This window comes from Micromonospora sp. C51 (assembly GCF_018070435.1).
Lineage (GTDB): Bacteria > Actinomycetota > Actinomycetes > Mycobacteriales > Micromonosporaceae > Micromonospora > Micromonospora sediminimaris.
In genome coordinates this window covers 1-112511 of the sequence record NZ_JAGPXQ010000020.1, presented here as the reverse complement: position 1 = coordinate 112511, position 112511 = coordinate 1, and the positions used below count along the sequence as shown (strand labels likewise).

At 71.7% G+C, this 112511-nt stretch carries 105 protein-coding genes, 3 tRNA genes and 1 pseudogene; 70 read left to right on the top strand and 39 right to left on the bottom strand.

The features are described from left to right. The coding region (locus KBX50_RS20155) for a metallophosphoesterase (protein WP_210938825.1) at positions 1-1549 on the bottom strand (1549 nt) is incomplete at its 3' end. Between the two features lie 66 nt (positions 1550-1615). Beyond that, positions 1616-2779 (bottom strand): PQQ-dependent sugar dehydrogenase, encoded by a 1164-nt coding sequence (locus KBX50_RS20150; RefSeq protein ID WP_210938823.1) that lies wholly within the window; start codon positions 2777-2779, stop codon positions 1616-1618. A 99-nt stretch (positions 2780-2878) separates the two neighbouring features. Between KBX50_RS20150 and KBX50_RS20145 the strand changes: the two genes are divergently transcribed. Next, complete coding sequence (locus KBX50_RS20145) at positions 2879-3805, top strand: 2-hydroxyacid dehydrogenase (protein ID WP_210938821.1); 927 nt, start codon at positions 2879-2881, stop codon at positions 3803-3805. On the opposite strand, the gene KBX50_RS20140 is transcribed toward KBX50_RS20145, so the two are convergent. After that, on the bottom strand, positions 3799-4176 hold the full coding sequence (locus KBX50_RS20140) for a PH domain-containing protein (RefSeq protein WP_210938819.1): 378 nt from the start codon (positions 4174-4176) through the stop codon (positions 3799-3801). The genes KBX50_RS20145 and KBX50_RS20140 overlap by 7 nt on opposite strands. A gap of 231 nt (positions 4177-4407) precedes the next feature. On the opposite strand from KBX50_RS20140, the gene KBX50_RS20135 reads away from it, so the two are divergent. Then, positions 4408-6663, top strand: a complete 2256-nt coding sequence (locus tag KBX50_RS20135) for a bifunctional diguanylate cyclase/phosphodiesterase (protein WP_307871020.1) — start codon at positions 4408-4410, stop codon at positions 6661-6663. 19 nt (positions 6664-6682) lie between these two features. On the opposite strand, the gene KBX50_RS20130 is transcribed toward KBX50_RS20135, so the two are convergent. Then, entirely contained in the window at positions 6683-7705 is a 1023-nt protein-coding gene (locus KBX50_RS20130; protein ID WP_210938815.1) for a LacI family DNA-binding transcriptional regulator, read from the bottom strand. Positions 7706-8089: 384 nt separating this feature from the next. On the opposite strand from KBX50_RS20130, the gene KBX50_RS20125 reads away from it, so the two are divergent. The 4 genes from KBX50_RS20125 to KBX50_RS20110 all read left to right on the top strand — a co-directional run bounded on the left by KBX50_RS20125 (position 8090) and on the right by KBX50_RS20110 (position 14018). Next, the gene (locus tag KBX50_RS20125) at positions 8090-9367 is read left to right on the top strand and encodes an ABC transporter substrate-binding protein (RefSeq protein ID WP_210938812.1); all 1278 of its coding nucleotides are present in this window, start codon (positions 8090-8092) and stop codon (positions 9365-9367) included. A gap of 84 nt (positions 9368-9451) precedes the next feature. Next, positions 9452-10444 (top strand): carbohydrate ABC transporter permease, encoded by a 993-nt coding sequence (locus KBX50_RS20120; protein WP_210938811.1) that lies wholly within the window; start codon positions 9452-9454, stop codon positions 10442-10444. Positions 10445-10665: 221 nt separating this feature from the next. Continuing rightward, complete coding sequence (locus KBX50_RS20115; protein ID WP_247674075.1) at positions 10666-11538, top strand: carbohydrate ABC transporter permease; 873 nt, start codon at positions 10666-10668, stop codon at positions 11536-11538. A 53-nt stretch (positions 11539-11591) separates the two neighbouring features. Beyond that, positions 11592-14018, top strand: a complete 2427-nt coding sequence (locus KBX50_RS20110; protein ID WP_210938837.1) for a glycoside hydrolase family 2 protein — start codon at positions 11592-11594, stop codon at positions 14016-14018. Positions 14019-14165: 147 nt separating this feature from the next. Here KBX50_RS20110 and KBX50_RS20105 read toward each other — a convergent pair whose 3' ends face one another. Further along, complete coding sequence (locus KBX50_RS20105; protein WP_210938809.1) at positions 14166-14624, bottom strand: DUF2690 domain-containing protein; 459 nt, start codon at positions 14622-14624, stop codon at positions 14166-14168. A gap of 140 nt (positions 14625-14764) precedes the next feature. Between KBX50_RS20105 and KBX50_RS20100 the strand changes: the two genes are divergently transcribed. The 7 genes from KBX50_RS20100 (at position 14765) to KBX50_RS20070 (ending at position 21834) form a co-directional block, all read left to right on the top strand. Continuing rightward, positions 14765-15826 carry an XRE family transcriptional regulator gene (locus KBX50_RS20100; protein WP_210938808.1) on the top strand — a complete coding sequence of 354 codons (1062 nt, stop codon included), beginning with the start codon at positions 14765-14767 and terminating at the stop codon, positions 15824-15826. 85 nt (positions 15827-15911) lie between these two features. After that, on the top strand, positions 15912-16706 hold the full coding sequence (locus KBX50_RS20095; RefSeq protein ID WP_210938807.1) for a hypothetical protein: 795 nt from the start codon (positions 15912-15914) through the stop codon (positions 16704-16706). A 133-nt stretch (positions 16707-16839) separates the two neighbouring features. Beyond that, positions 16840-17178, top strand: coding sequence for a helix-turn-helix transcriptional regulator (locus KBX50_RS20090; protein ID WP_210938806.1), 339 nt, complete (start codon positions 16840-16842; stop codon positions 17176-17178). A gap of 41 nt (positions 17179-17219) precedes the next feature. Next, positions 17220-18929 carry a SulP family inorganic anion transporter gene (locus KBX50_RS20085; RefSeq protein WP_210938835.1) on the top strand — a complete coding sequence of 570 codons (1710 nt, stop codon included), beginning with the start codon at positions 17220-17222 and terminating at the stop codon, positions 18927-18929. Positions 18930-18974: 45 nt separating this feature from the next. Continuing rightward, a complete protein-coding gene (locus KBX50_RS20080; RefSeq protein WP_210938805.1) occupies positions 18975-20102 on the top strand; it encodes an AbfB domain-containing protein in 1128 nt (375 codons plus the stop codon). A 125-nt stretch (positions 20103-20227) separates the two neighbouring features. Continuing rightward, positions 20228-20599: a YciI family protein gene (locus tag KBX50_RS20075; protein ID WP_210938803.1), complete on the top strand. Its 372-nt coding sequence runs from the start codon at positions 20228-20230 to the stop codon at positions 20597-20599. Then, complete coding sequence (locus KBX50_RS20070; protein WP_210938801.1) at positions 20587-21834, top strand: RNA polymerase sigma factor; 1248 nt, start codon at positions 20587-20589, stop codon at positions 21832-21834. Before KBX50_RS20075 ends, KBX50_RS20070 begins: the two co-directional genes overlap by 13 nt. A 22-nt stretch (positions 21835-21856) precedes the next feature. On the opposite strand, the gene KBX50_RS20065 is transcribed toward KBX50_RS20070, so the two are convergent. The 7 genes and pseudogenes from KBX50_RS20065 to KBX50_RS20035 form a co-directional block, all read right to left on the bottom strand. After that, on the bottom strand, positions 21857-22453 hold the full coding sequence (locus tag KBX50_RS20065; protein ID WP_210938799.1) for a maleylpyruvate isomerase family mycothiol-dependent enzyme: 597 nt from the start codon (positions 22451-22453) through the stop codon (positions 21857-21859). Then, a complete protein-coding gene (locus tag KBX50_RS20060) occupies positions 22450-22887 on the bottom strand; it encodes an SRPBCC domain-containing protein (RefSeq protein WP_210938797.1) in 438 nt (145 codons plus the stop codon). The genes KBX50_RS20065 and KBX50_RS20060 overlap by 4 nt, the downstream gene beginning before the upstream one ends. Positions 22888-23047: 160 nt before the next feature. After that, a pseudogene (locus KBX50_RS33650) lies at positions 23048-23245 on the bottom strand (ArsR/SmtB family transcription factor); the annotation flags it as partial. A 41-nt stretch (positions 23246-23286) separates the two neighbouring features. After that, entirely contained in the window at positions 23287-23715 is a 429-nt protein-coding gene (locus tag KBX50_RS20050) for a hypothetical protein (RefSeq protein ID WP_247674045.1), read from the bottom strand. After that, positions 23702-24358, bottom strand: a complete 657-nt coding sequence (locus KBX50_RS20045; protein ID WP_210938795.1) for a hypothetical protein — start codon at positions 24356-24358, stop codon at positions 23702-23704. The genes KBX50_RS20050 and KBX50_RS20045 overlap by 14 nt, the downstream gene beginning before the upstream one ends. Further along, positions 24355-24615 (bottom strand): hypothetical protein, encoded by a 261-nt coding sequence (locus KBX50_RS20040; RefSeq protein ID WP_210938793.1) that lies wholly within the window; start codon positions 24613-24615, stop codon positions 24355-24357. The genes KBX50_RS20045 and KBX50_RS20040 overlap by 4 nt, the downstream gene beginning before the upstream one ends. Positions 24616-24630: 15 nt before the next feature. Beyond that, positions 24631-24894: a hypothetical protein gene (locus tag KBX50_RS20035; RefSeq protein WP_210938791.1), complete on the bottom strand. Its 264-nt coding sequence runs from the start codon at positions 24892-24894 to the stop codon at positions 24631-24633. 66 nt (positions 24895-24960) lie between these two features. On the opposite strand from KBX50_RS20035, the gene KBX50_RS20030 reads away from it, so the two are divergent. After that, entirely contained in the window at positions 24961-25296 is a 336-nt protein-coding gene (locus tag KBX50_RS20030) for a hypothetical protein (RefSeq protein ID WP_210938789.1), read from the top strand. A 195-nt stretch (positions 25297-25491) separates the two neighbouring features. On the opposite strand, the gene KBX50_RS20025 is transcribed toward KBX50_RS20030, so the two are convergent. Continuing rightward, positions 25492-25686 (bottom strand): DUF397 domain-containing protein, encoded by a 195-nt coding sequence (locus tag KBX50_RS20025; protein WP_210938788.1) that lies wholly within the window; start codon positions 25684-25686, stop codon positions 25492-25494. 62 nt (positions 25687-25748) lie between these two features. Between KBX50_RS20025 and KBX50_RS20020 the strand changes: the two genes are divergently transcribed. Continuing rightward, positions 25749-26153 (top strand): helix-turn-helix domain-containing protein, encoded by a 405-nt coding sequence (locus tag KBX50_RS20020; protein ID WP_210938786.1) that lies wholly within the window; start codon positions 25749-25751, stop codon positions 26151-26153. 35 nt (positions 26154-26188) lie between these two features. Then, the gene (locus tag KBX50_RS20015; protein ID WP_093401766.1) at positions 26189-26620 is read left to right on the top strand and encodes a VOC family protein; all 432 of its coding nucleotides are present in this window, start codon (positions 26189-26191) and stop codon (positions 26618-26620) included. 58 nt (positions 26621-26678) lie between these two features. Here KBX50_RS20015 and KBX50_RS20010 read toward each other — a convergent pair whose 3' ends face one another. The 3 genes from KBX50_RS20010 to ilvD all read right to left on the bottom strand — a co-directional run bounded on the left by KBX50_RS20010 (position 26679) and on the right by ilvD (position 30522). Next, positions 26679-27923 carry an endonuclease/exonuclease/phosphatase family protein gene (locus KBX50_RS20010; RefSeq protein WP_210938784.1) on the bottom strand — a complete coding sequence of 415 codons (1245 nt, stop codon included), beginning with the start codon at positions 27921-27923 and terminating at the stop codon, positions 26679-26681. 113 nt (positions 27924-28036) lie between these two features. Further along, entirely contained in the window at positions 28037-28507 is a 471-nt protein-coding gene (locus KBX50_RS20005; protein ID WP_210938782.1) for a hemerythrin domain-containing protein, read from the bottom strand. A gap of 167 nt (positions 28508-28674) precedes the next feature. Beyond that, on the bottom strand, positions 28675-30522 hold the full coding sequence (gene ilvD / locus KBX50_RS20000; RefSeq protein ID WP_210938780.1) for a dihydroxy-acid dehydratase: 1848 nt from the start codon (positions 30520-30522) through the stop codon (positions 28675-28677). A 110-nt stretch (positions 30523-30632) separates the two neighbouring features. On the opposite strand from ilvD, the gene KBX50_RS19995 reads away from it, so the two are divergent. The 5 genes from KBX50_RS19995 (at position 30633) to serA (ending at position 38644) form a co-directional block, all read left to right on the top strand. Further along, positions 30633-33041 carry a bifunctional diguanylate cyclase/phosphodiesterase gene (locus KBX50_RS19995; protein WP_210938778.1) on the top strand — a complete coding sequence of 803 codons (2409 nt, stop codon included), beginning with the start codon at positions 30633-30635 and terminating at the stop codon, positions 33039-33041. A gap of 185 nt (positions 33042-33226) precedes the next feature. Then, complete coding sequence (locus tag KBX50_RS19990; protein WP_210938776.1) at positions 33227-35098, top strand: acetolactate synthase large subunit; 1872 nt, start codon at positions 33227-33229, stop codon at positions 35096-35098. Positions 35099-35160: 62 nt separating this feature from the next. After that, positions 35161-35676 (top strand): acetolactate synthase small subunit, encoded by a 516-nt coding sequence (gene ilvN, locus KBX50_RS19985; protein ID WP_169598313.1) that lies wholly within the window; start codon positions 35161-35163, stop codon positions 35674-35676. 81 nt (positions 35677-35757) lie between these two features. Then, positions 35758-36771 (top strand): ketol-acid reductoisomerase, encoded by a 1014-nt coding sequence (gene ilvC, locus KBX50_RS19980; RefSeq protein WP_210938774.1) that lies wholly within the window; start codon positions 35758-35760, stop codon positions 36769-36771. Positions 36772-37045: 274 nt separating this feature from the next. Beyond that, entirely contained in the window at positions 37046-38644 is a 1599-nt protein-coding gene (serA, locus tag KBX50_RS19975; RefSeq protein WP_210938772.1) for a phosphoglycerate dehydrogenase, read from the top strand. 193 nt (positions 38645-38837) lie between these two features. Here the strand turns inward: serA and KBX50_RS19970 are convergent, their stop codons facing one another. Next, positions 38838-39197, bottom strand: a complete 360-nt coding sequence (locus tag KBX50_RS19970; protein ID WP_210938771.1) for a hypothetical protein — start codon at positions 39195-39197, stop codon at positions 38838-38840. Between the two features lie 357 nt (positions 39198-39554). Further along, positions 39555-40400: an FAD:protein FMN transferase gene (locus tag KBX50_RS19965; protein WP_210938770.1), complete on the bottom strand. Its 846-nt coding sequence runs from the start codon at positions 40398-40400 to the stop codon at positions 39555-39557. 214 nt (positions 40401-40614) lie between these two features. Here KBX50_RS19965 and KBX50_RS19960 point away from each other — a divergent pair, with 214 nt between their 5' ends. Both KBX50_RS19960 and KBX50_RS19955 read left to right on the top strand, forming a co-directional pair. Beyond that, the gene (locus tag KBX50_RS19960; protein ID WP_210938769.1) at positions 40615-41646 is read left to right on the top strand and encodes a 3-isopropylmalate dehydrogenase; all 1032 of its coding nucleotides are present in this window, start codon (positions 40615-40617) and stop codon (positions 41644-41646) included. A gap of 195 nt (positions 41647-41841) precedes the next feature. Further along, positions 41842-42942: a branched-chain amino acid aminotransferase gene (locus KBX50_RS19955; RefSeq protein WP_210938768.1), complete on the top strand. Its 1101-nt coding sequence runs from the start codon at positions 41842-41844 to the stop codon at positions 42940-42942. Positions 42943-43049: 107 nt separating this feature from the next. Here the strand turns inward: KBX50_RS19955 and KBX50_RS19950 are convergent, their stop codons facing one another. Further along, complete coding sequence (locus KBX50_RS19950; RefSeq protein WP_210938767.1) at positions 43050-43790, bottom strand: tyrosine-protein phosphatase; 741 nt, start codon at positions 43788-43790, stop codon at positions 43050-43052. 59 nt (positions 43791-43849) lie between these two features. Next, positions 43850-44311: a PRC-barrel domain-containing protein gene (locus tag KBX50_RS19945; RefSeq protein WP_210938766.1), complete on the bottom strand. Its 462-nt coding sequence runs from the start codon at positions 44309-44311 to the stop codon at positions 43850-43852. A gap of 309 nt (positions 44312-44620) precedes the next feature. On the opposite strand from KBX50_RS19945, the gene cimA reads away from it, so the two are divergent. After that, complete coding sequence (gene cimA, locus KBX50_RS19940; RefSeq protein WP_210938765.1) at positions 44621-46204, top strand: citramalate synthase; 1584 nt, start codon at positions 44621-44623, stop codon at positions 46202-46204. A 42-nt stretch (positions 46205-46246) separates the two neighbouring features. Here the strand turns inward: cimA and KBX50_RS19935 are convergent, their stop codons facing one another. Continuing rightward, positions 46247-47236 (bottom strand): endonuclease/exonuclease/phosphatase family protein, encoded by a 990-nt coding sequence (locus KBX50_RS19935; protein ID WP_374224676.1) that lies wholly within the window; start codon positions 47234-47236, stop codon positions 46247-46249. 419 nt (positions 47237-47655) lie between these two features. On the opposite strand from KBX50_RS19935, the gene KBX50_RS19930 reads away from it, so the two are divergent. The 7 genes from KBX50_RS19930 to arfB all read left to right on the top strand — a co-directional run bounded on the left by KBX50_RS19930 (position 47656) and on the right by arfB (position 53154). Then, positions 47656-48153, top strand: coding sequence for a hypothetical protein (locus tag KBX50_RS19930; protein WP_210938763.1), 498 nt, complete (start codon positions 47656-47658; stop codon positions 48151-48153). A gap of 161 nt (positions 48154-48314) precedes the next feature. Further along, positions 48315-49364, top strand: coding sequence for a MoxR family ATPase (locus tag KBX50_RS19925; protein ID WP_210938761.1), 1050 nt, complete (start codon positions 48315-48317; stop codon positions 49362-49364). A 26-nt stretch (positions 49365-49390) separates the two neighbouring features. After that, positions 49391-50380, top strand: a complete 990-nt coding sequence (locus KBX50_RS19920) for a DUF58 domain-containing protein (RefSeq protein ID WP_374224675.1) — start codon at positions 49391-49393, stop codon at positions 50378-50380. Beyond that, positions 50377-51336: a VWA domain-containing protein gene (locus KBX50_RS19915; RefSeq protein WP_210938757.1), complete on the top strand. Its 960-nt coding sequence runs from the start codon at positions 50377-50379 to the stop codon at positions 51334-51336. Before KBX50_RS19920 ends, KBX50_RS19915 begins: the two co-directional genes overlap by 4 nt. 50 nt (positions 51337-51386) lie before the next feature. Beyond that, entirely contained in the window at positions 51387-52250 is an 864-nt protein-coding gene (locus KBX50_RS19910; protein WP_210938754.1) for a S1C family serine protease, read from the top strand. Positions 52251-52358: 108 nt separating this feature from the next. Next, positions 52359-52652, top strand: a complete 294-nt coding sequence (locus tag KBX50_RS19905) for a hypothetical protein (protein ID WP_210938753.1) — start codon at positions 52359-52361, stop codon at positions 52650-52652. A 76-nt stretch (positions 52653-52728) separates the two neighbouring features. Continuing rightward, positions 52729-53154, top strand: a complete 426-nt coding sequence (gene arfB / locus KBX50_RS19900; RefSeq protein ID WP_210938751.1) for an alternative ribosome rescue aminoacyl-tRNA hydrolase ArfB — start codon at positions 52729-52731, stop codon at positions 53152-53154. 5 nt (positions 53155-53159) lie between these two features. Here the strand turns inward: arfB and KBX50_RS19895 are convergent, their stop codons facing one another. After that, positions 53160-54035 (bottom strand): 3-methyladenine DNA glycosylase, encoded by an 876-nt coding sequence (locus tag KBX50_RS19895; protein ID WP_210938829.1) that lies wholly within the window; start codon positions 54033-54035, stop codon positions 53160-53162. 116 nt (positions 54036-54151) lie between these two features. Then, positions 54152-55462, bottom strand: a complete 1311-nt coding sequence (locus tag KBX50_RS19890) for a hypothetical protein (protein WP_210938749.1) — start codon at positions 55460-55462, stop codon at positions 54152-54154. A gap of 133 nt (positions 55463-55595) precedes the next feature. Here KBX50_RS19890 and KBX50_RS19885 point away from each other — a divergent pair, with 133 nt between their 5' ends. The 4 genes from KBX50_RS19885 (at position 55596) to KBX50_RS19870 (ending at position 57022) form a co-directional block, all read left to right on the top strand. Further along, positions 55596-56399, top strand: a complete 804-nt coding sequence (locus KBX50_RS19885) for a fumarylacetoacetate hydrolase family protein (RefSeq protein WP_099847201.1) — start codon at positions 55596-55598, stop codon at positions 56397-56399. A gap of 96 nt (positions 56400-56495) precedes the next feature. Next, positions 56496-56567 (top strand) — tRNA-Gln (locus KBX50_RS19880). 140 nt (positions 56568-56707) lie between these two features. Beyond that, positions 56708-56780 (top strand) — tRNA-Glu (locus KBX50_RS19875). Between the two features lie 166 nt (positions 56781-56946). Next, a tRNA-Glu gene (locus KBX50_RS19870) sits at positions 56947-57022 on the top strand. 98 nt (positions 57023-57120) lie between these two features. On the opposite strand, the gene KBX50_RS19865 is transcribed toward KBX50_RS19870, so the two are convergent. Beyond that, entirely contained in the window at positions 57121-57807 is a 687-nt protein-coding gene (locus tag KBX50_RS19865) for an IclR family transcriptional regulator (protein WP_092373513.1), read from the bottom strand. Positions 57808-57856: 49 nt separating this feature from the next. Here KBX50_RS19865 and leuC point away from each other — a divergent pair, with 49 nt between their 5' ends. The 4 genes from leuC (at position 57857) to KBX50_RS19845 (ending at position 62770) form a co-directional block, all read left to right on the top strand. Further along, on the top strand, positions 57857-59302 hold the full coding sequence (gene leuC / locus KBX50_RS19860; RefSeq protein WP_210938747.1) for a 3-isopropylmalate dehydratase large subunit: 1446 nt from the start codon (positions 57857-57859) through the stop codon (positions 59300-59302). A 12-nt stretch (positions 59303-59314) separates the two neighbouring features. Further along, a complete protein-coding gene (gene leuD, locus KBX50_RS19855; protein ID WP_210938745.1) occupies positions 59315-59902 on the top strand; it encodes a 3-isopropylmalate dehydratase small subunit in 588 nt (195 codons plus the stop codon). 173 nt (positions 59903-60075) lie between these two features. Further along, the gene (locus KBX50_RS19850; RefSeq protein WP_210938743.1) at positions 60076-60681 is read left to right on the top strand and encodes an HU family DNA-binding protein; all 606 of its coding nucleotides are present in this window, start codon (positions 60076-60078) and stop codon (positions 60679-60681) included. A 151-nt stretch (positions 60682-60832) separates the two neighbouring features. After that, complete coding sequence (locus tag KBX50_RS19845; RefSeq protein WP_210938741.1) at positions 60833-62770, top strand: endonuclease/exonuclease/phosphatase family protein; 1938 nt, start codon at positions 60833-60835, stop codon at positions 62768-62770. A 13-nt stretch (positions 62771-62783) separates the two neighbouring features. On the opposite strand, the gene KBX50_RS19840 is transcribed toward KBX50_RS19845, so the two are convergent. The 5 genes from KBX50_RS19840 to cofC are packed head-to-tail and all read right to left on the bottom strand — an operon-like array spanning position 62784 to position 68442. Continuing rightward, positions 62784-63662 carry an NUDIX hydrolase gene (locus KBX50_RS19840; protein ID WP_210938739.1) on the bottom strand — a complete coding sequence of 293 codons (879 nt, stop codon included), beginning with the start codon at positions 63660-63662 and terminating at the stop codon, positions 62784-62786. Further along, positions 63650-65182 (bottom strand): CYTH and CHAD domain-containing protein, encoded by a 1533-nt coding sequence (locus KBX50_RS19835; RefSeq protein ID WP_210938738.1) that lies wholly within the window; start codon positions 65180-65182, stop codon positions 63650-63652. The genes KBX50_RS19840 and KBX50_RS19835 overlap by 13 nt, the downstream gene beginning before the upstream one ends. A gap of 23 nt (positions 65183-65205) precedes the next feature. Beyond that, positions 65206-67500 carry an RNA degradosome polyphosphate kinase gene (locus KBX50_RS19830; protein WP_210938736.1) on the bottom strand — a complete coding sequence of 765 codons (2295 nt, stop codon included), beginning with the start codon at positions 67498-67500 and terminating at the stop codon, positions 65206-65208. 53 nt (positions 67501-67553) lie between these two features. Next, entirely contained in the window at positions 67554-67751 is a 198-nt protein-coding gene (locus KBX50_RS19825; protein WP_210938734.1) for a cold-shock protein, read from the bottom strand. A gap of 49 nt (positions 67752-67800) precedes the next feature. Then, positions 67801-68442 (bottom strand): 2-phospho-L-lactate guanylyltransferase, encoded by a 642-nt coding sequence (gene cofC, locus KBX50_RS19820; protein WP_210938732.1) that lies wholly within the window; start codon positions 68440-68442, stop codon positions 67801-67803. Between the two features lie 129 nt (positions 68443-68571). Between cofC and KBX50_RS19815 the strand changes: the two genes are divergently transcribed. The 5 genes from KBX50_RS19815 (at position 68572) to KBX50_RS19795 (ending at position 73524) form a co-directional block, all read left to right on the top strand. Further along, positions 68572-69309 (top strand): 1-acyl-sn-glycerol-3-phosphate acyltransferase, encoded by a 738-nt coding sequence (locus KBX50_RS19815; RefSeq protein ID WP_210938730.1) that lies wholly within the window; start codon positions 68572-68574, stop codon positions 69307-69309. Positions 69310-69466: 157 nt separating this feature from the next. Next, complete coding sequence (locus tag KBX50_RS19810) at positions 69467-70465, top strand: NAD(P)H-dependent glycerol-3-phosphate dehydrogenase (protein ID WP_093401731.1); 999 nt, start codon at positions 69467-69469, stop codon at positions 70463-70465. Positions 70466-70473: 8 nt separating this feature from the next. Then, complete coding sequence (locus KBX50_RS19805) at positions 70474-71619, top strand: cystathionine gamma-lyase (protein WP_210938728.1); 1146 nt, start codon at positions 70474-70476, stop codon at positions 71617-71619. Next, positions 71619-72440: a putative protein N(5)-glutamine methyltransferase gene (locus tag KBX50_RS19800; RefSeq protein WP_210938726.1), complete on the top strand. Its 822-nt coding sequence runs from the start codon at positions 71619-71621 to the stop codon at positions 72438-72440. Before KBX50_RS19805 ends, KBX50_RS19800 begins: the two co-directional genes overlap by 1 nt. A 37-nt stretch (positions 72441-72477) precedes the next feature. Then, positions 72478-73524 carry an ROK family protein gene (locus tag KBX50_RS19795; protein ID WP_307871018.1) on the top strand — a complete coding sequence of 349 codons (1047 nt, stop codon included), beginning with the start codon at positions 72478-72480 and terminating at the stop codon, positions 73522-73524. A gap of 74 nt (positions 73525-73598) precedes the next feature. Here the strand turns inward: KBX50_RS19795 and KBX50_RS19790 are convergent, their stop codons facing one another. Then, entirely contained in the window at positions 73599-73799 is a 201-nt protein-coding gene (locus KBX50_RS19790; protein WP_210938723.1) for a DUF397 domain-containing protein, read from the bottom strand. A gap of 4 nt (positions 73800-73803) precedes the next feature. Continuing rightward, positions 73804-74649, bottom strand: coding sequence for a helix-turn-helix transcriptional regulator (locus KBX50_RS19785; protein ID WP_093401728.1), 846 nt, complete (start codon positions 74647-74649; stop codon positions 73804-73806). 275 nt (positions 74650-74924) lie between these two features. Here KBX50_RS19785 and KBX50_RS19780 point away from each other — a divergent pair, with 275 nt between their 5' ends. Both KBX50_RS19780 and KBX50_RS19775 read left to right on the top strand, forming a co-directional pair. After that, the gene (locus KBX50_RS19780) at positions 74925-75161 is read left to right on the top strand and encodes a hypothetical protein (RefSeq protein ID WP_093401727.1); all 237 of its coding nucleotides are present in this window, start codon (positions 74925-74927) and stop codon (positions 75159-75161) included. Between the two features lie 149 nt (positions 75162-75310). Further along, entirely contained in the window at positions 75311-76417 is a 1107-nt protein-coding gene (locus KBX50_RS19775) for a D-alanine--D-alanine ligase family protein (RefSeq protein ID WP_210938721.1), read from the top strand. 28 nt (positions 76418-76445) lie between these two features. Here KBX50_RS19775 and KBX50_RS19770 read toward each other — a convergent pair whose 3' ends face one another. Beyond that, entirely contained in the window at positions 76446-77066 is a 621-nt protein-coding gene (locus KBX50_RS19770; RefSeq protein ID WP_210938719.1) for a DUF3515 family protein, read from the bottom strand. After that, positions 77067-77300, bottom strand: coding sequence for an Lrp/AsnC ligand binding domain-containing protein (locus KBX50_RS19765; protein ID WP_013284547.1), 234 nt, complete (start codon positions 77298-77300; stop codon positions 77067-77069). Positions 77301-77604: 304 nt separating this feature from the next. Here KBX50_RS19765 and KBX50_RS19760 point away from each other — a divergent pair, with 304 nt between their 5' ends. After that, positions 77605-78543 (top strand): thiamine-phosphate kinase, encoded by a 939-nt coding sequence (locus tag KBX50_RS19760; RefSeq protein ID WP_210938718.1) that lies wholly within the window; start codon positions 77605-77607, stop codon positions 78541-78543. Positions 78544-78592: 49 nt separating this feature from the next. Then, entirely contained in the window at positions 78593-79054 is a 462-nt protein-coding gene (locus KBX50_RS19755) for a GNAT family N-acetyltransferase (protein WP_210938716.1), read from the top strand. A gap of 107 nt (positions 79055-79161) precedes the next feature. Here the strand turns inward: KBX50_RS19755 and rpmB are convergent, their stop codons facing one another. Next, positions 79162-79353 carry a 50S ribosomal protein L28 gene (gene rpmB, locus KBX50_RS19750; protein WP_093401721.1) on the bottom strand — a complete coding sequence of 64 codons (192 nt, stop codon included), beginning with the start codon at positions 79351-79353 and terminating at the stop codon, positions 79162-79164. Between the two features lie 216 nt (positions 79354-79569). Here rpmB and KBX50_RS19745 point away from each other — a divergent pair, with 216 nt between their 5' ends. Together KBX50_RS19745 and recG are read left to right on the top strand one after the other, a co-directional pair. Further along, on the top strand, positions 79570-81171 hold the full coding sequence (locus KBX50_RS19745; protein ID WP_210938714.1) for a DAK2 domain-containing protein: 1602 nt from the start codon (positions 79570-79572) through the stop codon (positions 81169-81171). Beyond that, positions 81168-83372, top strand: coding sequence for an ATP-dependent DNA helicase RecG (gene recG / locus KBX50_RS19740; protein WP_210938712.1), 2205 nt, complete (start codon positions 81168-81170; stop codon positions 83370-83372). Before KBX50_RS19745 ends, recG begins: the two co-directional genes overlap by 4 nt. Before the next feature lie 117 nt (positions 83373-83489). Here recG and KBX50_RS19735 read toward each other — a convergent pair whose 3' ends face one another. Then, a complete protein-coding gene (locus KBX50_RS19735) occupies positions 83490-84995 on the bottom strand; it encodes a cell wall anchor protein (RefSeq protein ID WP_210938710.1) in 1506 nt (501 codons plus the stop codon). A gap of 339 nt (positions 84996-85334) precedes the next feature. Between KBX50_RS19735 and rsmD the strand changes: the two genes are divergently transcribed. The 8 genes from rsmD to mutM all read left to right on the top strand — a co-directional run bounded on the left by rsmD (position 85335) and on the right by mutM (position 90799). After that, complete coding sequence (rsmD, locus tag KBX50_RS19730) at positions 85335-85898, top strand: 16S rRNA (guanine(966)-N(2))-methyltransferase RsmD (RefSeq protein ID WP_210938708.1); 564 nt, start codon at positions 85335-85337, stop codon at positions 85896-85898. Continuing rightward, positions 85895-86380 carry a pantetheine-phosphate adenylyltransferase gene (coaD, locus tag KBX50_RS19725; RefSeq protein ID WP_210938705.1) on the top strand — a complete coding sequence of 162 codons (486 nt, stop codon included), beginning with the start codon at positions 85895-85897 and terminating at the stop codon, positions 86378-86380. Before rsmD ends, coaD begins: the two co-directional genes overlap by 4 nt. 226 nt (positions 86381-86606) lie before the next feature. After that, positions 86607-87104 carry a hypothetical protein gene (locus KBX50_RS19720; protein ID WP_210938703.1) on the top strand — a complete coding sequence of 166 codons (498 nt, stop codon included), beginning with the start codon at positions 86607-86609 and terminating at the stop codon, positions 87102-87104. A gap of 168 nt (positions 87105-87272) precedes the next feature. Then, positions 87273-87836, top strand: a complete 564-nt coding sequence (locus KBX50_RS19715) for a DUF177 domain-containing protein (RefSeq protein WP_210938701.1) — start codon at positions 87273-87275, stop codon at positions 87834-87836. A 5-nt stretch (positions 87837-87841) separates the two neighbouring features. Further along, positions 87842-88015, top strand: a complete 174-nt coding sequence (rpmF, locus tag KBX50_RS19710) for a 50S ribosomal protein L32 (RefSeq protein ID WP_091435485.1) — start codon at positions 87842-87844, stop codon at positions 88013-88015. A 120-nt stretch (positions 88016-88135) separates the two neighbouring features. Beyond that, positions 88136-89098 (top strand): phosphate acyltransferase PlsX, encoded by a 963-nt coding sequence (locus KBX50_RS19705; protein ID WP_307871021.1) that lies wholly within the window; start codon positions 88136-88138, stop codon positions 89096-89098. After that, entirely contained in the window at positions 89095-89949 is an 855-nt protein-coding gene (rnc, locus tag KBX50_RS19700; protein ID WP_210938697.1) for a ribonuclease III, read from the top strand. Before KBX50_RS19705 ends, rnc begins: the two co-directional genes overlap by 4 nt. Continuing rightward, on the top strand, positions 89942-90799 hold the full coding sequence (mutM, locus tag KBX50_RS19695) for a bifunctional DNA-formamidopyrimidine glycosylase/DNA-(apurinic or apyrimidinic site) lyase (RefSeq protein WP_210938695.1): 858 nt from the start codon (positions 89942-89944) through the stop codon (positions 90797-90799). Before rnc ends, mutM begins: the two co-directional genes overlap by 8 nt. A gap of 62 nt (positions 90800-90861) precedes the next feature. Here the strand turns inward: mutM and KBX50_RS19690 are convergent, their stop codons facing one another. Beyond that, positions 90862-91704: an endo alpha-1,4 polygalactosaminidase gene (locus KBX50_RS19690; RefSeq protein WP_210938693.1), complete on the bottom strand. Its 843-nt coding sequence runs from the start codon at positions 91702-91704 to the stop codon at positions 90862-90864. Between the two features lie 108 nt (positions 91705-91812). Beyond that, positions 91813-93177: a CAP domain-containing protein gene (locus tag KBX50_RS19685; RefSeq protein WP_307871017.1), complete on the bottom strand. Its 1365-nt coding sequence runs from the start codon at positions 93175-93177 to the stop codon at positions 91813-91815. Positions 93178-93548: 371 nt separating this feature from the next. Here KBX50_RS19685 and KBX50_RS19680 point away from each other — a divergent pair, with 371 nt between their 5' ends. The 3 genes from KBX50_RS19680 to KBX50_RS19670 all read left to right on the top strand — a co-directional run bounded on the left by KBX50_RS19680 (position 93549) and on the right by KBX50_RS19670 (position 98257). Next, positions 93549-93743, top strand: coding sequence for a hypothetical protein (locus KBX50_RS19680; protein WP_093401709.1), 195 nt, complete (start codon positions 93549-93551; stop codon positions 93741-93743). A 276-nt stretch (positions 93744-94019) separates the two neighbouring features. After that, positions 94020-97634 (top strand): chromosome segregation protein SMC, encoded by a 3615-nt coding sequence (gene smc, locus KBX50_RS19675; protein ID WP_210938688.1) that lies wholly within the window; start codon positions 94020-94022, stop codon positions 97632-97634. Then, positions 97634-98257, top strand: a complete 624-nt coding sequence (locus KBX50_RS19670) for an HAD family hydrolase (RefSeq protein WP_210938686.1) — start codon at positions 97634-97636, stop codon at positions 98255-98257. The genes smc and KBX50_RS19670 overlap by 1 nt, the downstream gene beginning before the upstream one ends. A 105-nt stretch (positions 98258-98362) precedes the next feature. Here the strand turns inward: KBX50_RS19670 and KBX50_RS19665 are convergent, their stop codons facing one another. Beyond that, positions 98363-98884 carry a DinB family protein gene (locus tag KBX50_RS19665; RefSeq protein ID WP_210938684.1) on the bottom strand — a complete coding sequence of 174 codons (522 nt, stop codon included), beginning with the start codon at positions 98882-98884 and terminating at the stop codon, positions 98363-98365. Positions 98885-98927: 43 nt separating this feature from the next. Further along, positions 98928-100637, bottom strand: coding sequence for an alkaline phosphatase D family protein (locus tag KBX50_RS19660; protein ID WP_210938682.1), 1710 nt, complete (start codon positions 100635-100637; stop codon positions 98928-98930). A gap of 186 nt (positions 100638-100823) precedes the next feature. On the opposite strand from KBX50_RS19660, the gene ftsY reads away from it, so the two are divergent. From ftsY to proS, 9 genes are all read left to right on the top strand, one after another. Then, entirely contained in the window at positions 100824-102008 is a 1185-nt protein-coding gene (ftsY, locus tag KBX50_RS19655; RefSeq protein WP_093401704.1) for a signal recognition particle-docking protein FtsY, read from the top strand. Positions 102009-102014: 6 nt separating this feature from the next. After that, positions 102015-102878 (top strand): aminoglycoside phosphotransferase family protein, encoded by an 864-nt coding sequence (locus tag KBX50_RS19650; protein ID WP_170863284.1) that lies wholly within the window; start codon positions 102015-102017, stop codon positions 102876-102878. A gap of 330 nt (positions 102879-103208) precedes the next feature. Further along, positions 103209-104474, top strand: a complete 1266-nt coding sequence (locus tag KBX50_RS19645; RefSeq protein WP_247674047.1) for an ammonium transporter — start codon at positions 103209-103211, stop codon at positions 104472-104474. 25 nt (positions 104475-104499) lie between these two features. Next, a complete protein-coding gene (locus KBX50_RS19640; RefSeq protein ID WP_166458079.1) occupies positions 104500-104838 on the top strand; it encodes a P-II family nitrogen regulator in 339 nt (112 codons plus the stop codon). An 11-nt stretch (positions 104839-104849) separates the two neighbouring features. Beyond that, the gene (locus KBX50_RS19635; protein ID WP_210938678.1) at positions 104850-107231 is read left to right on the top strand and encodes a [protein-PII] uridylyltransferase; all 2382 of its coding nucleotides are present in this window, start codon (positions 104850-104852) and stop codon (positions 107229-107231) included. Positions 107232-107449: 218 nt separating this feature from the next. After that, positions 107450-109009, top strand: a complete 1560-nt coding sequence (gene ffh, locus KBX50_RS19630) for a signal recognition particle protein (RefSeq protein ID WP_210938677.1) — start codon at positions 107450-107452, stop codon at positions 109007-109009. 67 nt (positions 109010-109076) lie between these two features. Then, positions 109077-109664: a Uma2 family endonuclease gene (locus KBX50_RS19625; protein WP_210938676.1), complete on the top strand. Its 588-nt coding sequence runs from the start codon at positions 109077-109079 to the stop codon at positions 109662-109664. Positions 109665-109682: 18 nt separating this feature from the next. Continuing rightward, positions 109683-110762 carry an amidohydrolase family protein gene (locus KBX50_RS19620; RefSeq protein WP_210938675.1) on the top strand — a complete coding sequence of 360 codons (1080 nt, stop codon included), beginning with the start codon at positions 109683-109685 and terminating at the stop codon, positions 110760-110762. A 147-nt stretch (positions 110763-110909) separates the two neighbouring features. Beyond that, the gene (proS, locus tag KBX50_RS19615; protein ID WP_210938674.1) at positions 110910-112316 is read left to right on the top strand and encodes a proline--tRNA ligase; all 1407 of its coding nucleotides are present in this window, start codon (positions 110910-110912) and stop codon (positions 112314-112316) included. Positions 112317-112511 lie beyond the last annotated feature (195 nt).

Below are 112511 nucleotides of genomic sequence, written 5' to 3'. Positions count from 1 at the left end.
GGGTGGTGGGGGGAGGGGCGATGACGGTGCGTTCGAGGTTCACCTGGGCCTGGCCGGTGCCGCCCACGGTGATGTCGTCGTACGCCTGGAGCCGCTTCTCCTCGTCGAAGTAGAGCACCGTCATCGCCAGCGGGGTCGGCTCCTCGCCTTCCAGCCCGCGCAACCCGGCACCGCCTGTGGAACCCTGCACCATCAGCGTGGTGGGTTGCTGGCCGGGCACCTCCGGCAGCGTGTTGATCTGCCGGTCGTGGGTGTGCCCGGCGAGCACCAGCGGGCAGGTGCCGGAGAGCGGGCCGGCGGCGGCCGGGTCGTGCACCAGCGCGATGTCGACCGGGCGGGGAGAGCTGCGGATCGTGGCGGCGAGCTTCTCGCCCGTCGTGATCAACTCGTCGGCGGTGGGTTGGCTCAGCCCACCGCTGGCCGGCGAGGTGCTCTTGTCCGGGGTGAAGCGGGGGTCGCCGATGCCGGCGATGGTCAGCCCGGCGACGGTGGTCGTGGTGTTGTCCAGCACGACCGCGTTGGGTTGGCGGGCCACCGCCGCCGCCGTGCGACCCGAGTCGTGGTTGCCCCGGATGTAAACGTACGGCTTTTCCAGCAGGCTGATCGAGCCGACGTACGACGCCTCCGGCTCGCTGCCCCAGTCGGTGATGTCGCCGGTGTCGATCACCACATCGATGCCGAACTGCTCGGTCACGGTCCGGATGATCTGCCAGGCGCTCGGGTTGAGATGCAGGTCGGAGATGTGCAGCACCCGGGTGGTGCCCGGGTCCGGCTCGTACACCGGCAGCGCCGACACCGTCGTGTACAGCTGGGTGACGTTGCCGATGAGCCGCTGGAGCTGCTCGGCGTACCGGGTGTAGTCGTCGGCGATCTTACGCACGTCGCCGACGATCGCCGGGGCGTTGACCAGCAGTCCCTCGTACCGGGGCTCCTCGATCGACTGGGGTCGGATGGTCGCCGCGGCGGTGCCCAGGCTGCCGGCCGTGATCAGCAGCGCCAGCCCGCCGGCCCAGGCCGCCCGTCGGGTGTCCCGGAACACCAGCAGCGCCAGCACCAGGGTGGCCAGTACGGAGGAACCGACAGTGCGCAGCCCGAGCCGCATCACCCCCTCCCGGACCTCGTCGACCGCCGACTGGGTGGCCCGGTTGAGGCTCGCCGGATCGTCGATCAGCGCCTCGACCCGGCTCTGCTCCAACGCGCCCAGCTCGACGGTCAGCTGGGTCGGCCCGCCGTGGCTGTCCAGCAGCAGCGAGCCCAGCGGCGGGATGTTGACGGTGGTACCGCCGTCGGTCGTCGGCGACACGGAGAGCCGGGCGTGAAACGGCCCGATGTCGGTGCCCACGTTCCCGCCCGCCACCACACCGGCGAGCACACCGACAAGCGTCACGACCAGGATGGCCACGGCCACGGCGAAACGGCGCAGGCCCAGCCGCCACCCGCCGTCGGGATGCGATGCCGAGCGTCGCGTCAGTGGGAAACGGCGCGGCCGACCAGGGGTCGTCCCCCCGTCCCGATCGCGGCGCGGCTCGTCGTTCTGCTGACCATCCATGCTGAGATTCTGACCTGCCCGCCGAAAGATCTTGGCAAACCTGGAATGTCGCGTCGGGCTACCGACTCAGCTGCGCCCGGCACCGCCACCGGCGAAGACGAGGCGCAGCAGCCGGTCGTCCTCGGGCGCCGGCCGACCCCGCCCGTCGTGGTTGGAGGTGCCGACCCAGAGTGAACCGTCCGGCGCGGCGGCGATCCCGCGCAGCCGACCGTACCGCTCGGTCAGCAGGGCCTGCGGCTGGCCGAGGACCGTGCCGGTCTCGGTCAGCTCGACCAGCCAGAGTCGTTGACCGCGCAGGCAGGCGGTGGCGAGCATCCGTTCCACCGCGGCCAGGCCGGAGCAGGACGCCTCGTCGGTCGACCACTGCACGATCGGGTCGACGTACCGCTCGTCGTCGCCGCGTCCCTCGACCTCGGGCCAGCCGTAGTTCTTGCCCTTGGTGATCTGGTTGATCTCGTCCCAGGTGTTCTGGCCGAACTCGACGGCGTACATCCGGTCGCCGGACCAGGCGATGCCCTGCACGTTGCGGTGCCCCAAGGACCAGACCGGGGAGTCCGGGAAGGGATTTCCGGGAGCCGGCTTCCCATCCGGCGTGATCCGCAGGATCTTGCCGCCGAGCTGCTTGACGTCCTGCGACTGGTCGGTGTCCCCCGCGTCGCCGGTGCTGGCGTAGAGCTGCCCGTCGGGACCGAACGCCAGGCCGCCCCCGTTGTGGATGCCCGCCTTGGGGATGCCGGTGAGGATCGGCGTCGGCTCCTCACCGAGTCGCAGCCGGGCCACGCGGTTGTCCCGTTCGGCGGTGTAGTAGACGAATACCGTGCGGTCCTGGGCGAACTCCGGGGAGACCGCGATGCCCAGCAGGCCGCCCTCACCCGAGGCGACCACGTCGTCGATGGTCTGCACCTCGGTGATCTTCAGACCGTCCGCGGTCGACTCCGGCCCGACCTGGACGATGCGGCCACTGTCGCGTTCGGTGACCAGGGCACCGCCGTCGGGTAGGAAGGCGATACCCCACGGCACCCGCAGCCCCTGGGCGAGCACGGTGGCGACAACCTCCTGATCGCCGTTGTCCGCGGTGATCGTCGGGCTGGGCAGGTTCGGTGGCGCGCCGGCCGGGTCGGGTTCCGGGTCACCGAGGCTGCAACCGCTGGCAACGAGCAGCAGCGTCGCGCAGGACGCCACGAGGGCGGCACGAATCTGACGGGCGCGGAGGTACGGGGGAGCGCTCACCCGCCCCAGAGTAGCCCGCCGGGGCCGGACCCGTGGAAGGCGACGCCCTGCTGCCCCCCATCGGCTGGTCGGGCTGCGTCGACGCCTATCGTCGGCCGGGTGAAGGTATGGATCCCGCACGAGGCCGGCCACGCCCTGCTCGGCGAGCTGCCGCCGGAGGTCACCGTCGAGACGATGGAGGATCCGGCGAAGCTGCCTTCGCCGATGGCGGGCGTCCGATTCTGGGTGCCGCCGTTCCTGGCCGGCGAGGACGCGGTGGCCCTGCTGCACGAGCTGCCGGACCTGGCGGTGGTGCAACTGCTCTCGGCCGGAGCGGACGCCTGGGCGGGTCGGGTACCGGCCGGCGTCACGCTCTGCGACGCCCGTGGGGTGCACGATCCGTCCACCGCCGAATGGGTGGTCGCCGCGATCCTCTCCCAGTTGCGTGCCTTCCCGACGATGGCCCGGGCGCAGGCTCGGCGACGGTGGGCGTACGACGAAGTGGCCCCGACCGACGAACTGGCCGGCAAACGGGTCCTGATCGTCGGTGCGGGGTCGATCGGTACCGCGTTGCGGCAGCGGCTGACGCCGTTCGAGGTGGAGTTCGTGATGGTGGCCCGGACCGCCCGGCCCGAGCAGGGGGTGCACGGTGTCGACGAGCTGCCGCGACTACTGCCGCAGGCCGACGTTGTGGTGCTGCTGGTGCCGCTGACCGAGCAGACCCGCGGGCTGGTCGACGAGACATTCCTCGGCGCTATGCGGGACGGTGCCCTGCTGGTGAACGCCGCCCGGGGCCCGGTGGCCCGGACCGACGCCCTGGTCGCCGAGCTGGCCACCGGACGGATCTCCGCCGCGCTGGACGTGACCGACCCCGAGCCGCTGCCCGCCGACCATCCGCTCTGGGAGCTGCCGAACGTGCTGATCACTCCGCACGTGGCCGGCTCGGTACGCGGGCTGCTGCCCAGGGCGTACCGCCTGGTGGGTCAGCAGATCCGACGGTTCGTGGCCGGTGAGCCGCCGCGCAACGTGGTGGTGGACGGCTACTGATCCGCTTCGGTGACGTCGCGTCCGGCCGCCGCCACCAGCCTCGGCAGGTCTGCACCACGCACGGCCGGGAGCACGAACCATCGGCCGTCGTCGAGCTGGGCCACCGCCCGCCCGCGCGGATCGGCCGCCAGCTCGACCACCTGCTCCCAGGAGAACCGGCGCTCTCCGGCGAGCGCCCGTACCCGTAGTCCACGAGCGTCGGCGTCGGTGCCGGCCCGCCAGGCCCAGACGGCCACCGCCAGCGGCACCAGCAGCACCGGCAGCAGATAGGGGCGGGAACTGGCCAGCGGCAGGGCGCCGATGGTAGCGACGATCGCCCCGACCAGGATGGCCTGGTTGTGCCGGAATCGTGCGGTGTCGGTGCGAGGCATGACCAGATGATCCCACCCCGGCCGGGACGGCCGACGGTGGGCCGAGGTCGCGGGCGGTGCGACCGCTGGGCGGGATCGGGCGCTGTCGATCTTGACGCTCGGTCGTCGTGACCTGACTCACTGTCGACTGGCCGTCACTTCCCGCCGAGCGACTCGTTCATCGATGGTGGGCGGTGGACCATGTCTGCCGTCCGCGCACCGCCCCCGTGCCCCCTCACGAAGGCGACCGTCGTGCCCGTCGCGTCTGTGTTCCGTGCCGCCCCGTTGCGGGCCAGCGCACACCGTCCGCTCCTGCCCGAGATCTGTGTGCTCGCGGTCGCCGCCGTGCTGATCGCCCTCGGTGCCGCCGGTCCGGTCCCCGCCCTTGCCGTGGTGGCACTCGCCGGTGCGGCCGCGTCCACACTGGCCGGGGTGCGGCTGTCCCGGCTGACCCTCGGCCCTGACTCGCCTGCCGGCGGCCCACTCGCCGGACGGGTGGCCCGCCGTCGGGCGGCGCGGCCGCGTCGGGCCGCCGCCCTGCTGCATGCCGCGGTGGTGACCGCTGGCCTGACCGCGGCGGTGCTACCGCTGGCCTCCGCCGGATACCGTCCGGCGGCCGCTGCGGCCGGGCTCGCCGGCACCACCGCGCTGCTCGGCGGCGGCCTGTTCAGCCTGCATCGGTCGCGGCCGTCGATCCGGGGACGCCTGCACCGCCTACTCGACCAGGCCGCGCCCGGTGTCTGCCTGATCCTCGCCGCCTGGCTGCTGCTGCCGTACGCCGGTGTGCCGGCCCCGCTGCGGCTGGCTGTCGCGGTGGTCCTGGGGCTGCTCGCCGTCGACGCGTTGGCCGTGCTGACCGGGCCGGGTCGCGACGGTGGCTCCGACCGTTGCCGCGCTGGCGGCGGGTTGACCCTGCTCGCGCTGGTGCTGCTGGCCGCGTTGCCGGCCGGTCCCGCCGCCGGGCGGGCGGCGCTGCTGGCGGTGCCGCCCCTGGTGGTCGGCGTGCTGCTGGTCGCCGCCGGGGTCCGGCAGGCGGCGCAGGACGCGCCCACCCGGCAGACCGCGCTGGTCTGGCCACGGGCGGTGCTGCCACCGGTCGCGGTGGTACTCGCCGTCGTCCACCAGTTGCAGGTCGGCCTCCTACCCGACCGTACGGCGGTGCTGCTCGCGCTCGCCGTGATCCCGCCGCTGGTGGCGCGTGAGTTGTTCGGTGCCGCCGGCCTGACCGGGTTGGAGGAGCCGACGGCCACCGCGCCGACACCGGCCCCCGCCGAGTCGGGCGGCTCGACCGGTCGCGTCGCCCTGCTCGGGGCGCTGGCGGCCCGTCCCGAGCCGGTCTCCGGCGCTCTGCTCGTGGTCGATCTGCACCTCACCGAACTGCCCGGCAGGCTGGTGCGCGACGACGTGGCCGCCGAGGCCGTCCGTCGGGCCCGAGCCGTGGCGGCCGACGAGGACGAGGTGTTCGACCTGCCCGGCAGTGGACTCGCGGTGGTCAGCGGGTCCGGGCCGGTGCTGGCGTACGCGCTGGGTACCCGGCTGCTCAGCGCACTGAGCCGACCCTACGAGGTCTCCGGGGCGGTGCTGCGGTCGCGACCCAGCGTCGGGCTGGCCGAGCTGGGCCGGGGCCGGCCGGAGGATCTGTTCCGCCAGGCGGACCTGGCCCGTCGACGCGCGGCCCAACTCGGCCGGGACCGGGTCGAGTGGTACGACGCCTACCTGGAGGAGCAACTCGTCCGGCGGCTGGACCTGGAGCGGGAGCTGCCTGGCGCGGTGGCCCGGGGCGAGTTGGACCTGGTCTACCAGCCCGTCCTCGGCCTGGCCGATCGGGCGCCGGTCGGCACGGAGGCGCTGCTGCGGTGGCGCAACCCGGTGCTGGGCACCGTGTTTCCGGCGGAGCTGCTCCCGGTGGCCGAGGATCTCGACATCATGGGCGAGCTGGGGGTCTGGGTGCTGGACCGGGCCTGTCGACAGCTGGCCGACTGGACGGTGGGTGGCCGACGGCTGTGGATGGCGGTCAACGTGACCACCCGGGAACTCACCTCACCGGACTTCGTGCCCCGGACGGCAGCGGTGCTGGAGGCGTACGGGGTGGGGCCGGACCAGTTGGTGATCGAGGTCGCTGAGCCGAAGGTCGCCGCCGAACTGCCGACTGTGGTCGCCCGGCTGGCCGGACTGCGCTCGATGGGCATCCGCACCGCGCTTGACGACTTCCGGGCCGAGCAAGCCTCCCTCGCTCAGCTCCGGCGACTACCGATCGACCTGCTCAAGGTCGGGCCGGAGGTGGCCACGGCGGGCGGCGACCCGCACCGGCCCCTGCTGGACGTGGTGGTCACCGTGGCCGAACGGTTGGGCCTTGAGGTGGTGGCCGAAGAGCTGGAATCGGCTCACCAGGTCGAGGGGGCGCATCGGGCCGGATGCCGGTACGGCCAGGGCTTCGAGCTGGCCCGGCCGGCGACCGCCGAGCGGGTCGAGGCGTACTTCGAGGAGTTTCCGTCGACGTCGCGCTGAGAGCAGCTGCTTAACCGTTTCACTTACCGGTGGGGGCGGGGCCGGTGCTGCCACGTGGGGTCAGGTGCGGTGCCTCGTCCTCCAGCCCGACCGTCGGGGCGCCCTCGATCAGCTGTAGCAGCTGGCGCGCGGCATGCGCCCCGTACGCCGGGATGTCCCGGCTCAGCGCGGTGAGCGGCGGATGCACCAGCCGGCACAGCGGGGAGTCGTCCCAGGCCACGATGGACAGGTCGGCGGGGACTGCGAGCCCCATCTCCTGGGCGACCGACAGCCCGGCGATCGCCATCACGTCGTTGTCGTAGATCACCGCGGTCGGGCGGACCCGGGAGCTGAGCAGCCGCCGGGTGGCTCGCGCCCCCTCCTCGCCGGTGTAGTCGGAGGAGGCGGTTACCGCGTCGGCCAGGCCGAGCCGCCGGCACGCGTCGGTGAACGCCTGGGTGCGGATCGCGGTGTGCAGCAGCTCGGGTAGGCCGCCGACCCGGGCGATCCGCCGGTGGCCGAGGGCGTAGAGATACTCCACGGTCTCCACCAGCGCCGCCGCGTCGTTCGACCAGACACTCGGGAGCCCGCCGGTGCCCGTCGGACCGCCGATGACCACGGCCGGCAGGCCCAGTTCCTCCAGCACCGGCACCCGGCCGTCGTCGGTGCGCAGGTCGCAGACGAGTACGCCGTCGACCCGCCGCTCGCCCCACCAGCGCCGGTAGACCGCGATCTCGGCGCTCTGGTCGGCCACCACCTGGAGCGTCAGCGCGTACGACCGAGCGGACAGTTCCGCCTCGACGCCGCTGATCAGCTCCATGAAGAAGGGCTCGATGCCGAGGGTGCGGGCCGGTCGGGCGAGGATCAGGCCGATGGCGCGGGCGGTCGCGCCGGACAGCGCACGGGCGGCACTGCTCGGGCTGAACCCGATCTCGGCGGCGATGGCGAGGATGCGCTGCCGGGTCGCCTCGGAGACGCCCGGCTGGCCGTTCAGCGCGTACGACACCGCGCCCTTGGAGACTCCCGCCCGGCGGGCGACGTCCGCGATCGTGGGCCGCTTCACCGGCGTACGTCCTCCTGAACCAGCTCGTCCTGCCGGCCGTGTCGATGGCGCGGGCGGCGTGGGACACGCTACCCGTCTGCCTGCCCGTGGGGCGGTACGGGCCGGCTCGACGCCGGTCGGCAGACGAACTTGTGCGGTTCAGTCTACGGGATCGACTGGCCGGTTCCGCCCCACGTCACGTTCGGAATCCGCTGCTCGGATGCGCGAAGCCGCTTGCTAGAAGGCAATCCTCCACACCGGAACGGGTGCGGGGTCACGGGTTGGGCTCGGTGTTGATCCATCGTTGACACGCCGATACCGCACCCGTACGGTGACGTAACTTATCCGGTTCAGTCAACGTTCCTCGATCTCTGGAGCGTTTCCAATGGTCTCGGAGGATGGGTCATGAAACGGTCTACGCCTCGGTGGCTGCGGGTCGCAGCCGTAGGTCTGACGGTCGGCTCCCTGGTCGTCGCGTGCAGCGGACGCAGCACCCAGGGCGGTGGCGACAGCGGCGGCGCGGTGACGCTGACGATCAATTTCTGGGGCGACTTCGGGCTCCAGGACCTGAAGGCGAAGTACGAGGCGGAGAACCAGAACGTCAAGATCGCCCTCAACTCCGGCGAGTACAACGCCCAGCACGAGGACCTGCAGAAGAAGCTGATCGCCGGCTCGGGCGCACCCGACATCGCGGCCATCGACGAGGGCTTCATGGTCCAGTTCCGCAGCCAGGCCGACAAGTTCGTCAACCTGCTCGACTCCGGTGCCGGCAAGTACGAGACCAACTACCTGCCGTGGAAGTGGAAGCAGTCCCTGTCGGCCGACGGCCGTGCCCAGATCGGCCTCGGCACCGACGTCGGCGGCCTGGCCATGTGCTACCGCACCGACCTGTTCGAGTCCGCCGGGCTGCCCACCGAGCGGGACCAGGTCTCCGCGCTCTGGCCCACCTGGGACAAGTTCCTGGAGGTCGGCCAGCAGTACACCGCCAAGACCAAGAAGAAGTTCGTCGACAACGCGACGAACCTGTTCAACCCGATCCTCGGTCAGCAGCCTGTCGGTTTCTACGACGAGAACGAGCAACTGCGGATGGAGGGCGGTCCCAAGGTCGCGTTCGACTACGCCGTCCGGGCCGCCGACGCCGGCCTGTCGGCCAACCTCACCAGCTTCCAGGCCGACTGGGACAAGGGCTTCACCAGCGGGTCGTTCGCGGTGCTGGCCTGCCCAGCGTGGATGCTCGGGCACATCCAGAACACCGCCCCCGGCACCAAGGGCAAGTGGGACATCGCCGCGGTGCCCGGTGGCGGCGGCAACTGGGGCGGCTCCTTCCTCACCATTCCCAAGCAGGGCAGGAACGTCGACGAGGCGTACAAGTTCCTGGAGTGGCTGATTCAGCCGGCGCAGCAGATCGAGGTCTTCAAGACGGTCGGGAACCTGCCCTCGCAGCCGGCGCTCTACGCCGACCCCGCGATCGCCGACTTCAAGAACGAGTTCTTCAACTCCGCGCCGGTCGGCCAGATCTTCCCGAAGATGGCGGAGGGCCTGACCCCGCAGTACCTGGGCAAGAAGAACGGCCCCACCCGGGTCGCCGTGGAGAACGTGATCAATCGGGTGCAGAACGGCACGCTCGCGTCGGACGCCGCCTGGGCCGAGGCGATCAAGGAAGCCGAGAAGGCCAGCAGGTAACGCCATCGAGACTGGCGTGGGCGCGTGGGCGCCCGCGCCCACCTCGGTTCCGGTCTGAAGTCCCCCGTCGCCCCTGGAGCGCCCATGCCCACCACGCGCGCCGCCCCCGAACCGGCCACCCGCCGCCCTCGGCCGTCCCCCGGCCGGTCGATGACCTGGCGCGACCGGCTGCACCGCTTCGACATGCGGTACCTGCCGTACCTGATGATCGCGCCGTTCTTCCTGCTCTTTTTCGTCTTCGGGCTCTTCCCGATGATCTTCAACGGTGTGGTGGCGTTACGCCACTGGCGCCTGGACGACCCGGAGCTGACCGGCTGGGCCGGTGTGGAGAACTTCAGCCGGCTGTTCACCGACGGCGACTTCGGCAACGCCCTCTTCAACACCTTCGGCATCTTCCTGCTCTCCACCGTCCCGCAACTGCTGCTGGCGCTGATCATCGCGTCGCTGCTCAACCGCCGGCTCCGGGCCCAGACCTGGTGGCGGGTCGGCGCGCTGCTGCCCTACATCACCCCGATCACCGCCTCGACGCTTGTCTTCAACGTCTTCTTCTCCCGCGACCTCGGCATGGCGAACTGGGTATTGGGCCTGATCGGGATCGGCACCGAGAACCCGATCGACTGGCGGGCCGACAAACTCCACTCCTGGATCGCCATCGCCACGATGGTCAACTGGAAGTGGATCGGCTACAACGCCCTGCTCTACCTGGCGGCGATGCAGTCCATCCCGCGCGACGTGTACGAGGCGTCGGCGCTCGACGGCGCCGGTCCGTGGCGGCAGCTCTGGCGGATCACCGTGCCGATGATCCGGCCGGTGGTCATCTTCACCGTGGTGCTGTCCACCATCGGTGGGCTGCAACTGTTCACCGAGCCGATGCTGTTCGACCTCAACGCGCAGGCCGCCACCGGCGGTGCCGGCGGCGAGTGGCAGACCGTGGCGCAGCTGATCTACAAGGTCGGCTGGAAGGACCTCAACCTCGGGTACGCCGCCGCGATGTCCTGGGCACTGTTCTTGATCATCCTCGTGGTCGCGGCCCTGAACACCCTGCTGACCAACCGCATCTCGGGGGGACGCAAATGAGCGAGCGAAGCGAGGTGGCGCGGTGAGCGAGCGTGGCGAGCAAATCGGTCGGTTCAGCGCGACGGTGCCTCATCGTGGCGCCGAGCGAAGCGAGGTGGCGCGGTGAGCGAGCGTGGCGAGCAAATCGATCGGTTCAGCGCGACGGTGCCTCATCGCGGCGCCGAGCGAAGCGAGGTGGCGCGATGAGCCTTCTGGAGCGACCCCGGCCGACACCGTCGGCAATGCGCGGCGGACGCAAGCGGGCCGTGCTGCTGGGCCGGGCACCGCAGGACACTCCGGCCGGCTTCTGGACCTACCTGCTCCTGGCCCTGAGCACGCTGTTCGCGGCGTTTCCGCTGTACTGGATGTTCGTCATCTCGACCAGCACCGACGAGGCGACCTCCCAACTGCCACCGGTGGTGATCCCGGGTGACCAGTTCCTGGTCAACCTGGACGAGGTCTTCTCCCTCCAGGATGTCTACTTCGCCGCCTCCCTGGTGAACAGCGTGATCGTGTCGACCGTGGTGACCGCGTCGGTGCTGTTCTTCTGCTCGTTGGCCGGCTTCGCCTTCGCCAAGCTGCGGTTCCGGGGCAGCAGGCCGCTGATGCTGTTCGTGATCCTCACCCTGACCGTGCCCAACCAGCTCGGCGTGGTCGCGCTCTACATCGTGATGGGCAAGCTGGGTTGGAACGGCACCCTGCTGGCGGTGATCGTGCCCGGCCTGGTGACCGCCTTCGGGGTGTTCTACATGCGGCAGTTCATCGTCAACACGGTGCCGGACGAACTGGTCGAGTCGGCCCGGGTGGACGGCGCCACCACCATGCGGGTCTACTGGAACATCGTGTTGCCGGCGGTGCGGCCGGCGCTGGCGGTGCTCGGCCTGCTCACCTTTGTGGCCACCTGGAACGACTTCCAGTGGCCACTGATCACCCTCAACGGCACCGACTATCCCACCTCGATGGTGGCCATCTCCGACCTGGCCAGCGGCAACTACGTCATCTACCGCCGGGTGCTGGCCGGCGCGTTCGTGGCCACCGTCCCATTGTTGATCATGCTAGTCATCGGCGGTCGGCAGATCGTCCGGGGAATCATGGAAGGCGCGGTGAAGTCTTGAGCGACGCGCGGGGGACCGGTCCGATCCGGCAGACACTGCACGACGGGTGGACCATGCGGGCGGTACCCGGCCAGCAGGTGCCACCCGAGGTGGACGGGGCGACGGTGCCGGCCACCCTGCCGGGTTGTGTGCACACCGACCTGCTGGCGGCCGGGTTGATCCCCGACCCGTACCTCGACGACAACGAAACCGCGCTGGCCTGGATCGGCCGCACCGACTGGGCGTACGAGACCACCTTCGACCGGCCGGCCGGCGACCACGCCCGCCTCGACCTGGTCTGCGCCGGCCTGGACACGGTCGCCACGATCACGCTCAACGGCGTCGAGGTCGGCCGTACCGAGAACATGCACCGAGGTCACCGCTTCGACGTCGGGTCGCTGCTCCGCGCCGAGCGTAACCACCTGGTCGTACGCCTCGACTCCGCCTACCGGTACGCCGAGGCGCAGCGTGATCGGCTCGGCGATCGCCCCAACGCGTACCCGGAGCCGTTCCAGTTCATCCGCAAGATGGCCTGCAACTTCGGCTGGGACTGGGGACCGACGCTGGTCACCGCCGGCATCTGGCAGGAGATCGCCGTACACGGCTGGTCGGTCGCCCGACTGGCGACGGTACGCCCTCTTGTCACCGTCGACGGCGACACCGGTCGGGTGGAGGTGCACGTCGAGGTGGAACGGGTCACCGACCGGCCGCTCACCGTCCGGGCGCAGGTGGCGGGCCAGCGCGCCGAGGTGACCATCCCGGCGGGGCAACGATCCGCAGTGCTGCCCCTCACCGTTGACCGGCCGGAACTCTGGTGGCCCCGTGGGTACGGGTCGGCCCACCGCCACGAACTGACGGTCACCCTGCACGATGCCGACGGCCGCCCGCTCGACGAATGGCACCGCCGGATCGGCTTCCGGTCGGTACGCCTGGACACCACCCCCGACGAGCACGGTGCCCCGTTCACGCTGTACGTCAACGAGATGCCGATCTTCGTCCGGGGCGTCAACTGGATCCCCGACGACGTCTTCCCCAACCGGGTCACCCGCGTGCGCCTGGACCACCGCTTCGACCAGGCCGAGGCGGCGAACATCAACCTGCTGCGGGTCTGGGGCGGCGGCCGGTACGAGTCGGAGGACTTCTACGACCTGGCCGACGAACGCGGACTGCTGGTACAGCAGGACTTCCTCTTTGCCTGCGCCGCGTACCCGGAGGAGGAGCCGTTCGCCGCCGAGGTGGCCGCCGAGGCCACCGAACAGGTGATCCGCCTCGCGCCGCACCCCTCGCTGGTGCTGTGGACCGGCAACAACGAGAACATCTGGGGCTGGCACGACTGGGACTGGCAGGCACCGCTGGCCGGGCGCAGCTGGGGGCGGGGCTACTACCTTGACCTGCTGCCGCGCATCGTCGCCGCGCTGGACCCGACCCGCCCGTACTGGCCGGGCAGCCCCTGGTCGGGCAGCGACGAGATCCACCCCAACGATCCGGCGTACGGCACCACGCACATCTGGGACGTGTGGAACACCGACGACTACCCGAAGTACCGGGAGTACCTTCCCCGGTTCGTCGCCGAGTTCGGCTACCAGGGGCCTCCCGCGTACGCGACGCTGCGCCGGGCCCTCTCCGACGAGCCCCTCGCCCACGACTCACCCGGCATGGCGCATCACCAGAAGGCCGCCGACGGGGACCGTAAGCTGCGCCGAGGGCTGGACGCGCACCTGCCCGAGCCGCGCGATTTCGACGACTGGCACTGGCTGACCCAGCTCAACCAGGCCCGGGCCATCGCCCTCGGGGTGGAACACTTCCGCTCCCACCGGGGCCGGTGCATGGGCACCATCGTCTGGCAACTCAACGACTGCTGGCCGGTCACCTCGTGGGCCGCCGTCGACGGCGACGGCCGCCGCAAACCACTCTGGTACGCGCTGCGCCGCTCCTACGCCGACCGGCTGCTCACCGTGCAGCCCCGCGACGGTGGGCTGGCCCTGGTCGCGGTGAACGACGGCGGGCAGCCGTGGCGGGCGTCGATCACGGTCACCCGGCTCACCCTGGCGGGGGAACCGAAAGCGAAGTCCACCCTGGAGCTGGAAGTGCCCGCGTACGAGACGGTGACCCTGGCACTGGCGGCGGAGCTGGCCCGGCCCGACGACGCCCGGGACGAACTGCTGGTCGCCGACACCGACGACCCGGCCGAACGTGCCTGGTGGTTCTTTGCCGAGGACCGCGACGTCCGATGGCCGGCGGCGGCCTTCGACGCGACGGTGCAGCCGGCCGACGGTGGCCAACAGGTACGCGTCACCGCCCGCACCATCCTGCGCGACGTGACCCTGTTTCCGGATCGCCTCGACCCGTCCGCTGAGGTCGACACGGCGCTTGTGACCCTGCTCCCCGGCGAGGCGGCGACCTTCACGGTGCGGTCGGCGGCACCCCTCGACCCCACCGCCCTCACCACCCGCCCGGTGCTGCGCTGCGTCAACGACCTGCCGGTACGGGCACCCTCATGACACCTCGGGTGGCGGCGGGGCCGCTTCCCGACCTCACCGCCGCCGTCGTGGATGGTTACCGGGCCGGCGCGTGGTCCCATGACGCGCCGGCCCGGTAGCCCTATCCGCCGGTCCTGCTCGCACCGCAGGACCGGCCCGGGGAGACCGTCAGGCGCAGAGCGGGTCGCTTGTGTACGTCGTGCCGGAGGAGGTGGTCACCTTGCCGACCGCGCAGACCGTCATGTTGTGCCCGTAGAGCTGGTCCCCGTAGTACTGCTGGCCGGTGCCGCCGTACCAGTCGGTGGTGGCGGACGGGCTGGACCGGTAGACGTGCACCTGAACGGTGTTGTGCGGGCTGACCCGGTTGGAGATCCGACCCCAGTTGGTCTTGCAGGTCTCGCTCCAGCGCAGCTCCACCACGGCGAGGGTGGTCGAGCCCTGCATGATGTACTTCGGGTAGTTCGTGGCGTTACGGGCGTTCGCGGAGCAGCCGGTGTCGATCGGATCGAGGCCGTCGCAGCCGTGACCGCTACAGGTGGCGGCGCTGGCGGGCGTCGCGACCAGGAGGCTGGCGGCGATGAGGGCGCCTGCGGCAGCGGCGACCAACCGGCGGGCGTTCCGGATCATTGTCTCTCCTGACCTCTGATGGGCTGTGTCGGCCCTAGGATTCGGCTCCTCATCTCTACCGTCCGTCGACACTGATCTCTACGCTGTGTCGCGTCGGACAATGAATCCCGGTTGTGGTCAATCAATTCGAGGAGCGGCCCATGGCCCGGGCGGAACGCCCCCTGGACCCCACCGCCGATCCGCTTCAGGCATTCGCCGCCGACCTGAGGACCCTGCGTGACAAGGCAGGCCGCCCCACCTATCAGGCCCTCGCCCGGCGGGCCCACCGGTCCGCGAGCTCGCTGTCCGAGGCGGCCGGTGGCCGGCGGCTGCCGACGCTGGACACGACCCTGGCGTACGTGCGTGCGCTCGGCGGCGACGAGGCGGAATGGACCGAGCGGTGGCGCGTCGTCGCCGGCCACGTCACGGAGACACCGGGACACGAGCGCCCGGCCGGCGACGACGAGAGCGGGACGCGGCCGGCCCCAGCGTCGGCTGCGGACGCGGATTCGCCCGCTGAGCCGCCGGGTGCCGCCGCCGTGCCGCCGGTCGCTGCGGGCGCCGCCGCCGCGCCGTCGACCACCGCGCCCCCGGCCGGGTCGGGGCGGGACGGCCAGGAACCGCTCGATCCGTCCACCCCGGCAGGTGACACCGCTGCATCCCGACCGGTTGGCCGCACCGCCCGGGCGGTTCTCGCCGGGACGCTGGTGCTGACCGGGCTCGTCGCGGTGCCCTGGCTGGCCGGAGGATTCGGCAGGCCGGAGGCGGGCAGCAACACGCCACCTGCGGCCGAGCCGACGACCGCGACGGTGGGCGTCCGCGACGGTGCCGACCCGAAGGACGCCGGCTGCGCCGCAGATGCCGACGTGACCACACTCGACAGCGCCGCCGTGCTGCTCGACGAACGGGTGATCGGCACGGTCGAGTTGCGCTACTCGCCCGCATGCGGTGCGAGCTGGCCCCGGTTCATGCCGGTGCCCGGTGGCGCGGACGCCGTGCCTCGGCCCGCCAACATCCAGCTCACCGTGATCGACGGTGACCAGCCGACCCGGGTGGCGGACTTCGCCATGGACTACGGCGGCATCTCCACCTTCGGCAACCTGCTGACGAGCACCAGAACCTGCGTCTACGGGCAGGTGCAGTTGTCCGGTACGGGGTGGCGCTCGGCCGTGGGCCGTACCGGCTGCTGGCGCGGCGCCACCCAGGTGAGGCCGATCCCCTGAGCGCTCGCCCGGCTCACACCGGCTCTCACCGAGGTCGCGGCACTCAAACCGGTGTCCTCGGCGAACACGACAGGAGCAGGCGGCCATGGCCACGGCGGATGCGTTGACCAAAGCTCCGACGGACGTCCCGGAGCTTGCCGTGGCCGAGCCGCCGGCCCCGTCGGAACTGCTCCAAGCGGTGGTTGACGCCGTCTTCGGCCCCGGCAGTGTGATCGCCTGGTTCGTCGGTCTGTTGATTCTCGTCGGGCTCTGGCTGAGGTTCGGGCTCGACATCTACCGCGGTGCCCGGCAGGCGGGCGAGACGATTCGAGCCGCGGTCCGGATCAGCCTCCAACACCTGAGCCAGCACCCTCGACACCGGATCGTGGCGGCCTTCGTGACGACCCTGTTCGGTCTGGCCCTTCAGGCAGTATGGGTGTTCGCCACCTTCGCGTTCGTCTGTGCAGTCTCGGCGGCCGTGGGAGCAGCCGACACGGCCGACCCCCTGCGATGGGACCGCTTCACCGGCTCGTACACGATGACCTGCGTTCTTCTGCTGGTGGCCGCCTACGCGCTGGCCGTCGCCCGGCAGGATCGTCACCTCTCCTGGCTGGCCGTCCCGCCGGCCGCGCTGCCGATCGTCACGGGGGCGATCGTCGCTCTGATCGCCTTGGTCGTGACGATCGCCTATCTGCTCTCGTGGTTGTTCGTGCTGGTGGCGAGGCTTTTCACAGACCGGGCGGAGGGACCTGATTTCCTTGACGACGCCGTCGGTATGTGGGGGGTGGTGGTCGTCCTCGTTCTGCTGGCCCTCGGCGGATTTCTGGCAATGTGGCTCTCGGCTGTCACGGTGGCCGCCTGGCGGGGGCCGGCGCAGGAGCCGACCGGCGACCCGGAGTAGGCAGTGAGGTGCGGCGGCGCCGACCGGGGTTCGCCGCGCCGGGTGCTCACGACCTGCCGAGTTGAAGAATTTCGCAAGTGCTAAAGTCTTCAGAGTGTTGTCGGGTGGCAGCATCCGAAGGGGGGCGCGTGGCGTGTCGGTGCCGCTGTACCAGGCGAAGGCGGAGCTGTTCCGCACCCTCGGGCACCCGGTCCGGATCCGGGTGCTGGAACTGCTCCAGGACGGGCCCAGCCCGGTGCGCGACCTGCTGGCCGCCATCGACGTGGAGGCGTCCAACCTCTCCCAGCAGCTCGCCGTGCTGCGCCGGGCCGGCATGGTCACCTCGTACCGGGACGGCCCCCTGGTGATGTACGCGCTGAGCACGCCCGACGTGGCCGATTTGCTGGCCGCCGGGCGGCGGATCCTCGGCGCGGTGCTCACCGACCGGGACGGGCTGCTCGACGAGTTGCGCGCCGGCGGACCGGACCGGTGACGGCCACCGACACCGGTCCCGCCCGCCCGGTCGGACCCGCCCTGTCCGCCGCCTGGCGTCGGGTCCGCGACCTGCTGCCGGGCCGCGCCGACTGGCAGGCGGTACGCCGCTCACCCCGCCGTGACCTGGTCGCCGGGCTCACCGTCGCCGTGGTCGCGTTGCCGTTGGCGCTCGCCTTCGGGGTCACCTCCGGGCTCGGCGCGGAGGCCGGGCTGATCACCGCCGTGGTCGCCGGTGCGGTGGCGGCCGTCTTCGGCGGCTCGAACCTTCAGGTGTCCGGCCCGACCGGCGCGATGACCGTGGTGCTGGTGCCGGTCGTGGCGCAGTTCGGGGCGACCGGGGTGCTGATGGTCGGCGTTCTGGCCGGGCTGATCCTGATCGCCCTGGCCCTCGCCCGCCTCGGCCGCTACGTCCGCTACCTGCCGGTGCCGGTGATCGAGGGCTTCACCGCCGGCATCGCCGTGGTCATCGCCCTGCAACAGGTGCCAGCCGCGCTCGGCGTCACTGACCCGCAAGGCGAGAAGGTGTGGGCGGCGGCGGCCGACGCGGTCACCCGTTTCGTCGTACATCCCCGGCCGGCCGCCGTCGCGGTGGCCCTCGGTGTCGCGGCGGTGATGCTGCTCGGTGCCCGGTGGCGTCCCGGGCTGCCCTTCTCGCTGCTGGCCGTGGCCGCCGCCACGCTGCTCGCCGAACTCGTGCCGGTCGACCTGGTCCGGATCGGCGCGCTGCCGCAGGGGCTGCCCGCTCCGTCGCTGGACTTCCTCGACCTTTCGGCGGTGGGTGTGCTGCTGCCCGCCGCACTCGCGGTAGCGGCGCTGGCCGCGTTGGAAAGTCTGCTCTCGGCAACCGTCGCCGACGGGATGACCGTCGGCCAGCGGCACGACCCGGACCGCGAGCTCTTCGGCCAGGGCCTGGCCAACCTGGCCTCTCCGCTGTTCGGTGGCATCCCGGCCACCGCGGCCATCGCACGTACCGCCGTCAACGTCCGGGCCGGAGCGGCCTCCAAGCTGGCGGCGCTGACCCACGCGGTGGCGCTGGCCGTGATCGTGCTGGCCGCCGCACCGCTGGTGGGCCGCATCCCGCTCGCCGCCCTGGCCGGCGTACTGCTGGCCACCACCGTACGGATGGTCGAGGCCGCCTCGCTAAGGGCACTGGCCCGATCCACCCGGGGCGACGCGCTGGTGCTGGTGCTGACCTTCGCCGTCACGGTGATCTGGGATCTGGTCACCGCCGTGGCCGTCGGCGTCGGGGTCGCGGTCGTCGTGGCGCTGCGCGCCATCGCCCGCAGCGCGAAACTCGAACAGGTGCCGCTCGACTCCGGCGAGCACACCGCCGAGGAGCAGGCCCTGCTCGCCGAGCACATCGTGGCCTACCGACTCGACGGCCCGCTGTTCTTCGCCGCGGCGCACACGTTCCTGCTCCGGCTCTCCGACGTCGCGGACGTACGGGTGGTCATCCTGCGGATGTCCCGGGTCTCCACCATCGACGCCACCGGCGCCCACGTGCTCGGCGACGCCATCCGCCGACTCCAGGGGCGCGGCATCACCGTGCTGCTCTCCGGCATCGTGCCCGGTCACGACCAGGTGCTCGACGCTCTCGGCGTGGCCGACCAGTTGCGCCGCGACGGACTGGTCTTCCCCGACACACCGGCCGCCATCACGTACGCCAGGAATCTCGCGCTGCCCCCCGCCGGTGACCGGCACTGGCATCAATCCGGGGAAGGTGAGAGTGTGTCCGCTGCGGTCCATTGATCATGCCCGGGTCAGGCGCGTGCGCTGAACCAGCAGGAGTGAAGCATGTCCCAGAACGGCAACGGTCGGTCACACCTGCGAATAGGCGGCTGGCTTCCCGGGACGAGCCGACCCGCTTCGGGTTCTGATCATTGGGGCACCGGTACGCGGCATCAGCTGGGCAGAGCCCGGCGGACCACACCGTCTCCACCGTCGACCGGCATCGCGCCGTCGACCGTCCCGTATCCGGGCGGGTACGCCGGTCGGACCATCGACGCCTACCCGGTAACCGAAGAACCCGTCCACGAGTACGCCCGCGACGCAGCGTCAACCGCCGCCACGGGCAACCAGGGTGCGACCATCGGCCGGGCCGGCCCACGGCGTACGCAGGTGCTGGGCGGCGTCGCCCTCGTCGTGGTCACCGCGGTAGTCGGGGTGATGGCGCTGCGCGACGGGACACCCCAGGAGCCGATCCGCGGCGAGTTCGTCGCCGGACTGCCCCTTCCCGACGGCGCCGCGGATGACCCTGCCATCGACCCGCTGCCCGACACGGACGGCACCGGCTCCCGAGGCGATGGACCCGCTACGCAGAGCCCGACCACCGACCCGGTCGTCCGGCCCGGCCTCAACCCGCGTGCCGACGGCAGCGACGCGGACGAGGCCGGTTCGACCGGCCTCGGCAGCCCACCGGCCAGCCCGGCCACCAAGAACCCACCACCGGCCCCGAACGCCCCCGCATCACCTGCCAAGCCGGCCGGGCCGGCGCTGGTTCCCGGTGCCCGGATCGGTCTGGAAGCCGCCAGCTCGCCCGGTCATCGGGTCCGGCACGCCAACTTCGAGGCCCGAGTCGATCCGGTGAATGTCGGCACCAGAGCCGACGCCGCGTTCATCGTCCGTTCCGGTCTCGCCAACGGCAACTGCGTCTCCTTCGAGTCGGTCAACTTCCCCGGCCACTACCTACGACACGCCGATTTCCGGGTGTTCCTGCACCGCACCGACGGCAGCGCCCTGTTCCGCGCCGACGCCACGTTCTGCCCGGTCACCGGCATCGGCGGCCGGCACACGTCGCTGCGGTCGCACAACTTCCCGGATCGGTACCTGAGCCACGACCGCCACCAGCAGATGCGGATCTCCCCAATCGGTGCCGGTGCTGGCCCCTCGACGGCCACCTTCCGGATCCGTCCGGCCGGGTAGCTTCCCCGCCGTGCGCGAACCGGCACGGCGCTCGACACGGTCGCCCTCGGTGGCGATTCGGGCAGCCGTCGTTCGTCATCTCGGTGCGGGCCCCATGGCCCACACTGGGAGCGAAGGAGACGAGCATGCGTTATGCGCTGCTGATTCACTACCGCGAGCCGGGCGAGGGTGAGCTGTCCGACGAGATCGTCGCCGAGGCGCGGGCGGCCTTCGACGCGTACGGTCGGGCGCTGGTGTCGGCCGGGGTGCTGCTGGCAGCCGACGTGTTGCAGCCGACCGCGGCGACGACGACCGTCACCCGTAGGGACGGTGACCTACGCGTGCAGGACGGCCCGTTCGCGGAGACCAGGGAGGCGCTGGCCGGGGTGTTCCTCCTCGACGTGCCGGACCTCGACGCCGCGATCGGCTGGGCGGAGAAATGCCCGGCCGCGCAGTGGGGCGTGGTGGAGGTACGCCCGAGCGCGACGGCGATCGTCGACGGGAGATGGACGAGCTGACCGTCGGCGACGAGGGGTGGGCAGCCGCGACTGTCGCGGCCCGCGACAGTTACGGGCGGCTGCTCGCCCTGTTGGCCGCGTCGACAGGTGACCTCGCCGCCGCCGAGGACGCCCTGGCCGACGCCTTCGAGCGGGCCCTGCGGACCTGGCCCGACCAGGGCGTGCCGGAGACGCCCGACGGGTGGCTGTTGGCCGTTGCGCGTAACCGGCTGCGGGACCTGTGGAAGTCGGCGCACTGGCAGCGCACCGGGCCGCTCGACGTGGAGCGGGACGCCCCCGTACACCTCGACGACCTTGACCTCGACGCCGTCCCGGACCGGCGGCTGGAGCTGATGCTGGTGTGCGCGCACCCGGCGATCGAGCGGGCCGTGCACACCCCGCTCATGCTCAACACGGTGCTCGGTTTCACGGCCGCCCAGGTCGGCCGGGCCTTCACGGTGCCGGCGTCGACGATGGCGACCCGCCTGGTCCGGGCGAAGCGGCGCATCAAGGCCACGCGGATCGCGTTCCGCATCCCTGACCGCGGCGATCTGCCGGATCGGATGGCGGCGGTGCTGGAGGCGGTCTACGGGGCGTACGTCATTGACTGGACGACGACCGGCCCGGAGACCCGGCAGGTGCCCAGCGAGGCCCTGCACCTGGCCGAGGTGCTGACGACGCTGGTGCCCGACGACCCGGAGGCGCACGGGCTCGCCGCCCTCGTCCAGCTGTCGTCCGCGCGCCTGCCCGCCCGCCTCGACGGAGACGGGCGGTTCGTGCCGCTGGCCGAGCAGGACCCGTCGCGCTGGGACGACCACCTGATCCAACGGGCGTACGCGCACCTGCGCGCCGCGCACGCGCGCGGGCAGGTCGGCCGCTTCCAACTCGAGGCCGCCGTCCAGGCCGTGCACTGCGGCCGGCGGGCGACCGGCACCACCGACTGGCCGGCGCTGCGGGAGCTGCACCGCGCGTTACACGCGGTCGCGCCGTCGCTCGGCGGCGCGGTCGCCTACGCGGTCGCCACCGCCGAGGTCGAGGGCCCGGCGGCCGGGCTGGCCCGGCTCGACGAACTGCTGGGCAGCGTGGGCGACCGGGCCCGCCGGTTCCAGCCGGCTCGGGCCGCCCGCGCCCACCTGCTCGAACGGCTCGGCCACCACAGGGAGGCGGTCGCGGCCTACGCGAGCGCGATCGACCTCACCCACGATCCCGCCGAGCGGGCGCACCTCCAGCACCGCCGTTCGCTCCTGCTGGGCTGAACAGTTCCGCTGGCCTCGGCGGTCAGCTGCGGGGGAGGGTGCGCCCGTCGGGCAGCGTGCGACCGCTCAGCAGCGCCACGAGTGAGCCGCCGTCGGCGCGGACAAGCTGGCCCTCTCCGATGCTCCAGGGGATGTCGGACGCCTCCAGCCGGACCCCTGTCACGTCCACCCCGAACAGGGCGCCGTTGGTGGCGGCGAGGTGGTCGAGCACGGTGGTCACCGCCTCCCGTGGTGCGACCGCGGGTCGGCCGAGCGCGATCGTCACATCCAGCGAGTGGATGACGGCGTGGCTCAGGGCACCTGCCGCGCCGCCGCCCGGCGGCTGCCACGCGTGCAGCTCCAGCGATCGAAGCTGACCGATAAGGTCGACGAGTGGCAGCGCGGCGTCCCGCGTCGCCACGGTGTCGGAGAGCACCGTGAAGTCACCGCCGGCCGCCGCCAGCTCGGCGCCGAACTGCTCGGGGGTCAGCCGCACCGGCATCGTCACGTGCGCGATCACCTGGCGTACGAGCCACTTCTCGCACAGCGAGGGTGCGTCCCACGTCGCGACGGTCGCGGCGGCGAGAAGATCGGCGAGCCGCTCGTAGGTTTGTGCCACCCAGAACTGCGGATCGGTCACTGCCTGTCTCCCTGCGTGAGGTGAGCGAGGTGTTTCTCAAGCTTGTCGAGGGAAGTGAGGAAGCCGGCTCGTGCCTCGGGCCGGCGCATCGCCTCAGGCACGTGCCGCTGATGTATGACGACGCACGTGGTGCCGTCGCCCAGGTCATCGAGCGTGCTTGTGGTGTGCATCCCGCTGGCCGGCTCGATCCAGGCCAGCCGTTCGGGCGGCACCACCTCGGTGAACGTGGCAACCATCCGGTGGCTGCCGTTCGTCCCCAGCATCAGGGTCTCGAAGCGGCCCCCCGGCCGAAGCTCGACGATGATGCCGTCGATCGGGGTGTCCATCCCGTGCGGGCCCCAGAACCGCGCGAGTTCGGCGGGCTCGGTGAGGCAGCGCCACACCAGCTCGCGTGGTGCCCGCAGCACCCGCCGGTAGACGAACTCGTCGTTCACCTGCCCTCACCCTGTTGCAGATCGGCGAGGCGGGTTTCCAGCCGGTCCATTCGCGCCGCCCAGGTACGTCGGCTCTACTCGATCCACGAGACGGCCACCGCCAGGGCCCCGGTTCGAGCCGGCACGGCCGGGTCTGCCGGTGCCGGCCCCGGCTGACCAGACCGGACCGCTCAAGGACCCCGATGTGCTGCGACACGGCCTGCATGCTCATCGCGTACCGCTCAGCCAACTCCTTGACCGTCGCCTCGCCCGCGCTGAGCCGGGCGACGATGTCCCGCCTGGTGCGGTCGCTGAGGGCGGTGAACACCGCGTCAAGCCGTTGATCCTCGGTGGTGGTTCCGATGGCGTACTCAAGCATCTGCTTATCAAGCGTCAACTAGAGAAAGTCTCTGTCTGGAATCAGTTCACTCGGCTGGCCAGCGCTGCTGCATCGGTGAGAAGTTCGTTCAGCTCGTCGTCATTGACAGCACCGTTGCCCAAGATATCCAGGATCACCAGTCCCTGGATGCGTCCGGCCATCTGGGGGTCTATGGCCGTCTCGACATCGGGATCCACAGCGGCTCGAATCAGCGTCTCGGCTGCGTTGGCGTCGATTTCCGGGGTGCCAGCGGGGGCTGCCGCTCGCATGTCGGCCACGAAGCGCATGATCTCGCCCGGGGATGTCCGCTCATTGAAGCGCTGGTTGACCGCGAAGTAGAAGACCGCACCGAGGAGGGCTGGGAAGCCGTCCCAGCCGATCTCGTCGAGGCGAGCTTCGATTCGGTCGTTGGCCTCGTGATCGCCTCTGATCATCGTCCGGATGTACTCGACCATCTCAGGGCTGTTCATCAGATCGCTTCCTCTCGCGGTGCTTCTTCGCCATGTTCCAGATACCGCGGAGCCCCACGACGACCGCACCAGCAGCCATGATGACCGACGTCACCGGGTGCTCCAACTGAGGACGGTCCACCGGCGTGCCGGGGTCGGCAGCCGTCGTCGTCGTGGTGCCACCACTCGCTCCCGAGCCCTTCAAGCCTTTTTGCAGCTCGCGAAAGCCTGTGGTGATCGCCTGTTCGGTCTGCTTGAGGGTGTCTTCGGTATCGTCCGCTTTCTTGACGTGCCGGCGGAGGAACGCCTCGCCCCTACGGCTGCGTCCCTCCGCCTCCTCAACCAGGCGGTCCCCGGACGGCGAAGCCGTCTCGTCTGGTTCGGTGGGCGCCGTCCCGGGGGCGATCGTGTCGACGTACGCGGTGATGTTGCGGGCAGCATCAGACAGCAGGCGGGCGTACCGGCCGGCTTTGTCCCGGGCCACCTCGGCGTCCGTGACGGCGGCGCGTAATCGATTGTCGCTGCTTCCACGCTGCACCTCGACCAGCCGCGCCAAGGCCCCTTCGGCGTCCGTCTGGGCGCGCAGCGCGGTGACCGCTGCGGCATCAAGCTTTCCGCGTACGGCGAGAAGCTGCGCGACCAGTTCGGCGATGCTGCCGCTCATCCGAGTCGGCTGAGGTAGTCGCTTGCGTGTTCGGCGGTGTGGTCGAAGCGGCGGCGAGTCGGTTCGACCTCTGCCCTGGCGGCGGCGAGTGCCTGATGGGTGTCGGTCACGTACTGGTGTTGGCTGCCGCTCAGCACGACGTTCGCCATTCGGGTTGCCGCCTCGGCCTCGGTGACGGCATTGTCGAACACCCGTCGTCCCTGGCGCGCGGCTTCGATGGCGGCGCGCAGGGCCGCCTTTACCTCGCCGACACTCATTGTGGTGGTCGGTGATCAGCCGAGGATGCCGACGTAGCGGCGGGCGGCCTCCGAGCTGCCCTGCACGAGGGTCATGGCCTCGGCCATGCGTTGCTTGCTCTGCTCGCCTCGGGCGATGGCCTCGGCGATCGCCGGATGGCCGGTGCCGGCGGCGACGGCACGTAGCCGGGCCAACATCTGCTCGGTGTTCTCGGCGGCGGCGCGGATCTGGTTGATCGTCACGTTGCCCTGCTCGGCTGCCTGCATCAGTGCCGCCTTGACCTCTTCGATGCTGGCCATGCAGTTCCTCCGTCGACGTCCGCGAGCATTGATCACGTCTGAGTAGTCGGACGGACACTATCGGAGATGAACGTGGCGCGCTGCCCGGTGGGGCTACAGGTGGTCGGCTGCGGTTCGCTCCACGTCGGTGATGAATGCTTCAAGCTGTGCTTCGCTGTGGTCGCGGTCCTGGAGCAACGTGCCGAGGAAGACGATCTGCATCTGAAGTGCCGTCTCGGGGTTGAGGTTTTCGATCAGAGTGACCTCGCCGAGCGCTGCCCGTACGAGCCTTCCATCTCCAACGTGGGCAGCGTTTGCGCGTCCGGGAACTGCGACCGCGTCTCGGCGACGGAGCGAGCAACGTCGGTGGGGGAGAGCGATCGCGCGGATCAGGTCGCTGAACTCGGTTCGTACGCTCACTAACTGGTTACCGCGCGCCACCTGAAGAGTGATCAGCGGAAGCGTCGACCTATGGGACAACCGGAAGCCCTGTCCGGACCTGAAACGCACTCGCTCGCTGGTCAGCGTGGACGACGACCGCGATCTTGGACAGTTCCCGTTACGCACTAACGGAAACTGTCCAAGTTTGCGAGGTCGCTGGGCGTGGCACCTCGGAGGTCAGCGGCGGTTGCGGGTGGTGGCGAGGAAGGTGGTCCAGGCGGTGGGGGTGAAGGTGAGGGTGGGACCGTCCGGCTCTTTGCTGTCGCGTACGGCGACGACGCCGGGCAGATTGTCGGCGACCTCGACACACTCGCCGCCGTTGCTGCCACTACGGGTGCTCTTGCGCCAGCGAGCGTCGGTCAAGTCAGCCATGGTGGAACCTACCCGCCGGACGGTGGCCGTGCCGTCGTGGCATCGTAGTCGGGGAGGTGCGGGTGAGCAGGGCGGTCGAGGAGACGAATCGGGCGATGTTGCGCGCCCGGGACGCGATGGACCGGGCGTACGCTCAACCGCTCGATATTCCGACCCTGGCGCGGGTCGCGCACGTCTCCGAGGCGCACTTCATCCGTACCTTCCGGGCCACCTTCGGTGAGACCCCGCACCGCTACCTGCAACGGCGTCGGGTGGAGCGGGCCATGTACCTGCTGGTGCACAGCGACCAGGACGTGACGGAGATCTGCACGGCTGTCGGTTTCGGCAGTCTCGGCACGTTCAGCCGTACCTTCCGGCAGATCGTCGGTGAGTCGCCCACCGACTACCGTAAGCGGCGGACGGCGCCCGCCGCGCCGGTGCCGAGCTGCTTCACGAAGGCGTGGACCAGACCGAGCAGTTTTGGATAAGCAGCAGGTCAGAGCGTTGCACTAGCGTTTCGGGCATGACGATGAACGCGATCAGCCGCTCCCAGATCTACGTCCTCGACCAGGACGAGGCGCTCGACTTTTACATCGGCAAGCTCGGCCTTGAGTTGAACACGGATCAGGATCTCGGCTTCATGCGTTGGCTCACGGTCAACATTCCCGGCGACCGGCAGCGGGAGATCCTGCTGGAGAAGCCGGGCCCGCCGAACCTCGACCCGGCCACCGCCGAGCAGGTCCGCGAACTGCTGTCCAAGGGCGCTGCGGGTGGCTTCCTCTTCATGACCACCGACGACGCCCACAAGACGTACGAGGAGCTGGTCGCCAAGGGTGTCGACATCACCGACGAGCCGATGGAACGGCCGTACGGGATCGACTTCGGCATCCGCGACCCGTTCGGCAACCAGATCCGCATCGGGCAGATGTTCGACCGGAAGGCCGAGCACTGCTGAAGCGCGCAGGTCTAGCCGGCCCCGGCGCCGGTCACCCGACGCCGGGGCCGGCGACATCTCAGCGCCGCAGGTCGAGCCAGACGAGCCGGTGGTCGGAGGTGGGGAAGCCGCCCGGCAGGGCCGGGTCGTAGTCGCCGACCAACCGGAACAGCGGGTCACCCGGCACCGGCCAGAAGATTCCGGTGGCACGGACCGGCAGGCCCCGGCTCGGCAGCAGGTAGTCGACCCGCAGGTTGCCGGGGCTGGTGTCGGCGAAGTCGGCGGTGTCGAAACGCGGATCGCTGCGGTGGTCGAGGTTGGCGCCGCCCTGCCGTCGCGCCGCTGCGGTGCCGCCCGCGCTGGCCGGCACGACCCGGTCGTTGACCCGGGGGTGGTCGAGCAGCTGCAGCGCCGCGCCGGGCAGGCTGTCACCGTCGTACGGGTCGGAGTTGAGGTCCCCGGCGATCACGAAGGCCGCCCCCGGCCGCAACCCGCCGCGGCGCCCGGTGTCGTCGTAGATGTAGCCGGCCCGCCACGGCGAGACGTAGTCGGCCCAGAAGCGGATCTCGTCGTGGTTGCGGCGGCCGTTGCGGTCCTCCGGCCCGTCGAAGACCGGCGGCGTGGGGTGGCTGGCCAGCAGGTGCACGGTACGGCCAGGCAGCCGGATCGGCACGTCCCAGTGGCTCTTGGAGGAGAGCCGCACGTCGGCGAGTTCCTGCCGGGAGTACCAGTCGGCGGGCGCGGGGGTGGCCGGGTCGTCGGGCAGCAGCGCGCCGGGCATGTCCCGCCAGCGGAACGTCTGGAACGTGCGCACTCGGGCCAGGTCGATCGGGTACGCCGAGTAGACCGCCATGCCGTACTGGCCGGGGAAGAGCCCGAAACCGTACGCGTCGTCGGGCCCGCCGACGGTCCCGTCGTTGTTGAGATCGTGTCCGGAGGGGACACCGGTGTTCGACGGGGCCGCGTAGCGGTACGGGTAGCGGATCGCGCGGGTGCCGTTGCGCGGCACGGAGAGGTAGTTGTCCTGGAACAACGCCAACGCCCGCCCGGCCGGGTCGTAGTCGAACTCGTTGATCAGCAGCACGTCCGGGCGTACCCGCTGGATCACCTCGGCGACGTTGCCGGCCTGCGCGTCGTCCCGCCCGGACAGGTCGGCGACCAGCCCGCCGGCGACGCCCCGGTTCAGCGAGGCGTTGTAGGTCGCCACCCGCAGCGCGCCCGGTTGCCCCCTACCCGCACTGGCCGGTGACGCCACCACGACCGCCGCCGTCGTGGCGAGCAGCGCCGCCGTGATCGCGGCGCTGACCTTTCGCTTCGCACCCATCGACACCCTCCCGATCCACGATCAACGATCGCCACGCTACCGGGAGCGGCATGACGCCAGGGTGAACCGTGATCGACGATCCGCCGAGTCCCACGGGAGCCCTCTCCCTCGGTTCACAGTGGACCCAGGACGTCGTGCGGGTCGGCGTCCAGGGCGAGCGTGTCGAGTACCGCCAGTAGCTGGCGTTCCTCGTAGCGGAAGTGGCTTTCCATGACGGCTGCGATGCCCTCGACGTGGCGGTCGAGTTCGGCCGGGGAGGCGGAGCGATCCACGGCAGCCTGCAACCCCGCGATCAGATGCGCGATCATCGAGTGGTCCTGTTTCAGCTGGCGCAGGGTGTCGCGCAGTTCCGGATGGGCGGCGGCGATCGCGGGGAACAGTTCGCGATCCTCGCCCTCGTGGTGCCCGGTCAGCGCGGCACAGAAGCCGTGACAGAACAGCAGCAGGTCGCGGGTGGCTGGTCCGGCCGCCTCGCCACTGGCCAGTGCGTTTCGGGTGAGGTGCAGGGCTTCGCGTAGCCGATCGTGCACGCTGCGAAGCTCGTGGCTCCAGGCGACGAGCCTAATCTTCTCGCCCTCAGTCACTGGAGGGCGAAGGCAACGACTGCGTCATCGTCGTGGTCCTTCGTATCCGGCGCCTCCATGCCTGACACGGTCTGCCACCGACACGCGACGCTGCCTCCACGCTACCCGAGCCGGGGCGGTTACGAGGGCCCGGATGACCCGCCACCGGGGGCGGGCCATCCGGCCGGTCACTCGGGGACGCGGCGGTAGGCGCCGTCGCTGGCCGAGGTGGCCATCGAGGCGTACGCGCGCAGCGCCGCCGACACCGGACGCTGCCGGTCGACCGGGGTGTACGGGCGGTCCCGCTTCTCCTGGGCGACCCGGCGGGCGTCCAGCACGTCGGCCGGCACGTTCAGCTCGATCGAGCGGGCCGGGATGTCGATGACGATCTCGTCACCCGGCTCGACCAGCGCGATCAACCCGCCGGAGGCGGCCTCGGGGGAGGCGTGCCCGATGGAGAGCCCGGAGGTGCCGCCGGAGAACCGGCCGTCGGTCAGCAGCGCGCAGGCCCGGCCCAGCCCTCGTCCCTTGAGGAACGAGGTGGGGTAGAGCATCTCCTGCATGCCGGGACCGCCCTTCGGCCCCTCGTAGCGGATCACCACCACGTCCCCGGCGACGATCTCCTTGGCCAGGATGGCGGTCACCGCGTCGTCCTGCGACTCGTAGACCTTTGCCGGGCCGCGGAAGGTCAGGCACTCCTCGGGCACCCCGGCGGTCTTCACCACACAGCCCTCCGGCGCGAGGTTGCCGTAGAGGATGGCCAGCCCGCCATCGGCGGTGTACGCGTGCTCCCGGTCCCGGATGCAGCCGCCGGCCGCGTCGGTGTCCAGCGACGACCAGCGGTTGGTGGTGGAGAACGGCTCGGTGGTGCGCACCCCGCCCGGTGCGGCGTGGAACAACTCGATCGCCTCGGGCCTGGCGGTGCCGGCGCGCACGTCCCAGTCGGCCAGCCAGCCCTCCAGGGCGGGGGAGTGCACCGCGTGCACGTCCCGGCGCAGCAGGCCGGCGCGGTCGAGTTCGCCGAGGATGGCCGGGATGCCACCGGCGCGGTGCACGTCCTCCATGTGGTACTGCGGCGAGTTCGGGGCCACCTTGGCCAGGCAGGGCACCCGGCGGGAGATGGCGTCGATGTCCGCCACGGAGAAGTCCAGCTCGGCCTCGCGGGCGGCGGCCAGCAGGTGCAGGATCGTGTTCGTCGACCCACCCATCGCCACGTCCAGGGCGACGGCGTTCTCGAACGCGGCCCGGGAGGCCACCTCGCGGGGCAGCACCGAGGCGTCGTCGCCGTCGTACCACCGCTTGGCGATCTCCACAGCGGTGCGGCCGGCCTCGACGAAGAGCGACCGGCGGGCGGCATGGGTGGCCAGCGTCGAGCCGTTGCCCGGCAGCGCCAGCCCGATCGCCTCGGTGAGGCAGTTCATCGAGTTCGCGGTGAACATGCCGGAGCAGGAGCCGCAGGTGGGACAGGCGGACCGCTCGATCTCACCGAGCTGCTCGTCGGTGACGGCCTCGTTCGAGGAGGCGATCATCGCGTCGATCAGGTCGATCTTGCTGTGCACGATCCCCTCGATCGCCACCGTCTTACCGGCCTCCATCGGGCCGCCGGAGACGAACACGGTGGGGATGTTCAGCCGCAACGCGGCCAGCAGCATGCCCGGGGTGATCTTGTCGCAGTTGGAGATGCAGACCAGAGCGTCCGCGCAGTGCGCGTTGACCATGTACTCGACCGCGTCGGCGATCAACTCCCGGCTGGGCAGGGAGTAGAGCATGCCGCCGTGGCCCATGGCGATGCCGTCGTCGACCGCGATGGTGTTGAACTCCCGGCCCACCCCGCCGGCCTCCGCCACCGCGTCGGCGACCAGGCCGCCCATGTCCTTGAGGTGTACGTGGCCCGGCACGAACTGGGTGAAACTGTTCGCGATGGCGACGATCGGCTTGCCGAAATCGTCGTCGGTCATCCCGGTGGCCCGCCAGAGGGCCCGGGCACCGGCCATCGTCCGACCGTGCGTGGAGGTCTTCGACCGCAGCTCAGGCATGTGTACCAGTCTGACACCGACGGCGCGGCCCGGACACCGGCGTCGCGCCGTGTCCCAACAGATGCACACCCGATCCCCACAGCGGGCATCGATCCGGCAGAGTTGAGGTCGTGCACACACCCCCGGCCATGATCGGCGCTGCGGTGCTGAGCGCGCTGATCGCCCTGACGGCCGGCGTGCTGCTCGCCGCCGCCGTCCGGCGCCGGGTCGCACCGCACCGTCCGGCGTACGCGGTGCTGGCCGTCGGTGGCGCGTTCGCGGTGGTGACCGCGCTGGTCGGGGCAGCCGTCGCGGTGACCATGAGCGAGCACTGGGCACACGAGCAGCACCAGCGGACCACCTGGGCCACCCTGGTGGCGCTCGGCACGGCCACCGGCGGCCTGCTGTTCTGCTTCGGCCTGCTCCGCCTGCCCGGGGTGACCGGGTCGGTGCCCTCGGCGGCCCGGCTCGCGCTGGACGGCGTGATCGTGGGCGCCGCGCTCTGGTTCGTCGGCTGGGTGCTGTTCTCCGAGCCGACCCGGCTGCTCGGCGACGCGACGCCGACCGCCTGCCCGTCGATTCTGCTCGCCTCGGTCAGCGCGGCGTTGAGCGCCGGCCTCTCCGCGATCATGGTGCTCCGGGCGCCCCCGCCCCGACGCTGCCTGGCTGTGCTGGGCACCGGCATCACCGCCGCGTCGGTGGGCGGGTTGGGGGTCGCGGCCGGGCTCTGCCAGGCCGGACCGGCACTGGCGCTGGCCGGTGCGGTGGTGCTCGCCGTGGGGCTGTTGATCGCCGCGGTCGCGGCCTACCGCATCGATCCGCCGGGCCAGCTCGCCATCGACGTGATCCGGCACGACGGCGAGTACGCCTTCGTGCCGATGGGCGCCATGGCCGCCTCGGCGATGTACCACCTCCTGCAGGACGGCCGGTTCGACGGGTTGGCCATCGCCGCCGGCAGCGTCGAGGGCTTCGCCCTGGTCGCCCGGCAGTACCTCACCCTGCACGACGTGCGGGCCTACGCCCGCCGGCTGGCCGACCGGGAGGCGCACTTCCGGCAGCTCGCGCACACCGACGCGCTCACCGGCCTGGCCAACCGTCGCGGCCTGCTGCGGGCCCTGCACCGGTGCGCCGAGGAGCGGGTGCCGTGCGTACTGCTCGGGCTGGACCTGGACGGTTTCAAGAACGTCAACGACATGCGGGGCCACGACGTCGGCGACACCGTCCTGGCCGAGGTGGGCCGGCGGCTGCGTGGCAATCTGCGCCCCGGCGACCTTGCGGCCCGGCTCGGTGGTGACGAGTTCGCGGTGCTCATGCACGGCGGCCCGGCCGGGGCGGGGGTGGTCGCGGAGCGGCTGTTGCGGGTCCTCGGTGGCGCCTACGAGCAGCCCGAGGCACCCGTCTTCCTCTCGGTCAGCATCGGCCTGGCCGGCTGGGCCGATGAACCCGACGTCGAGCTGCTGCTACGGCACGCGGATCTGGCGCTGCGCTACGCCAAGCAACGTGGCAAGAACCGGATCGAGCGCTACGACGGCGCGTACGACCGGCTGCTGCGCCGGCGCACGACGCTGGAGCATGAGCTGCGCGGCGCGATCGAGCGCGACGAGCTGCGGCTGGTGTTCCAGCCGGTGGCCTCCCTGCCGTCGGTACGCCCGGTCGGCGCGGAGGCGCTGCTGCGGTGGCGTCACCCCGAGCTGGGCAACGTCCGGCCGGACGAGTTCATCCCGCTCGCCGAGGAGAGCGGGATGATCGCCAAGCTGGGGGCCTGGGTGCTGCACCAGGCCTGCTATCAGCTGTCCCGCTGGCTGGCCGAGGGCCACGACGTCTGGGTGTCGGTGAACGTCTCCCCGCGTGAGCTGCACGCCCCCGAATACGTGGTACAGGTCGCCGAAGCGCTGCGCGCCCATCACGTGCCGCCGCAGCGGCTGGTGCTGGAGATCACCGAGCACGCGGTCGCCACCGACGTCGACGAGCTGATCCGGCGGCTGACCGCGCTGCGGCTGACCGGCGTGCGGATCGCCCTGGACGACTTCGGTGCCGGCTACTCCTCGCTCAACCAGCTCCGCCGACTCCCGATCGACATCCTCAAGATCGATCATGGGTTGGTGGCCGAGCACGAGCCGGTCCAGCCGGAAGGACGTGACGGCCCGGCCTTCGCCCCGATGGTGGACATCGTGATGCGGTTGGGCCACCAGTTCGGCCTTGAGGTGATCGCCGAGGGGGTCACCACGCCCACCGAGATGGCCGCGGTGGTGGCCGCCGGCTGCCGGTTCGGCCAGGGCGCGCTGTTCGGCTGGGGCGTACCGGCCGAGCACCTGGAGGCGATGCTGGACGCGGCCACCTCGCCGGGTGCCCGTCCGGCCCGTCCCACGGCGGGCGCCCCACTCCCGCGACCCGTCGGGCCGCCCGCCCCGAGGCGGAGTGAGCGCCTCTCCGGGCAGGTCATGCCCGGTCCGATCGGCGTGCCAGACGGCGACGCGCCGACGTCCGTTAACCAAAATGTGGGATCAGTTGACTCATCGCATGAGATGCGTCAGGCTTGAGCCCATGTCGTCGTACCGGTCGCTGCGAGTACTTACCTGAGCGCACTCTCCCTGACTGAGAGTGCGCTGGCCCCGTGCATCTGGCACGTGGGCCTTTTTCTTGCCGTCGAACCAATCGAACGCTGGCCCCGCCCGCGTTCCACAGTGTGAGCAGCCCCACCCACTCCAGCCGAAGGCCAACCGCCATGACGAGACCCACGCCCGAGACGCTCGCCCATTCCGCCCGGCGCGCCCGCACCGCCGCCGAGGCACCGGGTGACGCCGACCACGCCCGCGCCGCCTCGCCGGCCGTCCCGGTGGCGCGTCCCGCCCCGGCCCAGGTGTCCGGTGCCGGCTCACTGGTGCGCTCCCTGGAGGCACTCGGCGTAGACGTCGTCTTCGGTATCCCGGGCGGCGCGATCCTGCCGGCGTACGACCCGCTCTACGACTCGACCGTGCGGCACATCCTGGTCCGGCACGAGCAGGGCGCCGGCCACGCCGCCACCGGTTACGCCCAGGCCACCGGCCGGGTCGGGGTGTGCATCGCCACCTCCGGTCCGGGCGCGACGAACCTGGTCACCCCGATCGCCGACGCGTACATGGACTCGGTGCCGCTGGTGGCGATCACCGGTCAGGTGGCCCGCCCGTCGATCGGCACGGACGCCTTCCAGGAGGCGGACATCCAAGGCATCACGCTGCCGATCACCAAGCACAACTTCCTGGTGCAGGAGGCCAGCGAGATTCCCCGGGTGCTGGCCGAGGCGTTCCACCTGGCCTCGACCGGGCGTCCCGGGCCGGTCCTGGTGGACATCCCCAAGGACATCCTTCAGGCGCCGACCACCTTCGCCTGGCCGCCCACCCTGGACCTGCCCGGTTACCGGCCGACGCTGCACCCGCACGGCAAGCAGATCCGCGAGGCGGCACGGCTGATCGGCGCCGCCCGCCGACCGGTGCTCTACGTCGGCGGCGGCGTGCTCAAGGCCGGTGCCACCGAGGGGCTGCGCCGGCTGGCCGAGCTGACCGGCATCCCGGTGATCACCACGCTGATGGCGCTCGGCGCGTTCCCCGACTCGCACCGGCAGCACCTGGGCATGCCCGGCATGCACGGCACCGTCGCCGCGGTCTACGGGCTGCAGAAGGCCGACCTGATCGTGGCGCTGGGCGCCCGGTTCGACGACCGGGTCACCGGAAAGCTGGACTCCTTCGCGCCGGACGCCACCATCGTGCACGCCGACATCGATCCGGCGGAGATCGGCAAGAACCGGCACGCGGACGTGCCGATCGTCGGCGATGCCCGGCACGTCATCGACGAGCTGGTCGCGGCGGTCACCGCCGAACGCGCGGCGGGGCGTACCACCGACATCGCCGACTGGTGGACGCAGTTGGACGACCTGCGCGAGCGCTACCCGCTGGGCTACGAGGAGCCGTCGGACGGCACCCTCTCGCCGCAGTACGTGATCAAGCGACTGGGGGAGATCGCCGGTCCGGACACGATCTACGTTGCCGGTGTGGGCCAGCACCAGATGTGGGCCTCCCAGTTCATCTCGTACGAGAAGCCGCAGACCTGGCTCAACTCCGGCGGCCTCGGCACCATGGGCTACGCGGTGCCGGCGGCGATGGGCGCCAAGGTGGGGCGGCCGGACACGGTGGTCTGGGCGATCGACGGCGACGGTTGTTTCCAGATGACCAACCAGGAGTTGGCCACCTGCGCCCTGGAGGGCATCCCGGTCAAGATCGCCGTCATCAACAACGGCAACCTCGGCATGGTCCGGCAGTGGCAGACGCTGTTCTACAACGAGCGCTACTCCAACACGGAGCTGGGCACCCACAAGCACCGCATTCCGGACTTCGTCAAGCTGGCTGAGGCGCTCGGCTGCGTCGGGCTGCGCTGTGAGACCGCCGAGGAGGTGGACCGGACCATCGAGATGGCCATGTCCATCAACGACGCGCCGGTGGTCATCGACTTCGTGGTCGGCAAGGACGCCATGGTCTGGCCGATGGTCCCGGCCGGCACCAGCAACGACGAGATCATGTTTGCCCGCGGCGTCCGCCCGGCCTTCGACGAGGACGACATTTAGGTCATGGCCGATTGCACCGAGCGCAGCGAGGGCCATGAGGACATGACAAGGAAGGCACAGCCGTGACCATTCACACCCTCTCCGTCCTGGTGGAGAACAAGCCGGGCGTGCTGGCCCGGGTCTCCGGGCTGTTCTCCCGGCGCGGGTTCAACATCGACAGTCTCGCGGTCGGCGAGACCGAGAACCCCGACGTCTCGCGGATCACCATCGTGGTCAACGCGGAGTCCTCGCCGTTGGAACAGGTCACCAAGCAGCTCAACAAGCTGGTCAACGTACTCAAGATCGTCGAACTGGATCCGGGTACCTCGGTGGCCCGCGAGCTGCTGCTGGTGAAGGTGCGCGCGGATCGCAACGCCCGAGGCCAGGTCCTGGAGACGGTCAACCTGTTCCGGGCCCGGGTGGTCGACGTGGCCGCCGACACCCTCACGATCGAGGCGACCGGCACCCCGGACAAGCTCGACGCGCTGCTGCGCGACCTTGAGCCCTTCGGCATCAAGGAGATGGTCCAGTCGGGCCTGGTGGCGATCGGGCGCGGCTCGCGTGCGATCACCGCCGGCCCGGCCCTGCGGGCCGCCTGACCCCATCTCGGCCCGGTCCGCGTACCCGGGCCGGCCACCAGCCACGACGGGCCGATGCGGCCGCCGTACGAAAGGGAAGTCATGAGCGTTGAGGTGTACTACGACGACGACGCCGACCTGGGCCTGATCCAGGCGAAGAAGGTCGCCGTGATCGGGTACGGCAGCCAGGGCCACGCCCACGCGTTGTCGCTGCGCGACTCCGGTGTCGACGTGGTGATCGGTCTGCCGGAGGGCTCGAAGAGCCGGCCGAAGGCCGAGGAGCAGGGGCTGCGGGTGCTCACCCCGGCCGAGGCGGCGGCCGAGGCCGACGTGATCATGGTCCTCGCGCCGGACACCGCGCAGCGTCACATCTACGCCGAGTCGATCGCGCCGAACCTCAGCGCGGGCAAGGCGCTGTTCTTCGGCCACGGGTTCAACATCCGGTACGGGCTGATCAAGCCGCCGGCCGGGGTGGACGTGGCGATGGTCGCCCCGAAGGGCCCCGGTCACCTGGTCCGCCGGCAGTACGTCGACGGCAAGGGCGTGCCCTGCCTGGTCGCCGTCGAGCAGGACGGCAGCGGCAGCGCGTTCGCGCTGGCCCTGTCGTACGCGAAGGGCATCGGCGGCACCCGGGCCGGCGCGATCAAGACCACCTTCACCGAGGAGACCGAGACCGATCTCTTCGGCGAGCAGGCGGTGCTCTGCGGCGGTGCGGCGGCACTGGTGCAGACCGGTTTCGAGGTGCTCACCGAGGCCGGTTACGCGCCCGAGGTGGCCTACTTCGAGTGCCTCCACGAGCTGAAGCTGATCGTGGACCTGATGTACGAGGGCGGTATCGCCCGGATGCGTTACAGCGTCTCCGACACCGCCGAGTACGGCGACCTCTCCCGTGGGCCGCGGGTCATCGACGGCCGGGTCAAGGAGGAGATGCGCAAGATCCTCGGGGAGATCCAGAACGGCGAGTTCGCCCGCGAGTGGGTGGCCGAGGACGAGGCCGGGCGGCCCAACTACAACAAGTGGCGCAGCGAGGGCGCGGCGCACCCGATCGAGGAGACCGGCGCGAAGCTGCGCGGCATGATGAGCTGGGTGGACCGGCCGATCACCGAGACCGCCTGAGCGCTTTCCCCAACGGCACCCGACCCCGGCGTTCTCCCCGACGCCGGGGCCGGGTGCCGTGCTGTCTCCATCCGGCTAACGATCGTTAACACGCACGTCACGTCCGGTTTGTGAGGGCCCTCACCCCACTCTCCGGGGCGCGCCGGGCGGCCCGCGCCCTACGATCGCGGGTAGGTGCTCCAGGCGGCACCTGACGGCCATGGCCCGGAGCGCGCCGGGCGCAGCGCAGCGCCCAGCCCCCGGCCGACCGCTCTGACGACATCTACGAGGACCAATGACTCCTGTCGTACTGATCGCCGAAGAACTCGCCCCCGCCGCCATCGAGGTGCTCGCCCACGACTTCGACGTCCGGCACGTGGACGGCACCGACCGCCCGGCCCTGCTCTCGGCGCTCTCCGAGGCCGACGCCGTCATCGTCCGTAGTGCCACCCAGATCGACGCCGAGGCGATCGCCGCCGCTCCCCGGCTCAAGGTCGTCGCCCGGGCCGGTGTCGGCCTGGACAACGTCGAGGTGCCGGCCGCCACCGCACGGGGCGTCATGGTCGTCAACGCACCCACCTCCAACATCGTCTCCGCCGCCGAGCAGGCCGTCGCGCTGCTGCTCGCGGTCGCCCGCAACACCGCCAGCGCCAGCGCAGCGCTCAAGGCGGGGGAGTGGAAGCGGTCGAAGTACACAGGTGTGGAGCTCCAGGGCAAGACCGTCGGCGTGGTCGGTCTCGGCCGTATCGGCGTGCTGTTCGCCTCCCGGATCGCCGCCTTCGGCACCCGGCTCATCGCCTACGACCCGTACATCCAGCCGGCCCGGGCCGCGCAGCTCGGCGTACGCCTGGTGGGTCTGGAGGAGCTGCTGCGGGAGAGCGACTTCATCTCGATCCATCTGCCGAAGACCCCCGAGACGGTGGGCCTGATCGGCGAGAAGGAGCTGTCCATCGTCAAGCCGGGCGTACGGATCGTCAACGCTGCCCGGGGCGGGCTGATCGACGAGCAGGCCCTCGCCGACGCGCTCGCCGAGGGCCGGGTCGCCGGTGCCGGGGTGGACGTCTACGCCAAGGAGCCGTGCACCTCCTCGCCGCTGTTCGCCTTCGACAACGTGGTGGCCACCCCGCACCTGGGCGCCTCCACCGCCGAGGCCCAGGACAAGGCCGGCCTGGCGGTCGCCAAGAGCGTGAAACTCGCCCTTCAGGGCGAGTTCGTGCCGGACGCGGTGAACGTGCAGGCCGGCGGCGTGGTCGCCGAGGACGTCCGGCCGTTGCTGCCGCTGGCCGAGAAGCTCGGCCGCGCCTTCACCGCGGTGGCCGGCGGGGTCGCCGCCAGCGTCACCGTCGAGGTGCGGGGCGAGATCGTCGAGCACGACGTGTCGGTGCTCAAGCTCGCCGCCACCAAGGGGCTGTTCAGCTCGGTGGTCGAGGAGCAGGTGACCTACGTCAACGCGCCGCACCTGGCCGCGCAGCGCGGGGTGGAGGTGTCGCTGGACACCCAGACCGAGACCGCCGACCACCCCGTCCTGGTCACCGTGCGCGGCGCGCTGCCCGACGGCCGCACGGTCACTGTCTCCGGCACCGTCACCCAGACTGGCACCCGCGACGTCATCAAGCTGACCGAGGTGGACGGCTTCGACGTGGAGATCGGCGCCGAGGGCATCCTGCTCTTCCTCCGCTACGCCGACCGCCCGGGCGTGGTCGGCACCGTCGGCACCCTGCTCGGCCAGGCCGGCGTCAACATCGCGGCGATGCAGGTGGCTCGCCGGGAGGCCGGCGGTGAGACGCTGATGACCCTCACCGTGGACCAGGCGCTCGGTGCCGACCTGCTCACCTCGGCCGCCGACTCGATCGGCGCCACCTCGGCCAGCGCTGCCGACCTGCGCGACGAGTAGCCCACCCGAACGCTCCAGACACGCCACGACGGGGCCCGGCCTACGGCCGGGCCCCTCGTCATCCGAGCGCCGAGCACCAGGCGTTCGGGTTGTCGCGTCCGCCGTGGCGGCGGCTGCCGGACTGACCGTAACGCCGCCCGACCCGCGTCAGCCGCGATGCCGTCGTGGGTCTGCCGTCGGCCCGGCGGGTCGGTCAGCCGGGCAGCCGGACCCCGGGCGGCGGGTACACCGAGCCGTCCTGGGCGTCGAACAGCATCAGCCGATGCTCGCCGGCCAGTCGCTCGATGTCGAGCAGCACCTGGTCGGGGCAGGCCGGGTCCAGGTTCAGCTCGATGTGGTCGGCCGCCTTGTGCAGCGGCGCCACCGCCCAGGGAGTGTTCGGGCCGGCCGGCTGGTCGGGGTAGCGGGCGGTGATCGCCCGGTAGAAGGCCACACATCGTGGGTCCGGTTGACGCTCGTGGTGCCGGCCGCTGCGGCACTGCTGCACCGCCGCTCGTACATCCTCGGGCGTCGCCCCGTCCGCCAGGGCCCACACGCTCAGATCGAAACTCACGGCGGACAGCGTGCCATCTGCGGTTCACCTTGTCGAAAGGGCCCTGCCGCAGGCGATGGCCGGAGTACCAGGTTTGCGCAGATGCTCCCCTGTGGAACCCTTGCCGCGAAACGCGTCAATTCGATAACGTACGGGTGCGGTCACCTGCCGAGCACGTGGCGCCGGCCCGTCTTCGGGTGGCGAGGTCGACGCCAGGCCGAGCGGCCCGCACCCCTCGATTGCGCGAGCCACGCGCACTCGTCGTCGATCGGCCTCCACGGTCGTTGCCGCGACCGTGGTGGCCGATCGCTGTTCCTGCCGCCGGTGGCCGGCTGACCGCCGCCGCAGCCTCCGCCGGCCACGCAGGGATCCTGCTGCTCAGCGCGGTGCGGCGAAGAGCACCCGGTAGTCCGACTCGGGGCGGAACCAGGCCAACCCGGCCGATCCGGCGGCGTAGAGGGCGGTGGCGTAGGCGTCGGCGACCGCGAGGTCAGGGCCGATCACGGTGGCGGCGACCAACTGCCCGGCCGGCTCGCCGGTGTGTGGGTCCACCACGTGACCCTGTCGTCCGGTCACCCCGGAGGTGCCGAGCGCACCGGCCGTCATCTCCAGCAGCAGCGGTGCCCGGCGCCGGTCGGTGGGGTGGTGCACCGCGACCCGCCACGGGCCACCGTGCGCGGCCTGGCCGCGTACCACCAGGTCGGCACCGGTGAGCACGGCGTAGTCGTGGATGCCGGCCTCGCGCAACCGGGCTGCGGCCCGCTCGACCGCCCACCCGCCGAGCAGGCCGCCCGGGTCGAAGCCGCCGGGCACCGCCCACGCGTCGAACCAGCCGTCCGTGGCCGCGCGCATCGCGGCGCAGCGGTCCACCAGGTCGGTCAATGGCGGGTACGACTCGGCGCTGATCTCGCCCCGGCGCAGCCGGGACACCAGGCTGTCCGGGCGGTTCGGGCCGTACGTCAGGTCGATCGCCCGCAACTCGGCCACCGCGTCGCGCAGCGCCTCGCCGGTGCCGCGCCGGCCCAGCCACTCGGGGGCGTTCAGCAGCAGGGTGTACGCCGCGGTCGAGGTGCGGACGGTGTGCCGGACGGCGATCCGGTCCCCGGCCACCAGATCGGCGCGGTCCGGCCGTTGCTCCCGGGCGCCCAGTCGCAGGTCGGGCCGGCGGAAGCGGAAGACCGTTGGGTCCACCCAGCGGGTTCGTGGTTGTTCATCGGTCCACATCGCGTCCGTCCCCTCCTCGGCGGGTGCCGCCCCGTCGCAGCGCTCGCCCGGGCCCAGCCCGTCACGATCACGCTAGGCAGCGGAGATGACCGAGCCATGAATGCCGCCTGGGAAGCTGCTGTGCGTCACCGAATTCCCGAAAGATGGAACACTCGTACCGGGGGGCGGGACGGCGGCGTACCGTCGAGCCATTCGAACGAAGGAGCTGACGGACGTGGCACGGATCGCGGTGGTGGCCGGGGACGGGATCGGCCCCGAGGTGGTCGCGGAGGCTCGCAAGGTCGTCGACGCGGTGCTGCCCGGTGTCGAGGTGACCGAGTACGACCTCGGTGCGGCACGTTACCACCGTACCGGCGAGGTCCTGCCCGATTCGGTGCTCGACGAGTTGGCCGGGCACGACGCGATTCTGCTCGGCGCGGTGGGCGATCCGACCGTGCCGCCCGGCGTGCTGGAACGCGGTCTGCTGCTCAAGCTGCGCTTCGCCTTCGACCAGTACGTCAACCTGCGCCCGTCGCGGCTCTGGCCGGGCGTGACCAGCCCGCTCGCGGCGGTCAAGCCGGGTGAGGTCGACCTGGTGGTCGTCCGGGAGGGCACCGAGGGTCTGTACGCCGGCGCCGGCGGCTCGCTGCACCGGGGCACTCCGGCCGAGATCGCCACCGAGGAGAGCCTGAACACCCGGCACGGTGTGGAGCGGGTGATCCGGGACGCCTTCGCTCGCGCGGCCCGGCGCGAGCGGCGCAAGGTGACGTTGGTGCACAAGACGAACGTGCTGACCCACGCCGGCTCGCTGTGGTCGCGCACCTTCGAGGCGGTCGCCGCCGAGCACCCGGACATCGCCACCGAGTACCAGCACGTCGACGCCGCGGCGATGTTCCTGGTCACCCAGCCGCAGCGGTACGACGTCGTGGTCACCGACAACCTCTTCGGCGACATCCTCACCGACATCGCCGCCGCCGTCACCGGCGGCATCGGGTTGGCCGCCAGCGGCTCCATCAACCCCGACGGGGCGTACCCGTCGATGTTCGAGCCGGTGCACGGCTCCGCGCCGGACATCGCCGGTCGCGGCGTTGCCGACCCGGTTGCCGCTGTGCTCTCGGCGGCCCTGCTGCTCGACCAACTCGGGCACGCCGACGCCGCCGCCCGGATCACCGCTGCGGTCAGCGCGGAGTTGGCCGCCCGGAGCCCCGAGGTAGCGGTACGTACCGTTGAGGTGGGCGACCGGATCGCGGCGCAGGCCGCTGGCTGAACCGGTCGTCTCCCACTGGCCGTCGACGCTCCGCCGCTCCGGCCAGGCAGGGAGCGGCGGCCACCACCGATGATGTGCCACCTGTCCACCGGTGGACCTATCCGCTGAACGACCGTTCGGGGTAGGTTTCTGGCACAAACAATGTTTCCGGCGTGCGGTCGGCGCATGCCGTCGTCCCCCAGGGAGGTCAGCGCGATGAGCGGTGGTGACAAGATCGATTTCGAGATCCGTCCGAACCCCGCACCGGTATCCGCCACCGACCGGGCTGCGCTGCTGGCAAACCCCGGGTTCGGCCGGGTGTTCACCGACCACATGGTCACCATCCGCTACGCCGACGGCAAGGGCTGGTACGACGCCCGGGTCGAGGCGCGAGCGCCGATCCCGATGGATCCCGCCAGTGCCGTGCTGCACTACGCGCAGGAGATCTTCGAGGGCATGAAGGCGTACCGGGCGACCGACGGCGGAGTGACCATGTTCCGCCCGTACGCCAACGCGGCCCGGTTCAACACCTCCGCCGCCCGGATGGCCATGCCGGCGCTGCCGGAGCAGACCTTCGTGGACTCGCTGCACCGGCTGATCGAGATCGACCGGGAGTGGATTCCCGACGGCGCCGACGGCGGCAGCCTCTACCTGCGGCCGTTCATGTTCGCCAGCGAGGTCTTCCTCGGCGTCCGCCCGGCCAACGAGTACCTCTACTCGGTGATCGCCTCGCCCGTCGGGGCGTACTTCTCCGGCGGGGTCAAGCCGGTGACGGTCTGGGTCTCGCCCGACTACACCCGGGCGGCGCCCGGCGGCACCGGCGCGGCCAAGTGCGGCGGCAACTACGCCGCCTCGCTGGCTGCCCAGGCCGAGGCCCTCGAACACGGCTGCGACCAGGTGGTCTTCCTCGATGCCGTGGAGCGCCGGTACGTCGACGAGCTGGGCGGCATGAACGTCTTCTTCGTCTACGACGACGGGTCGATCGCCACCCCGCCGCTGACCGGCACGATCCTGCCCGGCATCACCCGCGAGTCGGTGCTCACCCTGGCCTCGGCAGCCGGGCACCGGGTCGAGGAGCGACCGGTGACCTTCGACGACTGGCGGACGGACGCCGCCAGCGGCCGGCTGCGCGAGGTCTTCGCCTGCGGTACCGCGGCGGTGATCACGCCGATCGGGCAGGTGCGCTTCCCGGACGGGGAGTTCGCCGTGGCCGGCGGGGAGCCGGGCACCGTCACCATGGCGCTGCGCCAACAGCTCGTGGATCTTCAGCGGGGCAAGGCGGAGGACCCGCACAACTGGGTCCACCGCGTGTTCTGAGTGGTCGTCGGGGCCCCGTCGTCACGCCGAGCGTGGCGGCGGGGCCCCTGCACTGCCCAGACCGCGCCCATGAAGCTCGCGCGGGCACGGTCTCGGTGCCTACCGCACTAGGTCAGCAGGTGGTCGCGCAGGGCGGCGAGCTGCTCGTCGGTGACCCCGGCATGCCGCAGGTAGTCGTCGACCGAGCCGTGCCCCTCCCGGATCTCGGCCAGGAAGAGCAGCATCGTCTCGGCCGGTGAGGACAGGTACGGCATGGGCAGCTCGGGCACCTCGGGATGGGCCGTGGCCACCCAGGCGGCGAAGCGCTGTGAGGCCTCGGTGCTCAACGCGTAGTCCGCTGCGATCTCGGCGTCCTCGACGCCGAGCACCGCGAGGGTCAGGCCGCAGACGATGCCGGTGCGATCCTTGCCGGCGACGCAGTGCACCACCACCGGTGCGTTCGCGCTGTCAGCGATCAGGCCGATCGCCTCGGCGAGACCGGCGGTGCCGGTGCGGGCCAGGTCGGCGTACCGGTCGGCCAGGTAGCGGGCCAGATCGGTGTCGGGCTGGTACGGCCGCTCCTCCCAGTGCGCGTGCTCCGGGTGGATGTGCCGGTAGGTGAGGCCGTCGAAGTCGGGAACCCGGCCGTATCGCTCGACCTCCTGCGGGCGGCGCAGGTCGACCACGGTCCGGACGCCGAGCGCGGCGAACGCCTCCCGGTCGGCCTCATCCATCCCGTGCAGCGAGTCGGAGCGGTAGAGCCTTCCGGTACGGACGGCCCGTCCGTCCAGGCCCCGGTAGCCGCCCACGTCCCGGAAGTTGAACATCCTGGTGAAGGGGATTCTGCGAGTCTGCTCAGTGGCGTCCATCCGGACACGGTAACGGCCGGTGGAACAGCGTCCCACCGGCCGTCACGTTGTCGGGTGCCCTACCGCAGCGGGCCACCGGGCGGGATGGCCGTGTACGTGTCGTTGTAGTAGCCGCCGAGCTTGTCCCGGTAGGCCGGGTCGGTGGCCGTCTCGTCGTACTCCGGCGCCGCCTTGATCTGATCCTTGGTGCGGTCGACGAAGACCTTCTGCTCCTCGTGATCGACGTGGTTCACCGTGCCGGCCGGCAGCATGACCTTCTTACCGAAGATCCATGGCCCGGTGTCCACCACCAGGTAGCTGGCGTTGACCTCGGCGCTGTCACTGTCGATCTTGCCGATCGAGCCGTCGCTGGCCTCCACCTTGTAGCCGACCAGGTTTGCGCCGGCCACCCCGGCCTCGTCCCGGTAGCTCCAGGGGTCGAAGGCGCCGGCGGGGGTGCCGCCCGCGACGACGCTCTGGTCGACGGCGCGCAGCTCCGGGTCCGGTGTGGCGTTCGTGGTGTTCGGGTTGAGCCTGTCCATGGGATGTCTCCTGCCCCGGCCGTGGTGGGCCGTCTCGGAGGAAGGTGTTTCGTTGTCCCGAAAGCTCCTACCCCTGGACGGGCGGTCTACACCAGGAAAACCACCCGGCACAGGCGTCACCCGCTGTCCCGGGATGTGGATTGTGCCTCCCAAAAGCGACCCGGAGGTGGCAGAGTACCGATCGTGACCAGCACCGCCCGCATTATTGGCAACTAGCGCGCCGGCTTTCCCCTCGCCGAGCGCGCAGACCTCCCGCAGCCGCGGGGGGTCTTTTTGTTGCGCTGGCCGGTGCCTGACGAAGGGATCACCATGACGTTTCAGGTCTACGACACCACGCTGCGCGACGGCGCCCAGCGCGAGGGGCTCAGCTACTCGGTGGTCGACAAGCTCGCGGTGGCCCGGCTGCTCGACGAGTTCGGGGTCGGGTTCATCGAGGGCGGATGGCCGGGCGCGGTGCCGAAGGACACCGAGTTCTTCCGTCGGGCGCGCACCGAACTCGACCTCAGGCACGCGGTGCTTGTCGCGTTCGGCGCCACCCGGCGGGCCGGCGCGGTGGCCGCCGACGATCCGCAGGTGCGGGGTCTGCTCGACGCACAGACCCCGGCGATCGCCCTGGTCGCCAAGGCCGACCTGCGGCACGTCGAGCGGGCGTTGCGCACCACCGCCAAGGAGAACCTGGCGATGATCCACGACACGGTGGCCCACCTGGTCGCCGAGGGGCGTCGGGTCTTCGTCGACGGCGAGCACACCTTCGACGGTTACCGGCACGATCCGGCGTACACCGCGTCGGTGGTGGAGACCGCGCTCGCGGCGGGCGCCGAGCGGTTCGTGCTCTGCGACACCAACGGTGGAATGCTGCCGTCCCAGGTGACCGCCGCCATCGTCGACCTCACCGACCGGATCGGCGTCGCGCCGGAGCTGCTCGGCATGCACGCCCAGAACGACACCGCCTGCGCGGTGGCCAACACCATCGCCGCCGTCGAGACCGGGGTCCGTCACGTGCAGGGCACCGCCAACGGGTACGGCGAGCGGCCCGGCAACGCCGACATCTTCGCGGTCGTCGCGAACCTCCAACTCAAGCTCGGGCTGCCGGTCCTACCGGAGGGCTGCCTGGAGCAGATGGTGCGGGTCTCCCACGCCATCGCCGAGATCGCCAACATCGCCCCCGACACCCATCAGGCGTACGCCGGGGCTGCGGCCTTCGCTCACAAGGCGGGGCTGCACGCGAGCGCGATCAAGGTGGATCCGCTGCTCTACAACCACGTGGAGCCCGAGGTGGTCGGCAACGACATGCGGATCCTGGTCACCGAGATGGCCGGCCGGGCCAGCATCGAGCTGAAGAGTCGCGAGCTGGGGTTGGATCTGGCCGGCCATCCGGAGACCCTGTCCCGGGTCACCAACCGGGTCAAGGAGCTGGAGGCCGGCGGATGGTCGTTCGAGGCCGCCGATGCCTCGTTCGAGCTGCTGGTCCGCTCCGAGCTGCCGGACGCCGCGCCGGTGCGGCCGTTCGCGCTGGAGTCGTACCGGGTGCTGGTCGAGCACCGCGAGGACGGCGCGGTCGTCTCCGAGGCGACCGTCAAGATCAGGGTACGCGGGGAACGGGTGATCGCCACGGCCGAGGGCAACGGGCCGGTGAACGCGTTGGACGAGGCCCTCCGCGTCGGCCTCGGCCGGCACTACCCGGAGTTGCGGGACTTCGAGTTGGCCGACTACAAGGTGCGGATCCTGGAGGGCAGCCACGGCACCGGCGCGGTCACCCGGGTGCTGGTCGAGACCGCCGACGGGCGGGGCGGCGGTTGGACCACCGTCGGCGTACACCCCAACGTGGTCGAGGCGAGCTGGCACGCCCTGGTCGACGCGCTGACCTACGGGCTGGACCGCGCCCGGGTGTAGCCCGCGCTCGGCGTGGCCCGCGCCGGGGTGCAGCCCGGCACCCTACCGGTCTTCGGCGCCGGGTAGCCGCAGCTCGGCGAGGACCATGCGGTGGTCACTGCCGGGCAACGGGTGGACCGTCACGTCCCGCACGGCGATGCGCCGGTCCACCAGCACGTGGTCGATCACCACGGGCGGGATGGGGTCGCCGTCGTACGGCCCCCAGGTGCCGGTGAGTCCGGCGCCGACCGAGGCGGCGGCATCGACATAGCCGGTGTCGAGCAGGGTGCGCAGTGGACCGTGGTCGAGCGTGGCGTTGAAGTCCCCGGCGAGGATGCTCAACGGTCCGTCGGGGGTGGCCGCCGGCTGGGCGGCCAGGTCGGCCCGCCAGGAGTCCACCTGATCGATCGCGTACGGGGCCGCCGGGTGTGCCGACTCGACGCGTACCGGGGGTGCGCCGGGCACCGTGACGGTCGCGTACGCCTGCGTGAAGCCCCAGGCGCCCCGCAGCTGGCGGATACCGCCGTCGCTGAGCGGGTGACGGGCGTAGAGCCCGGAGCCGGGGGTGCCGACGACCGGGTTGAGCTGCCGGTGCGCCAGCAGCTCGCCGAGGCCGAGCCGGTCCAGCTCGGCCTCGGCCGCCGGCGTGAACTCCTGCACGAGCAGCAGGTCGACCTGCCGGGTGCGGACCAGTTCCACCACCGCCGCCGGATCGGCGGCGCCGGCGAGCAGGTTGGCGGTGAGCACCCGCACGGTCGGCCCGGCGGCGTTCGGCTGCGGCGTGGGTAGGGCGCGGGGCGCCACCAGCGCGACCAGGACCAGGGTGGTCAGCGCCGCGACGAACGCCGGGGCCCGGCGGCGCAGGGCGAGCGTGAGCACCAGCGGGGCCAGGCTCCCGAGCGTCACGTACGGCGTGAAGGCCAACGCCTGCACCAGCGGTCCCCGGTCCAGACCGGTCGACCGTGCCAGCGCCCACCCGGCACCCGGCACGACGGCGAGCCAGCAGAGCAGGCTGACACCCGACGGCCGCCAGGCCCGGCGACCGATGGTGATCTCCACGGCACGCAGGTTACTGAACTTCGCCCGACGTGGACGCCCCGGCGTCGCGGTGTCCGGTCCGACCGCGCCCAGGAAATATCCGCCAGCGGCTTCCAGAATTGATTTCGCGAATTGTTCACGCCTTCACTTTTCGCGATTGCTGGCGTTGATCCGACAACTCGCCGACCGCGTTTGCACTATTGACCCCCGGCATTTTTCGGTGCTAGGTTTCAGCTGCTCAGGAGACCGCGTTCTGGCAAGAATCCCCAGCTCAGGGCGCATCACAGTCGGCGAGCGGGACACGTCTGCGGGTGCGCTCCCGGACGGGGTGTGCAGGCGGTGAGCGCTCATTGCCGCCCGAATCGAAAAGGCAACAACCGCCCCGTGTGCCACGGGCCGGCCGTATCTCCACGCCTGGAAAAGGGAGACCCGTCATGACCAGATTATTCCGACGTAAGACGGCCGCGGTGGCGATCGCGGCCCTGGCGCTCGCCCTGGCCGGCGGCGGCATCGCCGTGGCGAAGCCGACCGCCGAGTCGGCCCAGCCCGCCGCCCGCACCGCCCAGCAGCCGGCCGTCACCACCGCCTCGCTGAACAGCGCGAAGGCCACCCTCGCCAAGGGCGACGGGATGAGCACCCAGGCCGTCAGCGGCTTCTACGGCACGGCTGTCAACGCCAACGGCACCAAGGCCCGCGGCGCCGGCGTCGTCATCAAGTACGGCGTCGGGGAGTACGAGGTGCAGTTCGGCAGTGACGTCACGAACGGCATCTACGTGGCGACGATCGGCCGGGCGACCTCGTGCTGCATCCCACCTGCCGGTGAGGTCTCGGTCGCGCGGCGGCTGCTCACCCCGAACGCGGTCTTCATCCAGACCCGCGACTCCGCGGGTGTCCCCGCCGACCTGCCGTTCTACCTCCTCGTGCACCGCTGAACCGTCCACAGTCACCGGCCTCCGTCACTCGACGGAGGCCGGTGTCGTGCCGGGGTCGGCCGCGGGTACCTGTCCGGTAACGGCGTCGATCGCGTGGTCTGGGCAGCCGAGGGCCGGAAATTCCGACGTTTGTCCGCCGGTCGGCTCGGGAAGCAAGCACCGTGACGGACATCTCGGACACCATGGCCAGCCTGCCCACCCCGGCCGATCCGGACGCGACCGCGGCACAGTTGGACCAGACGCTCTTCGAGGTCAAACGTGTGATCGTCGGGCAGGATCGGCTCGTCGAACGCCTTCTGGTCGCGCTACTCGCCGACGGGCACTGCCTGTTGGAGGGCGTACCGGGGGTGGCCAAGACCCTGGCCGCGCAGACCCTCGCGACGGTGGTCGGTGGCAGCTTCTCCCGCATCCAGTTCACCCCTGACCTCGTACCCTCCGACATCGTCGGCACCCGGATCTACCGCGCCTCGAAAGAGAGTTTCGACGTCGAGCTGGGCCCGGTGATGGCGAACCTGGTGCTGGCGGACGAGATCAACCGCGCGCCGGCGAAGGTGCAGTCGGCGTTGCTGGAGGCGATGGCCGAGCGTCAGGTGTCAATCGGCGGGCGCAGCCACCCGGTACCGGTGCCGTTCCTGGTGCTGGCCACCCAGAACCCCATCGAATCGGAAGGGGTCTACCAGCTGCCGGAGGCGCAGCGGGACCGCTTCCTCATGAAGATCGTCGTCGGCTACCCGGACGTTGCCGACGAGTTGGCGATTCTCTACCGGATGAGCGCCGACCGTCCCCGGGCGCACCGGGTGCTCGACCCGGACCGGTTGCGCGATTTCCAGCATCAGGCCAGGCAGGTGTTCGTCCATCACGCCATCGCCGAGTACGTGGTCCGGCTCATCCTCGCCACGCGTGATCCGGGCCGGTTCGGGTTGCCGGAGATGGCCGGGCTGCTCGCCTACGGTGCCAGTCCACGCGCCACCCTCGGCCTGGTCTCGGCCGCCCGCGCCCAGGCCCTGCTCCGGGGGCGGGGCTACGTCCTGCCCGACGACGTCCGGGAACTCGCCGTGGACGTACTGGCCCACCGGCTGGTGCTCTCCTTCGACGCGGTCGCCGACGGGGTCAGCGCCGAATGGGTCGTCCATCGGCTGGTCGAGGCGGTTCCGCCGCCCCAGGTGGCCAGCGCCAGTCCGGAGTACGCGATCGACCTGGCAGTCGCCTGATGGGCCGCCGGAACCCCACGCCGCCCGTGGCGGCGGATCCGATGCTCGCCGACCTCACTCCGGACCAGCGGTTGCGGCGGCTGGAACTCACGGTGACCCGGCGCCTCGACGGCCTGCTGCACGGCGAGCGGCATGGTCTGCTGCCCGGTCCGGGCAGCGAACCGGCGGGCAGCCGCGAGTACCGACCAGGTGAGGACGAGGTGCGCCGGATGGACTGGTCGGTGACGGCCCGCACCGCCGTCCCGCACGTGCGGGAGGTGGATGCCGACCGGGAGCTGACCACCTGGCTGCTGGTCGACGCCAGCCCCAGCATGGAGTACGGCACCGCCGAGTTGGACAAGCGCGAACTGGCGGTGGCCGCGGTCGCCACCATCGGCTTCCTCACCGCCGGCCCGGGCAACCGGCTCGGTGCGCAGGTGCTCACGCCCCACGGGCTGCACCGGGTGCCGGCCCGCGGCGGGCGTACCCACCTGTTCGGGCTGTTGCGCGCGTTGCTGGCCGCGCCTCGGGCCGGCGACCACCCGGACCCTGCGCCCGGGGCCGTGCCCACCGCTGGGTTGGCTGACGCGCTGGCCGAGGTGCGCCGGGTCGCCCACCGGCGTGGTCTGGTGGTGGTGGTCTCCGACTTCCTCGACGGCCTGTCCGACGACGCCCGGCTGCCGGCCCGGTGGGAGCGTCCGCTACGTCGGCTCACGGTCCGCCACCAGGTGCTCGCGGTCGAGGTCACCGACCCCCGCGAGTGGGAACTGCCGGACGTCGGCCTGATCACCCTGGTCGACCCGGAGACCGGCGAGCGCCGCGAGGTGTGGACCGGCGACCGCCACCTGCGTGAGCGTTACGCGGCGGCGGCTGCCGCCCAACGGGAACAGGTCCGGTACGCCCTGCGCCGGGCCGGTGCGACCCACCTGGCGCTGCGTACCGACCGGGACTGGACCGTCGACATCGTTCGGCACGTGCACGCGCAGCGCCGGCTGGCGTCCGCAGCGGCCCCGGCGCATCGGGGAGGTGCGGCGTGATCTGGCAGTCACCCGTCCGGCTCTGGCTGCTGCTCGGCGTTCTCGCACTGGCGGCGGCGTATCTGGTGGCGCAGCGGCGGCGCAGCCGGTACGCGGTCCGCTTCACCAATCTGCGGTTGCTCGACCGGGTCGCACCCCGGCGTCCGACCTGGCGTCGGCACCTGCCGGCCGGCCTCTTCCTGGCGATGCTGGCCCTGCTCGTGGTCGGCTTCGCCCGTCCCACCGCCGAGGTCCGGGTGCCCCGGGAACGCGCCACCGTGATGGTGGCGGTGGACGTCTCCACCTCGATGCTCGCCGGTGACGTCGAGCCGGACCGGCTCAGCGCGGCAAAGAGCGCCGCCCGGCGGTTCGCCGACGGCCTGCCCCGGGAGTTCAACGTGGGACTTGTCGCGTTCGCCGGCAGCGCGGCGGTGCTGGTGCCACCGGGCACCGACCGGGAAGCGCTGCACGACGGGATCGAACGGCTGGCCGAGGGGGCGACGGGTGTGCAGGGCACCGCGATCGGCGAGGCGATCAGCACCTCGTTGGGTGCCCTGAAGGCACTGGACGACAAGGCCGCGACCGAGCCGCCACCGGCCCGGATCATCCTGCTCTCCGACGGGGCGAACACCTCGGGCATGGATCCGGTGGAGGCCGCCGCTGAGGCGGTGGCCCTCGACGTACCGGTGCACAGCATCTCGTTCGGTACCCCGGGGGGCTTCGTCGACCGGGGTGGGCGGCCGATCCAGGTGCCGGTGGACGGGGAGACGCTGCGGGCCGTGGCCGAGCAGACCGGGGGCGGCTTCCACGAGGCCGGTACGAGCGCCGAACTGCGGGCCGTCTACGACGACATCGGCAGCTCGGTGGGTTGGCGCAAGGTGCGGCAGGACGTCTCGGCCCGGTTCATCGGGCTCGGGTTGGTCTTCGCGATGGGCGCGGCGGCCGGCTCGATGCGCTGGTTCTCCCGCCTGCCCTGAATCCGACCGCCTGATCCGCGACAGCGGCCGCACACGTGAGGAGCGTACGTATGGCAGTGCAGACCGGACTGGGCGAGCCACGTGGGCCCGGGTTCGTCTCGCCCGATCTCGACCCGGACGGGCGGGGCGGGCCGGACGCGGCGTCGCAGGCACGGGAGCGGTTGCTCGGTGGCTGGCGCCGCAGACTGCTGGCCGGGCTGGCGATGGTGTCGATCTCTGCCGGGTCGGGGGCACTGGCCGGTGGTTGGGTGGCCGGTCGTGACGGTGTCACGGGACCGTCCGCCGCCTCCGCAGCCCCGGTCCCGGCCGAGTTGGTGACCGCCGCAGAGAAGACCGTGCCCGGCGTGGTGTCGGTGTTGGTGGGCGGCGGCACGAGTGGCTCGGCGAGCGGTTCGGGCTTCGCGGTCGACGCCGAGCAGCACATCATCACCAACGACCACATCATCGCCAAGGGTCGGGGTGGCCCGGTGACTGTCGAACTGCCGGACGGCCGGCGCTTCACGGCGGAGGTGGTGGGCCGGGAGCCGGGCAGTGATCTCGCGGTGCTCAAGGTGCCGGCGTCGGCCGGCCTCACGTCGCTGCCGTTGGCCAAGCCGGGTTCGACCCGGGTCGGTGAGCCGGTGTTGGCCGTTGGTTCGCCACTGGGGCTGCCCGGCACGGTCACCGCCGGCATCGTCAGCGCGTTGGACCGCCAGGTGCGTCTCGGCGACAACCGGCACCGGGCGGTGCAGACCGATGCTTCGATCAACCCCGGGAACTCGGGCGGACCACTTGTCAATGCCCGGGGCGAGGTGGTCGGAGTGAACACCGCGATCGCGACCATCGACGGCAACGGTTCCATCGGTATCGGATTCGCCATCCCGATCGAGCAGGTGCAGCAGACCGCAGACACGATCATCGGGAAGGGAGGCTGATTACGGATAGTGACTGTCCGATTACGTGGAGATCGGGGTAACTGTCGGATTCCGGCGACCGGTGATCGGAGAATGGAAATATTACGGTCGGTATGAATACTGGCGTGGGTGGAGCGTCCTCTCATCGCGGCCCTCCTGCTGGTGGGCCTCATCATCGGAAGTGGCGTCGGGTCGTCGTACGCGCGCGCCCGGCGGGGCTGGAACGACTACCAGGCGGCGAAGAAGACCGTGCCCGGAGCGCGTCGCGCCGCCTGGATGCTGATCAAAGTCGTGACCACGAAGGTCGGCGTCATCGCCCTGCTTCTGGTCGGAGCGGTCGCGTACGCCGCCGCCGGTGGCAGCGACGACCCGGCACCGACGCCGACGCCGAGCAGCAGCCCGGACGAGCGACCCGTCCGCTGACCCCGGGTCGGAAGGCTAACGGTGCGCTCGCGGCGTTGGTGCGAACGCGTTCCGCACCCCGCGCTAGCCTCAGGGCGTGGACGACGGACTGCGGGTGACCGACAGGTGGGTGGTTCCCGCCGGTGAACTGCGCGAGCGGTTCTCCCGGTCGTCCGGGCCGGGCGGGCAGGGCGTCAACACCGCCGACTCCCGGGTCGAGCTGAGCTTCGACCTGGCCGGCTCACCGAGCATCCCCGAGTCGCTGCGCACCCGGGCCCTGGACCGGCTCGCCGGACGGCTGGTCGACGGTGTGCTGACGATCGCCGCCAGCGAGCACCGGGCCCAGTTGGCCAACCGGGAAGCGGCCCGGGAACGCCTGGTGTCGTTGTTGCGCGAGGCGGTCGCCCCGCCACCGCCACCACGTCGTCCGACCCGCCCGTCGCGAGCAGCCAAGGAGCGGCGGCTGGCCGAGAAGAAGCGTCGCGGACAGCGCAAGCGCGACCGGCGGGTGGACGGCGAGTAGTAGTTCTACGAATCGCGGTCGAGCAGCGTCGAGCAGACCTCGATCAGCCGGGCCCGCAACTGGCCGGCCCGTCGCGCGAACTCCCGTTGCCGCGCCACGTACTCGGCCTTGCCCTCCGGCGTCTCGATGGCCACCGGCGGCTGACCGTACGAGGAGAAGTCGTACGGCGACGCCTGCATGTCGAGCAGCCGAATGTCGCCAGCCAGCTCGAAGCAGTCGAGCGCCAGCTCACCGGGGACGGCCGGGCCCAGCTTGGTGGCCCACTTGTGGCAGTCCATGGAGGCGTGCAGACAGCCCGGCTGGTCGAGGTCGACCTGACTGGCCCGGGTCGGTCGGAGATGGTTGCGCTCGACCGCGTCGGGGGTGAAGAAGCGGTACGCGTCGAAGTGTGTGCACCGGATCTGGTGCGCCTCGACCACCGCGTCGGTGCCCTGCTGGCCGAGCCGAAGGGGAAGCGGGTGGCGGTGCTCACGCTGGCGGTACACCATCGCCCACTCGTGCAGCCCGAAACAGCCGGTGAAGGCCGGGCGGGACGCGATCGCGGTCAGCAGCCGGTGGATGAACCGCACCGAGTCGCCCCGGTCGGCGAGGAAAACGTCGACGTCGAGCCGTACCGTGCCGTCCGCGTCCGTGGTGTACCAGCGCCAGCGGTGGTGCGGTGCCGGGCCGTCCGGGCCGGTTTCCAGCCGGACACCCACCCCCGGGTGCCAACGGCGGAGCACCGACGGTCGGGTGCCGTAGTAGTCGTACAGAAAATCGTCGATGGCGTGGCGTTGCCCGGTCGCCCGCCGGGCCCGGTGGCCGGCGGTCAGCGAGTCGGCGCGCCGTTCGTGACCCGACAGCAAGGGCTGCCAGTCGGCGGCGGGGAGGCTGCTGGTCACCTGCCGCCCGACGGGCGCGGGGGCCCGCCCGCCGGCCGCGCCGACGACGGCGGGCGTGGCGGGGGCGGGCGCGGCGGTCACGGCACCAAGGGTACGACCGCGGTCCGGTGTCCGGGTCAGGGCACGTCGACCCGGACACCGGCGGAGAAGACGCCGCTGCGCAGCTCCAGCCGCTGCGGCGCCTCCCGCCCGTTGATCGTGAAGACCAGCGGCAGCACCACCCGGCTGCCGGCGGCCACCGGGTCGGCGAACACGTCGCGTCCCTGGTTCGCCCGGCGGGTGGCCGGCTCGTCGGTGGTGACCCAGTTGCCGTTCGCCAGGTACGCCCGCTGCAACTTCCCGTGCCAGCTCTGATGCTCCGGGGTGAGGTTGCGGACCCCGACGGTCGCCTGACACTGCCGTGCGCCCCGGCCCGGTTCGCAGGTCATCCGGTAGACGGTGAACTCGAACGCGTCCTCGCGCAGCGGCGTACCCAAGCTCCCGGCGACCCCGGTGCCCTTCCAGGCACCGCTGGTCGGCTGACTGTCCGTGTCGATCGCGGTGACCCGGCGGGTGGCGGACCACGCGGCGGCGCCGACCGTGCCGGCCAGCACGATCGCGGCCACCGGCACCACGATCCAGACCGGTGGCTTGCGGCGCCGGGCCGGCGGTCGGGGAGCGGACGGGCGTGGATAGATGGTGCCCGGCCCGTCCGAGGCCAGTGCCGCGGCCACCGGCCGTCGGCGGCGTCGCCAGGTGAGCAGTGCCACCACGCCCAGCACCAGCAGCGCGGCCCCGGCGGCCAGTAGCGCGGGTGCCTGCCGACGCCAGCCCGTGGCCTCCGGCGACTGCGACGCCGCCATCCCTGGCGCCGTCCAGGTGGCGCTCGCGCAGTCGTACGGCTGCCGGCCGTCGCTGGCGAAGGCGCACGTCGGTGCGGTCACCGGCTGTCGGGACGCGGTCGTGGTGAGCGCGGTACCCAGCGTGGTGGTGCTGTCCGGCGGCAGCTTCAACCGCCAGGTCACCTCGGTGGCCGGCGACCCGCCGGGGCGTACCACCCGACCTCCGTCGCTGACCGTCGTCGCCGAGACGCCCTCAGGCAGTTCCTGACGGACGGTCGTCTCCACCGGGGTCTTGCCGGCGTTACGGACCTCGATCCGGTACCCGGGCGCGGCGCTGTGCTCCGGTGCTACCCGTACGCTCACCTTCGGCCTGGCGGCCGGCGAAACCACCCGGGTCGGCGTCGGTACCGCTGGTGGTGCCGCGGGCATGCTGGGCTCGGGTGCGGCCGCTGCGGGCTGGAACCGCCCGGCCGGTGCAGCGTGCGGGGCGGTGGCCGCCGGAGCGTCCGGGGCGGCGGCGGTCGGCAACACCGGCAGCGCGGTCAGCAGACCGACGCAGTGCACGATCGCGGCGAGGGTCTTGTGGTGTCGTGTCGATGCAGGCATACGAACGAACCTCCGCAGCCGACGCTAGGTGCGGGCGCGCGTCGTGCGGGTACGAAGCGGCGAATCCGGCCCCGGCCGTGGGCGGCGCGGGTAAGCTGCGGCGATCGGCCGCCGGCCGCACTACATTGGCCTGGTGCGTATCGCTCGTTTCGCTCATGCCAAGGGAATGTCGTTCGGTGTCGTCGAGGGAGAGCCGGAGGCGGGTCCGCAGGGGCTCACCATCGCCGAGATCTCCGGCCACCCGTTCGGCCAGATCACGTTCAGCGGGGTCCGCTGGGCGTTGTCCGACGTCCGGCTGCTCTCGCCGATCCTGCCCAGCAAGGTGGTCTGTGTCGGCCGCAACTACGCCGAGCACGCCGCCGAACACGGTGCGGAGGTGCCGAAGGAGCCGCTGTTGTTCCTGAAGCCCTCGACCTCGGTCATCGGTCCCCGGGACGCGATCCGGCTACCGGAGTTCAGCAAGCAGGTCGAGCACGAGGCCGAGCTGGCGGTGGTGATCGGCGCGCCGGGTGCCCGCCGGGCGGATCGGGCCGCGGCGGAACGGGCCATCTTCGGCTACACCTGCGCCAACGACGTCACGGCTCGGGACCTTCAGCGCTCCGACAGCCAGTGGACCCGGGCCAAGGGGTTCGACTCGTTCTGTCCGATCGGGCCGTGGATCACCACCGGGCTGGACGTCACCGACCTGGAAATCCGCTGCGAGGTCGGTCGCGACCCGGAGGAGATGGAGGTACGGCAACTGGGCCGCACCGGGGACATGGTCTTCGACGCGCCGGCTCTGGTGTCGTACGTCTCACACGTGATGACGCTGCTGCCCGGTGACGTCGTGTTGACCGGCACTCCGGCGGGGGTTAGCCCGCTCACCGACGGGGATACGGTGAGCGTCCGGATCGAAGGGATCGGTGAGCTGACGAACCCGGTCGTGTCGGCGGCCTGATCGCCGTTTTGGCAGCTCAGGCGTGGTTTGGGGAAGTCGATTTGGCCTGTCGGTGCCGGGAGGGTAGAGTTTGTTCCCGGCGCCGCAAGGGGCCAATGGGGTATGGGGTAATTGGCAGCCCGACTGATTCTGGTTCAGTTAGTCTAGGTTCGAGTCCTGGTACCCCAGCGCAGCCGAGATTCGTCACGAATCGAGGCCGCTGGATTCTGGTGGAGTTCGGCACCGATGCACCGCGAGGGGCTCCGGTAGCGAGATCTGGTAGAGTTCGGCGGCACCGCCCCTCAAAGGGTGGTGCCGCGATGTGTTCTGGCCCCGTCGTCTAGCGGCCCAGGACGCCGCCCTCTCAAGGCGGTAGCGCCGGTTCGAATCCGGTCGGGGCTACAGGTCAACGGCTCGTTCCGCTACTGCGGAGCGGGCCGTTTCGCTTCAGTGGGGCAGCCTGATCGGCGTGATCCCCGACGCGCCACCCCCTGTCGGGCCGGTCACGACGGCGCGGCTAGACTACTGCCGCACCGCCCACCAGGGCTGGTGAATCAGGAAAGTCCCTGGCCCCGTCGTCTAGCGGCCCAGGACGCCGCCCTCTCAAGGCGGTAGCGCCGGTTCGAATCCGGTCGGGGCTACCACACCCACCCGCCTTGCGGAGTTGACCAAGAAGTTTGTGCCCTGGACTCCGCGTGGCGGCGACCAAAACTTCTTGATCAACGGGGTCGGTCGGGTGGGGTCAGAGGCCGGAGAGGCGTTGGCCGGCCCGGACCACGGCCATGGCGTGGCGTTCGCCGGGGCGGCGGCCCAGGCGCTCGATCGGGCCGGAGATGCTGATGGCGGCGATCACCCGGCCGGTGCGGTCGCGGATCGGGGCTGAGACGCTCGCCACACCGGCCTCGCGTTCGGCGACGCTCTGCGCCCAGCCTCGGCGGCGTACCTCGGCGAGGGTGCGGCCGGTGAACTTCGACCGGGGCAGCAGCGGCATCACCGCCTCGGGCGGCTCCCAGGCGAGCAGGATCTGCGCCGCCGATCCGGCGATCATCGGCAGCACCGAGCCGACCGGCACCGTGTCGCGTAGCCCACTGGCCCGCTCGGCGGCGGCCACGCAGATGCGCTCGTCCGCTCGGCGCAGGTAGAGCTGGGCGCTCTCGCCGGTGGCGTCCCGCAGGGCGGCCAGGAGTGGCTCGGCCGCGGTCAGCAGCACATCCGGCGCCGCGTTGGCCAGCTCACCCAGGCGTGGACCGGGACGCCAGCGACCCTGGGTGTCCCGGACCAGCATCCGGTGGATCTCCAGCGCCTGGGCCAACCGGTGCGCGGTGGCTCGGGGCAGCTTGGTGCGTTCAACGAGTTCGGCCAGGCTGGCGCCGTCGACACAGGCGGCCAGGATGACCACCGCCTTGTCGAGAACGCCGACACCGCTCATACTGTGTCCCACAAGCCGAAATTTACCTCCCAGAATTTAGGATGTCCAGATGGTGGGAGTCACTCCTGAGCCGAGGACCCTGGCCGAGAAGGTCTGGGACGCACACGTCGTCCGGTCCGCCGATGGTGAGCCCGATCTGCTCTTCATCGACCTGCACCTGCTGCACGAGGTGACCAGCCCGCAGGCGTTCGACGGTCTGCGCATGGCCGGCCGCCGGGTGCGGCGTACCGACCTCACGCTGGCCACCGAGGATCACAACACCCCGACCGGGTACGCCGATCCCTCGTTCCAGCAGCGCCGTGGCGACCTGCTCACCATCGCCGACCCCACCTCCCGCACCCAGATCGAGACGCTGCGGCGCAACTGCGCCGAGTTCGGCGTACGGCTGCACCCGCTCGGTGACGCCAACCAGGGCATCGTGCACGTCATCGGCCCGCAGCTCGGCCTCACCCAGCCCGGCATGACCATCGTCTGCGGCGACTCGCACACTGCCACGCACGGCGCGTTCGGTGCCCTGGCGTTCGGCATCGGCACCAGCGAGGTCGAGCACGTGCTGGCCACCCAGACGCTGCCGCAGGCCCGACCGAAGACGATGGCCGTCACCGTCGACGGTCAGCTCGGCCCCGGGGTCACCGCCAAGGACCTGGTGCTCGCCCTGATCGCCAAGGTCGGCACCGGCGGCGGGCGCGGGCACATCGTGGAGTACCGGGGCGAGGCGATCCGGGCCCTGTCCATGGAAGGGCGGATGACCATCGCCAACATGTCCATCGAGTGGGGTGCCAAGGCCGGCATGATCGCGCCGGACGAGACCACCTTCGCGTACCTGAAGGGGCGGCCCAACGCACCCAGCGGCGCCGACTGGGACGCGGCGCTGGAGTACTGGCGGACGCTGCCCACCGACGAGGGCGCGACCTTCGACTCGGAGGTGACGCTGGACGCCGCCGAGATCACGCCGTTCGTCACCTGGGGCACCAACCCCGGGCAGGGCGCACCGCTGGGCGCGGTCGTGCCGGATCCGGAGGAGTTCGTCACCGAGCCGGAGCGGGCCGCCGCCCGTCGCGCCCTGGCGTACATGGACCTGCGCCCCGGCACCGCGCTGCGGGACCTCCCCGTCGACGTGGTCTTCGTTGGTTCGTGCACCAACGGGCGCCTGGAGGATCTCCGGGCCGCCGCCGACGTGCTGCGCGGCCACCGGGTGGCCGACGGGGTACGCATGCTGGTGGTACCCGGCTCGGCCGCGGTACGGGAGGCCGCCGAGGCGGAGGGGCTGGACAAGGTCTTCAGCGACGCCGGTGCCGAATGGCGCTTCGCCGGCTGCTCCATGTGTCTGGGCATGAACCCGGACACGCTCTCGCCGGGGCAGCGCGCCGCCTCGACCTCCAACCGCAACTTCGAGGGCCGCCAGGGCCGGGGTGGGCGTACCCACCTGGTCAGCCCGCCGGTGGCCGCTGCCACCGCCGTCGTCGGCCGGCTGGCCGCTCCCGCCGACCTGTAGAAGGGCTGCGACATGGACAAGTTCACCGTGCACACCGGCACCGCCCTGCCGCTCCGGCGGTCCGACGTGGACACTGATCAGATCATCCCCGCCGTGTACCTCAAGCGGGTGACCCGGACCGGATTCGCCGACGGGCTGTTCAGCGCGTGGCGTGAGGATCCGGCATTCGTGCTCAACGATCAAGCTTATTCGGGAGCGTCGATTCTAGTGGCCGGCCCGGAGTTCGGCACCGGGTCATCGCGGGAGCACGCCGTGTGGGCGTTGCGTGACTACGGCTTCCGAGTGGTGATCTCGCCGCGCTTCGGTGACATCTTCCGCGGGAACGCCCTGAAGGAAGGCCTGCTTCCGGTCGAGCTCGAATTGAAAGCCGTCGAAGAAATCTGGAGCCTGGTCGAGGAGAATCCGACCACCCCGATCGTCGTCGACCTGACCGCGCGTGAGGTGCGGGTCGACACCGCCACCTGGTCGTTCCCGCTCGACGACTTCAGCCGGTGGCGGCTGATGGAGGGCTTGGACGACATTGGACTCACCCTCCGCCACGAGGACCGGATCAGCGCCTTCGAGGCCGACCGACCGGCCTTCCTGCCCCGGGTCGCGTAGCCCGAACGCCCCGATCCGTAGCCGATTTCGCCCCCACCGGTGCCACCGGTGGGGGCGAATCCGTTACGACACAAGGGCTTTTTTCCGCCGAATGTTTGTGTCCCGCCAGCACAGGGCATACCGTGCGCGCAGAATGGCTCGCGTCGAGTCAGTTGCACAATCAGGAGGAAGTCGTGAACAAGGCCGAGCTCATCGAGGCGCTCGCCGTTCGCCTGGGGGACCGGAAAACGGCGACGACCGCGCTCGACGCGGTCCTCGCTGAGGTCCAGGCGGCGGTCACCAAGGGCGAGAAAGTGGCGATCACCGGTTTCGGAGCGTTCGAGAAGCGTGTACGGGGCGCGCGAACAGCCCGCAACCCGCGTACGGGGGAGGCGGTGAAGGTCAAGAAGACCTCGGTGCCGACGTTCCGCCCCGGTGCCGGGTTCAAGGAGATGGTGGCCAGCGGCAAGGTGCCGAAGGCCACGGCTGCGGCGAAGAAGACCGCCGGAGCCACCGCCAAGACCACCGGTGCCAAGGCGACCGCGGCGAAGAAGACGACCGCGGCGAAGAGCACCGCCGCCAAGAAGACCACGGCGAGCAAGACCGCGGCGGCCAAGAAGACCACCGCGACCAAGACGACCGCGAAGGCCGCTCCGGCGAAGAAGGCTGCCACCAAGAAGGCCGCCCCGGCGAAGAAGACCGCCGCGGCGACCAAGGCGACGGCGGCCCGGAAGACCGCTGCGGCCAAGAAGGCACCGGCGAAGAAGGCGCCGGCCAGGAAGGCTGCGACCCGGCGCTGAGCCGGACGTACGACGAGGGCGCCCGCCGGCACGGTGGGTGCCCTCGCCATGTCCACCCCGACGGTTCACCGCCACGGTGGGGAACCGTTGACCGGCCCGGGACCCGGCCAGCAGAATCGCCGCACCACCCCTCGCCGGAAAGAGAACCGCGTTGAGCCAGCGTCGTCTCGGCACCGCCGCCCTGGCCCTGGGAATCGTCGTCCTGACCGACGTGCTGCGGGTCTTCCTGCCCTCGGTCATCACCATCTTCGGTCAGGCCGCGTCGACCCCGGCCGAGCTGCTCGGGGCGTTCGCGGTCGGCTGGTTCGTGCTGGCGCTCGCCGCGCCGGCCCTCGTCGCGCGGGTCGGCCCCGCCACCGTCGGTATCACGGCGGCGCTGGTGCTCGGTGCCGCCCGGCTCGCCCTCACCGCCGCGCCGGGTGGCCGCGCCCAACTGTGGCTGGCCAGCGCCGGTCTGCTCGCCGGTCTGGTCTGGCTGGCCGCCACCGCCGCCCGGGTCGCGCACCCGCTGCCCGGGCTGGTGCTGGGGCTGACCGCGAGCGCGCTGGGCCACGCCCTGCTCGGCACGTACGACCTGGTGTGGTGGGAGCGATGGCCGGCGTGGGTGGCCAGCGTGGCGGTGGTGGCCGCGCTGCTGGCCACCGAGACGGCGTTCGGTCGCGGCCGCGGCGTCACGCTGCCGGTGGACGGTGCCGGCCCGCCGGTCGACGACCATGCCCCGCCGACCCGCCGGGCCTGGCTGCTGGTCGGGCCGGCGCTGCTGCTCGGCGGCATGGTGGCGCTGTCACCCGCCGTTGCGATCAGCGCCATGTCCTACTGGTACGGCGAGGCGGGCACCGCCGCGCCGCCGCCGTTCGCGTTGGCACCGCTGGGTGTCGCGGCACCACTGTTCCTGCTCGGTGCGTTGACTCCGGTGCGCCGACGGTGGCGGGCGGTGCCACCGGTGCTGCTGCTGGCCGGGGCCCTGCTGTTCGGCTACGGCCCGCCGACGCTGTTCACCTTCGCCATCCTGGTCAGCGCGGCGGGGCTGGGCGGCTGCCTCGGCCTGGCCGCTGACGGACCGTCGTCGCAGCGGGCCGTCCGAACCGGCACCGGCCCGGCCTACGCGGCGGTGGGCGGGATGCTCGTCTTCGCCATCGCCGCGCTGGTGTACTACGCCGCCTACGACCTCGGCTATCCCAACGAGTGGGTACCGGCCGTGGTGGCCGCCCTGACCGGGGTGGTCGCGATGCGCGGCGTGACCACGTCCGGCGGGCACCGGCCACCGCCGGCGGAACCCGCGCCAGGGCTTCCCCGGCGGCGGCTCGCGGTGCTGGCCGCCGTCGTCGCCCTCGCCGCCGCCTGGCTGCACGGACCGTGGCTGGTAGCCAGCAACCGGGGCGGGCCGCCGGAGCGGGTGCGGCTGGTGGCGTACAACATCCGGATGGGCTTCGGTCTCGACGGCCGCCTCGACCTCACCGCCCTGGACCGGGCGGTCGGTCGGGCCGACGTGGTGGTGCTCAGCGAGGTCGACCGGGGGTGGCTGCTCAACGGTGGCCACGACACGCTGGGCCTGCTCGCCGCCCGGCTGGGGATGCCCTACGTCTTCGCGCCCGCCGCCGACCCGCTGTGGGGGGACGCGGTGCTCAGTCGCTGGCCGGTGCAACGGGCGCGTACCCGTCCGCTGCCGGCGGTGGGCGCGCCGACCGGGGCGCAGGCGCTCGGCGTCACCGTCGACCTGAGTGCCGGCGTACGCCTGGCCGTGGTGAGCACCCACCTGCAACCGCCGCCCGGTGCGGACCCGGTGGTCCAGGCCCGTGCCGTCGCGGACTTCGCCACCGGGTACGCCGACGGCGCGCCGCTGGTGGTCGCCGGTGACCTCAACACCGAGCCGGGCGATCCGGCCTTCACCGCGTTCACCAGCGCCGGCCTGGTCGACGCGCTCGCCGCCGCCCGCCCGCTGCCGACCAGCCCGGCGGACGATCCGCACGAGCAGATCGACCACGTCTTCGTCTCACCCGACCTGACCGCCGCCGACCCGGTCGCGGTGCCGAGCACCGCCAGCGACCACCTGCCGGTAGCCGTCACCCTCACCCTGCCCGACCGCTGAGATTGGCAGCCGGTCAGAGGCGGTCGGCGGCGACGAGGCGGTCACCGGTGAAGGCGAGCAGCCAACCGCCGCCCTTGCCGGTGGTCCAGTCGCCGCACCGCCCGGCCAACCGCTCCAGCGCGCCGGGAATCACCTTGCCCTGACTGCACACCGCCGCCGGTTCCCCGGCGGCGCCCAGCGCCGCCAGGCGGGCGGCGGCGGCCAGCACGCACTCGTCGGGCTGCTGGCCGGCGCTCGGCTCGTCCAGGTCACCGCAGATCTCGATCGGCAGATCCAACAACGCGGCCGCCGGGTCGAGGGTCTGCACGCACCGGCGGGGCGAGGCGGAGAGCAGCCGTGCCGGGCGGATCAGCCCGATCAGCGGTGCCAACGCGTGCGCCTCGGACCAGCCACGGGCGTCCAGCGGTCGCCCGGTGTCCGGGCCGGGCCAGGCCAGCCGCTTGCCGGCGTGGCCGTGCCGCACCAGCACCAGGGCCGCGGTGACCGGCGGCAGCGCCGCGAACGCGGCCAGCACCTCCACGTCGTGCGGATAGCTCACCAGGGTCATCGCGTCGTCCACAGTCAGCCAACGGATCTCGTCGACCTCGGTGTCCGGCTGGAATCCGCCGGTGCCCACCGCCCGCATCGACCAGTAGTCGACCACCTTGAGTCGGCCTTCGCTGCGGTACCGCACCGAAGGCAGCCGTAGCTGCGGCGCGGCCTGCGCGTCGGCCTCCTCGGCAACCTCGCGGGCGGCGGCCAGCAACGGATGCTCGCCCGGCTCCAACTTGCCCTTCGGCAGCGTCCAGTCCCCGTACCGGGGCCGGTGCACCAGGCACACCTCGACACGGTCGACCGCCGCCGGTCGCCACACCACGCCGCCGGCCGCCCGGATCGCGGTCACGCCAGCCACCGGGTCCGGCGTCGCCGGCTGGCTCGCCGCCAGGCGTACGGGAAGTCGGCGCGTGCCCGCCGCACGGCTGCCCGCTCGCGTTCCAACAGCCGTCCCGCGGCCACCGCCAACTGATGGTCGGCGGGCCGAGTCTCGGCCACCGCCCGCCAGGTCTCGGCGGCCACCGCTGCGTCCTGGTGCTCACCGAGCAGGTTCTGCACCTTCGCCAGCGCCCGGGCCAACTTCGCCGCGTCGCCGCCGAGCACCGGCGCCACCGCCGTCACCGCCGAACGGGCCTGCTTGCCCTGTTTGCGCACGGTGTGCCACTGCTCGTCGGGCCCGGTCGGATGCAACATCGTGACGCCGCCGGGCTTCTTCGTCGTGCCGGCCAGCCGCCGCCACGGACGGGCCACGATTCGAGGCAGCACCCGCCGGGCCGGTGCGTCCGACCGGGGCGTGAGTCGTGGCGCCCGGGCGGCCAACACCAGCGCGTCGACCAGGGCGAGGTACCGGGGCGAGCGCAGCGCCTCGTCGACCCCGGTCAGCGCCTCCTCCTGCCAACCGGCGAGCACGGCGTCCAGCCGGTCGACTGCCGCCGGGTCCACCGGGCTGACCGGGTCGGCGGCGGCGGTGCGACGCAACCGCTCCCGCAGCACCTCCGTGTCCCGGGCCGGCCCCAGGGCATCCGCCAGCCACTTCAACTCGGTACGCAGCGGCCGGGCCCACGCGGGGCGGACCAGCGGGCCGAAGGTCTTCAGGTCACTGCGTAACCGCCGGCAGGCCACCCGCATCTGGTGCACGGCGGTGTCGTCGTCGCCGACCGGTGCGCGCAGCCGGACCAGCGGGTCGTGTGCCAACAGCCGAGCCACCTCACGGCGTACCGCCTCGGTGACCACCGCCGCGGCACTCGGATCGGCCGGCAACTCGTCCGGGGCCACCAGGTCCGGTTCGGCGGTGGCCGCCCGGCCGAGCGCGCGTACGTGCTTGGGAGTGAAGTCGCCACCCTGGGCGCCGGCAGCACGCAGCAGCTCGGTGAGCCGGTCGAGCAGTGCCCCGTCACCGGCCTTGCGCTCGACCTCCACCTCGCGGAAGGCACTTGTGGTGGCACCCTCGGCGTCCAGCACGGTGACCTGGTCGTCGACCACCTCGACCAGCACCCGGCCGGTCTCGTCGACGATCTCCTGAGCGTGCCGGACGGTGCGCACCACCGCCGCCGGGGTCAGCGCGGCGCCCCGGTGATACACCGTGACCAGCTCGACCAGTTCCGTCGGCATCGCGTCGACGGCGCCTGGGCGGGAGATCTCGTGGCGGAGGCCGGGGCTGCCGGTCGGCAACTTCACCGTCCACGGCACCTCGTCACCCTCGCGGTACCGCAGCGAGACGCCCGCCCGGGCCAGCCGGAGATCCACGGTGTCGTGGTAGGTGGCGACGAGGGTCGCCGGTGCCAGCGCCCGGACGCTCCCCGAGGCCGGCACGGCGGGGGAGAGGTCGGGCAGCAGCCACCCGGACTTCACCGTGAACTTCCGTTCCTCCTCGACCATCTGCTCAGCCTATTCCGATCCGGTCAGCCGGCCGTACTGCCGACGCGACGCAGCAGCAGGTGCTGAAGGTGGCTCAGCGGTGCCTCCGGCCGGCCCGCCCGGCGGCTCCAGGTGCCGTCGCCGGCCAGCTCGAACGCGTCCACGTCGGGGCTCATCGCGGCACTGAGCACATGGTCCAGCTCGGCCCGGGCCACCGGGTCGGTGACCTGGACCAGCGCCTCCACCCGTCGATCCAGGTTGCGGTGCATCAGGTCGGCGGAGCCGATCCAGAACTCCGCGTCGCCGTTGTTGCCGAAGCGGAAGACCCGCGAGTGTTCCAGGAAGCGGCCGAGGATCGAGTGCACCCGGATGTTCTCCGACAGCCCGGGTACTCCCGGTCGCAACGTGCACATCCCTCGGATGATCAGATCGACGTGCACACCGGCCTGGGAGGCCCGGTACAGCGCGTCGGTGATCTCCTCGTCGACCAGCGAGTTGACCTTGAACTGGACGAGCCCCGGCATGCCCAGCCGGACGTGGTTGATCTCCCGTTCGATCCGCTCGATCAGGCCGCTGCGGATGCCCTGCGGTGCCACCAGCAGCCGCCGGTACGCGGTCTGCCGGCTGTACCCGGTGAGCACGTTGAACAGGTCGGTCAGGTCGGCGCCGATCTCCGGGTCGGCGGTGAGCATGCCGAAGTCCTCGTAGAGCCGGGCGGTCTTCGGATGGTAGTTGCCGGTGCCGATGTGGCAGTAACGGCGGATCTGGTTGCCCTCCTGGCGTACCACCAGGGCGGTCTTGCAGTGGGTCTTGAGACCGACCAGGCCGTACACCACGTGGCAGCCGGCCCGTTCCAGGGTCCGGGCCCACCCGATGTTCGCCACCTCGTCGAAGCGGGCCTTCAACTCGACGAGCACCACCACCTGCTTGCCGGCGGCGGCGGCGTCGACAAGCGCGTCCACGATCGGTGAGTCACCGCTGGTGCGGTAGAGCGTCTGCTTGATGGCCAGCACGTTCGGGTCGGCGGCGGCCTGCTCGATGAAGCGTTGCACGCTGGTGGCGAAGGAGTGGTACGGGTGATGCACCAGCACGTCGCCGTCGCGCAGGGTGGCGAAGACGCTGCGCGGCACCTCGCCCTCGGCGAGCCGCGGATGGGTGGCCGGGACGAACGGCGGGTCCTTCAGATCGGGCCGGTCGGCCTCGCCGTACAGCTGCCACAGCGCGGAGAGATCCAGCAGGCCCCGGACCCGCAGCACGTCCTGGGTATCCATGTCCAGTTCCCGGACGAGCAGTTCCAGCATGTGGTCGGAGATCGAGGCGGCCACCTCCAACCGTACCGGCGGGCCGAAGCGGCGCCGGGCCAGTTCCCGCTCCAGCGCCTGGAGCAGATCCTCGTCCCGGTCCTCGTCGACCTCGACCTCGGCGTTGCGGGTGACCCGGAACAGGTGGCACTCGACCACCTGCATGCCGGAGAAGAGCTGACCTAGGTGCACCGAGATGAGATCTTCCACCGGCAGCATGCGGACCCCGGCATGGTCCCGGTCGACCCGGACGAACCGGGGCACGTTGTTGGGCACCTTCACCCGGGCGAACAGCTCCGGCCCGCCGTCCGGATCGCGTACCGCGACAGCCAGGTTGAGCGATCGGCCCGAGATGTACGGGAACGGGTGGGCCGGGTCGACCGCCAGCGGGGTGAGCACCGGGAAGATCTTCTCCCGGAAGTAGGTGCGCAGCCGTTCCCGCTCGGCATCGCCGAGGTCGGACCAGCGCAGCACCCGGATGTCCTCGGCGGCGAGCTTCGGCACCAGGTCGTCGACGTAACAGGCGGCCTGCCGGGCCACCAGCGCGGCGGCCTTCTCGGAGATCAGCGCGAGTTGGGTACGCAGGGGCAGCCCGTCGCCGCCCCGTACCGGTAGGCCGGCGGAGAGCCGGCGTTGCAGCCCGGCCACCCGCACCATGTAGAACTCGTCGAGGTTGCTGGCGAAGATGGCCAGGAACTTGGCCCGCTCCAGCAACGGGTTGTTCTGGTCCTCGGCCAGGGCGAGCACCCGGGCGTTGAAGTCGAGCCAGGACAGCTCCCGGTTGAGGAACCGGTCTTCCGGCAGCGGATGGGCCGGCGTCGGGTCGTCGGCGGGCTGCGGCAGGCCCGGTTCCGAGACCGGATCCAGCACCTCCTCCAGCCCGGCGGAGGCCGCCGCCGGGTCGTTGGCCGGGGCGTCGTCGGGGATCGGGCGGGTGCTCTGGAACCGCCCGTCGGTCCCCCGGGGGCGACCTCCGTTGCGGCTGGTGGTGTCGTCGGTGGCGGCGGGGCTGGGGTGGCGTTCGCGAGGGGTGCTCACCCGCCCATAATCACCCGAACTCGGTTAACGCAAAATGAACTTGCGGCGGGTTGTCAGGACATCGTCGGCAGTGTCACGCGTACGACGTCGCCGGCGGCGTCGGTCTCCACGCGGACCCGCTGGCCGAGGCGGAGCAGGCGCAGCCCGGAGGCGTCGAACGCCCGGGCCGGGAAGGGCAGCTCGGTGCCGTCGTCCAGCAGCAGCAGCCCGCTGCGGCTCGCCGCGTCGAAGGTCGCCACCGTGCCCTGCATGCCAGCACCGTACCGAACCGTGGGGCGCGGTGCGTGAACGCCCGCGCCGTCAGGTCGAGAAGGATTCGGTGAAACAGCCGACGGTCAGCGCCGCGGTGCGCGAACCCAGCCCGAGCCGCGCCGCGGCGGCCAGGTCGTCGGCGGTGTCCACGTCGCGCCGCAGGCTCGGCCAGTCGCCGGTGAGCGGGCGGGCGCCGCTGGCCGCGTGCGCGGCGGCCGAGCCGGCTCCGAAGCGCGGATCCAGGGGTACGCCCGGCGGGGCGGCCAGCAGCACGGTGCCGGTGCCCGGCGTGTCGGCCACGAACCGGCGTATCCCCGGCGGACCGGTCAGCGCCGCGTGCAGCGCCGCCGCCAGCTCGGCCGGCCGCAGGGCGGGCAGATCGGCGGTGAGCCCGGCCACCCAGCCGGCGACGTCCGCCACGCCGTGCCGGAACGCGGCGTTGAGCCCGGCGTCCGCGACGTCCGGCAGTACCCGGGCACCACTGGACCGGGCCGTGCCGGTGACCTGGGCGTCATCGGTGACCACCACTATCTCGGCCACCCCCGGGCAGGCCCGCACCGCGGCCAGCGTGTCGGCGGCCAGCGCCAGGGCCAGATCCTGATGGGGTACGCCCGGCAGCCCGCCACGCAGCCGGGTCTTCGCGGCTGCCAGGCGTTTGACCGGCACCACCACCGTCCAGGGCTGTGTCACACCTGCCATCCTGCCAGCCGGGCGGCGGTACCCTCACTGGCCGTACCCGGGGCGAGCAGGCATGATTTCGGCTGCGGACCTCACCGGGCTTCTCCGGTGGGCGGGTCGGGGCGGGCACGAGGAGGCACGGTGGGTCGGCGGAGGCTGGGATTCTGGCAATGGTTCGCCGTGGTGCTGGTGAAGCCGGTGATGACCGTCTGGACCCGGCGTACCTGGCGGGGCATGGAGCACCTGGACCAGGACGGTCCCGTGATCATCGTGCCGAACCACATCTCGCACGCCGACCCGCTGGTCTCGGCGCACTTCGTCTACGACGCCGGGCGGTGGCCGCAGTTCCTCGGCAAGGCGAGCGTGTTCAAGGTGCCGGTGATCGGCTGGATCCTGCACCGGTGTAAGCAGATTCCGGTCGAGCGGGGCTCGGTCGACGCGGTGAAGTCGCTGGACGCCCTGGTCAAGGCGCTCGACGCGGGCGGAGCCGTGATCATCTACCCGGAGGGCACCACCAGCCGGGAACCGGACCTGTGGCCGATGAAGGGCAAGACCGGCGCGGCCCGGCTGGCGCTGGCCACCGGCGCCCCGGTGGTGCCGCTGGCGATGTGGGGACCGGAGCGGATCTTCGATCCGCGGCGGGCCCGGATCAACCTGCGCCCCCGGATTCCGGTGACCGTGGTCGCCGGGCCACCGATCGACCTGAGCCGCTGGGCCGGCGCCGCCCCGAGCCGCCAGGTGCTGGAGGAGATGACCGACGTGATCATGCTGCGCCTGCGGGACATGCTCGCCGACATCCGGGGCGGGACACCACCGCCGCTGTGGCAGCGCACCACCCGCCCGCAGCCCGACCGCCAGCGTCCGGAGGCGGCAGCATGAGCGAGCGTCAGCGAGTGAATCATCGGTGCGGTGCGTTGGTGCCTCATGACGGCATGGAGCGTCAGCGGAGTGCCGGCATGAGCGAGCGTCAGCGAGTGAATCATCGGTGCGGTGCGGTGGTGCCTCACGACGATGCCGACCGCAGGGAGGCGGCGGCGTGAGTGGGCAGGTGGCGGTGCTGGGGGCGGGATCCTGGGGTACGGCGTTCGCGAAGATCCTCGCCGACGCCGGCCGGGAGGTGACGCTCTGGGCGCGGCGACAGTCGATCGCCGACGTGATCCGCGCGGAGCGGCGCAACCCGGAGTACCTGCCCGGGGTGGTGCTGCCGGAGCGGGTCACCGGAACCGGCGACCCCGTTGAGGCGATCAAGGGCGCTGAGATGGTGGTGCTCGCGGTGCCGTCGCAGACCCTACGTGGCAACCTCGCCGAGTGGGTGGAGCACCTGCACCCCGAGGCCACCCTGGTGTCGCTGATGAAGGGCATCGAGCTCGGCACCACCAAGCGGATGAGCGAAGTGATCGTCGAGACCGCCGAGGTCGCGGCCGACCGGGTGGTGGTGGTCTCCGGCCCCAACCTGGCGCCGGAGATCGCCGCGGAGCAACCCGCCGCCACCGTGGTCGCCTGCACCGATTCCGACCGGGCCACCCTGGTGCAGCGGTCGATCACCACGCCCTACTTCCGCCCGTACACCAACGACGACGTGATCGGCTGCGAGCTGGGCGGGGCGGTCAAGAACGTGATCGCGCTGGCGTACGGGATCGCCACCGCGATGGGTTTCGGGCACAACACCCGGGCGATGCTGGTCACCCGTGGGCTGGCCGAGACAGCCCGGCTCGGGGTGGCCCTCGGCGCGGATCCGCTCACCTTCGCGGGTCTCGCCGGGATGGGTGATCTGGTGGCCTCCTGCTCGTCGCCGTCGGCCCGCAACCGCACCTTCGGCGAGCACCTCGGTCGGGGTGCCAGCCTGGAGGAGGCGCGGGTGGCCACCCGGCAGACCGCCGAGGGGGTCAAGAGTGCGCTGGCGATCCGGGATCTGGCCCGCGCGCACGGGGTGGAGATGCCGATCACCGAGCAGGTCGAGTTGGTCTGCCACGAGGGGGTGGACCCGCGACTGGCGGTCCAGGCCCTGATGAGCCGTACCACGAAGCCGGAGTGAGCAGCACCATGAGCGAGCGTGACGCCCCGCAGCCGTATGACCACCCGTCGCCGGGGGACGGCACCCGATGCGTGCACGCCGGCCTGCCCGAGCCCACCCCCGGCACGCCGTTCCTGCCCGGGCCGGTGTTCGCCGCGCCGTACCATCTCGACCCCCGGCAGGGGCCGGCGGCGTCGCCGAACGGGTACGGGCGTCCGGACAATCCGACCCGGCGGCTGCTGGAGGCCGCGGTGGGTGAGCTTGAGGGCGGCGACTGCCGGGTCTTCGCCAGCGGGCAGGCGGCGATAACCGGGTTGCTGCTGGCGGTGCTGCGGGCCGGCGACGTGGTGGTGCTGCCCGCCGACGGGTACTTCCCGGTGCGCGCGTTCGCCACCGACACCCTTGCCGGCAACGGCGTACGGGTGCTGTTCGCGCCGACCGTCGGGCCGTACCCGGACCTCGACGGGGTACGGCTGGTGCTGGTGGAGACGCCGGCCAACCCGGGGCTCGACGTCGTGGACCTGCCGGCGCTGGCCGAGCAGGCGCACGCCGCCGGTGCGTTGCTGGCGGTGGACAACACCACCGCGACCCCGCTCGGGCAGCGGCCGCTGGACCTCGGTGCCGACGTGGTCGTGGCCTCCGGCACCAAGGCGTTGACCGGGCACTCCGATCTGTTGCTCGGCTATGTCGCCACCCGGTCGGCGGAGCTGCTGTCGACGGTCACCGCCTGGCGTACCGCGACCGGTTCGGTGCCCGGCGCGTTCGACGCCTGGCTGGCCCACCGGTCGTTGGCCACCCTCGATCTGCGCCTGGCCCGGCAGACGGCGAACGCGGCGGCGCTGGCCCGGCTGCTGGCCGACCGCGTCAACGTCTCCGGCCTGCGCTGGCCGGGCCTGCCGGAGGACCCGGCGTATCCGGTGGCGACGCGGCAACTGCGCCGGATGCCGGGCGTGCTCTCTTTCGATCTCGGCAGCGCCCACCGGGTCGCCCGCTTCCTCGACGCGGCCCGGCTGGTCGCCGCAGCGACCTCTTTTGGCGGCCTGCACACCACGGCGGACAGGCGGGCACAGTGGGGCGACGACACCGAGCCCGGTTTCGTCCGGCTTTCCTGCGGGGTGGAGGACACCGCCGACCTGGTCGCCGATGTCACGGCCGCGCTGGAGGCAGCCGCCTGATGGGCGCACCGGTCTCCCCGGCCGCGTACGAAGCCCTGGTCGCCCGGTTGCGGCAGGCCGGTTGCGTGTGGGCCGAGGAGGAGGCTCGCCTGCTGGTGGCGGCGGGCGGCGGCCCGCAGAGGCTGGCGGGGCTGGTCGACCGGCGGGTCGCCGGTGAGCCGCTGGAGTACCTGCTGGGCTGGGCGGAGTTCTGCGGTGAACGGATCGACGTCGACCCGGGCGTCTTCGTGCCCCGGGCGCGTACCGCCCTGCTGGTCTCGGCGGCGGCCCGGGTGACCGGACCGGCCGCGACCGTGGTGGAGCTGTGTTGTGGCTCCGGTGCGATCAGCCGGGTGCTGGCGCGTCGGCTCGTCGCGCCCCGGCTGCTGGCCGCGGTCGACGTGGATCCGGCGGCGGTGGCCTGCGCCCGGCGGAACCTGACCGCCGTGGGGGCGCCGGTCTTCGCCGGTGACCTCTTCGATCCACTACCGGCGGCCTGGCGCGGTCGCCTCGACCTGGTGGTGGCCAACGCCCCGTACGTGCCGACGGCGGCGATGGCGCTGCTGCCTCCGGAGGCGCGCCGGTACGAATCCGCCGCGGCGCTCGACGGTGGGCCCGACGGGCTGGCCGTGCTGCGCCGGCTGGCCGCTGCCGCGCCGGACTGGCTCGCGCCCGGCGGGCATCTGGTGGTGGAGGTCGGCCAGGGGCAGGTGGACCGGTTCCGGGCGGTGCTGACCGAGGTCGGACTGGTGCCGTCGGTGGTACGCGACGAAGCCTCCGACGCCATCGCGATGCTGGGTCGATACCCGGACGACGTGGCGGGCGGGCGGTACGAGAACTAGCCTCACGTCAGGTGTGACGGCGGGAGGCGGAACTCGGGTGGACAGCGCAACGGTGGTCGTCGGGATCGACAACGGTGGCACGACCAACAACGCCACCGTGCTCACGCTCGACGGACGATTCCTGGTCGACCGCCTGGTGGAGACGCCGAGCCGGGTGCAGGAGGGCCCGGAGGCGGCGGTGGCGGCGATGGCGGACGCCTTCGACGGCGTGCTGGCCCTCACCGGGGTGCCCCGCGAACAGGTCGGTGCGGTCGGTCTGGACACGCCCGGTCCGGCCAGTGCCAGCGGCGTCATCTCGTCGAAGGGCTCCACGAACTTCTCCCAGCCGGCCTGGCGCGGCTATGACGTGCGGGGCGCCCTCGAACGTCGGCTTGGGCTACCGGTGATCTACCACAACGACGGCAATGCCGCTGCGCTCTACGCCCATCACGTCCACTTCGGGGCCGACGCGATGCGGTGCTCGTCGGTGTCGGCGATCGTCGGCACCGGACTGGGTGGCGGCCTGGTCGAGCACGGCCGGGTGATCTCCGGCGCGGCGGGAATGGCCGGCGAGCTGGGACATGTGCAGATTCCGTTGACCACCGTGTTGGCACCGGGTCAACCGGTGCCGATCTGCGCCTGCGGCTTCGCCGGTGACGTCGAGAGCGTCGTGTCGTTGACCGCGATCGAGCACAACCTGTTGCCGTACTGGTTGACCCGCTTTCCGGGGCATCCGCTGATCGGTGAGTCGCCGGAGCGCGCGGCGAAGCTGGTACGCGGCTACGGCGAGCGGGGCGACGAACTGGCCCGGGAAGTCTTCGCCCAGCAGGCGAGGGCACTGGGCGCGCTGTTCACCATCGCGTCGAACTTCACCGATCCGCACGCCTACTTCGTCGGTGGTGGGGTGGTGGAGACGGACGCGGCGTTCCGCGACTGGTTCCTGGCCGCCGTGCGCGAGCACACCCTGCTCCGGGCGGAACAGGCTGCCCTGGCCACCTTCGCACTGGTGCCGGACCGCGACATGGCTGGTGCGCGGGGCGTGGCGCTGGCGGCGCTGGAGGCGTTCCGTGCGCTGCCGTCGCCGCCACCGCTGGTCGGCGACTAGGCGGAGGGGCTGACCGGGCCGGCGGTGCCCTTACCGGCCCGGTCAGCGGCTCTGGGGTGTGGTCCCTCCGCGGCTCAGCGGGTCGGCGGAGCCTGGGCGAAGGCGGTCCACGCCGACGGCCGGAAGATCAGCAGCGGGCCGTGCGGGTCCTTGGAGTCGCGTACGGCGACCGTGCCGGGGACGACCGCCATCTCGACGCAGGCGCCCTCGTCACCGCTGTGGCTGCTCTTGCGCCAGCCCGTCACGGCCGCCGCGCCGTTGGTCGTCGGTGTCATCGCATTACCGTCCCTTCAGGAGTTTGAAGATTGCCTCGCGGCTGTCCGTCGGGCTGAGCGCGACGGTGCGCAGGTGCTCCATGATCTTGGTGCAGGTACGCAGGTCGCCGGGACGGTCGAGGATCATCTGCCCGGCGACCGTCTCCACGGAGGCGATGATCGGGTCCTCCGGGTCGGCGAACTCGAGGATGTGCAGGGAGCCACGGGTACCCCGGTGGTAGCCGGCGACCAGTGGGATCACCTGGACGGTGATGTTCGGTAGCTCGCTCATCTTGAGCAGGTGGCTCAGCTGCCCCTGTTGCGCGGAATCGTCACCCACCGGACGGAGCAGCGCGGCCTCGTCGAGAATCGCGTCGAAGATCGGCGGGTCCTCCTCGAAGATCCGCTGTTGCCGGTCCAGCCGCATGCGCACCCGCTCCTCGACGTCGTTGTCGCTGAGGGTGTGTGGCCCGCCCCGCATCACGCCGCGGATGTAGTCGGCGGTCTGCAACAGCCCAGGCACCACCGACGGCTCGAAGTTCGCGATGGCGACGGCCTCAGCCTCCAGCGCTATGAAGTCGATGGTGCGCCGGTCGAGCAGGTACGAGTAGGACACCCACCAGCCTGGCTTGCGCGCGTCCTTGGCGAGCTGGACGGCGGCCGCGACCTCGTCCGCGCCGACTCCGTAGAGGGTGAGCAACGCGCGCACGGTGGCCGGGTTGACCAGGGTCTGCGCGTTCTCGTAGCGGGAGAGCGTGCTGCGGGTGCTGTTGATCTCGTCGGCCGCGGTCTCCAGGGTGAGGCCGGCGGCCTCCCGATGGTGGCGCAGGGCGATGCCCAATCGACGGGCACGTGCGGTCTTCGGAGCCATGTATAGATGGTCGCACGTATTTGGGAAGCTGTACATGAGAGAACGCCAGTGAGAGTTGCATTCATGCCCATGGAGCTGTCAATCTGTTAGCGCGTCCTCACCGCCGGTTGTCGTGGCGACGGTGGTGGTGAGCGACCGGAGGGGATGAGGCGCGCGGCGGTCGGGTTTTCCCCCGTACCCGACCGTCGCGTGCCACGCCAGGAGGTCGGCTACCGGAAGGGCATCGACGTGCAGACTGGTCAGCGGGTTTTCGGCGAGCGCCGGGACGGCCGGCGATGACACGTTTCCTGGTGGTGCTGACCGACGTCCGCCCGTACGAGGTGGATGGTCGGAACGAGCGGCTGGCCCCGGAGCGACGCCGCCAGGTGGTCGGCGCGAACAGTCGCGAGGCCGCCGACCGGATCGCCGGCGCCTTCATGGCGCTCGGCATGGTGCGGGCCGGCCGGCAGCGGGTCAAGGTGCTCGCCATCGGCCGCCGGCACGCGTACGGCGAGCGTGAGCTGGCCGGCTGACCCCGACCGCACGATTACGTTCCGTATATGGCTAGTTGACCGTTTGCGGCCGTGTTGCGTTCCCGCAGGGTATCGGCTACCCCCGTCCGCCACGCACAGTAAGGTCATCCGGGAGAGCGCCAGCAGTGCGTCCCGGAAAGGTGATCACAGTGACCACCCCAGGCAAGACCCGCGTGGCGATCGTCTTCGGCGGCCGCAGCCCGGAACATGGCATCTCGTGCGTCAGCGCCGGCAGTGTGCTCGGCGCGCTGGATCCGGACGAGTTCGAGGTGGTGCCGGTCGGTATCACCCGGGCCGGCCAGTGGGTGCTCACCAACGGCGACCCCGGTCAGTTGGCGATCAACGCCCGTCGGCTGCCGGAGATCACCGCGGAGTCCGGCACGGACATCGTGCTGCGCACCGACCCCACCGGCGGCGGGCTGCTCGTGCTCGACCCGACCGAAGGGCCCCGGGCGCTCGCCGACGTGGACGTGGTCTTCCCCGTGCTGCACGGCGCCTACGGTGAGGACGGCACCATCCAGGGCATGCTGGAGATGGCCGGCATCCCGTACGTCGGGGCGAAGGTCTTCGCCTCGGCCGCCGCGATGGACAAGGAGTTCACCAAGAAGCTCTGCGCCGCCGAGGGCATTCCGGTCGGCCCGTACGCGGTGCTGCGCAGCGGAACCACGCTGAGCGAGGCGGACAAGCAGCGGCTGGGCCTGCCGGTCTTCGTCAAGCCCTCCCGGGCCGGCTCGTCCTTCGGCATCACCAAGGTCAACGACTGGGCCGACCTGGACACGGCCCTCGCCACCGCCCGGGAGATCGACAGCAAGGTGCTGGTCGAGGGCGCCATCGTCGGCCGGGAGATCGAGTGCGGCGTGCTGGAGGGCGAGGCCGGCGGCGCGCCGGAGGCGTCCGTGCTGGCCGAGGTCCGGGTGGTCGGCGACTACGACTTCTACGACTTCGAGGCCAAGTACATCGACGCGGAGTCCGCCTGCGAGTACGACATCCCGGCCGACCTGCCGGAGCGGGTCACCCGGCAGGTGCGCGACTACGCCGTACGCGCCTTCACCGCGCTGGACTGCGCCGGCCTGGCCCGTGTCGACTTCTTCGTCACGCCCGACCTCGACGTCTACCTCAACGAGATCAACACGATGCCCGGCTTCACGCCGACGTCGATGTTCCCCCGGATGTGGGCGGCGGCCGGCCTGGAGTACCCGAAGCTTGTCGACCGGCTCATCCGCACCGCGTTGACCAGGGGGCCGGGGCAGCACTGAGCCTCCGCCCCGGCTCTGATCCGCTGGGTCAGGAGGTGCAGCCGGACGGTGCCGTGCCGGACGACCGGATCGACTCGACGATGGTGCCGGAGACCGGGGAGGCCCACTGCAACGCCTCGCCGTAGAAGTGCGGCACCCGCAGGGTCACCGCGGTCTCCCGGTCGACGGTGGTCAGCTCCGTCACGTCGGGCCCCTCCACCGCGTACCAGCAGACCGAGTTGACCAGGTAGAGGTGGTCGTCGGGCTTCACCTCCGGCTCATCGCCACCGCAGGCGACAGTGAGCGCCGGGTCGCCGTACGCGGCGTTCTGCTCCGGCCCGGCGCTCACCGGCCGCTGCGGCAGGTCGCGGATCGAGTCGGGCAGTTGGGACAGCAGGGCGCGGCAGACGACGGTCGGGCGCTCGCCAAGCTGAGGGGCGGCCATCTCGACCGGCGCGGTGGAGACCGGAGCGGGCGTGGTCGCCGACGGCTGCGGCGCGGCGGCCGGCTCCTCCGGCGAGAGGTTGTTCAGCGCGAGCGCACCCACCAGCAGGGCCACCGGCACCGCCACCGCCGCGGCGATCAGCGCCGCACCGCGGTTGCTGCGGTCGGGTGCCTCAGCGCCCGGGCGGTCAGCCTGGGCGACGGGGGATTCAGCATGCTCGTCCACTTACAGGCGCACCACCGAACACGTGAGGGTGCGGGTGATGCCGGGCACCATCTGCACCTTGCTGACAATGAGTTTTCCGAGCTCGTCGACGGTGTTCGCCTCGGTGAGCACGACTACGTCGTACGGCCCGGTGACCGCGTCGACGCGGACCACGCCAGCGAGATCAGCGATCAGACCGGCCACGTCACGTGCCCGGCCGACCTCTGTCTGGATGAGGATGTACGCCTGTACCACGACTCGACCTCCCTCCGTCGCCGCCTGCCAGGCGGCCCGAAGGGAGAAAGTACCTTACGGACCAGGGCAGACCCCGATCGGTGGCCAAGGAGAAGCAGTGAGCGAGCGCAGCGAGCGAGCCATCAGGCTCAGGGCGGTGGTGCCTCACGGTGGCACGAAGCGCAGCGGAGTGCCGTCGTGAGCGAGCGCAGCGAGCGAGCCATCAGGCTCAGGGCGGTGGTGCCTCACGGTGGCACGCAGCGCAGCGGAGTGCCGTCGTGAGCATGCGCAGCGAGCGAGCCATCAGGCTCAGGGCGGTGTCGTCGTGAGTGTCGCGGGTGTCGGCGAGTTCGGGCTGATCGACCGGGTCACCGCCCGGCTGTCGTACGGCCCGACGGTGCTGCTCGGCCCGGGTGACGACGCCGCGGTGGTCGCCGCGCCCGACGCCCGGGTGGTCGCCACCACCGACGTGCTGGTCGAGGGGCGGCACTTCCGCCGGGACTGGTCCGGTCCGCACGACATCGGGCGCCGGGCGGCGGCGGCGAACCTCGCCGACGTGGCGGCCATGGGCGCGGAGCCGACCGCCCTGCTGGTGGCGCTCTGCGTACCGGAGGACGTCGACACCGGCTGGCTGGAGCAACTTGCCGACGGGCTCGGCGCCGAGGCGGCCGGCGTCGGGGCCAGTGTGGTGGGCGGGGACATGTCGGCCAGCCCCACGCTGACCATCGCGGTCACCGCGCTCGGCAACCTGGGTGGTCGGTCACCGGTGACCCGGGCCGGTGCCCGACCCGGTGACCTGCTCGCCCTGGCCGGTCGCACCGGGTACGCGGCGGCCGGGTTCACCGTGCTCTCCCGTGGCTTCCGGACGCCCCGGCTGCTGGTCGAGGCGTACCGGCGGCCGGAGGTGCCCTATCCGGCCGGGCCGCAGGCCGCCCGGCTCGGCGCCACCGCCATGATCGACGTCTCGGACGGGCTGCTCGCCGATCTCGGGCACGTGGCGAAGGCCAGCGGGGTGGCCGTGGACATCACCCGGGACGCCTTCGACGTGCCGCCGCAGATGCGTGACGCCGCGCAGGCGCTCGGCGTCGACCCGTACGCCTGGCTGTTGGCCGGTGGCGACGACCATGCGCTCGCCGCGACCTTTCCCCCGGCGACCGCCCTGCCCCCGGGCTGGCGGGCGATCGGCCGGGTGACCGTGGGCTGCGGTGTGACGGTGGACGGCCGACCGTTCGACGGGCCGGCCGGATGGGACCATTTTCGCTGACCACAGGCCACCCCGCAGGGCGCTGCCAGCCGCGTCGTACCCTGCACGGGTGCACGAGATCGAGATCCACCGGGTGCCGTTCGACTCGCCGGAGGCCCAGCGGTTGATCACCGCGACCCTGGCTGACCTGAGCGCCCGGTACGGCGGCAGCGGCGACGAGACCCCGGTCGACGCGCGCGAGTTCGTGCCGCCGGCCGGGGCGTTCCTGGTCGCCCGGATCGACGGGCAGCCGGTGGGTTGCGGCGGCTGGCGCAGCCACGGCGAGGAGCACGCCGAGGTGAAGCGGATGTACACCGCGCCGGAGGCCCGGGGGCGGGGCGTGGCCCGCACGGTGCTGGCGGCCATCGAACGCTCGGCCCGTGAGCACGGCCGTCGACGGATCATCCTGGAGTGCGGTGACCGGCAGCCCGAGGCGATCGCGTTGTACAAGGCGGCCGGCTACGAGCGGATCCCCAACTTCGGCTTCTACGCCGACGAGCCCGGCTGCCTGTCGTTCGGCCGCACGCTCTGAGCATCCCGCTCGCCGGACACCCGGCACCGGCCTGCGGACACGACAAAACCGGCGGGCCCGCTGGGGCCCGCCGGTGCTGACAGTCGTGATGTCCCGGTGTTACCGCGTCAGGCGCGGGCGACCTTGCCGGCCTTGATGCAGGACGTGCAGACCTTCAGCTTCTTGGTCGTGCCGCCACCGGCCGGGGTGCGCACCGACTGGATGTTCGGGTTCCAGCGGCGGTTGGTCCGCCGGTGCGAGTGGGACACGTTGTGGCCGAAGCCCGGCCCCTTGCCACAGACGTCACACACGCTAGCCACGGGATACTCCTGGGATTGAAACGTTCATGAGGTCGGCACCAGGCGCAGCCCGGGCAACCTGGCCAGGGTACCCGATGCGGAAGTCGCCTGCCCAACCGGGCTCGGCCACCGCCACGGCGCAGCAGGCGATGCGGACGGCAGCGCCCGCGAGACCTGATCTGGACCGGACCCGCCCGGTGTCGGGCGAGTGTCAGCGTACGCCAGTAGGCTGCCAGCGTGCTGGACACCCTCGACGCCGCCGCTGTGCGCCGCTGGTGCGCCAGCGGCCTGGCCGCGCTCAAGCGGCACCAGGGTGAGATCGACGAGCTGAACGTCTACCCGGTGCCCGACGGTGACACCGGCACCAACCTGGTGCTCACCCTCACCTCCGCGCAGCAGGCGCTGGCGATGGACCTCGACACCCACGCCGACGGCGTCTCGACCGCCCACGGGCACGCGTTGCGCCTGATGGCCCGGGGTGCCCTGCTCGGCGCGCGGGGCAACTCCGGGGTGATCCTGTCGCAGATCCTGCGGGGTCTCGCCGACACCCTGGCCGCCGTCCCGCAGGTGCGGGGCCGGGAGCTGGCCGCAGCCCTGCGGGAGGCCACCGACGCGGCGTACACGGCGGTGGCCCGCCCGGTGGAGGGCACCCTGCTCTCCGTGGTCTCGGCCGCCGCCGACGCGGCCGAGCAGGTTGGCAGCGACGAGCTGCGCGTGGTGGCCCGGGCCGCGGCCAACGCCGCGGCCGGCGCGCTGGCCCGCACTCCCGAGCAGTTGCCGGCGCTGGCCCGAGCGGGAGTGGTCGACGCCGGTGGGCAGGGGCTGTGCCTGCTGCTCGATGCCCTCGTCGAGGTGGTCACGGGGGAGCACCCGGTGCGGCCGGCGCCCAGTCTTCCGCTGGTGCGTCCGCCGGTCACCGTCGCCCGGGAGACCGGCTCGGCCGAGTACGCCTACGAGGTGCAGTTCCTGCTCGACGCCGAGCCCACCGCGGTGGAGCGGATGCGGGAGACACTGGTCACGATCGGCGACTCCCTGGTGGTCGTCGGCGACCAGGGCACCTGGCAGGTCCACGTGCACGTCAACGACGTCGGCGCGGCGATCGAGGCGGGCGTGGTGGCCGGCCGCCCGCACCAGATCGCGGTGACCCGCTTCGTCGACCACCAGGAGCCCGTACCGCCCCGGTTGCCCGACGGGCGGGCCGCCGTGGTGGTGGCCGCCGGCGCCGGGATCGCCGAGCTGCTCGCCGCCGAGGGAGCGGTGGTGGTGCCCGGCAACCCCTCGACCGGGGAGCTGCTCGACGCGGTGCGCGCCACCGGCGCGGCCCGGGTGGTGGTGCTGCCCAACGACCCGGACGCGCAGGCGGTGGCGAACCAGGTCGCCGAGGAGGCGCACCGGCTGGGGGTGGAGGTGGCGGTGGTACCGACCCGGTCACCGGTGCAGGCGCTGGCGGCGCTCGCCGTGCGCGATCCGCAGCGCCGCTTCGCCGACGACGTGATCGCGATGGCCGAGGCCGCCGGCGCCTGCCGGTACGCCGAGGTGTGCCGGGCCGGCCGCGAGGCGCTCACCGTCGCCGGGCCGTGCCGCGCCGGTGACGTGCTCGCCCTGGTCGAGGGCGAGGTGAATCTGATCGGCGCCGACCTGGTGGACACCTCCGTCGCGCTTGTCGACCGGATGCTCGGCGGTGGCGGCGAGCTGGTCACCCTGCTCGTCGGAGCCGACGCGCCCGACGGGCTGGTCGACGCGGTGCGCGCGCACCTCACGGCGCGCTGGCCGTTCGTGGAGGTGCAGGTGTATCCGGGCGGGCAACCACACCATCCCCTGCTGGTCGGTGTCGAATGACCGCCGATCCGTCCGACCTGGACACCCCGCTGAAGAAGCTGGTCGGGGAGAAGACCGCCAAGGCGCTCGCCGGCCACCTCGACCTGCACACCGCGGGTGACCTGATCTACCACTTCCCCCGCCGCTACGACGAGCGTGGCGAGCACACCGACATCCGCGCGTTGGACGTCGGCGAGCAGGTCACCGTGCTGGCCCAGGTGCAGCGCACCGCCGTACGCCCGATGCGGCAGCGGCGGGGCAACCTGCTGGAGGTCACCGTCGGCGACGGCTCCGGCGGCAGTCTCACCCTCACCTTCTTCGGCAACCAGGCGTGGCGCGAACGCGAGCTGCGGCCTGGCCGGTGGGGGCTGTTCGCCGGAAAGGTCACCGAGTTCCGTGGCCGGCGGCAGCTCAACGGGCCGGAGTACGTCCTGCTGGGGGAGCAGACCGACACCGAGGTCGCGGCCAGCGAGCAGATCGAGGAGTTCGCCGGGGCGATCATTCCGGTCTACCCGGCCGCTGCGGCAGTGCCCACCTGGGTGATCGCCCGCTGCGTACGGGTGGTGCTGGACACGGTGGCCCCGCCGGAGGATCCGTTGCCGGCGACGGTACGGGCCAGCCGGAACCTGGTCGGCCTGGGCACCGCCCTCCGGGAGATCCATCGGCCGTCCAGCCGGGAGGAGCTGTACCGGGCCCGTCGGCGGCTGAAGTGGGACGAGGCGTTCGCCGTGCAGGTGACCCTGGTCCGGCGCAAGCGGGACGCCGCCGCGTCGCCCGCGTGTCCCAGGCCCGGGCGATCGGGCGGTCTGCTCGACGCGTTCGACGCCCGGCTGCCGTACGAGCTGACCGCCGGTCAACGTGACGTCGGCGTGGAGATCGCCACCGACCTGGCCACCGGTCATCCGATGCACCGGCTGTTGCAGGGCGAGGTCGGCTCCGGCAAGACCGTGGTGGCGCTGCGGGCGATGCTCCAGGTGGTCGACGCGGGCGGGCAGGCCGCGCTGCTGGCCCCGACCGAGGTGCTCGCCGCCCAGCATCACCGGGGCATGCTCGACCTGCTCGGCCCGCTCGCCCAGGCCGGCGAGCTGGGTGCCGCCGAGCACGCCACCCGGGTGGAACTGGTCACCGGCTCGCTGGGCGCGGCGGCCCGGCGTCGGGCGCTGGCCGAGGTTGCCAGCGGCGCGGCCGGCATCGTGCTCGGCACCCACGCCCTGCTCTACGAGGGGGTGGACTTCGCCGATCTCGGTCTGGTCGTGGTCGACGAGCAGCACCGGTTCGGTGTCGAGCAGCGGGACGCGTTGCGGGCCAAGGCGGATCAGCCGCCGCACGTACTGGTGATGACCGCCACCCCGATCCCTCGTACGGTGGCCATGACGGTCTACGGCGACCTGGAGATCTCCACCCTGTCCCAACTGCCGCGCGGTCGTTCACCGATCGCCTCGCACGTCGTACCGGCTGCGGAGAAGCCGGCCTTTCTCGACCGTGCCTGGCGTCGGCTGCGTGAGGAGGTGGCCGCCGGCCACCAGGCGTACGTGGTCTGCCCCCGGATCGGGGATTCGACGTCCGGGGGCGAGGAGGAGCCGCCGACGGTCGACGACTCGGAACGGCGTCCACCGCTGGCGGTGACCGAGGTCGCGCCGTTGCTGGCCGACGGGCCGTTGCACGGTCTGCGGATCGGGGTCCTGCACGGCCGACTGCCGGCCGACGAGAAGGACGCGGTGATGCGGTCCTTCGCCGCCGGAGAGCTGGACGTGCTGGTGGCCACCACGGTGGTCGAGGTCGGGGTGGACGTACCCAACGCGACGATGATGGTGGTGCTGGACGCGGACCGGTTCGGCGTCTCGCAGCTGCACCAGTTGCGCGGCCGGGTGGGCCGGGGCAGCGCGCCCGGGCTCTGTCTGCTGGTGACCGAGGCGGCCGAGGGCAGCGGGGCACGGGAGCGGCTGGACGCGGTCGCCTCCACCACTGACGGTTTCAAGCTCGCCGAGCTGGACCTGGAACAGCGGCGGGAGGGGGACGTGCTGGGCGCCACCCAGTCCGGCCGTCGTTCGCACCTGCGCCTGCTGTCGTTGCTGCGCGACGCGGACCTGATCCGGGACGCGCGGGCGGAGGCGATCGCGTTGGTCGAGGAGGATCCGGCGCTGACCCGGCATCCGGCGCTCGCCGCCTCGGTGGCCGCGCTTGTCGACGCCGACCGCGCCGAGTACCTCGAGAAGGGCTGACCGAGCCGCTCGCCCCGCCGATCCCCGCGCGCCGGCCGTCGCGAATCTGGTCGGGACAGCGAACCGCCCCGGTCACCCGTGGAACGGGGTGACCGGGGCGGGCACGCTCAGCTCGGCTCAGGCGGTGAAGTGGATCCGCCGCCGCCGTGCCATCACGAACAGGACCGCGCCCAACGCCAGCAGGGCGATCGCGCCTGCGGCGATGCCGCCGGCCGCAGCGCCGGTCACCGGCAGGCCCGGCTCCTCATCGCCGCCGCCACCACCGCCGCAGCCCTCGGGGGCGTAGACGACCTCAAGCTCCAGGCCCAGCTCCGGCAGGACGACAAGCGCCGCCTCCTCGTCACCGGCCGGGAAGGTGACCTTCTCCGACGAACCCGGCGCGACGGTACGGGTCTCGGTCTTGTCGCCGTAGGTGAACTCCACCTTGACCGGCATGCCACCCTCCGGGTTCGACGCGGTCAGCCCGAAGGTCTCGCAGTCCGCGTCGGTGGTCACCGTCGGCAGCGGGCAGTCCTCGGGACGCTCCCAGGAGTAGGTGCCGTTCTCGATGACCTTGCCGTCGACCAGCACCTCGATCTTGCCGGCGTTCTCGGCGGGCACCACGGTCTCGTTGTCGGCCTTGCCCGGCGCGACAGTGACGGTCTTGGACCAGCCGTTCTCGGCCCGGACCTCGAACTCGACCGGGTACTTGGAGATCGAACCGTCGTTGCTCAGCGAGACGGTGACGCTGCCGTCGCAGGCGGACGAGAAGGTGGACGCCGGGGTGGTGCAGTTCTTGCTGCCGCCGTTGTACCAGCCCTGCGGGCCCGAGGAGCGGTTGCCGGGAGCACCCTTGTCGCCGAGCTTCTTCGAGCCGTAGCGCGGGCCGTCCTCGACCAGCGGGTCGATGACCTCGTCGACACCGCCCCAGATCAGGTCGACCTGGGTGTGGCAGTCCGGGACACCGACGTTCAGCTCGATCTCGTTCTGGCCGGCACCGAGGAAGTCGCTGTCCGGCTCGCCGTAGACGTACTGCGGGGTGGCGAACTGCGGGCGCGGCGCGAAGTACGACACCAGGGTGAAGTACTGCTTCTCGTCACCGCACAGCGGCAGGTCACCCTCCAGCTTGACCGTCGCCGTGCCCTTCGGACCGTCGAAGGTGTGGCTGTACTTCGCCTCGCTGGCGTCGACGCACTTCGGCGCCGGGGTGCACGCCCCGTCGCGGTCGAGATTGATGCTGCCCTCGTTGCTCGCGCGGGCGTTGTTCTTGTGCCAGACCGCATCCACTCGCAGCGTGGCGCGGGTGGTGTCGCCCGGCACCCGCTGGACCGCCTCCACGAAGGAGTTCTTGGGGATGACGACGCTGTGCAGCGGCCGGCTCTCGTTGGCACGCACCTGCACGGTCACGTCGGTGTTGGGGTTGGCCGTGACCTTCGTGATCGTGGCGTCCTTGTTACGTTCGCTGTTCTCCACCTTCCACGTGATCACCCGCTCACCGCTGAGCTGGTCGCAGACGACGGTGGCGGTGATGGTGGTGTGGTGAGCGCTGGCGGGGGTGGCCACCGCCGCTGCTCCGGTCAGGCCGATGAGGGCGGCTGCCAGGACAGCCAGCGGCCGCCGCAGCGACAGCTTGGGTCGGATCACGCGTACTCCCGGGGTGAAGATGCGTCAGGGTCGGCGCGGGCGGGACGGTCGGCGCTGGCGGCACGTGCCGCGCCTGAGAGGGTGCCTCCCTTGCCGATGACCGGCGGCGATGCGCCGGCACCGGGCAGACCCTAGCGAGATCGCGAGAAACGAAACAGCCCTCAGAGAAGCTTAAGTGAGATGTTGTCAATTCGAGATTATTGATATACCCGTAGTGATCATTCGGGGGCGGCGCGCTCCACTGTCCCGTCTGGACCGGCACGCCGCCGCGATGCGGCTCCGTCGGCCCGAGGCTGGTCCGCAGTCGCGTAGCGTCAGGAAGGTGAGCAGGAGCGAGCGATGACCCGCATCGTCGCGGGCAGTCTGGGTGGCCGGCGGATCGCGGCCCCGTCGGGTGCCGGCACCCGACCCACCTCCGACCGGGTACGCGAGGCGTTGTTCAGCGCGGTCGAAGCCGAGGTGGACCTCGACGGGATCCGCTTCGCCGACCTCTACGCCGGCTCGGGCGCCGTCGGCCTGGAGGCGCTGTCCCGGGGCGCCGCGCACGCGCTGCTGGTCGAGTCCGACCCGCGTGCCGCCCGGGTGATCCGGGAGAACCTGGCGGCGCTGCGGGTCGGTACGTCGGCCCGACTGGTCACCGGCAAGGTTGCCACCGTGCTGGCCGCCGGTGCGGAGGGTGACCCGTACGACGTCGTCTTCGCCGATCCGCCGTACGCCCTGCCGGACGACGACGTGCGCGCGATGCTCGCCGCTCTGCTGGACGGAGCTTGGTTGGCGCCGGAGGCGTTGGTCGTGGTGGAGCGGTCCAGCCGTAGCGGACCGGTCGAGTGGGTGGAAGGCATCACTGGCCAGCGCAGTCGCCGGTACGGCGAGACCACCCTTTGGTACGGTCGCCGATCATGAGACGTGCGGTGTGTCCCGGATCGTTCGACCCGGTCACCAACGGTCACCTCGACATCGTCGGCCGGGCCAGCCGGCTGTTCGACGAGGTGATCGTCGGCGTACTGGTAAACCAGTCGAAGAGTGGCCTGTTCACCGTCGAGGAGCGCATCGACATGCTCCGCGAGGTGACCGCCTCCTACGGCAACGTGCGGGTGGAATCCTTCCGGGGCCTGCTGGTGGACTTCTGCCGGGCGCAGCGGGCGACCGTGCTCATCAAGGGTCTGCGGGCGGTCAGCGACTTCGACTACGAGTTGCAGATGGCCCAGATGAACATCGGCCTGGCCGGGGTCGAGACGCTGTTCATGCCGACCAACCCGCTCTACTCCTTCCTCTCGTCCAGCTTGGTCAAGGACGTGGCCAAGTGGGGTGGCGACGTCACGCCCCACGTGCCGGACGTGGTCCGGGAGGCATTGAAGGCCCGACTGGTGCCCCCGCCAGCCTGACCGCCAACCGCTTCCCGGCCGCAATCTCGCAGTTATGGTCGCCTTCGTGGCGCTTCGGCGTGGTTCGCGGGGACAGAAAGTGCAAGATCGCGAGATGGGCGGGGCGACACGCCCGGGGAGGGGTCGGTGCGGGGTTGGTGCCGGACGACATCATGGGTGAAGCGGGAAACCGGCCGCAGCCCGCATGATGTAGGTCGGCCCGACGAACGACAGGAGTGAGGTACCGGTGGACCCGCTCGACCGCATCGACGAACTGATCACCATCGTGGAGCAGGCGCGCTCCGTGCCGATGTCGCGCAACAACTGCATGGTCGACCGGGGTGAGATGATCGCGGCCCTCGACGAACTGCGCGCCGAACTCCCCGCCGACCTGCGCCGCGCCGCCGCCCTGCTGGAGGAGCGGGACAAGATCATGGAGGCCGGCAAGCGGGAGGCCGACCGCATCATCAGCGAGGGTGAGGCGGAACACGCCCGCCTGGTCTCGGTGAACGAGATCACCGTCTCCGCCGAGCACGAGGGCGCCCGGATCATCGCCGAAGCGCGGGCGGAGGCGCAGCGGCTGCGCGAGGAGGTCGACGACTACGTCGACACCGCGTTGGCCAACTTCGAGCAGTTCCTCACCCGGGCGCTGGCCTCGATAGAGCGCGGCCGGGACAAGATGCATGCGCTGCGGGAGATCGGCACCTTCGCCGGGGAGGAGGCGGAGCGTCCGCTGCCCTTCTGACCGCCACAGGGTCGTCGAACGGATCGTCCGCTGCCGGCCGGACTGTCCGCCAGTGCCGGGATCATCCGCTGCTCCCGGTGCCGGGACGGCTGGTCACCCCCGATTCGACGCTGGAGCGTCCGTCCAGGTAACCTCGTTTGTCGGCCTCTCACCGGCCGGAGTCTGACTATGCCCAAGAACTCACCCACTTCACTCGACCCCAGGTCGCCGCTGGTCCTCGACACGAGGGAGCTGCCGCGTCGACCTGGTGCTCTGCGTACCGTCGAACGGGTGGTCCCGGCACCGTCGGACCTCGGCGTGGAGTTGATCGGCGTGCCGGAGGGCGCGGACCTCGACCTCGATCTGCGGATGGAGTCGGTGTCCGAGGGCGTGCTCGTCTCGGGGACCGTGAGCGGTCCGATCCGGGGTGAGTGCGGTCGCTGCCTGCGCGAGATCAACGACTCGGTGACGGTGACGATCCAGGAGCTGTACGCGTACGAGAACAGCACCACGGACGTCACCACCGAAGAGGACGAAGTGGGTCGAATGCAGGGAGACCTGATCGACCTGGAACCGGCGTTGCGGGACGCGGTGGTGCTCGCGCTGCCGAACAACCCGCTCTGCCGCCAGGACTGCCCAGGTCTGTGCCCCGAATGCGGGGTGCACCGGGACGATCTGCCGGCCGATCACAGCCACCAGCAGATCGACCCGCGTTGGGCGGGCCTGTCGCAACTGACCCGTACAGAGGAGTAAGAACCGTGGCCGTCCCCAAGCGCAAGATGTCGCGCAGCAACACCCGGTCCCGCCGGGCGAACTGGAAGGCCGCGGCGGTCGCGACCGTCGCCTGCCCGCAGTGCAAGTCCGCGAAGCTGCCGCACGCCGCCTGCTCGGTCTGCGGCACCTACAACGGCCGCCAGGTCCTTGAGGTCTGACCCGGACGGCGCGTGACGTCTCCGACCACAGGTCGGGTGACGCACACCCCCCGGCGATCGCCCGCAACTCCGGCCGACGCCGGCCGGCCCAGGCCGGTCGGCGTCGAGACGGAGTCGGACATCGCACGGATCGCCGTTGACCTCCTCGGCGGGGACGAGGCTCCCGCCGTCGTGGTGGACGGCGCTCTGCGGGCGGTGTGCGACGACCCGGACCTGCACCTGCTTCTCGTCGGGCCGACCAAGGCCGCCGGCGCGCTGATCGACGCCCTGGACCCGGCACAACGGGACCGGATCACGGTCCGCCCGACACACTCCGTCGTCGAGATGGCCGACGACCCCAGCGCGGCACGCGCCGAGACCACCGTCCGGGCGGCCGTGGCGGCGGTCCGTGCCGGGTACGCCGACGCGCTGGTCTCCGCCGGCTCCACCGGCGCGACCGTCACCGCCGCCGCCATCGGCCTCGGACGCTGGCCCGATGTGCGGCGCCCGGCCCTCGCTGCCGCGCTGCCTGCCGTCTCCGGCACCGTCGTCCTGCTCGACGTCGGTGGCTCACTGGAACCGAACCCGGCGACTCTCGCCCGGCACGCCGCGCTCGGTGCCGCCTACGCCGCGGTCGCCCACGGCGTCGCCGCGCCCCGGGTGGGGCTGCTCTCCGTGGGCACCGAACCCGGCAAGGGTGACCGTGCCCGGCGGCTCACCGACCCCGTGCTCAGCGCGGCGGCACTGCCCGGCGAGGCCCGCTACGTCGGTCTCGTCGAGGGGTACGACGTCTGCCTCGGCACGCGGGCCGATGTGGTGGTCACCGACGGTTTCACCGGTAACGTGCTGCTCAAAGCCGTCGAAGGCGCGTACGCGATGGCCGGCGGGACCCCGCCCGGTGGTGGCGCGCCCCGGGCGGCCGCGCTGCTCGGCGTGGCCGGCACCGTCGTCGTCTGCCACGGCGCCGCCCGCGCCGATGACATCACCTCCGGCATCGCCCTGGCCGCCCACCTCTGGCGGCGTGACGCCACCGAGCGGGTCGCCGCGCTGCTCGCCGAGAACCGCACCGATCGCACGACCGACACCGAGGTACGCACATCATGAGCAACGACAAGCGTCGGCGGCCGGCAATCGGCCACCTGGAGGCCGCCTTCGGCGTCTCACTGGATCCGGATCTGCTGGAACGCGCGCTCACCCACCGTTCGTACGCGTACGAGAACGGCGGGCTGCCCACCAACGAGCGGCTGGAGTTCCTCGGCGACTCGGTGCTGGGTGTGGTGATCACCACCGCGCTCTTCCAGAACCACCCCGACCTGCCGGAGGGCCAGCTGGCGAAGCTGCGGGCCAGCGTGGTCAACATGCGTGCCCTCGCCGACGTGGCACGCGGCCTGGGCCCGGACGGGCTCGGCCCCTATCTGCTGCTCGGCAAGGGCGAGGAGACCACCGGCGGTCGGGACAAGGCCAGCATCCTCGCCGACACCCTCGAAGCGCTGCTCGGCGCGATCTACCTCCAGTACGGCCTGGACACCGCCGCCATCGTCATCCACCGGCTGTTCGACCCGCTGATGGCCGAGTCCGCCGGCCGGGGCGCCGCGCTGGACTGGAAGACCAGCCTTCAGGAACTGACCGCCGCGCTCGGCCTCGGCGTTCCGGAATACCGGATCGAGGGCACCGGGCCCGACCACCTGAAAACCTTCACCGCCTGGGTGGTGGTCGCCGGCAACCGGTACGGCGGCGCTGACGGGCGGAGCAAGAAGGAGGCCGAGCAGCGGGCCGCGGAATCGGCGTGGCGGACCCTCACCGAGGAGGCGGAGGCAACCGCCGACGGCCGGGATGGGCCAACCGTCGACGGCCAGGATGGGGCGACCGCCGACGGTTCGGCCGACGAGCAGGTGAACGCGGTGGTCGACGGCCAGCGGGCGGACGAGGTCGAAGCCCAGCCGCACCATGCCTGAGCTGCCGGAGGTGGAGACCGTCCGGCAGGGCCTGTCCCGCTGGGTCATCGGCCGCCGGATCCATGCCGTGGAGGTGCGCCACCCCCGGGCGGTTCGTCGCCATCTGCCCGGCGGAGCGCACTTCGCGGACGTGCTGGCCGGCCGGAAGGTGCTCGACGTCCGACGACGCGGAAAGTATCTCTGGCTGCCGCTGGACAGCGGGGACGCCGTCGTCGGGCACCTCGGGATGTCCGGGCAACTGCTGCTGCAACCAACGGACGCGCCCGACGAGACGCATCTGCGGGTCCGGTTCCGCTTCGACGACGGCGGGCCCGAGCTGCGCTTCGTCGACCAGCGCACGTTCGGCGGGCTCTCGGTCAGCGAGGGCGGTGGCACACTGCCGGCGGAGATCGCCCACATCGCTCGCGACCCACTGGACCCGGAGTTCTCCGACGCGGAGTTCGTGGCCGCGCTGCGCCGGCGGCGTACCGAGGTGAAGCGGGCGCTGCTCGACCAGAGCCTGATCTCCGGCGTGGGCAACATCTACGCCGACGAGGCGCTGTGGCGGGCCGGGCTGCACGGCACCCGGTCCACCGACGCGCTGACCGGCCCGGCCGCCCAGCGGCTGCTCGCGCACGTACGGGACGTCCTCGGCGAGGCGATCACCGCGGGTGGCACCAGCTTCGACGCCCTCTACGTCAACGTCAACGGCGAGAGCGGCTACTTCGACCGGTCGTTGAACGCGTACGGACGGGAGGGGCAGCCCTGCCGTCGCTGTGGCGCACCGATCCGCCGCGAGGCGTTCATGAACCGGTCGTCCTACAGCTGCCCGCGCTGCCAGCCCCGACCCCGGACCAGGCTCCGCCCCTGACACCACCGCCCCGGCCGGGCGCGGCTGGCGGAGCTGGCCCGGCTGGCCCCTCGGTGACCGCGTCAGGGGGACGGGCAGGGCAGGCGCCAGGCGTCCAGGGTGCGGTTCTTGCGGATCGAGGCGAAGCCGTAGCCGACGCTCGTCACGCAGAAGTCGGTGGTGGCGCCGGTGTACTCGACGTGGAACACCGGCTTGCCGGCGTCGGCGAAGGGCAGCAGCTTGTCGCACCGGCCCAGCCGTACGCACTCCTCGTTGACGGCGAAGTCGAAGTCCGGTGCGAGCGCGGCGACCTGCGCCAGGTTGCCGAGCAGGCCGGGGGAGAGGTCGAGCGAACGGGCCAGCGTGGCGACCCGGCGGTTGAACGTCAACTGGTCGTCGAATTCCAGCGCTAAGCCGGAACGGTGGTCGTAGCCGTCGGCGTCGGCGAACACCACCGCGCCGAAACCCTTCCCACGGCAGAGCCGGAGCCGGTCGGCCAGCACCGGCCGCAGGATGTCCCACCGGCGGACGTCCAGCCAGACACGCCCGCTGCGTGCCATCGTCGCGCCGCGTACCCGTGCCGGGTAGCGGCTGGCGTCGGGGTCGGTCGGACGCACCGACCCGATGTGCACCTGGCAGACCAGCCGACGGTCCCGGGAGCGCAGCTCGGCGGTCTGCGCGGCGGTGGTGTCGACCGGGTCGAGGACGAAGACGTCCGCCTCGACGTCCGGATCGAGCACGCCGTCCAACTGCCACTGCCACTGCCAGTGCCGCGCCGCACTGGTCGGCCAACTTGTCGGTGCCCCGGGCGGGGTGAGGTCGGGCCGGCAGGCGGCAGCCGTGACCAGCAGCGTGAACGTCAGACCGGCCGGCAGCGCCCGGCGGTGCATCCACCGCGCCGGTCGCCCGCCCAGGCCGTACCGCATCGCCAGCTCCGCAGGTCGCGGGGGCGGCGTCGGGCCGCCCGAGCCGGTACGCCGGGTCTCGGCGTACCCACCCGGTCAAACGAGCGCAGACCCGACAAGGACTCGCGCTCAGCGTGGTGCGGCGAACACCTGCGTCCAGTACGGGCCGTTGCTGCTCGCCACGCCGACGCCGATTTCGGTGAAGGCGCAGTTGAGGATGTTGGCACGGTGTCCGTCGCTGTTCATCCAGGCGTCCATGACGGCCGCCGGAGTCCGCTGGTTCCAGGCGACGTTCTCGCCGTACGTGCGCCAGGCGTAGTCGACCCGATCGATCCGGTCGCCGGGATCGCTACCGTCGCTGCCGGTGTGCGACATGTTCTTGTGGTCGGCCTGGTCCTGGCTGTGCCGCTGGGCGGCGGTCATCAGCTTGTCGTCGATGCTCAGGGCGTCGCAGCCGGCCTTCGCCCGCTCGGCGTTGACCAGCGCGACCACCTCGGCCGCCTCCGAGGCGACGTCGCCGGAGGAGGACGGACTGGCGGAGGCGGCCCGGCTCGGGCTGCCCTGGCGTTCGGCGCTGAGCCGGGAGGGGGCCGTGCTGCGCGAGGGCGCGGGCTTGGGTCGGGTCGTCCGGCTCGGTGACGGCGACGCCGTCGCAGTGCTGGGGGAGGCGCTGGGGCTGGGAGTGGCGCTCGGACTCTGGCTCTCGGACAGGTCCAGCGCCAGTTCCTGATCCTCTTCCGGCACGGCGGGCGCGCTGGCGACCGGTGCCTCGCCGGCCGTGGAGTTGGTGGGGGTGTCGTCACCAGGCAGCGCGAGGGCCGCGACGCCGATGCTCACCACGAGGGTGGCGGCTGCGGCGGCACCGCCCATCACCAGGGGGCGCGGCAGCCGGCGGGACCGACGGGCCGGAGCGGTCGGTTCGAGTGCCGGCTCGTCGACCCCGGCCACCTCCCGGTGCCCGGTCTGCGGCCCGTAGTGAGGAAGGACGACCGGTTCGGCGTACGCCCTGCTCCGGTCGGGGTACCCGACGGCCTGATCGGTGTACCGGTCGAGCCGATCATCGTAGGCGTACGAGCTGTCCTGCGGCGACGCGTGCTGCGTGGGCCAATCGGCGGCATGGACGGCGGTGCGGTCGTCGTCGCGGTGGTGCCGCCCGGTCCCCGGGTGGAACGAGCCGGTCTCCTGGTGGAACGAGCCCGAGGTGTCGTGGTGGAACGGGCCCGAGGCGTCGTACCAGTCCTGCCCCGTCGCCGGGTATGACGGCTCCGCCGGCTGGTACGCCTCCGTCGCCTGGTAGGACTGCGTGGCGTCGGACCGCCACTGCTCGGTCGGCTGGTCGCGGTACCACCCGTCGGACGGGCCCTCCGGATCGTCGCCGAACAGGTAGGACGACCGTGGCGCCGGCCGGTCGGTCAACCAGGCCGGGTCGTCGGTCGGTGGTTCCGCTCGGCGCGGGGTGTGCTCCGGGTCGATCGGATCATTCCAGCCGTGCACGCCTGTCGCCTCCACGGGTCAGTTACGGGCCGGGGTGACGCTACGTGTTGTGTCTGAGCAGCAGCAATCTGGCTAAGGAAGAGTTAAGAGGAGCCTGTACGTCCGGGTGAGGTATTCGGTGATTCCGGAGCGTAGAGTCGGGGCGTCCGGACAGAGCGTGTCCGCGCCTCGTGGCAGTCCCCCGAGACGGGTGTGGCCGACGCCGAGATGATCTACGGCCTGCGTGAACTTGACGAAGCAGGGGCTGTCGGCTCAATATGGTGATGTCGCCAGTCGCGCCCGGCCATGCCCAGAAATTGTGGGAATGGTAGTCGCGTTCACAGGGGCGCGCGTTGGCCGGCCTCTCCGGCAGCGCACATCAAGGAGTAAAAATGGCGAAGGCCCTCTACGGCCACGTAGGTGCGGCGCCCGACCGGCGCCTGCTCGACGAGGTCACCCGACTGCGTGCCAGGGTTCAGTCACTGGAGTTCGAGGTCACGCGACTGCGTGCCGAGAACGATCGGCTCGCGGCGGCTGCGGCGGAGGCAGACGATCTGCTTCGTCTGGCCGAGCCCGCGCTGACCTGACCTACCTGGTCGCCGCACAGGCGACTGCACCCAACTGGTCGCCACAACTGAATAGCACCACCGCTCTGAGCGCGCCGACACGATGTGCCGGCGCGCAGCTCTGTGCGTAGCCGATCGCATCGGCCGTTCGGTGCGGTGGTGCGGTCCGGTCGGTGTTCGACGGCCGGCAGGTGGGTCGCGTCGGGTGCGCCACCCGGTCCCGGGTTAGTCTGCGGGTTTACCAGGGTCCGCGCAGCCGGGCGACGGTACGGCGGCCACCGGACGAGGATCGAGAAGGTGCATCTCAAGAGCCTGACGGTGAAGGGCTTCAAGTCTTTCGCCTCCGCGACGACGCTCAAGCTGGAGCCGGGGATCACCTGCGTGGTGGGCCCGAACGGCTCCGGCAAGTCAAACGTCGTCGACGCCATCGCCTGGGTGCTCGGCGAGCAGGGCGCCAAGGCGTTGCGCGGCGGAAAGATGGAGGACGTCATCTTCGCCGGCACCGCCGGGCGCGCCCCGCTGGGCCGAGCCGAGGTGACCCTCACCATCGACAACACCGACGGTGCGCTGCCGATCGAGTACACCGAGGTCTCCATCACCCGCCGGATGTTCCGCTCCGGCGAGAGCGAATACGAGATCAACGGCGACTCGTGTCGACTGCTCGACATTCAGGAACTGCTGTCGGACTCCGGCATCGGCCGGGAGATGCACATCATCGTCGGGCAGGGCCGGCTCGACGGGATGCTGCACGCCAAGCCGGAAGACCGGCGGGCGTTCATCGAGGAGGCGGCCGGCGTCCTCAAGCACCGCAAGCGCAAGGAAAAGGCGCTGCGCAAGCTCGACGCGATGCAGACCAACCTCAACCGGCTCACCGACCTCACCGCCGAGCTGCGCCGACAGCTCAAACCTCTCGGGCGGCAGGCCGAGGTGGCCCGCCGGGCCGCGGTGATCCAGGCCAACCTGCGCGACGCCCGGCTACGGCTGCTTGCCGACGACCTCGCCACCCTGCGGACCACCCTGGACAAGGAGATCGCGGACGAGACCGCGCTTCGGCAGCGCCGGGAGCAGGTCGAGGCGGAGCACGCCGAGGTGCAGTCCCGCCTCGGCGAGTTGGAGGAGGCGCTGGCCTCCGACGCCCCGCTGCTGGCCGCCGCCCAGGACACCTGGTACAAGCTCTCCGCGTTGCAGGAGCGGTTCCGCTCGATCGAGCAGCTCGCCGTCGAACGGCTGCGGCACCTGACCGCCACGCCGGACGACGAACGCCCGGGCCGCGACCCGGAACAACTGGAGGCCGAGGCCGAACGGGTCCGCGAGCAGGAGGAGGAACTGCGCGCGGCGCTCACCGACGACCAGGTCCGGCTCGCCGAGGCGGTGGAGCACCGCCAGGAGCTGGAGCGGCAGCTCGCCGCCGCCGAGCGGGAACTGGTCGCCGCCGCGAAGGCGATCGCCGACCGGCGGGAGGGCCTGGCCCGGCTGACCGGGCAGGTGAACTCCGCGCGGGCGCGGACCACAAGCGCCGGGGAGGAGATCGAGCGGCTCGCCGCCGCGCACACCGACGCGATGGCGCGCGCCGAGCGGGCCCAAGCCGAGCTGGACGCGGTCGCCGAGCAGTCCACCGAGGCGGACCGCGACAACGCCGACCTGGACGCCCGGCACGCCGAGGCCGTCGCCGCCCAGGAACAGGCACAGGCCACGGTCCGGTCCCTGTCGGATGCGGAACGGGCGGCGGAGAAGGACGCCGCCACCTGGAAGGCCCGGGAGGAGGCGCTCGCTCTGGGCCTGCGCCGCAAGGACGGCGCGGGGGCCCTGCTGGCCCGCGCCGACCAGGTACCCGGCCTGCTGGGCGGCCTCGCCGGCCTGCTCACGGTGGCTCCGGGTCACGAGGCGGCGCTCGCAGCGGCGCTCGGCGGGCTGGCTGACGCGGTCGCGGTGACCGGCGTGGACGAGGCGGTCGAGGCGATGCGGCTGCTGAAGATCTCGGACGCCGGGCGGGCCGGACTGCTCGTCGGCAGCCCCGCCGGGCCGGGAATGACCGGCTCGGCCGACGCATTGCGTCCGAAACTGCCCGACGGCGCCCAGTGGGCACCCGACCTGGTCGACTGCGACGCCCAGATCCGGCCCGCGGTGTACCGGGCGCTGCGGGACGTGGTGCTGGTGGCGGACCTGTCCGCCGCCGCCGAGGTGGTCAGCGCACATCCTGAGCTGCGGGCGGTCACCCGGGAGGGTGACGTGGTGGGCGCGTACGCGGCGGCCGGCGGGTCGGCCAAGGCACCGAGTTACATCGAGGTGCAGGCGGCCGTCGAGGAGGCCCGAGCCAATCGGTTGGCGGCCGAGCGGACCAGCGTCGACCTGCGGGAGCAGCTGGTTGAGGCGCGTGCCGAGGTGGCCAAGGCCAAGGAGGCGGTGCAGCACGCCGCAGCGGCCAAGCGGGAGGCGGAGAGCCACCGCAACGCCGCGGCACGCCGGCTCGCCGAGTTGGGTGCCGCCGCTCGGTCGGCAAAGGCGGAGACCGACCGCCTCGGCGAGTCCCGTTCCCGCGCCGAGGCGGCCCGGGAACGGGACCTGACCACCCTGGCCGAGCTGGAGGAGCGGCTGCGGTTGGCCGAGGCCACCCCGATCGACGCGGAACCCTCCACCGAGGAACGCGACCAGTTCGCCGCCATGGTGCCGCAGGCGCGGCAGAACGAGATGGAGGTCCGGCTCGCGGTGCGTACCGCTGAGGAACGGGTCGCCTCGATCGCCGGGCGGGCCGACTCGCTGCGTCGGCAGGCCGGTGCCGAGCGGGCGGCCCGGGAACGGGCGGCGGCCCGGCGCGCGGCGCGTACCCGGGGCGCCGCCATCGCCCGCGCGGTGGCCGGTGGCGCGCGGACGGCGTTGACCCAGCTGACCAGCAGCATCGCCCGGGCCGAGGAGCACCGCGACGCGGTGGCGCGGGAACGGGCCACCCGCGAGGCGGAGCTGCAGGAGGTGCGGGCCGCCGCGAAACGGTTCGGTGCGGAGTTGGAACGACTCACCAGTCAGGTGCACCGGGACGAGGTCGCCCGCGCCGAGCAGCGGTTGCGCATCGAGCAGTTGGAGGCCAAGGCCGCCGAGGACTTCGGCCTGACGGTCGAGACCCTGGTCGCCGAGTACGGCCCGAGCCAGCTGGTGCCGGCCACCGAGGCGGAGGTGGCCGCCGCCGAGCGGGACGGCCTGCCGGTTCCCGAGCCGGTCCGCTACGAACGCCCGGTGCAGGAGAAACGGGCCGCCAAGGCCGAACGGGAGCTGGCCCTGCTGGGCAAGGTCAACCCGCTCGCCCTGGAGGAGTTCGCGGCGCTGGAGGAGCGGTACAAATTCCTCTCCGAGCAGCTGGAGGATCTCAAGGCCACCCGGCGGGACCTGCTCACCGTGGTCAAGGACGTCGACGAGCGGATTCTGGAGGTCTTCGCCAGCGCCTTCGCCGACACCGCCCGGGAGTTCGAGCAGGTCTTCACCGTGCTGTTCCCCGGCGGTGAGGGCCGGCTGATCCTCACCGACCCGGACGATCTGCTGACCACCGGCGTCGAGGTCGAGGCCCGCCCGCCGGGCAAGAAGATCAAACGGCTGTCGCTGCTCTCCGGCGGCGAGCGGTCGCTGACCGCCGTGGCGATGCTGGTGGCGATCTTCCGCGCCCGGCCGAGCCCGTTCTACATCATGGACGAGGTGGAGGCGGCCCTCGACGACGTGAACCTGGGCCGGCTGATCACCCTGCTGGCTCAGCTGCGGGAGAAGAGTCAGCTGATCGTCATCACGCACCAGAAGCGGACGATGGAGATCGCTGACGCGCTCTACGGTGTGACCATGCGCGGCGGGGTGACCCAGGTGATCAGTCAACGGCTCAACCGGGCTGACGGGGATGACGAGCGGCAGCGCCGCGGCGAGGAGAACGGGTAGTGGCTCGGGAACGCGCGACGGCGCTCCTGGTGGATTTCGACGGTGTGCTGCGGCGCTGGGATCCGGCGGTCGCCGCCGGCGTCGAGCGGGAGTACGGTCTCTCCGCCGGTGTGCTCGGCGAGATCGCCATGCAGTGGGGGCGGCTGCAACCGGTGCTCACCGGCCAGGTCAGCCACGCCGACTGGATGACAAGCGTGGCCGACGCGCTCACGCCGTCCGTGGGGGGTGACGCCGAGCGGGCGCGTGCGGCGGTGGCGCAGTGGCAGCGCTATCGCGGTGAGGTCGACCCCGAGGTGCTCACGTTCGTCCGCGAGGCGAGGGCCGCCGGCATTCGGGTCGGGCTCGGCACCAACGCCACCGACCTGCTCGACGCCGACCTGGCCGCGTTGGGTCTCACCGACGAGTTGGACGTGGTGGTCAACTCCTCGGCCATCGGGGTGCACAAGCCGGCGCCCGAGTACTTCCAGGCCGCCTGTGGAGCGCTGGACACGCCGCCGGCCCGGGTGCTCTTCGTCGACGACGAGGACCGGGCGATAAGCGGGGCCCGGGCCGCCGGGCTGTCGGCGTACCGCTGGAACGGGCCGGCCGACCTGCGCTACCTGCGCGCCGCCCTGGCCGGCTGAGCCGGCACCGACCACTTTCCGCGCCCGGGTCGCGGCACGTCGCGGTGTCCCGCCGACGGGTGACCGCGACGTGCCGCAACCGGTGCCGACCAGCCACGCTCTCCGTCACTCGCCGACGACACCGTCGATGCGTTCGCGGATCAGGTCGGCGTGCCCGTTGTGTCGGGCGTACTCCTCGATCATGTGGACGTAGACCCAGCGCAGGTTGAACGTGCGTCCTTTCGGGCCCACCTCGGTGAACGTCTCGTCGAGCGACCGACCGACGACGGCGGCGCGGGCCAGCGCCACCTGTCGGTGGTAGGTGGCGAAGTCCGCCTCGGCGTCGGCGGTGCTGACGTCGTGGTCGGCGTCCGGATCGTCTTCCGTGTAGTACGGGTAGTCGACAGGCTTGCCGGCGAAGTTCTCCCGGAACCACCAGGCCTCCACCTCGGCCAGGTGCCGGACCAGCCCGAGCAGGGTGAGGCCGGAGGGCTCCACGCTCGCGGTGCGTAGCTGCTCGGCGGTGAGGCCCGCGCACTTGAGCAGCAGGGTCTGCCGGTGATAATCCAGCCAGCCCTCCAGCATGGTGCGCTCGTCGCCGACGTAGGGCTCGGGGGTCCGGTCGACCGCCGGTGCTGTCCATGTCATCCGGGCATTCTGGCCCGGATGTCTGACAACCGACGACAGCTTTTCAGCGGCCGTCGGCGAGCCGGTGCCGGGCGACCTGCCGCAGGTGACCGTCACCGGTGGTGCCCTCGATGACCACCTCGGCCCCGCGTCCGGCGTGGGTGAGTGTCGCCACCGCGTTGCCGAAGTAGGGCCCGGCCAGCTTGCGCCACTTGATCAGAGAGCGGCGAACCCCGGCCGTGCGGGCCAGGGCACGGGCCGCCCCGGCCGGGCCCCGCGCCCACCCGAGCCGCATCAGCGGGCGCATTCCGGCCGGCACCTGGTTGTGGATCGGCGAGCAGGTGAGCTGGTGCACCGGTGTGTGCACACCAGGGTCGGCGAACCTGACCCGCGCCACGTACGAGTGGTGCACGTCGCCGGAGAGCACGCTGATCGACGCCGGTGGCGGGTACGCCGGCCCGGCGCCCTTGCGGTCGTCGGGTGTACCGGGCGCACCGGCGCCGATGCGGGCGAACAGCTCCGCCAGCGCGTCGAACGAGCGGCGGAACGCGGCCCAGTGCTCCAGATCCAGCGCGCGGCGCAGCCGTTCGCCCAGGCCGGCGACCCACGGCCGGGGCGAGTCCGCCAGCCTCTCGTTCCACGTCTCGACGTGATGGATGCCGGGCGGCAGCAGCCAGGGCAGCGAGGAGCCGACCACGAGGTGGTCGTAGCCACCGTGGGCGCGGTCGAGGAACCACGACCACTCCCCGGGCGGCAGCATCGCCCGCCGACCGGGCTGCAACACCCGGCTGCACCGGTTGTCGAGCATCACCAGCCGGGTGCGCCCCAGGTCGAGCGCGTAGCTCCACTGGTACTGCACCGCCCGCCAGCGCTCGGTGTCGTGGGCCAGGTCGGCCTCGGTGTCGACCCGCGCGCCGAACTCGCGCAGCACCCCGGTGGCGTCCTCCGCCGCGCTCACCTTGGCGAAGACCGGGTCCGCGGCGATCTCGTCCGGTGAGAGGTTGCCCAGGTGCTGGTACACCCAGTAGGAGGCCAACCCACTGGCGATCCGCTCGGCCCACCATGGCTGTTCGCGCATCTCGGCGCGCCAGGAGGCCGAGGTGTTCCAGTCGTCGATGATCTCGTGGTCGTCGAAGATCATCACGCTCGGCAGGGTGGAGAGGAGCCAGCGGATCTCCGGATCGCGCCACGACTCCAGGTAGAGCTTGGTGTACTCGTCGAAGCTGACCACCTGGTCTTTCGGGGCACCCTCCGGGCGCCGCCGACGGCGGCGCAGCAGACGCTTCACCGTCGGCGAGGTCTCGTCGGCGTAGACCTGGTCGCCGAGCAGCAGCAGCAGGTCGGGCAGGGCCGCCGGGTCCGGGTCGGCCATCACCCGCCGGGCGTACGCGTCGAGCGCGTCCGGTGGCAACTTGCGGGTGGTCGCGTGCTGGGTGGTCTCCCGACAGGAACCGAAGAGCAGCCGGACCGGCTGGTCCCGGTCGTCGCTGGCCCGGGTGCGGATGACGCTGGGCGGGAAACGACTGTCCGGCTGCGGCCAGACCACCTCGTCGTCGATCAGCACCTCGTACGGGGTCGTGCTGTCCGGGTTGAGCCCGTCGACCACCACCAGGGCGTAGTGGTGGTCGTACGCGCTGAAGGTGGGGGCGGTGCCGGTCGCGCCGCCGGCCGTGCGGACGGTGACCACCGTCGGTGCCGTGGTCTCCACCCAGACCGTGGCCCGAGTGCCGACGACCCGGCGCAGCAGGGGGCCGATGAGCAGCTCGGCGGGCATACGGGACCTCCAGACGAGAGAACTTCATCCTTTACTACCCGGCCGGCGGCGCACCACTGCCAACTGTGGCCGAGACTACCGCCGCTTCCTGGGCGGACGCCGGGAGCGGTCGGGCGGCGGGGAACCGCCGCGCCCGGCGGGAGCGGTGGCTGAGACGTGATCGCCGGCATCTGACAGGATTCCGGCATGACGGATTACCTCCTCATCGCTCTCGCCCTGCTCGGTCTGCTGATCCTCGGCGGCATCGGGCTGGTCGTGCCGCGGCTGCGTCGACGGCCGCAGCCGCCGTTGCCGCGTACGGAGGTCGACACCCGGGCGGAGGAGGACCTCGCCGGCCCGCCGGTGCAGGCACCGGAGGCCGATCTGTCCACCGGTGTCCTGGTCGAGCCGCCGGTCGAGGCACCGGCACCGACCGTCGAGGTGCCCGAGCCGACCGCTGGCCGGCTGGTGCGGCTGCGCTCCCGGCTGTCGCGATCGCAGAACGTGTTCGGCAAGGGCCTGCTCGGCCTGCTCAGCCGGGACCGGCTCGACGAGGACGTCTGGGAGGAGATCGAGGACAGCCTGATCACCGCCGACGTGGGCGTAGACGCCACCCGGGAGATCGTCGACCGGCTGCGGGAGCGCACCCGGGTGCTGGGTACCCGGTCGGTGGCTGAGCTGCGGTCCCTGCTCGCCGCCGAGCTGGTCAACGCGCTCGACCCGGGGCTGGACCGGTCGCTGCACACCGCTCCGAAGGAGGGTGTGCCGGCGGTGCTGCTCGTGGTCGGGGTCAACGGCGCGGGCAAGACCACCACCTGCGGCAAGATCGCCCGGGTGCTCATCGCCGACGGCCGCAGCGTGCTGCTCGGCGCCGCCGACACCTTCCGGGCCGCCGCCGCCGACCAGTTGCAGACCTGGGCCGGGCGGGTCGGGGCCGAGACCGTCCGGGGCCCCGAAGGCGCCGACCCGGCCAGCGTCGCCTTCGACGCGGTCAAGCGCGGCATCGAGACCGGCGTGGACACGGTCCTCGTCGACACCGCCGGCCGGTTGCAGAACAAGATCGGCCTGATGGACGAGCTGGGCAAGGTCAAGCGGGTGGTGGAGAAGCACGGCCCGATCGACGAGACACTGCTGGTGCTCGACGCCACCACCGGCCAGAACGGGCTGGAGCAGGCGCGCGTCTTCACCGAGGTGGTAAACGTCACCGGGGTGGTGCTGACCAAGCTCGACGGCACCGCCAAGGGCGGCATCGTCATCGCCGTGCAGCGCAAGCTCGGCATCCCGGTGAAGCTGGTCGGCCTCGGCGAGGGCCCGGACGACCTGGCGCCCTTCGACCCGGCGCAGTTCGTCGACGCGTTGCTGGGTACCGAGTCCTCCGGTCAGACCGCGTAACCTCGGGTGACCAGAGACGATCGCGCGTACGCGGGCTGGCGCGACCCGAGCCACCCGTCGCAGCGCCTCGGGAGACCGTACGTGACCTCGCAGGAGATCCCGCTGCACGGCGGGAACGTGAGCACCGTGGTGCGGGTCGGCGACACGGTGCGGCGTAACGCCGGGCCGTGGACCCCGTCGGTGCACGCCCTGCTGCGTCACCTGGAGTACGTCGGGTTCACCGGTGCCCCCCGTGCCCTCGGCATGGACGAGCGCAACCGGGAGGTGCTGTCGTACCTGGAGGGGGAGTGCGGGGAGTACCCGCTGGCCCCGCACTGGGTCACCGACGAGGCACTGGTCACCGTCGCCACCATGCTGCGGATGTTCCACGACGCCCAGTACGGTTTCGTGCCGCCGCCGCAGGCGGTGTGGCGCTCGTTCGGCCCACCGCCGCCGGACACCGAGGTCATCTGCCACCACGACGCGGCACCGCACAACGTGATCTGGCGGCCGGACGGCACCCTCGGGCTGATCGACTTCGATCTCGCCTCGCCCGGTGCCCGGATCTACGACGTGGCGTACGCCGCGTGGACCTGGGTGCCGATCTTCTCCGACCGGGACTCCATCACCCTCGGCTGGAAGCGCCCCGACCGGCCCCGTCGGTTGCGGCTCTTCGCCGACGCGTACGGGCTGATTCCGCGCGACCGGCACCGGCTGATCCGGACCATCCGCAAGCGGATCGTCGACCACGTCGAGGGCATCCGGCGGATGGCCGCGGCGGGGGAGCCGGCGTTCGTCCGGATCGTGCACAAGGGCCACCTGCGCCGGCCGATGCGGGATCTGCGGTTGCTCGACTACGAGCGGCACGCCCTCGAGCACGCCCTGCGCTGAGCGACGGCCGGGTCCTCCGCCGACGAGGCTTTCCGACGGTCTGTGGGCCGTCGGGGGGATAGACCGGCACCAAATGGCCGATCCACCCCCGTCGAAGCGCTGACGTGTGCGTCTTTCTTCACACGTCCGAAACAAGCCGTCACGGTTCGGAAACCAGCCGGGGACCCTTGGCGAAACAGCGGACTACCAGGCTTCCGCGCAACCGGCGTACGGGCGATGCTGCGCGGTGCCGGGAGGGAGGGAGAAAACAACCCGAGAGGAGGCAGCGTGCCGGAGCTAGATTCTGGTGCCACCGCCTGGATTTTGACTTCAGCCGCGCTGGTGTTGCTCATGACGCCCGGCCTGGCGCTGTTCTACGGGGGCATGACCCGGTCCAAGTCCGTGCTCAACATGATGATGATGAGCTTCGGAGCGATCGGCCTGGTCAGCCTGTTGTGGGTGTTCTACGGCTACAGCATCGCGTTCGGTGAGGACGTCGGCGGGATCACTGGTGATCTTTCCGCAGCCGGTCTGCGCGGCATGCTGGAGAGCGGGACCGAGGGTGGCATCCCCGACCTGCTGTTCGCCGGTTTCCAGTTGATGTTCGCCGTTATCACCGTCGCGCTGATCAGTGGCGCGATCGCCGACCGGGCCCGCTTCGGCCCGTGGCTGCTCTTCGCCGGCCTGTGGGCCACCCTGGTCTACTTCCCGGTGGCGCACTGGGTGTGGGGCGGTGGCTGGATCTTCGAGCTGGGTGTGCTCGACTTCGCCGGTGGCACCGCGGTGCACATCAACGCCGGTGCCGCGGCTCTCGCCCTGGCGCTGGTGCTCGGCCGCCGGGTCGGCTGGCCGAAGGACAGTTTCAAGCCGCACAACCTGCCGATGGTGCTGCTCGGTGCCGGCCTGCTGTGGTTCGGCTGGTTCGGCTTCAACGCCGGGTCGGCGCTGGCCGCCAACGGCACCGCCGCGATCGCCTTCATCAACACTCAGGTCGCCACCGCCGCCGCGGTGCTCGGCTGGCTGGTGGTGGAGAAGCTCCGCGACGGCAAGCCGACCACCCTCGGTGCGGCGTCCGGCGCCATCGCCGGCCTGGTCGCCATCACCCCGGCCTGTGCCTTCCTGGAGCCGCTCGGCGCCATCGCGCTCGGTGTCATCGCCGGTGTCGTCTGCGCGCTGGCCGTCGGCCTCAAGTACCGCCTCAAGTACGACGACTCGCTCGACGTGGTCGCCGTGCACATGGTCGGCGGCATCATCGGTTCGCTGCTCATCGGCTTCCTGGCGATGGAGGTGCTGGCCGGTGAGGGCAACGACGGTCTGCTCTACGGCGGTGGTGTCACGCTGCTGGGCAAGCAGGCCCTCGGTTCGGTCGCCGTGCTGGCGTACTCGTTCGTGGTCGCGTACCTCATCGGCTTCGTGATCGACAAGACCATCGGCTTCCGCGCCAGCGCTGACGCCGAGGTCGACGGCATCGACAACGCCGAGCACGCGGAGAGCGCGTACGAGTTCAGCTCCACGGGTGGTGGCGGTGGCGCGTTCGCCGCCGCGGGCATCGGCACCTCGGCGTCGTCGTCGAAGACCGAGCCCACCGAACCGGTAAGCGAAAAGGTCGCCGGCTAACGTTTCGGGAATGGAGGGGTTGGACATGAAGCTGGTGACCGCGGTCATCAAGCCGCACCAGTTGGACGCCGTCAAGGAGGCCCTGCACACGCTGGGCGTGGCCGGTCTGACGGTGAGCGAGGTCCAGGGCTACGGGCGGCAGAAGGGCCACACCGAGGTCTACCGGGGCGCCGAGTACACCGTCGAGTTCCTGCCCAAGATCCGGGTGGAGGTGCTCACCGACGAGATCGACGTCGAGAAGATCGTCGACGCCGTCGTGTCGGCCGCCCGGACGGGCAAGATCGGTGACGGCAAGGTCTGGGTGACCGCCGTCGAGGAGGTCGTCCGGGTCCGCACCGGCGAGCGCGGCCTGGACGCACTGTAGGGCGATGATCGATGACCTCGTTGACCAGTAGGACAGCCTCGGAACCCCCCGGTAGCGCTGACCTCCTGGTCAACGAGGTCGTCGGCGTACCGGCCGGGGTCGGCGCGACGGCGCGTCGGGCCCGGGCCGACGCGTACGACGCCTGGCTGGCCCGGCTGCTGCCGGACCGGCCGGGCGTCGCGCTGCTCGCGGTGGGCGGGCTGGGCCGTCGGCAGTGCGCTCCCTACGGCGACCTCGACCTGGTGCTGGTGCACGCCGGGGTGCCCGGCATCGACGAACTGGCCGCCGCCCTCTGGTATCCGATCTGGGACGCCGGGCTGCGGCTGGACCACTCGGTCCGGACCGTCGCCGAGGCGCTGTCGGTCGCCCAGGACGACGTCAAGGTGGCCCTCGGGCTGCTCGACGCCCGGCTCGTCGCCGGTGATCCGGACCTCGCCGACACGCTGGTGAGCAGCGCGACCGACCACTGGCGGCGCACCGCGGTCCGCCAACTCGCGCCCCTGCGGGAGAGCACCGCCGCCCGCTGGCAGGCCCACGGCGAACTGGCCCACCTGCTGGAGGGCGACCTGAAGGAGGCGGCTGGCGGGCTGCGTGACGTCGGCATCCTGCGGGCCATCGCCACCGCCGGGATCACCGACGCGCTACGACCCGCCGTGCACGCCGCACACCTGCGGCTGCTGGACACCCGAGACGCGTTGCACCAGCAGGTCGGCCGGCGCGTCGACCGGCTGCTCGCCCAGGAGCGCGCCGGGGTGGCCGCCCTGCTCGGTCTGCGTCGGACACCATCCGGCGTAGCCGAGGGCGTTCCGCCGGGCGGAGTGCCGCCGCAGCCGGCCGGCACGTCACCGGACCAGCGGTCCGGCCCTGCGCCGCGTCCCGAGGACGGCGACGGCGACACCCTGCTGCGTCGGGTCGCCGGTGACGCCCGGACCATCAGTCACGCCCTGGACGACGCCTTCCGCGCCGCCGACCGGTTGCGGTCCGGTCGCCGTCGGGGCGCCGACGGGAGGCCGCTGCGCCGCCCGGTCGCCCGGGACGTGGTCGAGCACGACGGCGAACTGGTGCTGGCCCGCACCGCCATCGGCGCCCGCCCCGACGCCAGCCTGTCGCTGCGGGTGGCCGCCGCCGCGGCGACCACCGGACTGCCGATCGCCCGGGCCACCTGTGAGTGGCTGGCCGCGTACTGCCCGCCGCTGCCGACGCCCTGGCCGGCCGAGGCCCGCGCCGCCCTGACCACGCTGCTCGGTGCCGGGGCCGGCATGATCCCGGCCTGGGAGACCTGCGACCGGTACGGGCTGATCGACGGATGGTTGCCGGAGTGGACCCGGCTGCGCAGCCTGCCCCAGCACAACCCGGTGCACCGGTTCACCCTGGACCGGCACCTGGTGCAGACGGCCGCCGAAGCCAGCCGGCACACCCGCGACGTGGATCGCCCCGACCTGCTCCTGCTCGGTGCGCTCCTGCACGACGTCGGCAAGGGGCTCCCCGGTGACCACAGCGTGGTGGGCGCGCCGATCGCCGAGGGGATCGCGACCCGGATCGGCCTGCCGGCCACCGAGGCGACGCTGATCGGCACGCTGGTCCGGTTGCACCTGGTGCTGCCCGAGGTGGCCACCCGGCGGGATCTGTCCGACCCGGTCACCATCGCCCGGGTGGCCGAGTCGGTCGGCGACGTCACCACCCTCGACCTGCTGTACGCGCTGGTGCGCGCCGACGCTGCCGCCACCGGCCCGGCCGCCTGGTCGGACTGGAAGGGCCGGCTGGTCGCCGAGCTGGTCGCCCGGGTCCGCACCACCCTCGACACGGGCGACGTACCCGCCCCGCCGGCACCGGACCCGGCGCTGGTGGCCGGGCCACTGCCGGTCGTACACCTGACCGGGGACCGGGTGGCGGTGGCCGCGGCCGATCGTCGGGGCCTGCTCGCGACGGTGGCCGGTTGCCTGGCCCTGCACCGGCTGGAAGTGCTCGCCGCCGACGCCTCGACGGTGGACGGGCGGGCCCTGGTGCAGTGCCGGGTGCAGCCGCGCTACGGACTGGCTCCGGATCCGGTGGCGCTGAGCGCCGACCTGCGCCGCGCGGTGCGCGGTGACGTGTCGGTGACCCAGCGGCTACGCGGTCGGGCCCTGGCCGCACGGGGGGCCGGGGCCCAACCGCGGGTGGTCTGGCACCGGGACGCCGCCACCGACGCGGTACTGCTGGAACTGCGTGCCGCCGACGCTGCCGGCCTGCTCTACCGGGTGACCAGTGCGCTCGACGCGGCCGGCGCTCAGGTCCGGGCGGCCCGGATCGCCACCCTCGGTGGCGACGTGGTCGACGCCTTCTACCTGGTCGGTGGCTGGCCTCCGGAGGAGGAACGGGCCCGCCTGGAGGCCGCCGTCCTCGCCGCCGTGTAGCCGCCCGCCCTGACTCCGGCGCCGGATCTGTGGCAGTAAGGGTGTCAACTGGCCGGCGTGTCGGATACCGCAGCTGCCACAGATCGTGGCGCCCGGGCTCTCCTGGGGGCTGGGCGGGCGGGAGCGGGGGTGTGGGTGGCGGGCTACCCTAGCGGTGGTCGGACAGCTCACCCGGCCTCGTTCGTGCTCATCGGAACACTGACAAACGGGATGTTCGCGTGTTTGACACCTTGAGTGACCGCCTCTCCGGGATCTTCACCAAGCTCCGCGGCAAGGGACGTCTCACCGACGCCGACATCGACGCCACCGCGCGCGAGATCCGCCTCGCGCTGCTGGAGGCGGACGTCGCGCTGCCGGTGGTCAAGGGCTTCATCGCGAACGTCAAGGAGCGGGCGCGCAGCGCCGAGGTCTCGCAGGCGCTCAACCCGGCCCAGCAGATCATCAAGATCGTCAACGAGGAACTGATCGCCGTGCTGGGCGGCGAGGGGCGACGGCTCCAGTTCGCCAAGCAGCCGCCCACCGTGATCATGCTCGCCGGTCTCCAGGGCTCCGGTAAGACCACGCTCGCCGGCAAGCTGGCCCGCTGGCTCAAGGCCCAGGGCCACCAGCCCCTGCTGGTCGCCGCCGACCTGCAACGTCCCAACGCCGTCGGGCAGCTCCAGGTGCTCGGTGGCCGCGCCGGTGTCGAGGTGTACGCCCCGGAGCCCGGCAACGGCGTCGGTGACCCGGTGCAGGTCGCGAAGGCCTCCATCGAGCACGCCCGACGGGCCGCCCGGGACGTCGTCATCGTCGACACCGCCGGACGGCTCGGCATCGACGCGGAGATGATGCAGCAGGCCGCCGACATCCGCGACGCGGTCGACCCCGACGAGGTCGTCTTCGTCATCGACGCGATGGTCGGTCAGGACGCGGTGCGGACGGCCGAGGCGTTCCGTGACGGCGTCGGCATCACCGGCGTGGTCCTTTCCAAGCTCGACGGCGACGCCCGTGGTGGTGCCGCGCTGTCGGTCCGTGAGGTGACCGGGCAGCCGATCCTGTTCGCCTCCACCGGCGAAAAACTGGAGGACTTCGACGTCTTCCACCCCGACCGGATGGCCAGCCGGATTCTCGGCATGGGCGACGTCCTCACTCTGATCGAGCAGGCCGAGGCGGCCTTCGACACCGATCAGAAGGAGAAGATGACCGCCAAGCTGATGGGCGGCGAGCAGTTCACCCTGGAGGACTTCCTCGACCAGCTCATCGCGGTACGCCGGATGGGGCCGATCGCCAACGTGCTGGCCATGATGCCGGGCATGGGCCAGGTCAAGGACCAGCTCGCCGAGCTGGACGACAAGCACTTCGACCGGATCACCGCGATCATCCGGTCGATGACCCCGGCCGAGCGCACCAACCCGAAGATCATCAACGGCTCCCGGCGGGCCCGGATCGCCAACGGCTCCGGTGTGACCGTGATGGACGTCAACCAGCTGCTCAACCGCTTCACCGACGCGCAGAAGATGATGAAGCAGATGGGCGGCATGATGGGCCTGCCCGGGGCCGGGCGGCGCAAGGCGACCAAGTCGCCGAAGAACAAGCGCAAGGGCACCAAGGGCGGCAACCGGCCACGCAGCGGCGCCGGCACCAGAGGAGTGCAGGGTGGCTTCCCGGGCGGGATGCCGCAGCTGCCCCCGGGGATGAACCCCGACGACCTGGCCGCCGGTCAGGGCCTGCCGCCCGGCTTCAAGCTGCCGAAGATCGACTTCAACAAGTTCGGCAAGGACGGCAAGCCGCCCCGCTGAGCGTGTCGGTGACGGCGGGTGGTGTTGTCGGCGCTTAGGGTGATGCCGCCCCCTGGAAGGAGGAGTCATGACCGTGGCCCCCATGCTGCCCATCCCACCCGAGCGCTCGGAGTGGACGGTCGACGACCTCGGCGAGCTGCCGGAGGACCTTCCGTACGAACTGGTCAACGGACGGTTGATCGTGCCGTCGCCGACCGCCCTGCATCAGGACCTCTGCGTCGAGCTGCTGCTCGCGCTCGAAGGCAACTGCCCGCCCGACTACCTGGTCAGCATCGACCTGTCGATGCGGATCGACAGGTGCAACGAACCTCGACCCGACGTGGTCGCCATCCGCCGCGAGCACGCCAACCGCTCGCCCGTCCCGGTCGAGGACGCGCTGCTCGCCGTCGAGGTCTTCTCGCCTATGTCGACCTTCCGTGACCTGTACGACAAGGCCAAGGTCTACGCCCACGCCGGGGTCCGGTCGTACTGGGTCGTCGATCCGCTGCACGAGAAGATGACGCTTACGGAATACACCCTGAGTCCGTCCGGTGACTACGAGGTCGCCGCCCACACCGAGGATCTTTTCGTCACCGAGCGACCGTGGAAGGTGTCCGTCGACCTGCCCGCGTTGACCGCGCGGCGGGCGGGGCTTCTGGCACGCGACGGGGAGTGATCGGGTAGGACTGTGCGCATGGCTCTGCATGTGCGCGGTGTGCTCCTGCCCGACGACGAGGTACGCGACCTGTGGCTGGTCGGCGACCGGGTCACCTTCGAACGGGTGCCGGGTGCGGAGACGGTCGCCGACGGCGGCTTCATCCTGCCCGGTCTGGTGGACGCGCACTGCCACATCGGCATCGCCCGGGGCGGGGCACCGATCACCTCGCTGGATCAGGCGCGCGGGTTGGCGCGGATCGACCGGGACGCCGGCGTCCTCGCCCTCCGGGACGCGGGATCGCCCTTCCCGTACCCGGAACTGGACGACGAACCCGACCTGCCCCGGCTGGTCCGGGCCGGCCGGCACGTGGCGCCGCCCAAGCGGTACCTGCGCGACATCGGTGTGGAGGTCGGTGCCGCCGAGGTGGCCGCGACGGTGGCGGAGCAGGCAGCCGCCGGCAACGGCTGGGTGAAGCTGGTCGGCGACTGGATCGACCGGGGCGTCGGTGACCTCGCGCCGGCCTGGGACGCCGACACGATGACCGCCGCCGTGGCCGCCGCGCACGCCGCCGGGGTACGCGCCGCCGTGCACACCTTCAGCGAGTCGGCGGTGGAGATCATGGTGCGGGCGGGGGTGGACTCGGTCGAGCACGGCACCGGGCTCAGCCTCGACCTGATCGACCTGATGGCCCGGCAGGGCACCGCGCTGATCCCCACGATGATCAACATTCGCACCTTCGGCCACATCGCCGACCAGGCCCGGGCGAAGTTCCCCGGGTACGCCGAGCACATGCTCGCCCTGCGCGACCGCTTCCCGCAGGTGGTGCGGTCCGCGTACGAGGCGGGTGTGCCGATCTACGTCGGCACCGACGCCGGTGGCGGCATCGACCACGGCCTCGCCGTCGAGGAGATGCTCCTGCTGCACGAGCAGGCCGGCATGTCCGCCCTGGACGTGCTCGCCGCCGCCTCCTGGGGGGCCCGCGCCTGGCTCGGCCTTCCCGGCCTCGTCGAAGGCGGCCTGGCCGACCTCGCCGTCTACCCCCGGGACCCCCGGGCCGACCTGACCGCCCTCCGCACCCCCACCCGCCTGATCCTCCGCGGCCACCCCCTCCCCTAAACCCCACCCACCCCACCCACCCTGCGCGGTTGATCAAGAGGTTTGCGTCGGAATCCGAGCCCTCGGGCGACGCAAACTTCTTGATCACCGCGGCGGTGAGGCGGGGGAGAAGATACGGGGATGGGTGGGCGCATAGGATGTGCGGTCATGGCGCGCGTGCTTACTCCCCGGGCAGAGGACTTTCCTCGCTGGTACCAGGATCTGATTGCCAAGGCGAAGCTGGCCGACAACGGGCCGGTGCGAGGGACCATGGTGATCCGACCGGCCGGCTATGCCATCTGGGAGCGGATGCAGGCCGAGATGGACGACCGGATCAAGGCGGCCGGCGCGGAGAACGCCTACTTCCCGCTGTTCATCCCAGAGAGCTACCTCAAGCGCGAGGCCGAGCACGTCGAGGGCTTCTCGCCGGAGCTGGCCGTGGTCACCCACGGTGGTGGCAAGCAGCTCGCCGAACCGGTCGTGGTGCGACCCACCAGCGAGACGGTCATCGGCGAGTTCATGGCCAAGTGGATCGACTCCTACCGCGACCTGCCGCTGCTGCTCAACCAGTGGGCCAACGTGGTCCGCTGGGAGCTGCGCCCCCGGGTGTTCCTGCGGACCAGCGAGTTCCTCTGGCAGGAGGGGCACACCGCGCACGCCACCCGGGAGGACGCGCGCGCCTACGCCCGCAAGATCCTGCATGAGGCGTACGAGGATCTGATGGTGAGCGTGCTCGGCATCCCGGTGGTGGTCGGGCTCAAGACCGCCCGCGAGCGTTTCGCCGGAGCAACCGCCACCTACACCTGCGAAGGCATGATGGGCGACGGCAAGGCGCTCCAACTCGGCACCAGTCACGAGCTGGGTCAGAACTTCGCCAAGGCCTTCGACATCAGCTACTCCTCGGCCGAAGGTGGCCGGGAGCACGCCTGGACGACCTCCTGGGGCACCTCGACCCGAATGCTCGGCGGCCTGATCATGTGCCACGGCGACGACAACGGGCTGCGGGTGCCGCCGCGGCTGGCGCCGACCCAGGCGTACGTCATGGTGGTCAAGGACGGTGACGGAGTCACCGAGGCGGCGGCCAAGCTGCGCGACGCGCTGCGGGACGCCGGTGTCCGGGTCGCGCTCGACGACCGCACCGACACCCCGTTCGGCCGCCGGGCCGTCGATGCCGAGCTGCGCGGCTATCCGGTACGCGTCGAGGTCGGTCCCCGCGACCTGGCCGCCGGCAACGCGGTGGTGGTTCGCCGTACCGACGGCTCGAAGGCACCCACGCCGGTGGCGGACGTGGTCGGTGCGGTGCTCGCCGCCCTCGACGCCGACCAGCGGGCGCTGCACGACCAGGCGCTTGCCTTCCGTGAGTCGCGCACTGTCGACGTGGCGACGCTGGACGAGGCGCTGGAGGCGGCAACCACCGGTTGGGCCCGCGTCCCGTGGTCGGCAGTCGGCGTCGACGGCGAGGCGAAAGCCAACGCCCAGGGCGTCACCGTCCGCTGCCTGGTCCGTGCCGACGGCACCGTCCCCGACACCGAGGACGAGCCCGACCTCCTCACCATCCTCGCCCGCGCCTACTGACCCCCTCCCCGCACTCCCCCCGGCCCGGCCCGGCCTGGCCTGGCCTGCCCCGCCTTGGTTGATCATGAGGTTGGCGGCACAGTTGATCGCTTGAACTGCCGCTAACCGCATGATCAACGGAGGGGGGGGCGGGTGGGTGGGCGGGACGGCGAGGGTCGGGGCGGGGCGGGAGGTGGGAGCCGGGGCGGTTGGTCG

Bases quoted from the DNA above. Each gene is read 5' to 3' on its own strand.
- KBX50_RS19780 (WP_093401727.1), top strand. From the start codon at position 74,925: ATGACACGTTTCCTGGTGGTGCTGACCGACGTCCGCCCGTACGAGGTG.
- ftsY (WP_093401704.1), top strand. From the start codon at position 100,824: ATGACGGATTACCTCCTCATCGCTCTCGCCCTGCTCGGTCTGCTGATC.
- KBX50_RS20035 (WP_210938791.1), bottom strand. From the start codon at position 24,894: ATGGCCAGCATCGAAGAGGTCAAGGCGGCACTGATGCAGGCAGCCGAG.
- KBX50_RS19990 (WP_210938776.1), top strand. From the start codon at position 33,227: ATGACGAGACCCACGCCCGAGACGCTCGCCCATTCCGCCCGGCGCGCC.
- KBX50_RS20115 (WP_247674075.1), top strand. From the start codon at position 10,666: ATGCGCGGCGGACGCAAGCGGGCCGTGCTGCTGGGCCGGGCACCGCAG.
- KBX50_RS20110 (WP_210938837.1), top strand. From the start codon at position 11,592: ATGCGGGCGGTACCCGGCCAGCAGGTGCCACCCGAGGTGGACGGGGCG.
- serA (WP_210938772.1), top strand. From the start codon at position 37,046: ATGACTCCTGTCGTACTGATCGCCGAAGAACTCGCCCCCGCCGCCATC.
- KBX50_RS19865 (WP_092373513.1), bottom strand. From the start codon at position 57,807: ATGAGCGGTGTCGGCGTTCTCGACAAGGCGGTGGTCATCCTGGCCGCC.
- KBX50_RS19930 (WP_210938763.1), top strand. From the start codon at position 47,656: ATGACCAGATTATTCCGACGTAAGACGGCCGCGGTGGCGATCGCGGCC.
- KBX50_RS19715 (WP_210938701.1), top strand. From the start codon at position 87,273: ATGCCCAAGAACTCACCCACTTCACTCGACCCCAGGTCGCCGCTGGTC.
- KBX50_RS20105 (WP_210938809.1), bottom strand. From the start codon at position 14,624: ATGATCCGGAACGCCCGCCGGTTGGTCGCCGCTGCCGCAGGCGCCCTC.
- KBX50_RS19800 (WP_210938726.1), top strand. From the start codon at position 71,619: ATGGGCGCACCGGTCTCCCCGGCCGCGTACGAAGCCCTGGTCGCCCGG.
- KBX50_RS19625 (WP_210938676.1), top strand. From the start codon at position 109,077: ATGACCGTGGCCCCCATGCTGCCCATCCCACCCGAGCGCTCGGAGTGG.
- KBX50_RS20075 (WP_210938803.1), top strand. From the start codon at position 20,228: ATGCGTTATGCGCTGCTGATTCACTACCGCGAGCCGGGCGAGGGTGAG.
- KBX50_RS20030 (WP_210938789.1), top strand. From the start codon at position 24,961: ATGAACGTGGCGCGCTGCCCGGTGGGGCTACAGGTGGTCGGCTGCGGT.
- KBX50_RS20050 (WP_247674045.1), bottom strand. From the start codon at position 23,715: ATGAACAGCCCTGAGATGGTCGAGTACATCCGGACGATGATCAGAGGC.
- KBX50_RS20010 (WP_210938784.1), bottom strand. From the start codon at position 27,923: ATGGGTGCGAAGCGAAAGGTCAGCGCCGCGATCACGGCGGCGCTGCTC.
- KBX50_RS19620 (WP_210938675.1), top strand. From the start codon at position 109,683: ATGGCTCTGCATGTGCGCGGTGTGCTCCTGCCCGACGACGAGGTACGC.
- rnc (WP_210938697.1), top strand. From the start codon at position 89,095: ATGAGCAACGACAAGCGTCGGCGGCCGGCAATCGGCCACCTGGAGGCC.
- KBX50_RS19645 (WP_247674047.1), top strand. From the start codon at position 103,209: ATGACGCCCGGCCTGGCGCTGTTCTACGGGGGCATGACCCGGTCCAAG.
- recG (WP_210938712.1), top strand. From the start codon at position 81,168: ATGACCGCCGATCCGTCCGACCTGGACACCCCGCTGAAGAAGCTGGTC.
- KBX50_RS20100 (WP_210938808.1), top strand. From the start codon at position 14,765: ATGGCCCGGGCGGAACGCCCCCTGGACCCCACCGCCGATCCGCTTCAG.
- KBX50_RS19660 (WP_210938682.1), bottom strand. From the start codon at position 100,637: ATGCCCGCCGAGCTGCTCATCGGCCCCCTGCTGCGCCGGGTCGTCGGC.
- KBX50_RS19835 (WP_210938738.1), bottom strand. From the start codon at position 65,182: ATGGTCGAGGAGGAACGGAAGTTCACGGTGAAGTCCGGGTGGCTGCTG.
- KBX50_RS20045 (WP_210938795.1), bottom strand. From the start codon at position 24,358: ATGAGCGGCAGCATCGCCGAACTGGTCGCGCAGCTTCTCGCCGTACGC.
- KBX50_RS20040 (WP_210938793.1), bottom strand. From the start codon at position 24,615: ATGAGTGTCGGCGAGGTAAAGGCGGCCCTGCGCGCCGCCATCGAAGCC.
- KBX50_RS20015 (WP_093401766.1), top strand. From the start codon at position 26,189: ATGACGATGAACGCGATCAGCCGCTCCCAGATCTACGTCCTCGACCAG.
- KBX50_RS19640 (WP_166458079.1), top strand. From the start codon at position 104,500: ATGAAGCTGGTGACCGCGGTCATCAAGCCGCACCAGTTGGACGCCGTC.
- KBX50_RS19790 (WP_210938723.1), bottom strand. From the start codon at position 73,799: ATGACACCGACGACCAACGGCGCGGCGGCCGTGACGGGCTGGCGCAAG.
- KBX50_RS19635 (WP_210938678.1), top strand. From the start codon at position 104,850: ATGACCTCGTTGACCAGTAGGACAGCCTCGGAACCCCCCGGTAGCGCT.
- KBX50_RS19950 (WP_210938767.1), bottom strand. From the start codon at position 43,790: ATGGACGCCACTGAGCAGACTCGCAGAATCCCCTTCACCAGGATGTTC.
- KBX50_RS20080 (WP_210938805.1), top strand. From the start codon at position 18,975: ATGTCCCAGAACGGCAACGGTCGGTCACACCTGCGAATAGGCGGCTGG.
- KBX50_RS19965 (WP_210938770.1), bottom strand. From the start codon at position 40,400: ATGTGGACCGATGAACAACCACGAACCCGCTGGGTGGACCCAACGGTC.
- KBX50_RS19785 (WP_093401728.1), bottom strand. From the start codon at position 74,649: ATGGCTCCGAAGACCGCACGTGCCCGTCGATTGGGCATCGCCCTGCGC.
- cimA (WP_210938765.1), top strand. From the start codon at position 44,621: ATGACGTTTCAGGTCTACGACACCACGCTGCGCGACGGCGCCCAGCGC.
- KBX50_RS20025 (WP_210938788.1), bottom strand. From the start codon at position 25,686: ATGGCTGACTTGACCGACGCTCGCTGGCGCAAGAGCACCCGTAGTGGC.
- KBX50_RS19665 (WP_210938684.1), bottom strand. From the start codon at position 98,884: ATGACATGGACAGCACCGGCGGTCGACCGGACCCCCGAGCCCTACGTC.
- KBX50_RS19805 (WP_210938728.1), top strand. From the start codon at position 70,474: ATGAGCGAGCGTGACGCCCCGCAGCCGTATGACCACCCGTCGCCGGGG.
- ilvC (WP_210938774.1), top strand. From the start codon at position 35,758: ATGAGCGTTGAGGTGTACTACGACGACGACGCCGACCTGGGCCTGATC.
- KBX50_RS20120 (WP_210938811.1), top strand. From the start codon at position 9,452: ATGCCCACCACGCGCGCCGCCCCCGAACCGGCCACCCGCCGCCCTCGG.
- KBX50_RS20070 (WP_210938801.1), top strand. From the start codon at position 20,587: ATGGACGAGCTGACCGTCGGCGACGAGGGGTGGGCAGCCGCGACTGTC.
- KBX50_RS19955 (WP_210938768.1), top strand. From the start codon at position 41,842: ATGAGCGGTGGTGACAAGATCGATTTCGAGATCCGTCCGAACCCCGCA.
- KBX50_RS20095 (WP_210938807.1), top strand. From the start codon at position 15,912: ATGGCCACGGCGGATGCGTTGACCAAAGCTCCGACGGACGTCCCGGAG.
- KBX50_RS19690 (WP_210938693.1), bottom strand. From the start codon at position 91,704: ATGCGGTACGGCCTGGGCGGGCGACCGGCGCGGTGGATGCACCGCCGG.
- proS (WP_210938674.1), top strand. From the start codon at position 110,910: ATGGCGCGCGTGCTTACTCCCCGGGCAGAGGACTTTCCTCGCTGGTAC.
- KBX50_RS19890 (WP_210938749.1), bottom strand. From the start codon at position 55,462: ATGCCTGCATCGACACGACACCACAAGACCCTCGCCGCGATCGTGCAC.
- coaD (WP_210938705.1), top strand. From the start codon at position 85,895: ATGAGACGTGCGGTGTGTCCCGGATCGTTCGACCCGGTCACCAACGGT.
- leuD (WP_210938745.1), top strand. From the start codon at position 59,315: ATGGACAAGTTCACCGTGCACACCGGCACCGCCCTGCCGCTCCGGCGG.
- KBX50_RS20140 (WP_210938819.1), bottom strand. From the start codon at position 4,176: ATGCCTCGCACCGACACCGCACGATTCCGGCACAACCAGGCCATCCTG.
- KBX50_RS19825 (WP_210938734.1), bottom strand. From the start codon at position 67,751: ATGCAGGGCACGGTGGCGACCTTCGACGCGGCGAGCCGCAGCGGGCTG.
- KBX50_RS19945 (WP_210938766.1), bottom strand. From the start codon at position 44,311: ATGGACAGGCTCAACCCGAACACCACGAACGCCACACCGGACCCGGAG.
- KBX50_RS19910 (WP_210938754.1), top strand. From the start codon at position 51,387: ATGGCAGTGCAGACCGGACTGGGCGAGCCACGTGGGCCCGGGTTCGTC.
- ilvD (WP_210938780.1), bottom strand. From the start codon at position 30,522: ATGCCTGAGCTGCGGTCGAAGACCTCCACGCACGGTCGGACGATGGCC.
- mutM (WP_210938695.1), top strand. From the start codon at position 89,942: ATGCCTGAGCTGCCGGAGGTGGAGACCGTCCGGCAGGGCCTGTCCCGC.
- KBX50_RS20125 (WP_210938812.1), top strand. From the start codon at position 8,090: ATGAAACGGTCTACGCCTCGGTGGCTGCGGGTCGCAGCCGTAGGTCTG.
- KBX50_RS19680 (WP_093401709.1), top strand. From the start codon at position 93,549: ATGGCGAAGGCCCTCTACGGCCACGTAGGTGCGGCGCCCGACCGGCGC.
- leuC (WP_210938747.1), top strand. From the start codon at position 57,857: ATGGTGGGAGTCACTCCTGAGCCGAGGACCCTGGCCGAGAAGGTCTGG.
- rsmD (WP_210938708.1), top strand. From the start codon at position 85,335: ATGACCCGCATCGTCGCGGGCAGTCTGGGTGGCCGGCGGATCGCGGCC.